The organism is Paenibacillus glycanilyticus (assembly GCF_030161375.1).
In the GTDB taxonomy this organism is placed as follows: domain Bacteria; phylum Bacillota; class Bacilli; order Paenibacillales; family Paenibacillaceae; genus Pristimantibacillus; species Pristimantibacillus glycanilyticus_B.
In genome coordinates this window covers 173,015-256,352 of record NZ_BSSQ01000015.1, presented here as the reverse complement: position 1 = coordinate 256,352, position 83,338 = coordinate 173,015, and the positions used below count along the sequence as shown (strand labels likewise).

At 46.7% G+C, this 83,338-nt stretch carries 87 protein-coding genes and 1 pseudogene (1 of these 88 only partly in view); 61 read left to right on the top strand and 27 right to left on the bottom strand.

From position 1 onward, the window contains the following. Nucleotides 1–118: 118 nt before the first annotated feature. The 3 genes from QQK89_RS20075 to QQK89_RS20065 all read left to right on the top strand — a co-directional run bounded on the left by QQK89_RS20075 (nt 119) and on the right by QQK89_RS20065 (nt 3,448). A complete protein-coding gene (locus QQK89_RS20075; protein WP_284240449.1) occupies nt 119–283 on the top strand; it encodes a hypothetical protein in 165 nt (54 codons plus the stop codon). Nucleotides 284–1,229: 946 nt separating this feature from the next. Next, entirely contained in the window at nt 1,230–1,616 is a 387-nt protein-coding gene (locus tag QQK89_RS20070) for a DUF2500 domain-containing protein (protein ID WP_284240448.1), read from the top strand. A gap of 179 nt (nt 1,617–1,795) precedes the next feature. After that, nucleotides 1,796–3,448, top strand: coding sequence for a S8 family serine peptidase (locus tag QQK89_RS20065; RefSeq protein ID WP_284240447.1), 1,653 nt, complete (start codon nt 1,796–1,798; stop codon nt 3,446–3,448). Nucleotides 3,449–3,631: 183 nt separating this feature from the next. Here QQK89_RS20065 and QQK89_RS20060 read toward each other — a convergent pair whose 3' ends face one another. Further along, nucleotides 3,632–4,792, bottom strand: coding sequence for a hypothetical protein (locus QQK89_RS20060; RefSeq protein ID WP_284240446.1), 1,161 nt, complete (start codon nt 4,790–4,792; stop codon nt 3,632–3,634). 361 nt (nt 4,793–5,153) lie between these two features. Between QQK89_RS20060 and QQK89_RS20055 the strand changes: the two genes are divergently transcribed. From QQK89_RS20055 to QQK89_RS20025, 8 genes and pseudogenes are all read left to right on the top strand, one after another. Beyond that, the gene (locus QQK89_RS20055; RefSeq protein WP_284240445.1) at nt 5,154–5,399 is read left to right on the top strand and encodes a hypothetical protein; all 246 of its coding nucleotides are present in this window, start codon (nt 5,154–5,156) and stop codon (nt 5,397–5,399) included. A 390-nt stretch (nt 5,400–5,789) separates the two neighbouring features. Next, entirely contained in the window at nt 5,790–5,999 is a 210-nt protein-coding gene (locus QQK89_RS29660) for a DUF6199 family natural product biosynthesis protein (RefSeq protein ID WP_349816735.1), read from the top strand. A gap of 319 nt (nt 6,000–6,318) precedes the next feature. Beyond that, complete coding sequence (locus tag QQK89_RS20050) at nt 6,319–6,540, top strand: hypothetical protein (protein WP_284240444.1); 222 nt, start codon at nt 6,319–6,321, stop codon at nt 6,538–6,540. Nucleotides 6,541–6,897: 357 nt separating this feature from the next. Beyond that, a pseudogene (locus QQK89_RS20045) lies at nt 6,898–7,095 on the top strand (manganese catalase family protein); the annotation flags it as partial. 234 nt (nt 7,096–7,329) lie between these two features. Next, on the top strand, nt 7,330–8,244 hold the full coding sequence (locus QQK89_RS20040; RefSeq protein WP_284240443.1) for a phosphotransferase: 915 nt from the start codon (nt 7,330–7,332) through the stop codon (nt 8,242–8,244). A gap of 51 nt (nt 8,245–8,295) precedes the next feature. Further along, nucleotides 8,296–8,592: a hypothetical protein gene (locus QQK89_RS20035; RefSeq protein ID WP_284240442.1), complete on the top strand. Its 297-nt coding sequence runs from the start codon at nt 8,296–8,298 to the stop codon at nt 8,590–8,592. 153 nt (nt 8,593–8,745) lie between these two features. Then, nucleotides 8,746–9,105 (top strand): hypothetical protein, encoded by a 360-nt coding sequence (locus QQK89_RS20030; protein WP_284240441.1) that lies wholly within the window; start codon nt 8,746–8,748, stop codon nt 9,103–9,105. Nucleotides 9,106–9,420: 315 nt separating this feature from the next. Beyond that, the gene (locus QQK89_RS20025; RefSeq protein ID WP_284240440.1) at nt 9,421–10,194 is read left to right on the top strand and encodes a hypothetical protein; all 774 of its coding nucleotides are present in this window, start codon (nt 9,421–9,423) and stop codon (nt 10,192–10,194) included. 227 nt (nt 10,195–10,421) lie between these two features. Here QQK89_RS20025 and QQK89_RS20020 read toward each other — a convergent pair whose 3' ends face one another. Next, nucleotides 10,422–10,841 (bottom strand): VOC family protein, encoded by a 420-nt coding sequence (locus tag QQK89_RS20020; protein WP_284240438.1) that lies wholly within the window; start codon nt 10,839–10,841, stop codon nt 10,422–10,424. 223 nt (nt 10,842–11,064) lie between these two features. Here QQK89_RS20020 and QQK89_RS20015 point away from each other — a divergent pair, with 223 nt between their 5' ends. The 3 genes from QQK89_RS20015 (at nt 11,065) to QQK89_RS20005 (ending at nt 12,752) form a co-directional block, all read left to right on the top strand. Further along, a complete protein-coding gene (locus QQK89_RS20015) occupies nt 11,065–11,538 on the top strand; it encodes a UPF0158 family protein (protein ID WP_284240437.1) in 474 nt (157 codons plus the stop codon). A gap of 154 nt (nt 11,539–11,692) precedes the next feature. Further along, on the top strand, nt 11,693–12,019 hold the full coding sequence (locus tag QQK89_RS20010) for an EthD family reductase (protein WP_284240436.1): 327 nt from the start codon (nt 11,693–11,695) through the stop codon (nt 12,017–12,019). Nucleotides 12,020–12,146: 127 nt separating this feature from the next. Further along, nucleotides 12,147–12,752, top strand: coding sequence for a manganese efflux pump (locus QQK89_RS20005; protein WP_284240435.1), 606 nt, complete (start codon nt 12,147–12,149; stop codon nt 12,750–12,752). Nucleotides 12,753–13,058: 306 nt separating this feature from the next. Here the strand turns inward: QQK89_RS20005 and QQK89_RS20000 are convergent, their stop codons facing one another. Continuing rightward, nucleotides 13,059–13,745, bottom strand: coding sequence for an NAD(P)-dependent oxidoreductase (locus tag QQK89_RS20000; protein WP_284240434.1), 687 nt, complete (start codon nt 13,743–13,745; stop codon nt 13,059–13,061). A 263-nt stretch (nt 13,746–14,008) separates the two neighbouring features. Here QQK89_RS20000 and QQK89_RS19995 point away from each other — a divergent pair, with 263 nt between their 5' ends. Next, entirely contained in the window at nt 14,009–14,527 is a 519-nt protein-coding gene (locus QQK89_RS19995) for a TetR/AcrR family transcriptional regulator (RefSeq protein WP_284240455.1), read from the top strand. Nucleotides 14,528–14,755: 228 nt separating this feature from the next. On the opposite strand, the gene QQK89_RS19990 is transcribed toward QQK89_RS19995, so the two are convergent. From QQK89_RS19990 to QQK89_RS19980, 3 genes are all read right to left on the bottom strand, one after another. Then, complete coding sequence (locus QQK89_RS19990; protein ID WP_284240433.1) at nt 14,756–15,427, bottom strand: response regulator; 672 nt, start codon at nt 15,425–15,427, stop codon at nt 14,756–14,758. Beyond that, the gene (locus QQK89_RS19985) at nt 15,417–16,490 is read right to left on the bottom strand and encodes a sensor histidine kinase (RefSeq protein ID WP_284240432.1); all 1,074 of its coding nucleotides are present in this window, start codon (nt 16,488–16,490) and stop codon (nt 15,417–15,419) included. Before QQK89_RS19985 ends, QQK89_RS19990 begins: the two co-directional genes overlap by 11 nt. Nucleotides 16,491–16,702: 212 nt before the next feature. Then, nucleotides 16,703–17,164, bottom strand: a complete 462-nt coding sequence (locus tag QQK89_RS19980; RefSeq protein WP_284240431.1) for a hypothetical protein — start codon at nt 17,162–17,164, stop codon at nt 16,703–16,705. Nucleotides 17,165–17,380: 216 nt separating this feature from the next. Here QQK89_RS19980 and QQK89_RS19975 point away from each other — a divergent pair, with 216 nt between their 5' ends. From QQK89_RS19975 to QQK89_RS19960, 4 genes are all read left to right on the top strand, one after another. Continuing rightward, entirely contained in the window at nt 17,381–18,295 is a 915-nt protein-coding gene (locus QQK89_RS19975; RefSeq protein ID WP_284240430.1) for an SDR family oxidoreductase, read from the top strand. A gap of 2 nt (nt 18,296–18,297) precedes the next feature. After that, entirely contained in the window at nt 18,298–18,885 is a 588-nt protein-coding gene (locus tag QQK89_RS19970) for a TetR/AcrR family transcriptional regulator (protein ID WP_284240429.1), read from the top strand. Nucleotides 18,886–18,918: 33 nt separating this feature from the next. Then, nucleotides 18,919–19,431 (top strand): SRPBCC domain-containing protein, encoded by a 513-nt coding sequence (locus QQK89_RS19965; RefSeq protein ID WP_284240428.1) that lies wholly within the window; start codon nt 18,919–18,921, stop codon nt 19,429–19,431. A gap of 68 nt (nt 19,432–19,499) precedes the next feature. Next, a complete protein-coding gene (locus QQK89_RS19960) occupies nt 19,500–19,895 on the top strand; it encodes a VOC family protein (RefSeq protein ID WP_284240427.1) in 396 nt (131 codons plus the stop codon). Between the two features lie 19 nt (nt 19,896–19,914). On the opposite strand, the gene tatA is transcribed toward QQK89_RS19960, so the two are convergent. After that, entirely contained in the window at nt 19,915–20,142 is a 228-nt protein-coding gene (tatA, locus tag QQK89_RS19955) for a twin-arginine translocase TatA/TatE family subunit (protein WP_284240426.1), read from the bottom strand. 325 nt (nt 20,143–20,467) lie between these two features. Between tatA and QQK89_RS19950 the strand changes: the two genes are divergently transcribed. Then, complete coding sequence (locus QQK89_RS19950) at nt 20,468–21,367, top strand: cation diffusion facilitator family transporter (RefSeq protein ID WP_284240425.1); 900 nt, start codon at nt 20,468–20,470, stop codon at nt 21,365–21,367. A 69-nt stretch (nt 21,368–21,436) separates the two neighbouring features. Here the strand turns inward: QQK89_RS19950 and QQK89_RS19945 are convergent, their stop codons facing one another. From QQK89_RS19945 to QQK89_RS19930, 4 genes are all read right to left on the bottom strand, one after another. Continuing rightward, the gene (locus QQK89_RS19945; RefSeq protein ID WP_284240423.1) at nt 21,437–21,988 is read right to left on the bottom strand and encodes a PspA/IM30 family protein; all 552 of its coding nucleotides are present in this window, start codon (nt 21,986–21,988) and stop codon (nt 21,437–21,439) included. Nucleotides 21,989–22,014: 26 nt separating this feature from the next. Next, the gene (locus tag QQK89_RS19940; protein ID WP_284240422.1) at nt 22,015–23,244 is read right to left on the bottom strand and encodes a hypothetical protein; all 1,230 of its coding nucleotides are present in this window, start codon (nt 23,242–23,244) and stop codon (nt 22,015–22,017) included. 20 nt (nt 23,245–23,264) lie between these two features. Further along, nucleotides 23,265–25,406, bottom strand: coding sequence for a heavy metal translocating P-type ATPase (locus tag QQK89_RS19935; RefSeq protein ID WP_284240421.1), 2,142 nt, complete (start codon nt 25,404–25,406; stop codon nt 23,265–23,267). A 124-nt stretch (nt 25,407–25,530) separates the two neighbouring features. Continuing rightward, nucleotides 25,531–26,610 (bottom strand): copper resistance D family protein, encoded by a 1,080-nt coding sequence (locus QQK89_RS19930; RefSeq protein ID WP_284240420.1) that lies wholly within the window; start codon nt 26,608–26,610, stop codon nt 25,531–25,533. Between the two features lie 208 nt (nt 26,611–26,818). Between QQK89_RS19930 and QQK89_RS19925 the strand changes: the two genes are divergently transcribed. The 10 genes from QQK89_RS19925 to QQK89_RS19880 all read left to right on the top strand — a co-directional run bounded on the left by QQK89_RS19925 (nt 26,819) and on the right by QQK89_RS19880 (nt 32,804). Further along, on the top strand, nt 26,819–27,349 hold the full coding sequence (locus tag QQK89_RS19925) for a copper resistance CopC family protein (RefSeq protein WP_284240419.1): 531 nt from the start codon (nt 26,819–26,821) through the stop codon (nt 27,347–27,349). Between the two features lie 75 nt (nt 27,350–27,424). Then, a complete protein-coding gene (locus tag QQK89_RS19920; RefSeq protein ID WP_284240418.1) occupies nt 27,425–27,793 on the top strand; it encodes an ArsR/SmtB family transcription factor in 369 nt (122 codons plus the stop codon). Between the two features lie 111 nt (nt 27,794–27,904). Further along, the gene (locus QQK89_RS19915; RefSeq protein ID WP_284240417.1) at nt 27,905–28,270 is read left to right on the top strand and encodes a hypothetical protein; all 366 of its coding nucleotides are present in this window, start codon (nt 27,905–27,907) and stop codon (nt 28,268–28,270) included. A gap of 190 nt (nt 28,271–28,460) precedes the next feature. Next, nucleotides 28,461–28,901, top strand: coding sequence for a DUF5412 family protein (locus QQK89_RS19910; protein ID WP_284240416.1), 441 nt, complete (start codon nt 28,461–28,463; stop codon nt 28,899–28,901). A gap of 78 nt (nt 28,902–28,979) precedes the next feature. Further along, on the top strand, nt 28,980–29,702 hold the full coding sequence (locus QQK89_RS19905; RefSeq protein ID WP_284240415.1) for a hypothetical protein: 723 nt from the start codon (nt 28,980–28,982) through the stop codon (nt 29,700–29,702). Next, nucleotides 29,699–30,442: a hypothetical protein gene (locus QQK89_RS19900; protein ID WP_284240414.1), complete on the top strand. Its 744-nt coding sequence runs from the start codon at nt 29,699–29,701 to the stop codon at nt 30,440–30,442. The genes QQK89_RS19905 and QQK89_RS19900 overlap by 4 nt, the downstream gene beginning before the upstream one ends. 70 nt (nt 30,443–30,512) lie before the next feature. Next, nucleotides 30,513–31,172 (top strand): DNA alkylation repair protein, encoded by a 660-nt coding sequence (locus QQK89_RS19895; RefSeq protein ID WP_284240413.1) that lies wholly within the window; start codon nt 30,513–30,515, stop codon nt 31,170–31,172. Nucleotides 31,173–31,209: 37 nt separating this feature from the next. Further along, nucleotides 31,210–31,776 (top strand): GNAT family N-acetyltransferase, encoded by a 567-nt coding sequence (locus QQK89_RS19890; RefSeq protein WP_284240412.1) that lies wholly within the window; start codon nt 31,210–31,212, stop codon nt 31,774–31,776. 156 nt (nt 31,777–31,932) lie between these two features. Next, entirely contained in the window at nt 31,933–32,547 is a 615-nt protein-coding gene (locus tag QQK89_RS19885) for a DUF1345 domain-containing protein (RefSeq protein WP_284240411.1), read from the top strand. A gap of 77 nt (nt 32,548–32,624) precedes the next feature. After that, complete coding sequence (locus tag QQK89_RS19880) at nt 32,625–32,804, top strand: hypothetical protein (protein WP_284240410.1); 180 nt, start codon at nt 32,625–32,627, stop codon at nt 32,802–32,804. Nucleotides 32,805–32,825: 21 nt separating this feature from the next. Here the strand turns inward: QQK89_RS19880 and QQK89_RS19875 are convergent, their stop codons facing one another. The 4 genes from QQK89_RS19875 to QQK89_RS19860 all read right to left on the bottom strand — a co-directional run bounded on the left by QQK89_RS19875 (nt 32,826) and on the right by QQK89_RS19860 (nt 36,933). Then, the gene (locus tag QQK89_RS19875) at nt 32,826–33,881 is read right to left on the bottom strand and encodes an aldo/keto reductase (RefSeq protein WP_284240409.1); all 1,056 of its coding nucleotides are present in this window, start codon (nt 33,879–33,881) and stop codon (nt 32,826–32,828) included. A gap of 114 nt (nt 33,882–33,995) precedes the next feature. Beyond that, entirely contained in the window at nt 33,996–34,916 is a 921-nt protein-coding gene (locus tag QQK89_RS19870; RefSeq protein WP_284240408.1) for an AraC family transcriptional regulator, read from the bottom strand. A gap of 132 nt (nt 34,917–35,048) precedes the next feature. Continuing rightward, nucleotides 35,049–36,422 (bottom strand): aminotransferase class V-fold PLP-dependent enzyme, encoded by a 1,374-nt coding sequence (locus QQK89_RS19865; RefSeq protein WP_284240407.1) that lies wholly within the window; start codon nt 36,420–36,422, stop codon nt 35,049–35,051. 1 nt (nt 36,423) lies between these two features. Continuing rightward, nucleotides 36,424–36,933: a rhodanese-like domain-containing protein gene (locus QQK89_RS19860; protein WP_284240406.1), complete on the bottom strand. Its 510-nt coding sequence runs from the start codon at nt 36,931–36,933 to the stop codon at nt 36,424–36,426. A gap of 180 nt (nt 36,934–37,113) precedes the next feature. Between QQK89_RS19860 and QQK89_RS19855 the strand changes: the two genes are divergently transcribed. From QQK89_RS19855 to QQK89_RS19840, 4 genes are read left to right on the top strand one after another with little or no spacing between them, the layout of a single operon-like run. Then, a complete protein-coding gene (locus QQK89_RS19855) occupies nt 37,114–37,806 on the top strand; it encodes a response regulator transcription factor (protein WP_284240405.1) in 693 nt (230 codons plus the stop codon). A gap of 1 nt (nt 37,807) precedes the next feature. After that, entirely contained in the window at nt 37,808–38,893 is a 1,086-nt protein-coding gene (locus QQK89_RS19850) for a sensor histidine kinase (RefSeq protein ID WP_284240404.1), read from the top strand. A gap of 7 nt (nt 38,894–38,900) precedes the next feature. Further along, on the top strand, nt 38,901–39,185 hold the full coding sequence (locus QQK89_RS19845; protein ID WP_284240403.1) for an ArsR/SmtB family transcription factor: 285 nt from the start codon (nt 38,901–38,903) through the stop codon (nt 39,183–39,185). Beyond that, entirely contained in the window at nt 39,182–39,565 is a 384-nt protein-coding gene (locus tag QQK89_RS19840) for a VOC family protein (protein WP_284240402.1), read from the top strand. Before QQK89_RS19845 ends, QQK89_RS19840 begins: the two co-directional genes overlap by 4 nt. 63 nt (nt 39,566–39,628) lie before the next feature. On the opposite strand, the gene QQK89_RS19835 is transcribed toward QQK89_RS19840, so the two are convergent. Then, complete coding sequence (locus QQK89_RS19835; RefSeq protein WP_284240400.1) at nt 39,629–40,189, bottom strand: GbsR/MarR family transcriptional regulator; 561 nt, start codon at nt 40,187–40,189, stop codon at nt 39,629–39,631. Nucleotides 40,190–40,463: 274 nt separating this feature from the next. Between QQK89_RS19835 and QQK89_RS19830 the strand changes: the two genes are divergently transcribed. From QQK89_RS19830 to QQK89_RS19795, 8 genes are all read left to right on the top strand, one after another. Further along, nucleotides 40,464–41,663, top strand: a complete 1,200-nt coding sequence (locus QQK89_RS19830) for a quaternary amine ABC transporter ATP-binding protein (RefSeq protein WP_284240398.1) — start codon at nt 40,464–40,466, stop codon at nt 41,661–41,663. Next, nucleotides 41,660–42,493, top strand: a complete 834-nt coding sequence (locus tag QQK89_RS19825) for an ABC transporter permease (protein WP_284240397.1) — start codon at nt 41,660–41,662, stop codon at nt 42,491–42,493. Before QQK89_RS19830 ends, QQK89_RS19825 begins: the two co-directional genes overlap by 4 nt. A 9-nt stretch (nt 42,494–42,502) precedes the next feature. After that, nucleotides 42,503–43,381 carry a glycine betaine ABC transporter substrate-binding protein gene (locus QQK89_RS19820; protein WP_284240396.1) on the top strand — a complete coding sequence of 293 codons (879 nt, stop codon included), beginning with the start codon at nt 42,503–42,505 and terminating at the stop codon, nt 43,379–43,381. Nucleotides 43,382–43,491: 110 nt separating this feature from the next. Next, nucleotides 43,492–45,030, top strand: coding sequence for a glycine betaine uptake BCCT transporter (locus QQK89_RS19815; RefSeq protein WP_284240395.1), 1,539 nt, complete (start codon nt 43,492–43,494; stop codon nt 45,028–45,030). Nucleotides 45,031–45,104: 74 nt separating this feature from the next. Continuing rightward, nucleotides 45,105–45,773, top strand: coding sequence for an HAD hydrolase-like protein (locus QQK89_RS19810; RefSeq protein ID WP_284240393.1), 669 nt, complete (start codon nt 45,105–45,107; stop codon nt 45,771–45,773). 183 nt (nt 45,774–45,956) lie between these two features. Next, nucleotides 45,957–47,432, top strand: coding sequence for a sensor histidine kinase (locus QQK89_RS19805; RefSeq protein ID WP_284240392.1), 1,476 nt, complete (start codon nt 45,957–45,959; stop codon nt 47,430–47,432). A 5-nt stretch (nt 47,433–47,437) separates the two neighbouring features. Next, the gene (locus tag QQK89_RS19800; protein WP_284240391.1) at nt 47,438–48,130 is read left to right on the top strand and encodes a response regulator transcription factor; all 693 of its coding nucleotides are present in this window, start codon (nt 47,438–47,440) and stop codon (nt 48,128–48,130) included. Between the two features lie 130 nt (nt 48,131–48,260). Continuing rightward, a complete protein-coding gene (locus QQK89_RS19795) occupies nt 48,261–49,712 on the top strand; it encodes an S-layer homology domain-containing protein (RefSeq protein WP_284240390.1) in 1,452 nt (483 codons plus the stop codon). Between the two features lie 236 nt (nt 49,713–49,948). On the opposite strand, the gene QQK89_RS19790 is transcribed toward QQK89_RS19795, so the two are convergent. From QQK89_RS19790 to QQK89_RS19775, 4 genes are read right to left on the bottom strand one after another with little or no spacing between them, the layout of a single operon-like run. Continuing rightward, nucleotides 49,949–51,112, bottom strand: coding sequence for a YheC/YheD family protein (locus tag QQK89_RS19790; RefSeq protein WP_284240389.1), 1,164 nt, complete (start codon nt 51,110–51,112; stop codon nt 49,949–49,951). Further along, a complete protein-coding gene (locus tag QQK89_RS19785) occupies nt 51,112–52,491 on the bottom strand; it encodes a YheC/YheD family protein (protein ID WP_284240388.1) in 1,380 nt (459 codons plus the stop codon). The genes QQK89_RS19790 and QQK89_RS19785 overlap by 1 nt, the downstream gene beginning before the upstream one ends. Continuing rightward, nucleotides 52,488–53,699 (bottom strand): YheC/YheD family protein, encoded by a 1,212-nt coding sequence (locus QQK89_RS19780; protein WP_284240387.1) that lies wholly within the window; start codon nt 53,697–53,699, stop codon nt 52,488–52,490. The genes QQK89_RS19785 and QQK89_RS19780 overlap by 4 nt, the downstream gene beginning before the upstream one ends. A gap of 12 nt (nt 53,700–53,711) precedes the next feature. Further along, a complete protein-coding gene (locus tag QQK89_RS19775) occupies nt 53,712–55,094 on the bottom strand; it encodes a YheC/YheD family protein (RefSeq protein WP_284240386.1) in 1,383 nt (460 codons plus the stop codon). A gap of 202 nt (nt 55,095–55,296) precedes the next feature. Between QQK89_RS19775 and QQK89_RS19770 the strand changes: the two genes are divergently transcribed. After that, a complete protein-coding gene (locus QQK89_RS19770; RefSeq protein WP_284240385.1) occupies nt 55,297–55,587 on the top strand; it encodes a hypothetical protein in 291 nt (96 codons plus the stop codon). 46 nt (nt 55,588–55,633) lie between these two features. On the opposite strand, the gene QQK89_RS19765 is transcribed toward QQK89_RS19770, so the two are convergent. After that, nucleotides 55,634–55,972: a helix-turn-helix domain-containing protein gene (locus tag QQK89_RS19765; protein ID WP_284240384.1), complete on the bottom strand. Its 339-nt coding sequence runs from the start codon at nt 55,970–55,972 to the stop codon at nt 55,634–55,636. Nucleotides 55,973–56,147: 175 nt separating this feature from the next. On the opposite strand from QQK89_RS19765, the gene QQK89_RS19760 reads away from it, so the two are divergent. Next, complete coding sequence (locus QQK89_RS19760; RefSeq protein WP_284240383.1) at nt 56,148–56,642, top strand: hypothetical protein; 495 nt, start codon at nt 56,148–56,150, stop codon at nt 56,640–56,642. A gap of 19 nt (nt 56,643–56,661) precedes the next feature. Further along, entirely contained in the window at nt 56,662–57,999 is a 1,338-nt protein-coding gene (locus QQK89_RS19755; protein ID WP_284240382.1) for a DRTGG domain-containing protein, read from the top strand. Between the two features lie 708 nt (nt 58,000–58,707). Here the strand turns inward: QQK89_RS19755 and rsgA are convergent. Beyond that, nucleotides 58,708–59,817, bottom strand: a complete 1,110-nt coding sequence (gene rsgA, locus QQK89_RS19750; protein ID WP_284240381.1) for a ribosome small subunit-dependent GTPase A — start codon at nt 59,815–59,817, stop codon at nt 58,708–58,710. Between the two features lie 391 nt (nt 59,818–60,208). Here rsgA and QQK89_RS19745 point away from each other — a divergent pair, with 391 nt between their 5' ends. Then, complete coding sequence (locus QQK89_RS19745) at nt 60,209–60,559, top strand: hypothetical protein (protein WP_284240380.1); 351 nt, start codon at nt 60,209–60,211, stop codon at nt 60,557–60,559. Nucleotides 60,560–60,730: 171 nt separating this feature from the next. Here the strand turns inward: QQK89_RS19745 and QQK89_RS19740 are convergent, their stop codons facing one another. The 3 genes from QQK89_RS19740 to QQK89_RS19730 form a co-directional block, all read right to left on the bottom strand. Beyond that, the gene (locus tag QQK89_RS19740) at nt 60,731–61,027 is read right to left on the bottom strand and encodes a YtpI family protein (protein ID WP_284240379.1); all 297 of its coding nucleotides are present in this window, start codon (nt 61,025–61,027) and stop codon (nt 60,731–60,733) included. An 80-nt stretch (nt 61,028–61,107) separates the two neighbouring features. After that, nucleotides 61,108–61,623, bottom strand: coding sequence for a hypothetical protein (locus tag QQK89_RS19735; protein WP_284240378.1), 516 nt, complete (start codon nt 61,621–61,623; stop codon nt 61,108–61,110). A 3-nt stretch (nt 61,624–61,626) separates the two neighbouring features. Further along, the gene (locus tag QQK89_RS19730; RefSeq protein ID WP_284240377.1) at nt 61,627–61,953 is read right to left on the bottom strand and encodes a YtrH family sporulation protein; all 327 of its coding nucleotides are present in this window, start codon (nt 61,951–61,953) and stop codon (nt 61,627–61,629) included. Nucleotides 61,954–62,078: 125 nt separating this feature from the next. Between QQK89_RS19730 and QQK89_RS19725 the strand changes: the two genes are divergently transcribed. From QQK89_RS19725 to QQK89_RS19690, 8 genes are all read left to right on the top strand, one after another. Beyond that, a complete protein-coding gene (locus tag QQK89_RS19725) occupies nt 62,079–65,729 on the top strand; it encodes a DNA polymerase III subunit alpha (RefSeq protein ID WP_284240376.1) in 3,651 nt (1,216 codons plus the stop codon). Between the two features lie 128 nt (nt 65,730–65,857). Further along, nucleotides 65,858–66,352 carry a phosphatidylglycerophosphatase A family protein gene (locus tag QQK89_RS19720; protein WP_284240375.1) on the top strand — a complete coding sequence of 165 codons (495 nt, stop codon included), beginning with the start codon at nt 65,858–65,860 and terminating at the stop codon, nt 66,350–66,352. Nucleotides 66,353–66,448: 96 nt separating this feature from the next. Continuing rightward, entirely contained in the window at nt 66,449–66,637 is a 189-nt protein-coding gene (locus tag QQK89_RS19715; RefSeq protein ID WP_015846041.1) for a hypothetical protein, read from the top strand. Nucleotides 66,638–66,673: 36 nt separating this feature from the next. Then, a complete protein-coding gene (gene accD / locus QQK89_RS19710; protein ID WP_284240374.1) occupies nt 66,674–67,546 on the top strand; it encodes an acetyl-CoA carboxylase, carboxyltransferase subunit beta in 873 nt (290 codons plus the stop codon). After that, nucleotides 67,536–68,582, top strand: a complete 1,047-nt coding sequence (locus tag QQK89_RS19705) for an acetyl-CoA carboxylase carboxyltransferase subunit alpha (RefSeq protein WP_284240372.1) — start codon at nt 67,536–67,538, stop codon at nt 68,580–68,582. The genes accD and QQK89_RS19705 overlap by 11 nt, the downstream gene beginning before the upstream one ends. A 90-nt stretch (nt 68,583–68,672) precedes the next feature. Further along, entirely contained in the window at nt 68,673–70,427 is a 1,755-nt protein-coding gene (gene pyk / locus QQK89_RS19700) for a pyruvate kinase (protein ID WP_284240371.1), read from the top strand. Between the two features lie 128 nt (nt 70,428–70,555). Further along, nucleotides 70,556–71,023, top strand: a complete 468-nt coding sequence (locus tag QQK89_RS19695; RefSeq protein WP_284240370.1) for an acyl-CoA thioesterase — start codon at nt 70,556–70,558, stop codon at nt 71,021–71,023. Nucleotides 71,024–71,140: 117 nt separating this feature from the next. Then, a complete protein-coding gene (locus QQK89_RS19690) occupies nt 71,141–73,204 on the top strand; it encodes an RNA degradosome polyphosphate kinase (RefSeq protein WP_284240369.1) in 2,064 nt (687 codons plus the stop codon). Here QQK89_RS19690 and QQK89_RS19685 read toward each other — a convergent pair. Then, nucleotides 73,195–74,724: a Ppx/GppA phosphatase family protein gene (locus tag QQK89_RS19685; RefSeq protein ID WP_284240368.1), complete on the bottom strand. Its 1,530-nt coding sequence runs from the start codon at nt 74,722–74,724 to the stop codon at nt 73,195–73,197. The two genes, QQK89_RS19690 and QQK89_RS19685, sit on opposite strands and share 10 nt — an antisense overlap. 275 nt (nt 74,725–74,999) lie before the next feature. Here QQK89_RS19685 and citZ point away from each other — a divergent pair, with 275 nt between their 5' ends. The 7 genes from citZ (at nt 75,000) to QQK89_RS19650 (ending at nt 83,184) form a co-directional block, all read left to right on the top strand. Continuing rightward, the gene (gene citZ / locus QQK89_RS19680; RefSeq protein ID WP_284240366.1) at nt 75,000–76,112 is read left to right on the top strand and encodes a citrate synthase; all 1,113 of its coding nucleotides are present in this window, start codon (nt 75,000–75,002) and stop codon (nt 76,110–76,112) included. Between the two features lie 42 nt (nt 76,113–76,154). Beyond that, nucleotides 76,155–77,450, top strand: coding sequence for an NADP-dependent isocitrate dehydrogenase (gene icd / locus QQK89_RS19675; RefSeq protein ID WP_284240365.1), 1,296 nt, complete (start codon nt 76,155–76,157; stop codon nt 77,448–77,450). 192 nt (nt 77,451–77,642) lie between these two features. Beyond that, nucleotides 77,643–78,584, top strand: a complete 942-nt coding sequence (gene mdh / locus QQK89_RS19670) for a malate dehydrogenase (protein ID WP_284240364.1) — start codon at nt 77,643–77,645, stop codon at nt 78,582–78,584. Nucleotides 78,585–78,673: 89 nt separating this feature from the next. After that, nucleotides 78,674–80,830, top strand: a complete 2,157-nt coding sequence (recQ, locus tag QQK89_RS19665; protein WP_284240363.1) for a DNA helicase RecQ — start codon at nt 78,674–78,676, stop codon at nt 80,828–80,830. 113 nt (nt 80,831–80,943) lie between these two features. After that, nucleotides 80,944–81,369, top strand: a complete 426-nt coding sequence (locus QQK89_RS19660) for a hypothetical protein (RefSeq protein WP_284240362.1) — start codon at nt 80,944–80,946, stop codon at nt 81,367–81,369. 61 nt (nt 81,370–81,430) lie between these two features. After that, complete coding sequence (locus tag QQK89_RS19655) at nt 81,431–82,387, top strand: sugar kinase (RefSeq protein ID WP_284240361.1); 957 nt, start codon at nt 81,431–81,433, stop codon at nt 82,385–82,387. A gap of 2 nt (nt 82,388–82,389) precedes the next feature. Further along, on the top strand, nt 82,390–83,184 hold the full coding sequence (locus QQK89_RS19650) for a DeoR/GlpR family DNA-binding transcription regulator (protein ID WP_284240360.1): 795 nt from the start codon (nt 82,390–82,392) through the stop codon (nt 83,182–83,184). 76 nt (nt 83,185–83,260) lie between these two features. Here the strand turns inward: QQK89_RS19650 and QQK89_RS19645 are convergent, their stop codons facing one another. Beyond that, nucleotides 83,261–83,338, bottom strand: the final stretch of a protein-coding gene (locus QQK89_RS19645; protein WP_284240359.1) for a LacI family DNA-binding transcriptional regulator. Its footprint extends 960 nt past the window's final position; 78 of the gene's 1,038 nt are visible here — the last part of the coding sequence; the start codon falls outside the window, past its right edge; the stop codon is at nt 83,261–83,263.

Sequence of the window (83,338 nt, the reverse complement as noted above, 5' to 3'; positions counted from 1 at the left end):
GGATCAACCAGAAAGAAATGGTTGATCTCATAATACGATTGGGCAGATTAGCGTAAATGAATTATGCCCCCATTTATTGGAGATATTGAAATCACAAGGATTGGATGGGGGACTGAAAATGAAAGTGATTCAAAGCATTTGCATGGTTGTAGCACTATTAATTTTGACTGCCTTTAATACTTCTATAGTACCGAATTTAAAGGTTGATGATGTTAATTCAATACAGGTAGTTATTGGACCTCATAATAAGGAAGAACTAGGGAAAGAAGAGATTGCAAAGTAGTTAACTGGCTTCATTTATCCAAAGAAACGAAGCTAACAGGTGGATTTGACAAGCGCCCGACGGTGTTGAAAATAATATTGAATGATGGGAGACTACTGGTTGTTACCAAAGCGGTTAGACGGATCCATACTAACAATCCTGATGGGAGTGTATTTTCACGGAGCATCCCCATTCAGGATGAAATACTAATAAATTTCGATTCTAAAAGAATTCAGTTGAAATCGCCAGAGCTGTTCAATTGGTTGACTGAAATCACATCTGTGAAACTACACTGAACTCCCTCGGGAAACGATAGTTGAATAGCCAAACGTAACAAAGCTGCCGGTACACGATCGGCAGTTTTGTTACGTTAACGGGCAGTTTAGTTCCAATATGTGGTAGACTTAAATCGAGGAAGTAAAGGGCGGGATAAAGTAAAGTTGGAGATTTAAAAGTGAAGGAGGTTTTAGAAATCGAAAAAAGATCTGTGAAACATATGAAACTACGTATGCCGTTATTTTTTTTCTCCGTTTATATAATTTATAGTTTCAATGATAAACTTCTATTAAAATGGTTACATAATTCAGGACTTAGGACTTTAATTTATGGTTTACTTCTTTTTGTTGCTTTCTTCATAATCGAAAAGAGCGGAGCAGCAAACAAGAAAGTAAGTTTGCCAATCGGCATATTTGTTATGATTTTAGGCTTTTTACTAATCATAAGTATTACTTTAATTATGGATTAAACAGCAATTTGATAATGTATCGATTGCATTGGAACTAGTATTGCGCTAACGGGGAACTATAGCTCAATAAGAACATTGCAGCAGCCGGTCAATAATGACCGGCTGCTGCTGCTTTTCATGATTTGGAGTACGGGTTGGGCAAATATTCTATAATAGTGCAACATTCAAGATATTTAGGCGTATAACAACTGTTCCAATATTTAAGTAGAGAGGATGAGTTCCATGGACGGGTTTGGTAATGGTCCCAGTTTTTTCGATCTATTCACTGATACTCCAATATTTATCAGATTGTTTTTCGGACTTATTTTTACAATTATAGTTGGTGGTTTTCTCTATGTCATCATTCGCGGCATTGTCACATGGACATCGAATAATTCTGCAGAACTTCTTACTCAATCTGCAGTTATTATAGATAAACGGACTGAGGTTTGGGGAGGTTCTGGTGATTCAAGCGCAAATACTAATTACTATGTCACATTTGAAATAGAGGATCGGTCACGAGTTGAATTACCGGTGAGCGGCAACAAATTCGGACTTCTGATAGTCGGTGACAAAGGTATTCTGTCCTATCAGGGAACAAGGTTCAAAAGCTTTGAACGTGGTTTTTGATAAGGACATCAAGCTGTTTACAAATAGTAAGTCGCTGCCTCCATCACGCTATCGGGAAACGATAGCTTAATTGATACCCACCCAGGACGAGGCTGCCGGCATGAAAGGCAGCCTGTTCAGCTTGCAGGATTGTTTAGAAACATTTAGATATATTAATCAATAAAGGTGGTTGAACACTTATGACTTGGCCTTCAATTCGGGAGTTCCTGCGCATTCCACAAGAACTCACTGGTAAAGATGTGAGTATTGCGATTGTGGATGGGAGATTCCCTAATCATCCTGATATTGCTACAAATGCACGTCGAAAGACATACATTGTAAAGCTTTCAGAGTCAATTCCACAACCTAATTTAATGATTGCCGATGATGGTCCTTGGAATAAAGGGTTGCACGGATTGTCGACGGCAGCTGCAGCCGCTGGCTCGGGACACTTGTCAAAGATGCATTATACTGGAACTGCACCTGATGCAAATCTTTATTTAATTGAAACTGGGAGATTGAATACGGTACATGAGATTGAAAACGCTTATGTTGCTGCATTAAATTGGCTTCTCCAAAACTGGCGTAGCTATCATATTCGTGGGGTTGTATTAACGATTGCATCAACGCGAGATACCGGATTATTACCATGGCAGGCCGATCCGATTCGAGTAAAATGCGAACAACTAGCCCAAGAAGGTGTACTTGTTGTTGTGGCCTCTGGTAACACAATGGAGTTAACATGTAGTGGACCAGCCTCATCACCGTCCGTTTTATCCGTTGGAGGCGTGATTATTCCAGAGAACGGCGTTATCAAGGATACTGAACCATATCACGGTTGCAGAGGCAAAACATTTGAAGGAAAGTGGATACCAGAAATCCTGGCACCAGCTGAAAATGTGGTTCTACCTATGCCATTTCAGTCGTCCGAAGAGAAAAATAATCATTTTACGGCCTCAAATGACAACCTGCCCGAAGATTACGCCCGAACAGAGGGGACTTCATTTGCAGCACCTATAATATTGGGATGTGTGGCATGTATTTGGCAAGTACATCCTGACTGGAGCGCAAATCAAGTGAAGTCTGCAATATTAGGAAGTTCGATTCAAAACGGAAATTGGTCATCTTTAAATGCCGGATTGATTGATGTTGCCGCCGCTATTAGTATGAAACCACCCAACAAAGATTCCCATGTCCAACCATATTCCATATGGAAGGAATGGAAAAGCAAAGACGTTTCCACACATTTAAATGCAATGAATGATTCGAATGAGGGAGTTGTCGTCGCTGCTCTACTATCTCTCCATGATGGTCAGTTGCCTGATGTGATAGAAGCACAATTGATAAGCCTATTGAAGCACCGATCCATGAAGATTCGTACGGCTGTAATTATTGCGTTCTCATCCTATCCAGACAGGATTCCGTACGGAGACTTACTACAATTGCTTCACGATGAGGATAGTTACGTTAGAATGGCGGCACTATTTACTCTGAGTCATCGATCTGAACTGTGGAATGAGAAGCCTTATGAAATGATAAGGTTATTCCAAGATAGCGATCTGAATCTCCAATATTGTGCTGTAACACTTGCATCATTCTTAAAAATCCAAAATTTCATTGAACCACTCATTTCAGGGCTTTATGATGATGCAAAAAATAACCGAGTTTCAATTTTTGGAGCGAGGTGTAACGCTCTTGAAGCGATCACCGGTGTTGCTTTCGATCCAATACCAGAATGGAGGGAAGGGCAGTGCTTCTACTCGGATCTAAGTAGACAAGCCAGACTGCATATTGCTCAAATGTGGAATCAAGCGAATCATGGAGAAAAGGGAAGCAATATTAATTGGTGTTAAACTAACGAGGAACGTTAGTTCAGCCATTTAGGAACAGTTTGTGTATAGATTTGTTTTCGTCCGACAAACCAGTTTGTTTACTTGATCCATTATTTCCTGTATAACCAAAAATGCCTGTGGAATTTTATCCACAGACATTTTTGAATGTAATTAAGGATTTGTTCCTAGTGGTTGCGGTAAATTCTAATATCCGAATACATATTCTGATCCATAGTTTGCATCACCATTAGTAAACATAGCTTTTGCTTGAGTGATAGAATTTGAAAGTTCGGAAGTAGAATTTTTACTGTATTGCAGGTTCGAATAGGATCCATAAGCTGCTGAAGTCAATGATGCAAATACCAATCCAGCATTTGCGTATTGTAATACAATAGCTGTCCATCCTATTGGGCCCGTGCTCCAGCCAGCAACAAGAGTAACAAATGATGCGACTGCTATCCACCAGTTGGCTGCCTCTGCTCTCTTATCTACTTGCATATCTAAAATGATGTACTTCTGATATGAGTTAATATATTTCTTGAAATTAGCTAATCTTGTTGCTTTAGCTGTATTTCCCGAAATACTTCCATGAAGAACAGTATACATGCTATCTTCACCTGCAAAGCCAAGAGATGAGGTTGTAAAATCACCATTCACAATATTATGACGATAATAGTTATCAAAAGCACCGCACATTTCTATTCCATTAGATACTGTTGGGCAATCATCACCTTCTGCCAATGGAGTTACTGCTGCCTCAGCAGCACGCGATGCTTGAATATTCGCGGTTTTTTCTTTAATTTCATTTAGTTGTTTAGTTGTAATACCTGTGACTTCTGTGGATTTTGCTTCAGGCAGTTTAGCCACATTGGAATCAATAAATTGTTTAATCTTTTGTTCTTCTGAAGTATCAAGTATATCAGTTAAAGTTTGTTGATCCTCTTCTTGAATTGTTTCAACCTTCTCCTGACTACCCTCATTCAAAGCATTATTTTTTGTCATGCTACTAATGCTATGTGTTCCTTCACCAGTAGTATAGTCGTTAGTCATCTCTTCATCTTTAACTACAGTATTAATATAATTACCGTTAAGATCATAATAGTCTTCGACCGCAGCAATATCCATCGCTACAGGGTTTCCATTTTCCACTGTAGTTGTCGTTGTAGCACTTACTACCTTAAAGCCAGTTCTGTCATAAAAACCGTCTGCATTAGGAGTGTCCGCGAAAGTTTCTACTGTAAAACTTTCTGTCTTAGTTGTAACGATGGGAGATGATTCTTTTGCTGAAGCAGGTGAAATTACAGAAACACTTAATAAAGCAGTAAGACTTAATACAGTAATGAATTTCTTAGTTGCCATCTTCATGAATACCAAAAACCTCCAAAATAATATTATTTTGCTAGTCACTAGACCAGCTAATTACAGAGTTTATCAAATAATTAGAGGTAAAGTAATAGTTCATAACTATCAAATAACCTCATATAGAGTATACTTTTTTAGGTATGATCACATGTAAAGTTATGTCGAAAAAAGTTCTATCATGTCGAAAAAAATAAATATCAATATAAATTGAGGCTCTCTAAACAGAGTTTCTTCAGTTTTATTAGGGAGTTTCATACTTTTCAATTTCATTTCGAACCATGGACGCAGGCTTTTACAAACTCAATATGCTATACTTCGTAAACGAATGCCAGAATGAAATTCATTATTAGAGAGGAGAAAACTTATGAGCAAATCTAGGGCTATACTATATATAATAGCTAGTGTTGTTTGTATTATTTTACCTATCGTATTCAACTTGTATCACATCTGGGATATTAATCAACCTAAAACAGGGGCAGTAGGTGATGGAAAAACTAACTATCCCAATCTACCTCAATTATTACCAAGTATATTTTCACTTATAATTGGAATAGGCAACTTACCTGTTGCTATCCTTCGTTATAAACAAAGTAAAGATAAAACAAAATGATCGGAATTTAGGATTGCCAGCAATACTTTAAGAAGAGCCCGCGGTATTCGCTTCGAACAAAGGTATTAAGTAGGAAATTCGCAAACGGCAATAAAAACATGGTTAGATTTTCTCATGATGTAAGAAACGTATGCATTCGAGATGGCATCAGAACACTGGAAAGAACGCCAGAATTAAGTATTGTAGAACATTTAAATTAGTTCGTAAGCATTTTGTAGTATGATTGAACAAAAGGGAAACGTTAGTCCAGCCATCCAGGAGCAGTTTACCATATCGGTAACTGCTCCATTTTTATTAAGCTAAAGGGCAGATTAAAGCAACAAAATGATTGTTATGACGTAAAGGTTTATTAAGGAATTAATGCATAATGAATTACGGAGGTGTCCCTAAATGTTCGGATATGTTTTATTGGGTCTCTGCCTAATTGCTTTTGGAATATTTATGATAAAGAAACCGGATGTGATATGGGAAATAAATGCTAGTTGGACTACCCGAGATGGAAGTGAACCGTCAGATTTATACGTACTATACATAAGAATTTTCGGTGGATTATTGATATTTATAGGAGCTTTCTGCTCCCTATTTATAATTTTTTCGTGAGTTGGTTTGTAGGACTCGAAGGGTACGTAAGAATGTATTAAAAAACGATTAAGCTAAAGGGGAACGTTAGTATTAATTTAATTGAAATTTAAACAATCTGATGGAACATGGGTATTAAATTGTACATTAACAGATAAGTATGATTACACTGAATTTGTTTTACCAGGTAATAGTTCATGCAAATATATTGGTAATCCTAAAATTTGGATACCAAATGATGCTGCATATCTTTCTCAAAAAAGCGAGGCAATAGTATCTTACGATTTAACTATTAATTTCACAATAACAATCAAACCATAAATTTTAAGGAGTAAAGCATATGAAGAAAATATTAACGCTAATAACTATTGTTATTCTATTACAAAGTTTGTTGTCTGGATGTACAGATCAAAAATATCCCGTGGGTAAGGATACTGTTGTATTAGTAGGTGACGGAAAATTTCAGATAGGAAAATGGCCAGATTCTTTAAAACTAGCAATGTATAGCGATGATCACGTTACTAACATACTAGAAGAAAATGTAGTTAGCTATAAAAAATAAAGGACATATTATATGTTATTGGTGATGGTGATTCCTTTATAGTAGTGAATGGTAAAACTAATACTTGCACAATATTATCAGCATCAAAACAAGAATTTCCGGGTCTCGATGACCAAGCTGCAATAACCTATTTAAATAGTTATGACAATTTTACAGACGCCGAGAAATAGATATTTGAAAAGTTGAAAGAAAAGTAGAACGTACTTTAAATGACAGTTTTTTGTTTGCTTCATTACTAAGGGGGGCTTTTCATGGATATGGGGAAATATAATGCTCTAAAGACTCACTATTCTTGAAGAAGTGTCTAGTGTTGAAATTGGTTTTATAGTTCCTTTTCTTTACCTACATCTATAGTGTACTGAAGAATTCGCACATCTCGAAATGATTGCCACAATGGTATATAAATTGACAAAAGACGCCACGCCAAGACAACTCATGGAAGCGGGACTTGGAGAAAACTTCGTTAATCACGACAATGGAATGATGTATGTGAATGCATCTGGTGTTCTATGGACGGCAGTCTATATCGGTACCAAGGGTGATCCGATCGCAGACAAGTCCGACTGGGGAACTAAGAAAGTATTCAAGGTTTAAGGATAAGATTTAATATTGAGGAGTAGTCAGAAAGCAGTCGATATCGGCTGCTTTTTTGTTACGCTAACGGGCGGATAGAGGAACAGATGGTAAGGCTGTTCTCGATCAGAAGAACAAATTAATGATATGATGTTGTAAATGGAACAAGCTAGTCGAGCCTATTTTCTATTTTCATGAGGGAGTCGATAAATGGGTATGGGAAGTACGAATCAATGGGATGCGGAATGGGAAGTATCAGAAGAATTGGCCCATAAATTAATAAGCAGTCAGTTTCCGCAGTTAGCTTCACAAAGCGTACAAAAACTAGGATACGGCTGGGATAACACTGTTTTTCTTGTGGGGATCGAATATGTATTTCGCTTTCCAAGAAGAGAAGTTGCAATTAATCGTTTAAGGATGGAAGGAAAGATACTACCAAAGCTTAAAGATTATTGTTCCATTGCATATTCGTTACCTCTATTTTTTGGGGAAGGGGATTATAATTATCCTGCACCTTTCCTAGGCTACCCCTATTTATCAGGAGAGTTTCCAATCGGATTAACTGACAAGCAACGTGCGTTATCAGCAACAACGCTCGCGCAATTTTTAAAAAGCTTACATGCATTCCCTGTGCAAATTGCCCAAGAAAATGGAGTTCAATATGACCATAGAAATTTGATTGATATTGTGATGCGTAAAGAAAAGTTGCATAAATTCATTTCCGACCTTGCCCTTCATTTTAGTAAAGAAGAGTATCGTGAATTATCGAACTATTTGGAACAGCTTGGAACTGAAAAAGTGAAACCCAAAAACGTATTCCTCCATGGAGACCTTCATTTTAAAAATATGTTGGTAGACGAGAATGGAATAGTTTCAGGGATTATCGACTGGGGAGATATCAATATTGGACATCCAGCTTGCGACTTGAATGTCGCGTATAGCTTTTTGCCTCCGGATGCGCGTTCAGACTTTTTCAAAGAATATGGGGATGTCGATGAAGAAACGAAGATATTAGCTCGATTGCTAGCCATATACATTCCCATTTTGATCATGATGCAGGCAATTGATTATAAAGATGAAAAGTTGGTTGCTGAAGCAAAAGCGATCATAAAACGTGCTCTCGCTGATTAAGAAATGTCATTCCTCTAACGGGAGACATTAGTTCAACTTAGGGAGGTTGACATGGGAGACATTCGGTTTGTCAAAGCTCTAATTCATTGGGACAAAGATCCAAGCAAATATCCCTGTAATACCTGGTTACCAGATCTTATCGTGCACTATGGAAGCATAGAGGGTAAACAGTTAACCGGTGAAGCCTGGACCGTACCTGTTAGAATTACAAGTTTAATTGAAGGCACTTGGGATACTTATGCAGATGTACGCTTTCTAGTTGATGATGCACCTTGGCATCTTCTTGTCAGTGGATATATGTTTATATTATGGGCTGGGAAGGAAATTGCTTCTGTTAAAGTCTTATAGTATTCAATAGGAAGTTAAGCTAACGAGGAACTTTAGCTCAACAACACGACAGCAGCCGGAATACAACGTTCGGTTGCTTTTTTGTTAAGTTATATTAAGTAGGATAGTTTCAATCACTTCTAGGATATAAAAATTTGTATCTGGAGAGACGTTATGATAAAGAGTTGGGATGATATATGTTCTGATTATGAACGATTAAATAGCAGTGATAACAAGTTTTTAAGTATTTATAACCTGGTGGTTTCTATCCGAGATTCTAAGTATTCTAACCACATTTACGGATGGACTTCAGTTATTGATTTATATATTGTTCAAAGCAAGGTGAATTATCCTTATAATGGTCCTAAGTTATTAGTGAGACAATTAGAAGGTAATAAATTAGAATTTAGATATATTGATACTTATAAACCAGAAAGTCAATGGAAGAGAGTGTTAGATGGTAGTAAGGGATATGCGAAATTAGAAGAATTCTTTTTTAATTTACATTGGTTTTACTGCGATTTTACTAACTAGACATCATTCGGAGGAACGTTCATTAAGTAGACGTTACAGGTTTAAAAGTTTTTGTAATGGTTAGACTATAAAAATAACTATCGATTGTGTTTAACTGTTATTCATGACTAAACTGTTTAAGTCGGACCGTTTGAAGGTGCTGACAAAGAATATACATTAGATCAACGATAAATTAACCGCCAAGGCATTGTGCCCTGGCGGTTTTACTTATGTAGCGTATTCTCGCCGAGATCTGCCACCATTAAATTAAGGTCACATTATCATCCGTAACATATAGTTCAGTAAACACGTCAATATAGTTTGAGGTGATTGACAATGAGATGGATGAAAAACATGAGACAGATCTCATTTTTGCTTCTTTTTATGATGATCCTAGCAAGCTGTGGTACGACGGACAAAGAAGAAGTGACCCCACGAACTCATGCTGTTGATACTGAACCGGTCTCAGAGAAAGCAGCGGAACCTTGCATGGCTGAAATAGAGTGGGTAGATTTTCTTATAATCAACAACATTAAATATTATCAAAACTACGATGGAACCAAGGCTGTAACAGAGGAACAACTAGGGGACAAGGTAGGCGAAATCAAGTATATGTTAAACGAACATGCCTGTACGGATCATGTGGAGAAGAACGGGGATGCGTCATTTCTACCGATTGGTACCGCGGTTTACGCCCTGAAGGGATACAAATCGGAATTCCGAGTCGTAGCAAATAACAAGATCTATGAAGTAAAAGATAACTCGAAAGCAGCGACTATTGGAGAACTATATGACATCGATGGTAAAGTAGAGAAAATCAGCCTAGAAAGCAGCAAAGATGGCAGTCTAATTGGAGACTTCAGCAAGGAAGCATCCGAAGAATTCGTATACGAACTTTTGAATTTGACGAATGTTGGATTCAACGCGGTTTATGAAAAAACAAAACATGAGGCTGGTATTTTTCTGCGCGTGCACCTACAAGATGGTACATCCTTTCGGATGGTTTACTATCCAAAAGCAAACGGGTTTAATGCAGGCGCCTTCGGATCGGAAAAAATAAGAAAGATAATCATGTCCCAAGAACAAGTTAAAGCAGCTGTGGGATTATAGTGGTGGAGTGAAATAACTTAGACCCGCGGCCGGTTGCTGGGGGAGAAGAACTCAAAATAATTAACTGTATTGAAGTACCGAGGAAAGATAGCTGAATACAAAAAAACAAAAAGTCGGTTATCCTGAGAACAGGAAAACTGACTTTTATTTTGGGGAATGTGCACATAGAATATGCCGGATACCTAACATTTTTAGTGATATAAGTTTCGCATGCTTCGATATATTGATTATCTCTGAGTAAAGATTTGGAATGTAACGCCGAATTTATCCGTTACCATCCCGTAGGCTGGGCTAAAGTGCACTTTTTGCAGAGGCATGATGACATGACCCCCTTGCTGTAAAGCATCGAAAATTCGATTTGATATTCCGATATCGGGAGTTGTGATGCAGATTTGAACGCGATTGCCGCTCTGATTGGGTTTGCCTGGAAAAGTATCCGCAACAAACAGATCGAAATCGCCGATTTTTAATACGGAATGCGCTAAACGATCTTTGGCTTCATTCGGTACGGGTTGTTCCGGGTCTTCCGGCGCCTCTCCGAACGTTTGCGTAAAGACGACTTTTGCGCCTAATGAGATTTCATAAAATTGAATAGCTTCCTTCGCATTTCCGTTGAGCATGATAAAGGGCGTCACTTGAAATGTCATGATTAAACAGCTCCTTCATATTGAAATTTTGCCTACTAGCCACGTTTAGCCGGGCTTGATTTCAATTCTAGATTATAATAGTGACAGGTATTGTCATGGATCATTCATGTTAAAGAAACTTATCAGGCTAAAAAGTTCGATTTTAGATACAATATGACTGCGCTATTGGGAAACATTGGTTGAAATAAAGAATTCTACTATTGAGCAGGGGAGGAAGCTTTCAATGATAAAGAAACCAGTCAGTTTGGATGAATTAGTCGGCGAGATTGAAATTGATTTAGATGATACGTTTACTTATATAGATGTTACGACAGGTGAGGTGATTACGTTAACTAGAGAAGAATTTCAAGCTGCTGAAGATGAACAGCCTCTTGAGGATTTTCCCGAATGGCAAAGAGCCAACATTGAAAGAGCATGTTGCATACTCGAGGATGAACAAGGGAAATTTGCGGACTTCACATTGAGAAACGACTACAACGAATATGAACTCATGGAAGAGTTCATAAGGACTGTGGAAGATGACAACATCAATGAAGCGTTAAGTGCAGCAATTACGGGGAACGGCGCGTTTCGCAGATTTAAAGATCAAACAATAGAATTTGGCATGGATAAGCAATGGTACGCCTACAAGGAAAAAAAGATAAAGGAATTTGTGATTGAATGGTGCGTTGAACATGATATTGAGTTAAAAAAATAAAATACAATCATAATGAAGCTGCCGCGATGGCAGCTTTATTACGTTTATCGGCATAAAAAAATGTTCCTGGAATGTAGAAATCGTTATTCTCTAATCGACATTAATATGTGAAAGATAATCATAAACCCAAAATTCAGTAAAGGAGCAAACAAACATGGTCAGATTCTTAGTCCTATACACAGAGCCAAATGATATTGAGGTATTTGAGAACTACTACCGCGAGGTACACATTCCCTTGGCGAAACAACTTCCGGGTCTCCGTCGTTATTCTATTAGTCGCAATACAGCACCAATTCGAGGGGGCACCACGTATTATCTCGTAGCCGAACTGCAATGGGACAGTATGGCGGACATCAAAAAAGCATTTCAGTCACCGGAAGGAAAAGCATCAGCCGAAGACGCTGCAATTCTTGAAAGGCTCTGTCCAGGCATGCACAGCATGATATATGAACTTGAAGAGATATTTATATGTCCAACGTAAGCTGGGGATTCGCAGGAATAGACCAAAAGTTACGATTGTTTGTCAAAGCTATTTAGGTATCAGGTTACATCTGGGCTACCTCCGGCATACAGTAAATAACTTGCTGGATGAACGGGGGGATATCGTTATGCATTGGTTTACAATTGCAATTATCGGAATTGCTTCAAATATAGATAATTTAGGCATTGGGTTTTCCTTTGGTTCACGTTCAACAAAAGTTCCATTCTTCTCAAACTTAGTTATTGCTCTGCTGTCCATAATTGCGACTTACACGTCTATGTCTGCAGGTTTGTTCGTATCCCATTTGATTTCTTCATCATGGGGGAACATTATTGGAGGCTTTACGATTATTGTGATGGGCGCTATAGGGCTCCGCTCAGTCAAATTCATTACAAAAAGTGAATCGGAGAGTGTACAGAGCGAACATCCAACAAAGCCTGATCTCTTGGCCGCTGCATCGGATAAAGATAAAGACCATAATATATCTTGGTTAGAAGCTATAACTTTAGGATTAGCTTTGTCGGTTAACTGCATTGCAACAGGATTGGGTGCCGGTGCTAGTGGAGTTTCTCCGTTATATACAGCAATTTCTGTTGGATTATTCTCGTTGCTCACCGTTGATATCGGTATTAGGTTCGGCAATAAGCTATCAAGAACATGGTTTGGAAAGTATTCGGACGTATTCGGCTGTTTGCTTTTAATTTTAATTGGTCTATATGAAGTTATTCACTAATTTATTAAGCAATGCGGTAGTCTAAAACTGGCTAACCTCATATAAGCTCAGAGTGTCGAGAAAGTCCATTGGGCTTTTTCGGCATTTTTTTTATTTGGTGGTTCACGTCTCGTCGAGGAGACTGCCTTCGGATGATGGGCTGGGTGCCCAAGCAATATCCGAAAGTAAATGTGACAAGCAGCCGTCAGTCTATCATGTCGGTGCCCAAATCCGTCCTTCAATAGATTAATAAACCATGCCGGCAAGCAATTACAACAACAGCTCAAATCACTGACTCCTGCACAAGTCGTATGGCTGAATAATTAGTTATCGTCCAACATTTATAATCTTTCTCACCCAGGTTGGTTCACATGTCGCCGCTCGTACAAGGCAGTCCGCGCAATCTGAGTAAGAGAGCGGCTGGAACATAGCGACGCGGGCTGAAGGGCCTGCCGTATACTTCGAAGAGGGAGTCGCGTCACTAAGTCCGGCCGGTCTTACAATAACCCAACTCAAGCTGCTCTTTTGCACCGCATGCTCGGCGATAGCCTTGTCCTTGATCGCCTTCGAGAAGATACGCCGGTTAACGCTTATTAACCAACGATTGATTAGGGTAAGCTCCTTCCCGTCACTTAGACCAAGGCCGCTTTGCATGACTAAGTGTTTAACGCCAGCACGCTGACAGGCACAAATGATATTCGGGATTCCCTCTGACATGACAGTACCCGGCGAGAAGTTTGCCTTCATGATACTCAGTATCCCTGTCGATATACCGGAACCTTTTGAGTTTTTTGAAGTTGGACCTATACAAGTAATTACGACATCTGTCCCGGCAATGGCTTGGACGATACTATTTACATCGAATACATCGCCCTGTCGGACGGTAAGTTGCTCTAAGGGAGGGATAGCTTCCGGACGACGAACCACGGCTATCACTTCATGTCCTAATTCAAGCGCACGCTCCAATACCTTCTTCCCCGTTGCTCCTGTTGCTCCAATAACTGCGATTTTCATTGAGGTGTCTCTCCTTTTAATGCTATTCATTAACTGAATTCGTTTACATGCGATAAAATGCACATTAGTGTATTAAGAATCAACTATGTATAATTGTAGACAAAACAATAAAGTCTACAATTATTAAAAAGGCAGGTTTCGTGCATTAATTCACAAATCCAAGTTGTATGTGTATATATTAGTTGCTAAGAAGGTGTTTTCAATTGAAAGATCGAAGAATACGCAAATCACAAGAAGCTATAAAAGCGGCTGTAATCGAACTGATGATGGATAAAAGTTTTGATCAAATTACGATTCAGGATATATCCGACAGGGCGGATGTTAGCCGAAGAACCGTCTATCTTCACTACATGGACAAGTTTGATCTTGTGGATAAGCTCATTGAAGAACATATAAATAGATTACGGGAACTATGCGATATAGCGGGACACGATGCCGAATATACGGATATGGGATTGTTATGGTTTGAGTATTTAGAGAAGCACCATTTGTTTTTCTCCGCAATGCTGGCGAGTAGAGGAAATTCATTTTTCCGAAATAGATTCCTTGATTTTTTTCTCCAAGAGCTGAAGAACATGGTTAAAGGGAAAGAGATACACGAACGGAGCATAACAGGATTAACTGAGGATGATGATGTTGAAACTCAATTTGTAGGAGCGGCTATCGTTGGGGTAGTGGAATGGTGGTTTAAGAATGGAAAGCCTCACCCGCCTTCCCTGATGGCTCAACGAATGGGGACGTTGCTCGAACGTAATCTTAAAGCTGATACTCCTAAAGCTTGAAGGAGCCCGAGCTTCACCCATCTCCAAAACCTGTGGAAGGAGTTTCAGACATTTATAATCGGGATTGGCAGAGGATGACGAATTCATCGGAGAATACTTTGCTTTGTCTCAGGTAATTCAAGAAAGCCCATGACTTTGTTTGTGAATCAATCGTTCGCTCAAAGACAGCTCATACAAGATTGAGCTGTCTTTCTGTCTTTAAAGCATTAAGTATTGTACTTCTAAGCTTTATTGAACGATCCGATTGCGGATCGCGAAGACGACGGCTTGCGTCCTGTCCTCGACGCCAAGCTTCTGCAAAATGCGATGGACATGCGTCTTGACCGTGCTTTCCCCGATATATAGTTTGGCGGCGATCTCCTCGTTGCGCAGTCCGTAAGCCATTTGCTGAAGCACCTCATGTTCCCGTTCTGTGAACGATTCGCCCATTGAATGGCTGAGATCGTTATCCGCTGCATTCGCTCTTGCCGAGCGTACCACCCGAGACATCGCTTTGGAGGCGATGGCCGTGCGGAAGATCGCTTCCCCGCGGTAGGCTGCCCGAATGGCTTCAATCAGTTCTTCCGGTGTAGTGTCCTTTAGCAAATATCCGATCGCGCCGGAACGGATGCCTTGGAAGACATAATCTTCTGTGTCGAATGTCGTAAGAATAATAATCTTGCAGTCGGGCCAAGCGGCCATAATATCGCGGGTCGCTTCAATCCCGTTGTATTCAGGCATCTGAACGTCCATCAGAAAGACATGCGGGCGGGCGGAAACAGCCAATGCAACGGCCTCGCGTCCATTGGAAGCTTCTCCAACGACTTCCATGTCTAGTTGGGCATTGATCATAAATTTGAATCCATGCCTTACCAGCAGCTGGTCATCCACAATGGCTACCCGAATCGTATCAACGCTCAATCTTTTCACCTTCCTGTAAGGAATTAATAAGCGGTAACTGAATTGTAATTCGCAAGCCGTTAGGCTGTTGTTTACGAAGTTCGAACGAGCCTCCGATCCTTTCGCATCTAGCCTTCATGTTCAAAATTCCGAACCCGGGCTGCGGAGGGGAATCGCTCAGAAATGGACCATCATCGACAACTGTCATCACGAGTTCCTCTTCGGATTCGGTGATCGAGACCTCAACTACCGAGGCGTGGGCGTGTCGAATAATATTGGTCAGTGCCTCTTGCAAAATGCGATACAACGCTTCGGCTATCTCCGGATGCCACTGTGTGATTGTGCCTTCCGTGGAAAATCGAATCTGGAGCCGGGTTTGTTCTTTGACTGTCTGAATAAGGCTCTTCAAGCCAATCAATCCGAGGCCCGCATCGTCTCGTCCCATCTGATGCACTACGCTGCGAACCTCCGTGAGGCAATTGCGTGCAACGTCCAAGACGGCGGCCAATGTTTGGTCGGCTTCTGCTTCATTTGCTTTGATCATATAAGGCAGAGCCTGCAATTGTACGATAACGGAGGTAAGTCCGTGCCCAATCGTGTCGTGAATGTCCCGCGCGATCCGCGTTCTCTCCTCCAGAACTGCGAAACGCAGAGAACGTACGGTAGCTTCCTCTAGCTCTCGATGCATTTGTTGGAGATCTTGATGGGCTGACTCTAACTGAGCATGCACCTGGCTAAGTTCGCGAAAATAACGCCGCTCTGCTTGGTTGGATTTCGATCGCTCTCGGATGGATATGATTAGAATATACGTCACTGCGTGAACGAGAGAATAAGTATAGATCTCATTCGGAGCAAGCTGACCGGAGAACTGCCAAAAAGCCGCGTTAGCAGCCATTACGGCGGCGGCCAGACCGGTGCGCAGAAATCCCGAGAATCGCACCGAGATATGACCGATAAGGAAGTACCCAAGGAAGAAGATCAGGTAACTCTCGTCGAGTGTGAAGGAAGATAGGGCCGTTGCCGCCCATAACAATACTAGAATGGCGACATGTCTTCGTGTTGGCTGGAACCAGCGCGGAGGCATCCAGAGAAATACCAGATAGCTAATATGTAGAAACAGCGCCACCAAGGGAATGGAGACGCGTTCCATGAACTGATATAGCGACGCCAGCAAAAGGAGACTTAAGATTATGAGTCTAAACGGACGCCTTGTAATCTTAATCTTTTCCACAAACCGCTGGCTGAATCTCATAAAGGATGCTATCATGCTCACTACCTCAATCGAACTAAATGGATTTAATTGCCAACTTTTAATTGTTTGTACCTAGTATAGTTTAAAAAGCGCCGCCCGCAAACACTTCCTACGGAAATAAACAGCAATGCATTGCTCGCGGTGATCATGTGCTGATCATGCCCTCCGAAATGATCGATGGCGAGACGCAGGAGAACGATGGCTGCAAGTATCGCAATTCCGCTGATTGGACTTTGGGAAGTGACCGTTCCCGTGGCGGCATTCCAACGAACTTTGTCCAGTTGCCCTCTCCAGATACCTACTCCCAGCCCGATGACGATACTGACTGCATACAGAAAGATGTGAATGGGATTTATGCTTTCGGTCTGATTAATATTCTGCAATACCATCATTGCGTATAAAGCAGGTACGATCCAAAGGGTGGCCGGCCGGATGTTTTTCTCCCGGGCCAGTCTGAAGCAGATAACAACCATAATCAGAAGGTAAATCCCATTACTCAATATCATTGCAATTCTCCGTTCCTTGGTTTATTTGGTTACCTTCATTATGAGCCGAGATTGAATTCCCGTCGTCCATCCGGGGTTTGAATTGCGGTTTCCCGTATCCACCTGCAGGTGGATGCGACTTGCCTATTGATTACTCGACCCGTTGACAAATGATGGAATTTGGCATACAATTTAATTAAATGAATGGTTCATTCAATTAATTAGGAGGCGTTATTGATGAGCGAATCTCTAGAAGCGATCATTCCAAACACAAGAGGAAAATACGCCGTGATTACCGGTGCAACGAGCGGAATTGGATTGGCGGCCGCGCAAGAGCTGGCTGTAAGAGGGGCAAATTTGGGTATCGTTGCGCGAAATGCGTCTAAAGCGAACGAGGTGGCGGATAGGCTCAGGGCTTCCACTGGCAATCGAATCACAGTAGATGTTTTCATCGCGGATATGTCGTCCCAGCGGTCCATTCGCCAAGCGGCAAACGAAATTTTAGAAAAATGCCAAAAAATTGATATTCTAATCAATAACGCAGGTGCCATGTTTGTTAATCATAAGCTGACGGAGGACGGACTCGAGATGACCATGGCGGTCAATCATTTCGCGCCATTCTTGTTGACAACGCTTCTACTCGAAAGACTCATGGAAAGTGAACATGCCCGTGTCATTACGACGTCGTCCCATGGCCATAAGATGGCCATGAAAGGTATCGATTTCGACGACTTGAGCGGCAAGCGCTTTTTTGGGTTTCTGGGGAAGCTCAAGGGCGGTCCTAATTTTCGATACGGGGAGACAAAGCTGGCGAACATCTTGTTTACCGCAGAGCTGGCGCAGCGTTTGAAAGGCACGAATGTGTCCGCGTATTGCTTTGATCCCGGGCTTGTCGCTACGAATTTCAATCGGGACAACGGATGGATGGCCCGGATGACGACGGCAGCCATGATGAGATTCGCCCGAACACCAGAAAAGGGTGCGGAGACCCTTATATGGCTGGCGGACACCGATGAGAAGAATTTGGAAAGCGGGCGTTATTATGCCGATAAGCAAGTTGGGACATTGTCAGCACAAGCGAGGAACACCGAGGCAGCAAAAAAACTTTGGGAAGTGAGCGAAAGTCACATACATGCATCGAAGGAGAGATGACTATGCCTAGAATAATCCGATCTGAACAAGCGATAGATGAACGTAAAGATCAGATCAAAAGAGCTGCACTAAAAGTTTTCGCAGAGAAAGGGCTCGCTGGAACGAAGATGAGCATGATCGCTGAGGAAGCAGGAATAAGCCAAGGTTTATCGTATAAGTATTTTGAATCTAAAGATGAAATCTTCGCTCTTCTTGTGGAAGAGGCGATTGAGGAATCCCATAACGCCATCAGGGAAATTGGGCAATTACCAGGTTCACCGCTTGATCAATTAAGGACATTCACGCTTCGGCTGCTGGACGAGAACCACAAGCATGATTTTCTGCTCGTTCAACAAGCGCAAAAAACAGAAGGTGTTCCACACCGGGCAAAGGAAGCAATAAAAAGGTATTCACCTCAGCTTACAATTGAGTTGATGATTCCGATCATCGTTCGGGGGCAGCAGGAAGGACAATTCGCAGAGGGGGATCCCTACAAGAGATTACTTCTGTTTCTTTCGGTAGTGACTGGTCTTATGCTTCAAGATACGGCGGCGCTTGGGTTCGACTGGACGCAGGAGATCGACCAACTGCTCCGCATTCTGACGAAATAAGTGATCTATCCATCGTACACAAGGAGGATTTTCGTGGATAACAATCGGAGTCATTCGTTCGAAATTTCAATGACGCGTGTATTCAATGCCCCTCGCGAATTGGTATTTAAAGCATGGACAGAGATCGATCATTTCGCGAAATGGTGGGGACCACAAGGAGTCGCCCTCGAAATCGTTAAAATGGATGCTCAATCAGGTGGCGGGTTTCTAGGTATTCAGACGTCTCCTGACGGAAATCAGGTTATGTGGACTAAATTTGTATATCAAGAGGTTGTCGAACCAGAGAGAGTGACTTATATTCGATCCTTTTCCGATGAGCAAGGCAATACTGTCCGGTCGCCTTTTACCATGAGCTGGCCACTTGAAATTATGAATTCCATATCGTTAGAAGATGACGAAGGTAACACGGTATTAAAACTGAAAGGTTACCCCGTGAACGCTTTAGCTGAGGAGCAGGAAACCTACAAAGTTGCGGCCACAAGGCTTCAACAAGATCTTGAGAGTACTTTCGATAGACTTGCAAACTATCTTGCACTCCTGATTTAATAGGAGTGGCAGTGGCAATTCGTATAGTTCAATGGATTGTTAAACATTCCAAGTGGAGGCGAATACGTATGGCGATAACTAATTGGGCGAATAAAATTACCGAAATCACATTATTTGTGGAAGATTTGCATCGGTCTAAAACTTTTTATCAAGAAACATTCAAACTTGCGATTATATATGAAGATCACAACTGCGCGGTGATTAATTATGGCAATACAAACATCAATCTGTTAAATCAATCGAATGCCCAAGAGTTGATTGAGCCGGCACAGGTTGGTTACAAAGGAGAAGGCGTGCGGTTTCAGTTCACAATTCAGGTGCCGGATGTTGACCAGGTATGCGAAGAATTGGAAGTACGAGGCGTTAAGTTATTGAATGGACCAATAACGCGCTCCTGGGGGAGGCGAACGGCTTGCTTCGCCGACCCGGACGGGCACGTGTGGGAGATTGCACAGCTGCTGTAATAATCAAAAACAACTTCCTTTATTCAGGAAGTTGTTTTTGATTTTGTGTATCTTTTTCAACTTGTTCGCTAGCAGCCATATTCTTTTTCTCGGATGGATCGTCTTCCATGATGCCCTGAACACCGGATTTGAATTCCCGAACTGTTCGTCCGAAAGCTCGTCCCAGTTCGGGGAGCTTCTTAGGGCCAAATAGCAATAACGCTACAATTATAAGTAATATAAGACCGGGCATTCCGATATCAGCCATAATTGGATCCTCCTTCAGAATTAACTCATTACCATAGTAACATAGGCAGGAAAAAACAAGAAGTTACAATGCTATGTCCAAGCTGAAAGAGTATCGGGTTACATCTGGGCTACCTCAGGCATACACTAAAGGTTAGTGAAACACTCAGATCTATTAGTTGCACTTACCTATTTTGCCCTGCTGCAATAAATATTGCCGCAGTGAAAATAGTTTGTCCTGGTATACTTTGTTCGCTTATTGAAAAAACGTTTCTCTAGACCCACATTATAATCAATTGTTATTATTAATCGAACATGATAACAGGTGAAGGGAATAGGAATCCAGAATGGAAGAGCAAAGGTTTAATGATTTGAAATTGGGTGAAAAAGGAGCAATTATCAGCATAATTGCTTACATAATCTTATCTATCCTGAAATTAGGAACTGGCTTTATATCGGGTTCTGAGGCGCTAAAAGCGGATGGTTTAAATAATGCCACTGATATTGCCGCTTCTGTGGCTGTTCTCATTGGTCTCCGGTTAGCAAGGAAGCCTGCTGATGAAGATCATCCTTATGGTCATTGGAAATCGGAGACTATTGCTTCGCTTATCGCCTCGTTTATTATGATGGCAGTTGGTCTACAAGTGCTATACCAAGCTATAACTAAGATATCGCATGGGCAAGAGGAATCCCCTGATTTAATAGCCGCATGGGTTGGTATATTCTGTTCCATTGTTATGTTTTTCGTCTACAAATACAATAAGCAGCTTGCAAATAAGATTAATAGTCAAGCTGTAATGGCTGCGGCAAAAGATAATCTGTCCGATGCGCTAGTGAGTATTGGTACGGTCATTGGCATAGTAGGATCGCAAATAAACTTGCCATGGCTTGATCCATTAGCTGCAGTAATGGTCGGGATTATTATATGCAAGACAGCATGGGAGATTTTTAGAGAATCCTCGCATCACTTATCCGATGGCTTCAATGAGGATACAATTAAGTCGTTTAAGCAAGTAGTATTGGACGTAGACGGTGTAGAGGGCATAAAGGATATCAAAGCCAGGAGTTATGGAAGCAACGCTGTTGTTGATGTTACTGTACTCATTAATGCTGATCTCGGATTTCAAGAAGCTCATCATGTAACTACCAAAGTAGAAGATGCATTAAAAAGTTCATCTCATGAAGTCTATGAAGTTCACATTCACTATGAACCGCATGAAACTAACAAACAAAGCAAATCGGTTTAAAGCCATCCTGCCTATATTTCACCCAAAATGCCGCTTATCTCAAACGATAAGCGGCATTTTATAGGTGTATTACTCCGTTCGCGATCTCAGTAACTCAACTTTTGCTTCTGCCAAAAAAGCTTCCTCTTGCAATCTTTCCAGGGCAGAAGAGGAAAGTGCTTCATTCCTAGCGGAGTTCATCTGCATTTGTGAATTAGCGGCTTCGATGCGAAGCATAAATTGTTTGCGCATCTCTTTTGCGGTTTGCAATTTGTTTTCAAATTGAGCTAATGTTTCTTTCAATTGCTTGGTACTGTGTTGTAATTTCTTCACTTCAGGTTCTAAATTAGCTACATAAGATTCCTGTGTATGTGCTTGGATCAACCAATGCTTTGCCGTTTCTGCATTTCCAACGCTAGCCTCTTGATCAGCTTTATCCCGGTATATTGCCGAATTGGCTAGATAAAGATCCATTTTTCCCTTTTGGATAAGCCACTCCGATTCAGATCGGTTTACGGAAACGGTTAGTTCACGCAGTTTTTCGGAGTAGGATTCGATATAAGCACTCAACACTTGCAGCGGATGATCTTCCTGAGGGGAATTGGCTCGGAACAGATTTTTCATGCGGTCAAAAAGCCCCATCGGCTGACCTCCTTCTCTCTCTACGGTTAATCCTCGCAATACTTTCTATCCACGCCCGTCTGGAACGAAGCTGCCGTAATAAACTTTCCAGGCGCTCCATCATCTCCATATTCGAAAACAAAAACATGACCTCGAGGAAGTATTCTGCCTAGTACATCAACCGAATTGCTGGTGACTTTATATACAGAAGGGAAGGGGCAGCAATACCAATAACCATCTTCTCTAATCAGATTTTGTTTCAAAAGGTCTTCAACAGTAGTTTCATACTCTCGTTCTATGGGTGTTATATTACAAGAACCCCAATGTTCTTCCAAGTCTTCAACCGCTTGAGCATATTCGCCAGACTTAATGATGTCATTCCTTGCTTCAGACGAAGTCACTTTCCAAATGTCGGAGGAATCTAGTTTGCAACGAAGGTTAGCAAAGGATCCTTTGGATGTGTTGGGGTTCTGACGCTTAATTAAGTCAGGTGCTTCTAGTCCTTGTGCAACAAGCAAGTAATCTGAAAGTGCCATCCAATACTGTTTCTCCGCATCCTCATGACTCTCCGCAGATACTTTGCGGCCATTGGTAATATTACCAACGATTGCATCACCAGCTTGTTTGCGTGTTTTCGCCGATTCGTACAATAAAATAATTTCTTTAAACGTCTCGCCTTGATTTCGGATCGATTCAACGGTTTGTGCGGTCATTGCATCCATTTGTTCCGCAGAACGCCTTAAACCTGCCAGATGTTCGACAGGACAAGGGGAAGGACCTTCTTCTTGCTGCCCCAGATGAATGGGTAATTGGATGGCTGCAGAGTTTGCGAATGCAGCTTCTTGCCTTGTGGCAACCATCAAGTCGGGGATTTGGCCATACCAAATATCGGCTTGATTGTGCGTGATAACCGGTACTGCTTTGGATTCGCTTAGGAATGCATCTCCCAGAAGAGCATCTGCCATGGTTTGCATGCTTCTGGCAACTTGCAGGAAGGCTCGAGCTCGAGGCATATCGCATTGGGCAAGTTCCACATGTAAGCCGTATACCTGTTCTCCAAGACGTCTATAGCTTTCAAGATGTTCCGGAGGACAAATTTTTTGTCCTGTAATACTCTCTCGAATCCAATCAAAAAGTCCCAATAGGGCACCTCCATCATATTCCTTGCTGTTATCATTTCTTTTACCACTAAATAACTTTACCATATTATACGTGTTGATAATGAAGTTAGTTTCTGACTTTATCAGATAACAAAAAAACAGCCCTTTACGATACAATCGCAGGGCTGTTAGCTAGGCTAAATCTTTTCTTTGTTACCCTCGATTAGAATCGTTAAGCTTACAAGGGTTACGAATATGGTGGCGCCCATATCTGAGAGAATGGCGATCCATAATGTAAGCCATCCTGGGATGGTCAGTAATAAGGCGATGATCTTTAAACCAAGAGCGACTATAATATTGAACCGAATTACACGATTGACGCGCTTAGCTACGGAAACAGCTGCCGGCAATTTGCCTAAGTGATCCTGCATCAATACAATATCAGCCGTCTCAATTGCACTGTCAGTCCCTTTGCCCATTGCAATACCCAGTTGAGCCGAAGCAAGAGCAGGGGCATCGTTAATGCCATCCCCGATCATGGCTACAATTCCTTTTGAAGATAAATCCTTGATGTGGTTGACTTTGTCTTCAGGGAGCAAACCGCCAAAGAACCTCGTCACGCCAACCGCGGAAGCTATTTTTTCCGCCGTTTTTTGATGGTCTCCGGTAAGCATTACGGTATCTTTAATCCCCAATTTGTGCAAGGAAGCAATGACCGATTTGCTTTCTGGACGGACTTCATCAGCTATTCCAAATATCCCGAGTACTTGATGTTCATCGGCTACTACAACAAGCGTTAGACCATCGTTTTTGAAGAGATTGATTTGCTTCTGTATAGGCTCGGGAATTGTAATGTGCTCAATGCTTTTTTCATTGCCTAACCAATAGGGCTCGCCTTTCACTATTGCTCTTATACCGCGGCCCGTAATGGTTTCAATTTCATCTGGATCAGGCGCAGTTATGTTTCTGTCAGCCAATTCCTTCATAATCGCCTTCGCCAAAGGGTGAGAGGAGGATTTTTCAATAGCGCCGGCTACTTGCAAGAACCGTTCTTGATCATAATTCTCTAATTGGGCGACATGTGGTTCGCCTTTCGTTAGCGTGCCTGTTTTGTCAAAGGCAAGGGTATCTATTTTACCTAGTTGCTCTAGGAAAACGCCGCCTTTAACAAGAATGCCGTTTTTCGCGTTTCGCGTAATACCCGATACGATGGCAATTGGCGAAGATAGAATTAGCGCGCATGGGCATCCAACGATTAAGACCGATAATCCCTGATAAAGCCAGGTGGTCCAGCTTCCTTGAAAGAGAAGGGGCGGAACCAAAGTCACCAATGCGGCAACGATCATAATGAGCGGAGTATAGTACTTAGCGAATTTATTAATAAACAATTCTGTAGGTGTTTTCGTTTCTTGCGCCTCTTGCACGAGATGTAGAATCTTAGCTAAAGATGAATCGTTATAAGCTTTTTCGATCCGAACAATGAGCAATCCTTCATTGTTGATACTGCCGCCAAATACAGGTTCACCCGTTTCCTTCTCAAGAGGCAGGGACTCACCGGTTATGGCAGCTTCGTTAACGGAGCTTTTCCCTTCTAATACGACACCATCCGAAGGGATTTTTTCGCCTGGCTTTATTTTTACAAGATCTCCAACCTGCAAGGAGGAGATGGGCACAATATTCTCTTGACCATTGGCCAGCTTTATTGCTTCTTTAGGTGCAACTTGCAGCAATACTTCCATGGAACGACGAGCTTTTTCCATCCCGTAACCTTCAAGAAGCTCATTGAGCCCGAATAAAATGGCAACTAAAGTTGCTTCTTTCCATTCACCGATCGCAATAGCACCAATCAATGCAATGGTCATCAGTGTATCAATATTAAACTTAAGCTTTGTCAGATTCTTTAATCCGCGGAAGAAAGTTGTATAACCGCTAATAACCGTTGCAGCTAAATATAGAATAATAACGGACCAATTTGCCAGTACGCCATCCAATAAGATGGCAGCGATATAGATTACACCGGATGTAATAAGAAGCTTTAACATTTTGTTTCCATCGCCATGCTCGTGGTCATGCTCGTGGCTATGCTCGTGGTCATGATCATGACCTTCATGCTGATGATCGTGAGTATTTATTTGCTTATTAAGTTGTTCGGAGATGTAAGCTCCGTCCGATTTCAAGATACGATTAACTTCAGGCATGGAAATGTCGGGATTAACTTTTAATTTCCCCGAGTTATAGCTAATTGTCGTGTCTTCTCCATGCTCCAGCTGCTTCATTTCATCCTCGATTCTTTGCGCGCAACCTGCGCAGGACAGCCCTTTAATGCGATATTCATTCATTTGAACTTCCTTCTTTCGATATATGAATATTTGCTCATATATTATGTTATTGGGGTAGGAATGTCAAACCTATTTTGCCCAAAAGAAGAAAATCGCTACCAAAGAATCGTTTAATTAGATGGAATTACCTAACGGACTGAAGAAGGCCTAGAAAAGGGAATAGCACGGAACTCAGGCTGCAAATAACGAATAAGCCTATCTTATTTTTTCTATACGTTCTAATTAATTGCCCGAGTGAAAGAAGCCCTATAATAAAACAACTAACTCCAAGTAAATTCCAATCCCACTGCAAGGACAAATCCTTCCAATTAGCATGCAACAACTTAAATATAGCGGAGGGCTCCGGCTCTTCCGATTCCGTCTCGTGAGGTGGTTCCTGTACTCCCATGAAAGCCGTTGTTATAAGGATAAACAAAGCCATTAAGCTTTCCAGTCTAAGCCATAATGTTAGTCCTCGTTCATTTCGTCCGTTTGCATACACTTTGGTTAGAAAACCGTTCATGAATGCCAAGAAAAGCAATGGAACAAACAAAAGATGCTTTAACAACAAAGCTTGCCCATAATTAATTCCCCATGAATTTATGTAACCAGTCTCTATGATTATGGACATCATCACTATCCCTGCAATAACAATTAGCAACATGCAAACGATCGACATGGGCGTATACCAACGGGTAAACGCTGTCCAATTCCAGTTGCCTTGTCTAAACCATGCAATAAGAATAAGGATGCCGAGCCAAACGGATACACCGACAACATGCGTAGTTTGAGAAATAAGACCCCAATTTACAGACAGTGTTGCCGGGTGACTTGCCCATCCATGAATGAAAACCATCACGAGCCATATGCCCAATGCGAACCATTTGGATAACTTATGCTTAAGACCATTGTAAGAAATAACCATAAATAAAGCGCTGCCGAAAATAAAGTTTAATACCCATGCATGACCAAAGGAGTAGTCATTGAGAACAATCAGGAGCACTTCCAAAAATGACATTTGCGGAGCAAAATCCATTAAAATAATCGAAGTCCTTACAATTGAAGCAAGCGAGAATAGCGGGATTCCAATAGCAGCCAACTGTATTAATCGAAAGGGTACCTGAATTTCAGGCTTTAGTCCTTTTGGAATAAATTCGAGCACAAGGTAACCGGCAACAAGGGCAAACGATAGATAAAGAAGAGTTTCAAATACATAAATGTACAATTTATCAACTCCAAAATAGAGGATAGACTCACTGGGATCTATCTTATCATGAAACTAATAGTTGAAAATATGTTCATCTATTGTTTGAATAACAAATGAATACATGATCATATAATTGTCATTAATTTGTGATAAGTACGCTGAATAATAAATTCAGGCCTTTGCTATAATGAACTCGCGTTTAAAATAATGGAGGGTTGCATGCAAAATGAGTCGATCAAAAATTTTAGTTTTTTTAGCACTAATTATGTTGTTTGTATTTCCGCAGTTCTCTTATGCACATACAAAAATGGAATCGTCTAAACCGGAATCAAATGCTACGGTGCAAGAGTCTTTAAGCGAGATAACGATGCAGTTTAATACTGAAGTTGCATCCCTTAGTACTTTTAAGCTGCTAAATGGGAAGGGCGAAGAAGTAACGGGGATTGATCTTCAAATTAAGGATAAACAAATGAAAGGAGTATGGAATGAGCCTTTACCTAACGATACGTATACGGTGAAGTGGAAGATAGTTGGAGGGGATGGGCATCCGATCGAGGGAGAATATAGCTTTTTGGTCGAGGTAACGGTAACTCCTAGTCCAAGTCCAACAATCGAGCCTTTAGAAAGGACGAATCTTAATAACGTTTCTGAAGCAGCAGCCAAAGAGGATAGCTCCTCGCAAGGTGCGTTCTGGATTATTATTGGGGTCGTTATTATAGCTGTCATCGTTTTATTGGCGAAGTATAAGAAGAAGTAGACGCATAGTTAACTTGCATCATCCGTGTATGTTATAATATCTTCACGTTAACGGACAAATAAATGTGAGGTATTTATGACTGAAAAAATAATAGTTGATGCATGCGACGATACTTGCAATGGAACAGCGGTAGACATTGCTCAGATACGAGAGAAACTCATACATGAGACAGCTGCAACGGATCTAGCTGATCTTTTTAAAGCATTAGGAGACCCTACGCGCGTTAGAATCATCCATACCTTATTGCAGACGGAATTATGCGTACATGATATATGCGAGGTATTGGAAATGGGGCAGTCAGCGATATCCCATCAATTGCGCTCTTTGCGTAACATGCGCATTGTGAAACGCCGTAAAGTGGGAAAGACGGTTTACTATTCTCTTGATGATGAACATGTGGAGCAGATTTTTGTACAGACCTTGCAGCATTTAAAACACGATTGACGATAAAGAGTGCCGGCCCATCATATGCGGCACTCTTTATTTTGTCTCTATAGTTTTTTAGCATGGCCAACATATGAATACATGATAATGCATTTGATATAAGGAGAAGAGATGAAGAACTTATCTGCTTGTATGATGATTTTGATATTACTATTCATTTTAGTTATCTCAGGTTGTTCTATTGTAGGGGAAGATCGTTTATTCGATATTCAAATTTCTGTTCAGGAGACTACAAATTCCAGGGAAAAGGTTCGCGTTGCTTTGGATATAAATGAATCTGTTGTTAGTGAAGAATCTTGGGTACTGTTTGAAATTCGAAATCCGGAAAGTAAAGGTTCCGCTTGGTTACAAACCAAGTATGAAGGGAAGGGGACTTTCACGGCAGAAACGGATCAATTAAAAGGGAAATACAAATTAATTGGACATTTTTACGCTAATGGCGGAATCCATTATTCCAGGGTGTATAAACCCGGTTAAGAACGCAACATTACCTATGTCACTTGCGTATTAGGTTATAATTGGAAAGTGATTCATAAGGAGATGGATTGTCATCATTCTAATACTAATTGGTTTGTTGATTTCTTTCGTTACCGTTTTATTATTTTTAATACTATGTGTGAACTTAATAATTTCTTTTGTTAAAAAGAGTGCTTTTCCGAAAAAGCTGATGATTGCAACATTATTAGGGGTTGTTGCGGCATCTTCAATCTATTTTTATAAAAATTACTTTTTTACATTTAGCGATATCGATAGACAATTCACCCAAAAGGGTCCTGGACCTATCTTATCTCCAACTGAAGAATACACGGCTAATGCTTATTTTGAACTTTATGGCGGTGCGGCAGGCGGCGTAAACGTATGGGTTGAAATAACAAACAATAATGAGAAGGATAAAGGGCGGATTGTTTATTATAGTGATGCAAAAAGTCATTTTGATATGGAATGGGTAGATGAGGATACATTGTACATTACAAATGACGAGCCTAAATTTCCTCATTCGAATAGAAGTATCAGATTAGAAATCGGTAAAGAGATTTATGACGAGAATGGATTGGCATGCAAAAGTTTGTTAATGAAAGACCAATATGAGACTTGTTACCACAACTAATTAACGTGTAGATTGAAGGAACTGCACGGACAGAAACTCTAGGGTTACGACAACATTTGGACAAATTGAGGTGATGGCATGCAACTAGACTGGCATTATTCCTGGAATGTAGTAGATGCTGCTGCAGGATTGCTAGGTTGGCTCGTTGTACTTGGTCTGGTAATCTTCCAACGTCAAAAGCAAGAGACTAGGCGCCCAATCTGGAAGATACTTCTCGTGACACTTGCAGGCTTTTTTTCGTTATCATTCAAAATCCCCTTATTCGGGCAAATCGTAAATATCGCCTTATTGCCGCTTGGTCTCTGGATCGCGTACCTCTTATTACGCAAACGGTCCTGGACGGATTATCGTAAATTTGCTTGGATTGGCTTCGCGGCAAACTACGTGCTTCTGGTGACAACACTGCTTGCTGGACCCATTTATGGTTCCTTATTCGACCGCAATGACCCCTCCACTTACTTGGCCCATTTGGAGAAAGCGAAGCTTGTTGCCATTCATCCGTCAGCAGGGGAGGCAACCTTCGAGAAAAAGTTGTTCTCGAGCACGTTGGCAGAGGTAAAGGCATCCGATATGGCGGGTACGCTGGACTGGTACCGCGAATCACTCTTAGAGGACGGCACTCAGTATCAGCAAGAACGTTTCCCTTATGCACTGGTTGGAGCTGAAGCTCGCTGGGGAAGCGGTCTGCATGCCTCAGCTTACTTGGAAGCTGATGGAAAGGGACTATTGCTCGCTACAAAGGATCGGTATTACTATTACCGTTCTGAGGAGCCGATGTTGAGAATGGAGGTAAGAGAATGAGAGGAAGAAGACTGTTAGTAGTCGTAATCCTTATCATTGCGGCTGCGGTGATCGTCTTCTTCCGTACTTATGACGGTAAGCCGGGACCGCTTCCTAGTGTAGACGACATTATAACGGAATTAAACGAGTATGACTCTGAAGCCGATGCGGCAGTTGTGCTTGACCAAGTTAAGCTGACCGAACAACAAGTTTTTATCCCATTTGTTTCTAATCAAGGTATTCACGGGATGGGATTCCTGACCTGGGAGAAGCGGAAGTGGAGCGTGGTCAGAGTAGATATGAGCGAGAGGCCCGAAGTAAGAGTCACCGATCATTCCGATCCAGCCGGTCGTTATATCGTATGGAATAATAATCCGCTTGAGAAATTGCAGGAGTTCCGCTTTTACCTTATTCGGGATCGGAATGCCGGTATGTCAAGCGGAATCTATTACTATGTACCGCGCGTGCAAATGGAAACGCTCGTTAATGTAACGGAGCATCCGTATGGAGCAATGCCGTATCCAGAGGAATGGGCGGGCATTATGCGCGAGGATAATAAGCTGGGGAAGGTGCCTGCCTCTAATATTATGGATAAAATATTCTCGCATACATATTCTCAGCCATCATCGATGTATGTGGGATATCTTCCCGTCTACGCCAATGGCGCACCAGGGCTTGGGAGCTCCTCCAAAAGCGGCGGTGAGGATACGGAGTATTTGATGATCATGAACGAAAAGGATTTGGAGAACCCGCAAAAATGATGGATTCATTAATGAACTAAGCGAGTGAAACTATATGCAGCTGTGCTTTTATAAAGGAGAGTCGTATAAAATGCATGAAAATAAAGGTGCGGAAACTTCAAAAGCAGAAAACATTTTAACTCAAATCAATAGTAAAACGAAGCTAGGCGACTTACGCAAAATCGCAAAAGACATTAAAAAGGATCACGAACTAGCTATGGAACTATGGTCAACCGAAGAGTATTTGCCCAGGCTTTTAGCAATCTTGATTATGGATAATAAACTTCTTTCGCAAGAAGTGATAAATAAGCTTGATAAGGATATGCAGACGCACACTTATGATGAGCGAAATTACTTAATGGATTGGTTAATGGCTAATCAGCTTGCCAAAGACAAGAAGACAATTGCTCTCATGGAGTCATGGGATAATAGCCCTTCTGCTCTTCAACGGCGAGTCTTCTGGTATTATCAAGCGCGATTGAGATGGACCGGACAAACACCGCCTGATAACACCGCGGATTTACTATCTAGGCTAGAAGTTCATATGACGCAAGAAGAACCGGAAGTGCAATGGGCTATGAATTTCACCGCAGGCTGGATAGGCGTTTATGATGAGAAGAACCGTACGCGTTGTATTAAACTTGGCGAGAGTACGGGGCTTTACAAGGATGAAATCGTAGCAAAAGGATGTACGCCCAGCTATTTACCGGAGTTCATTGCGATTGAAGTGAACAAACGACTTAATCATTAGTTGCCTTTATTATTAGTAAACCAAAGGGGGGAATTTGATGAAACCGATCATGATTGATTTTCCGGATGAGTTTCACACCGAACGATTAGTTATTCGAATGGCCAAACCGGGGGATGGCAAGGTTATTTTGGAAGCCGTCCATGCTTCGATCAATGAGTTGAAACCTTGGTTAAAGTTGTTTGCGCACAAGGAACATACCGAATACGATATGGAATTGATCATTAGAGAGGCACATGTCAAATTTTTAACTCGTGAAAGTCTCAGATTCCTTGTCTTTCTGAAAGAAACAGGACAATTTGTTGCTACGACAAGCTTACATAACATCGATTGGGATGTACGGAAATTTGAAATTGGCTATTGGATCGATACGCGTTGTAATCGCAATGGGTATATGACAGAAGCAGTTAAGGGCATTTGTGATTTTGCGTTTACCCAGTTGGATGCTAGACGATTGGAAATACGCTGCGATACCAAAAACACTAGAAGCAAGTTAATACCTGAGCGACTGCACTTTGAACTTGAGGGTACGATCCGGAACGAAGATTTATCCGCTGACGGAAGCGAATGGGTGGACACATGCATTTATGCAAAGATACAACGATGATATGGTGTATGAAGCTACCAATGAAATGCCGCATTCTTGCGGCTTTTTATTTTTGCATAGGAGCCTTGTCGTGAGCTCAGGAGTTGAAACATATTATGCATGGTAGGAATAAGTTAATTGGCGTGATGCAATCGGGACAAAAGGGGATAAAAGCTAGTGAAACGTCCTTCGTCGAGGTGGGGATATTTTACTGTTATTCTTGTCATCAGTATCTTGCTTAGTTACCTGCCGGAAAAGCTGACTGTTTTGCAGAGTTGGACATTGCCGCTCCTTGTGGTTTGCATGATAGTAGCGCTCATCATTTCCATTTTACATCGACACCACGAATGGATACGAACCTTTGCGATCATTACGAACAGCGTGGTGATGCTGGGGCTGATCAGTAGCGTCGTCATTCTCTTGCATCAACTTTTTACTCATGTTGCAAACGCTGATGAGTTGTTCGGCAGCGCATTGGTCCTGTGGGTGACCAATATATTCGTGTTTTCCGTCTGGTATTGGGAGATCGATCGCGGCGGGCCAAATGCGAGAAACGAAAAACAAGAACGCCTTCCTGATTTTCTTTTCCCGCAAATGACTCATGAGGATTTCAAATCCTGGAACCCGGCTTTTTTCGATTATTTGTTTTTGGCCTTTAATACCAATACCGCTTTTAGCCCAACAGATACGCTTGTATTGTCGAAAACAGCCAAAGTACTAACCATGATGCAGGCATCCATCTCGCTTGTCATTGTTGCGGTACTCGCGGCGCGAGCCATTAACATCGCGTAATCATCACTCGGCATCTTGTATTTCCGATCACATGTTCGATATAATAAAGCAATAAAATGGTTGAATTGGAGGCGCCTATGTTTAAATCTTCAATGAAACTTGATGAAGTACGAGTGCTCGGTAAAGAGAAAGCCATTGAGCAATTAAAGTTTTTGGTGGTTCAGCAGATTAGGGCAGCCGGCAAAGATGAAATGAATTTTAGCAGATCCGTCTCAGAAACCGAACTGGACTTGGTCGTATCCGCTATTCCTAAGTAAAGTCGCATCTCGTGCGGCTTTTTATTTTTGTATAAGCGGCATAGGGATTTGCAGGCCAACGGATGCCGCGGTCTTTGCGATCCCTTTCGGATCGGAGTTAATAACCGCCGGATCAACGCGAGGGGTATACTCCGCTTCCAAGCGACCGGCTTCCTCGTCAGTCAGCTTTATCGAAAGCGCTTGAACCGCATCATCGATATGACTGGATTGGAGTGCTCCCACAATTGGCGCGGCGACAACCGGATTGCGGTAGATCCAAGCAAGCGAGATGACGGCTTGGCTAACTCCGCGCTCCTTGGCCACTTCGCCTATTGCCCCGACAATCTTCTCATCCGCTAGAGCCGTTGCTTCGTATAGTTTGGCGGCCGCAGGTTCGGCTTCCGACCGCACGCTTGCTTCTCCCCATGGCCGGGCCAGCCGACCGCGTGCCAGAGGACTGTAAATGAGGGTTTGGATCCCGTTATCCTCGCAGAGAGGGAACATCTCATTCTCTTCTTCGCGAGCGATTAAGTTGTAGTTATGCTGCATGGAGATAAACCGGGACCAGCCGTTCATTTTTTGAAGATGAAGAGCTTTGGCAAATTGCCAGGTCCTCATGGTAGAAGCGCCAAGGTAACGTACTTTGCCCATTTTCACAAGGTCATGCAGAGCTTCAAGTGTCTCCTCCCAAGGCGTAAACGGATCGGCGCGATGAATTTGGTACAGGTCGATATAATCGGTCCCCAGGCGTTTCAAGCTATGATCAATTTCAGTCATGATTGCTTTGCGCGAAAGGCCAAACGAATTGGGGCCTGGACGCATGGGAGCGCCAAGCTTTGTGGAAATAACAATATTCTCGCGTTTAGCCATATCCTTGAGAGCTTTGCCTACAAATTGTTCGCTTGTTCCTTTGGAGTACAAATTAGCAGTGTCGAAAAAGTTGATCCCGGCATCAAGCGCGTGTTTGATCAACAATCTTGCCTTTTCCTCGCCAATCGCCCAAGTAGGATGACCCGTTGCAGGATCTCCGAAACCCATGCAACCGATACAGATTGGTGAAACCTCTAGTCCCGTGCTGCCAAGCCTTATGTTTTGCATACTTATACGACCTCCTAATAGATAAAGAGCTTGTTCTAAGTGTACATGGAACGCCTTGGCAGCCCCTAACCAATTACAATCAATAACCTGCCTAATCCTATCAAAAGGGTACTTCTAACGTTCATGGTCCCTCTTATAACGTTTGATATCTTCTCTAGGAGGGACCCCGAACATTCGGGAGAACTCGCGGCTGAATTGCGTCGGACTTTCGTAGCCAACGCGATAGGCAGTGTCTGCGACATCCGTTGACTCGGACAACATAAGACGCCGGGCTTCCTGAAGCCTTAGTTGCTTCTGGAATTGAATCGGCGTCATGGACGTTAGTTCCTTGAAATGGCGATGGAACGATGGGACACTCATATTCGCTATATTGGCCAGCTCCTCGATCCGAAAAGAATCTGTAAAGTGCTCCATCATGTATTCGATTGTTTGCTTGATGGACAAGCTCAAGCCGCCGCCTGCCACGATGTTCTTTAGTAAGTTGCCGTTCTCCCCATGTAAGATTCTGTACACAATCTCTTTCGTATACAGCGGGGCGAGAACGGGAATGTCGATTGGTCTGTCCAAGAGGCGAACAAGCCTCACGATAGCGTCCAGCATGGAATCGTCGAGTTTACTGACGCGCATTCCGCGTTCTTCTGTATTTTTGGACAGAGCTCTAAGTTCATCGTTATTCAGCAGCTCCAGAACTAATCCGGGATTAAACTCGATTTTGCAGGATAAGCTTGGAGATTCCGGCGATACGTCCAACGCTTCGAAAATAATCGGCAAATCCATAGGAGTTATCAGGTAGTTCAATGGGCCATGAGTGAATCGATGATCGCCAACGATGACCGACTTGGTGCCTTGGACAACTATGCCGATTGAAGGGTTGTAAAGTCCACTCGGAGGACTGGCGAATGAAGAGAAATGCGGTGCGGAATAACGAGAGAGACCAAGGTGCGGAATGGCTGTAGTTCGATAGCCATCCATGCCGGTATGGCGGCCAACAAGCTCGGCTAGTTCCTGCTGCATGCGATTATAATGAGTAGGCATTAGGCATTGGACCCTCCTTCATAACATCATTAAGGTTAAACTTTACTGTTTATTTTACGGCAAAGAAAGAGATCAAGAAGATTAGATAGATATATGATAGGATTAGGCAAGTTTGGAGAATTGCTATTTGCGCTATCTACCGCATATCCCTTTCGGGACGTCTTTATACTTTTCCGCATAGAACTCTTTATTAGAGCTAATCTTCCGCAAGGCATCCGCCAGTTGATCTACTTCCGCAAAGGTATTGTAAAAGCTTAAGCTGATTCGGACGAGGCCAGGGGCAGGGATGCCGGAATCCTTCCGAATCTCCTCCATCCTCTCGTCACTCAGTTGCAGGAGCTTTTGCACATAGGAATAAGCACAGAAAAAGCCTGCCCGAACGGAGATGCCATATTCGCTTGCCAGAAAATGAGCAAGAACTTGATGATGGATTCCATCCATGGCAAATGAAAACACGCTCACTCGCGGCCGATTATCGGTTGAAGCTCCAAATAGCGTTATTCCGTCAATGGATCGCAGCTTATCAAGCGCATAATGGATGATCTGCTTCTCGTAATCCACAATCGTTGCCATGTTCATTTGCTGCAAGGTTCGAATCGCTGCTTGCAACGCGATAATCCCCATCACATTAGGCGTTCCGCCTTCAAACCTTTCTGGCGTATTCCGCCAGTCCATACTAGATTTTGTCGCGATTTGAACCGTTCCCCCGCCTTGAAGCAGCGGTCCGGCTTTGAGAAACTCGCTGCTTCCTACAATGAGTACCCCCGTTCCAAAAGGGGCATACAACTTATGGCCGGTGAACGAGAGAAAATCCGGATTTTCGGCAGCGTTAAGCCGGTTCATATAGATCGGTTCATGGGGAGCTAATTGGGCGGCATCGATATGAATTTTGGCGCCATATTGATGGGTGAGTTCGGCCGCTTCGTAAATAGGGTTAATGCAGCCCGTTACATTGGAAGCCCCCGTTATGGTGACTAACGCAACTTGACCCTGAAGAGCTGCGAGCTTTGCTTTTAAATCTTCCAATCGTATTTGGCCATCCGCATCTACCGCAATATATTCAACCTCGAAATAATTTCTCCAAGGCAAATCGTTCGAGACATGCTCCATTTCGGATGCCAATATATACCGTTTAGGAGTTGTTTGATGCACAAGATGCGAGAGCAGATTGATGGACTCCGTGCTGTTTTTCGTGAAAACAACCTCATGCTCTGATTCTTTCCCGCCTACAAAATGCAACATGTCTAAGCGTGCCCGCTCGATCATTTCGGTGGAACGTTCCGACTTATATCCTTTGCCTCGGCCAACAGACGAATACCATGGCGCAAAGTCTTGGATCGCTCTTAACGCGCTTTTGAATGGTGGAGTCGTCGCCGCATTGTCAAAGTTAATCCCTTTAACGAGACGCCCATTCTCCAATGGGATTTTTTCGTCTACGCCAACGACTAGATCTCTCCACTTTTGTTGCTGTTTGGACAACGCTCGATCAGGTAATTTATTTCTCATATTACTTAAAACCAAAAGAGCGGATCACTCTCGTAATCAGACTATAGTTTGCAACACCACATAGAAGGTTTCCGAAGGCAATAACCGATGAATAGGTTACTCCCCACCATGGATTCCATAAAGAAAGGGGGAGAGCAGGCAGCAGCAACAAACCTACAGCAAGATTATGGATGCGGTCCGCATTCCACTTGCTGCCGATCTTCCCGGTCTCCATTTCTCCTTGCCACTTCGCCATTCCGCCAGTGTAGTTGAATACTTGTCCATGAGATTGAGCTAACCGCTCCGACGCTTTTCGGCTTGCCATGCCTACATAACAAATGATGACAACCTCTTCTTCGGCAGACACCTTTGGCAGCTTCGACCACGTTGGATAAGGGATGTTGATAGCCCCTTTAATATGGCCGCGCTCAAAGCTACTGGGCGTACGCAAATCGATAATTTTTAAGGAATCCCGTTTGTTTATTTTGGCTTGGAATTCATGAAAGGTTAAATCGGTGTATCCATTACTCATGCTTTTACCTCCTAAAATCACAATTCATCCGAAGAATAACAGGAGAGTCTCTCGAATCAGGCGTGCAAATGATCACAAAACAATAAACAAACCGTCCCAATGCAGGCAACGTTCGTTTTTGGCAAGAAGAAGATGATACACTTTGATCATGGGCACACTGGGAAGGAAGGCGGGATCGACATGAGCGAAAGACCGGTCATTATGGTTGTCGACGATGACCAGAGTATCGTTGAATTATTAAGAGATTTTCTAGAAAATGATCAATTCGGGGTTGTGACGGCTAACGATGCTGATGAGGCCTGGAAGCTATTTCAGGAGCATGCCGTTCACTGCATCATTCTGGACATCATGATGCCAGGGCACAATGGATTTGATTTATGCCGGCGCATCCGCACGGAGAGCAATGTACCGATCCTATTTCTGAGCGCTCGCGGCGAGGATGTTGATAAGATTCGCGGACTCACCCTCGGGGGAGACGATTATATCGTGAAGACAGCTTCGCCAGGCGAGATTGTGGCCCGTGTTAAAGCTGTTTTGCGGCGTACGGGAACGCCGTCACAATCACAAGTCAGCCAAGTACTCGACTATGGCCGAATAAAGCTTGATTTGACGACAAGAGAATTGTTTGTGGAGCAGACGAATGTCTCGTTAACGCCGAAGGAATTCGAGCTGTTGCGGTTATTTATGGAGCATCCGAAACAGGTGTTTGCGTATGATCAGCTGCTCGAGAAATTTTGGGATGGCATTGGGGATAAACATACGATTCGCGTCCATTTGAGCCGTCTTCGCGAGAAGATTGAGCTTGATCTGGAGCAGCCGCAGCATCTCATTAATATATGGGGCATCGGTTATCGTTTCGAAGGTGGTGCTTAACATGGGAAAACTTCGAATCCGCACGTATTCCGTGCTTGGCTTGGGGCTCCTGTTGCTGCTGCCTTGGATTTTTTTCTTAGCCGGATTTTTTATGACCGCGGGGTCGCTTCATATTAGAGAGGACAGGCCTGACTCCTATGTCGTTCCCATGATTGCCGCATTCGCCGGATTGCTGCTTGCCTTTATTATCATTGGCCTTCGTATGAGGAGGCTTCTGCTCAAACCTCTGGAGAGGCTTGGTCTTGCAGCCCGGCAAATAGCGGGTAACGACTGGGATATCGAACTGCCGCAGTCGGGCATCCGAGAAATCGCCGACGTTCGGGAAGGGTTCGAATTAATGGTGAATGGGCTACAACAGTCGCAATGGAAGCAAGCGAAGCTGGAGGAGGAACGACGGTTCATTATTGCAGCCGTTGCGCATGATTTGCGGACTCCTTTATTTGCCTTGCGCGGGTATTTGGACGGTTTGGAGCAAGGAATCGCGCAAACGCCGGATCAAATCTCCAAATATGTAGCCGTGTGCAAGCAGAAGTCGGCGCAATTGGACCGATTGGTCGAGGATCTGTTCACCTTCACGAAGATGGAGTATCAAGAGGCTAAGTTAAACGAAGAACCGGCAGATTTTGGCGTGATTATTCGTAAATCAATGGACAGCTTGGAGCCGCTAGCCAAATCCAAGCAAATCTCTATTCTTGTCCGTTCCGCACCCGGTGATTATGCGATTCAAGCGGATTCTCATCTGCTGGAGCGGGCGATCAGCAATTTGATGGACAATGCCGTTCGCCATACCCCTCAGAACGGACATGTGGTTCTTCACTATTGGAAAGAGAAAGACCGAGTGGCTTTTACGATTCACGATTCTGGACAAGGCTTTGCGCCGGATGAACAAGAGCAGGTGTTTGAACCTCTTTATCGAGGGGAGAAATCAAGAAACCGCTCGACCGGTGGAGCGGGCTTGGGGCTAACGATTTCACGTCGGATTCTTCAGCAGCACGGAGGGGACTTAACCGCAGGCAACCACCCTGCCGGGGGAGCTATTCTCTCTGGCTGGATTCAGATTGACAAGCAACCTGTGGGTTGCATATAATTGCGTTATGTACGAGGACAAAGACGTAATATTCAAAGCGCTTAGCGATTCGACTCGGCGTCTCATATTAGACGAACTAGCCGAGCATAACGAGATGACGTTGTATGAACTTACCGTGCGCCTCATTACGAATCACAATTTGCCCATTTCGCGTCAGGCGATAGCCAAACATATGGCGGCATTAGAAGAGGCAGGACTTGTTCATTCGATTAAAAAAGGAAAGTATCGAGTTCTAATCTTCAACAAAGAACCGCTTACAAATTTGCTAAAAGGATGGTTGGACAAAACATGAAAATTATCGTAACGAGCCTCTTTGTTCAGGATCAGGACAAGGCATTGCATTTCTACACCGAGGTGCTTGGTTTTGTGAAAAAACATGACGTTCCCGTAGGGAAGTACAGATGGATTACGGTAGTTTCTCCGGATGCGCAAGGAGGCACTGAGCTGTTGCTTGAACCGGACGAACATCCGGCAGCGAAAGACTACCAGAAGCGGATTCATGAGGACGGCATTCCGGCTACGATGTTTGGCGTTGAAGATATTCAAGCGGAGTTCAAGCGATTGACGGAACGTGGCGTGAAGTTTACGATTGAGCCGACAAAAATGGGCGAGATGACCATTGCCGTCTTTGACGATACTTGCGGTAACCTTATTCAAATTGTACAGCAGTAATAACAATAGGGCTGTCCCATAGCGGGACAGCCCTTGTTTTGTTTTGTGCCAATCGCCAAAAGCCTATTCTTCCTTGGGTATCAAATCGTATATTTCTCCCGATTCAAAAGAATCGATCAGTCGATCCAGCCAGCGATAATATTTGAGAGCTTCGTTCATTTTTTGTCCGTCGATCGAAGTGATTTCCTGCAAGGTGTTGTTGTTGGGATCGGAAGCTTGAAGCGCTTGAAGCTCCTTTAACGCTTTTTGAAGAGAAGCCATGTTGCTCTCCACAGCTTTCCGCCATTTAATAGAGAAAAAGTCCGTAAAGTTCTGGTGCCAGTCCGGTACGACCTCGTAAAAGTCTTTCCTCGAGCCTTTGCCCCATACTTTCTCGATCATCTTCAAGTCCATTAACGTTCGCATGCCCGTGCTCATGGATGTTTTGCTCATTCCCATTTCCTGACTCATTTGATCCAAGGTAATGGGTTCGTTCTCAAAATACATTTGTCCGTATAGATGACCTATTGACAAGGTAATGCCGTATAAGTCCATATTTTTACCGATCGAGTCAATCACTCGCTTGCGGGATGCATGCAGCGACCGCGTTTGCTCGGGCGTTAAGCCGCCTAAATGTTCGTCCATAATTGCCTCCTGGGTCACCTTGTAACACTTCATAGATATTGTAAGCCGATCTGAAATTAAATGTAAAGCTTTCATTTCCATAAGCATTTAGGAGGAAATGAAAGGGATTTGGAGTATTCATATCATACAGTTTGTACTGTACGTAAATTACGTACGGATATTAGTGTTGACTAGAAAAGGAATTTTATCCTAAACTGTCGTCAGACCAAAAAATCGCAACGGCCTTGAACATAGCCACTTGTGAATGAGAACATTTATTGTAGGGAGGTAAGGTATGTCCATCATCGAAGCCAAACAACTGACTAAAATATTCGGGAATCATCCAGAACAAGCGCTGCAGTTCCTCAAGCAGGGGTGGACGAAAGAACGAATATTAAAAGAAACGAAAATGACAGTGGGGGTTAATCAAGCAAGCTTCCATATAGAAGCGGGCGAAATCTTCGTCATCATGGGTTTATCCGGCAGTGGCAAATCGACCTTGATCCGCTTGCTCAACCGATTGATTGAACCATCTTCGGGCCAGCTTTTGTTCGAGGGGCGAGATATTGTACAGATGAGCGCCAAGGAATTAAGACAATTCCGCCGCAAAAAAATGGGAATGGTATTTCAGAAGTTCGCCCTCTTCCCTCATCGGACGGTGCTGCAAAACGTAGAATACGGCCTTGAAGTTCAAGGGATCGAGAAGCAGGCACGAAGGCAAATGGCTGAGCAGTCTTTACAGCTGGTAGGCCTTGGCGGATGGGAAAACAGCTACCCTGATCAATTGAGCGGGGGCATGCAGCAGCGTGTCGGTCTCGCCAGAGGGCTGGCGAATGACCCGGACATCCTGTTAATGGACGAAGCGTTTAGCGCGCTGGATCCTTTAATCCGCAAAGACATGCAGGATGAACTATTGCAGCTGCAAGCGAACATGAAGAAGACCATTATCTTCATCACTCATGATCTTGACGAGGCGCTTCGCATTGGAGACAAGATTGCGTTAATGAAAGACGGCGTGATCGTGCAGATTGGAACGCCGGACGAAATTTTGATCAACCCGGCAACCCCGTACGTTGAGAAATTTATAGAGGATGTAGATCTCTCCAAAGTATTAACCGCGGCCCATGTGATGCGAAAGCCCGCGACGATTACGCTGGAACGCGGTCCCCGCGTCGCCCTTCAGCTTATGAAGGAACAAGGGGTATCCAGTTTGTACGTAACGGACAAAGGGAAAAAGCTCTTGGGCGTCGTTACCGCTGAGCTTGCCTCGGCGGCTTTGAAAGAGAACTTGTCGCTTGGAGATATACTGATCAAGGAAGTACCGGTTATTGATCCCGTTACGCCGATCAATGAATTGTTTGAACGAATGTCAGCCTCAAGTCTTCCGCTCGCCGTAACGGATGATACGAACAGGCTGCAAGGCATCGTTATTCGCGGAGCCGTATTTGCCGCATTAGCCGGTAATGCCGTACCTGGGGCAGGTGATGTAAGGTGAATATTCCAAAACTTCCGCTTGGCAACTGGATTGAATCGTTAGAAAGCTGGTTAGAAAATCATTTCACCCCGTTATTTGACTTCATCAGCCTGATCATAGGCTCCATCGTTGATTTTCTGCATAACGTTCTTCTCTTCAGCCCTTCAATCCTGATGATTCTAATTATTACCGCATTAGCTTGGTACCTTGGCAAATGGAAGGTTGCCGCATTTGCTTTAATCGGATTGTTGCTTATTGATAATTTAGGCTATTGGGAACATGCCATGGAGACGATGGCCATCGTGCTTACGGCGTCTTTGCTATCGATCATAATCGGAGTGCCAACCGGCATTTTGTGCGCAAGAAACGCGACGATGCAAAGCATTATCACTCCAATTCTGGATTTGATGCAGACGATGCCCGCATTCGTGTATTTACTGCCAGCGGTATCTTTCTTCTCGCTTGGCGTTGTGCCAGGGGTAATAGCATCCATTATATTCGCGGTACCTCCTACGATTCGCCTGACGAATCTTGGGATTCGCCAGGTTCCGACCGAGCTGGTCGAAGCCGCCGACGCTTTTGGCTCCACGCCTAATCAAAAGCTGTTTAAGCTGCAGCTTCCGATGGCGCTTCCAACGATGATGGCGGGGATTAACCAGACGATTATGCTGTCGTTATCGATGGTTGTCATCTCCTCCATGATTGGCGCGCAAGGACTTGGCGCGGATGTGTACCGTGCCGTTACGCAGACGAAGACGGGAGTTGGTTTTGAAGCGGGTATTTCCATTGTTGTGCTCGCGATTCTGCTCGACCGGATGTCTAACCATATCGTGAAAAAAAATAAACGCTAGAGGTGAAGCATGTTGAAGAAGAAATGGGGAATCGCTTTAACGGCGGCAATCGTAGTAGCAATCGCGATTGCAGGCTGTTCGCAGCAAACTAGCTCGAAAAAAATCAAGTTGGCCTATGTCGCTTGGGATTCGGAAATTGCAAGCACAAATGTCGTCAAATACGTACTGGAATCCAAGCTGAATTATGACGTTGAAATGCTGCAAGTTGATGCGGGCCCGATGTTTGCCGGCATTGCGGACGGTAGCGCCGATGCGATGGTAGCGGCTTGGCTGCCAACCACGCATGCCTCTTATATGGAGAGCTACGGCAGCAGCGTCGATGATCTGGGGCCTAATCTGGAAGGAACAAAGACGGGACTTGTTGTTCCTTCCTATATGAAAGAAAACTCGATTGAAGATTTGAATAATGAGGCAACAGGCAAATCCGTGGATTACGAGATTATCGGAATCGAGCCTGGGGCCGGTATTATGCAAGCGACGGAGAAGGCGCTGAAGGATTACGGTCTGGACGGCAAGTGGAAGCTGATTGAAAGCTCATCCGCAGCTATGGCCACAGAACTTCAGAAGGCCTATAAAGCGAAAAAACCAATCGTCATTACCGGCTGGACGCCGCACTGGATGTTCGCCAATATGGATCTGAAGTATTTGGAAGATCCAAAAGGCGTGTACGGCGGGGCGGAAAGCATTCATACGATCGCCCGCAAAGATCTGAAGGCGGATCAACCTTCTGCTTATACTTTCCTTGATCAATTTACATGGACGCCGGAAGATATGGCTAACGTAATGGTTGCCATTCAAGGGGGACAATCGCCGGAAGAAGCGGCTAAAGTATGGGTAGACAGCCATCCGGAGCAAGTGGAGAAATGGCTGGAAGGCATTGATAAATAGTTGATTTAAGAAGGAAGGCAGATAGCTGCCTTCCTTTTTTTGCATAAGGAGACGGGAGGGGGAGCACAATGAAAAGAGCTTCAGCTTAGCTAAGAAAGAGGAGAATTCGTATGGTTTTTATCGTTTCGATCGTCATTATCGCCGGATTTGTTCTTTGGGGTGCCGTTGCTCCCGATCAGCTTTCCGATACGGCCGATCAAGTCTTTTCGTTCTCCATCGGCAATTTTGGTTGGTTTTATCTGATGTCGACGCTGGCGATTCTGGTATTTGCGTTTTATATGGCTTTTGGCAAATACGGGTCAATCAAACTGGGTGCGGATGAGGATGAACCGGAATATTCGCTCGTTTCCTGGTTCGCGATGTTGTTCAGCGCGGGCATGGGGATTGGGTTGGTGTTCTGGGGAGTAGCGGAACCCTTGTCCCACTATACTTCACCACCTGAAGGAGCGACAGGCGGAACGGCCGATGCGGCAAGGCTTGCGATGCGTTATTCTTTCTTTCATTGGGGCCTTCATCCATGGGCGATTTACACCGTTATTTCGCTAGCGCTAGCTTATTTCCAATTCCGCAAAGGATATAAAGGGTTAATAAGTTCGACTTTTATTCCGCTAATCGGCAGGAGGCTCGCTGAAGGCTGGTTGGGGAAAGTCATCGATATCCTTGCCATTATCGCTACGGCATTTGGCGTTGCGACTTCGCTTGGGCTCGGCACGCTCCAAATTAACGGAGGTTTGAACCATCTATTCGGGATTTCCAGCACGATTACAGTCCAGACCATCATTATCGTTGTTGTAACCGTGTTGTTTCTGTTATCCGCAACGACTGGGCTTGATAAAGGAATTAAGCTATTAAGCAATTTGAATTTGCTGATTGCGGTAATTCTCATGCTGTTTGTGCTGATTGTGGGGCCAACGTCTTTTATTTTTGACACCTTAACGTTGTCGCTTGGCGGTTATCTGCAAAATATTATTGCGATGAGTCTTCGGATGACTCCGTTCACCCACGGAACGTGGATCGGGGCTTGGACCTTGTTCTATTGGGCTTGGTGGATTGCTTGGGCACCGTTTGTCGGCACGTTTATTGCCAGAGTATCCAAAGGCCGGACCATCAAAGAATTTGTTCTTGGCGTTCTGCTTGTTCCAAGCGCATTTGGTTTTCTATGGTTTGCGGTATTTGGAGGGACAGGACTGAAGCTGGAAATGTTCGATCAGATCGGGCTTGCCAAAGCGGTAGAGCAGGATACGACAACCGCCTTGTTCCTGACGTTGGAGCAACTGCCCCTCGGAACGATTATTTCGGTTGTTGCCACCTTGCTGATCATTACTTTTTTCGTGACTTCCGCCGACTCGGCAACTTTTGTTCTTGGCATGCTTTCTTCGGACGGGCGGCTCAACCCTTCAAACAAGGTGAAGATCATTTGGGGCGTTCTGCAGTCCTCCATTGCTTTAGTTCTTCTCATTAGCGGGGGATTGACGGGGCTCCAGACGGCTTCAATTGCGGCGGCGCTACCGTTTGCCGTTATTCTTGTCGGCATGTGCGTTTCTTTGCAAATGGCTCTCCGCGAGGAAGATAAGATTCGGATAAAGAAAGAGCGTTTAATGAAAACCCGGTTAAAAGCGCTGCTGGATAAAGAGTATAACGAAGCTTGATTCTATGATCCCAAGGTTGCGGCATGCCCCCCTTTCCATTATGATAATGGCAGACTTTAAAGGGGGACAATGTCATGACGAATCGGTTCGAGCGGCCTGAGGCGGTCATTTTTGATATGGACGGTACCTTGTTCGAGACGGCTACTTTGCTGGAGACGGTCCATGAGCGGTTATTCCGCACGTTACGCGAGGAAGGTTTATACGACCAGATCCCTCCATTCCAGGAATTGCTGGGCTGCCTAGGCATGCTGCTTGAGGATATTTGGCGGAAGCTGATGCCCGGAAGTACGGAGGAAGCGCGTCATCGCGCGGACGAGCTGATGGTTCAATATGAGCTGGAGGAGCTGGAAGCGGGGAGAGGCAGCTTGTATCCGCAAACCAAGGAGACTCTTCAGCGACTGAAGGAGCAGGGCATCAAGCTGTTTGTGGCGAGCAACGGCCTGGAGGTTTATGTGAAGGAAGTTGCTCGATTTAAGGAGATCGCCGAGCTGTTCGACGGCTTGTACAGTGCCGGAGAGTTCCAGACGGCAAGCAAAGTTGATCTGGTAGCGAAGCTGCTCGCCGATCACCGGATCAAGACCGCATGGATGGTGGGAGACCGTTCATCGGACGTGGAAGCGGCAAAAGGGAATGGCCTTGTTGCCATCGGCTGCGCGTATGCCGGTTATGGCCGTGACTCCGAACTTGCGGATGCGGATGTTTGCATCCAGAACATGCCGGAGCTGCTTGATCTGCTGCGATAAGATCTCTTTACAAGGAAACCTGCCTATTCTTAGGGTAGGTTTCTTTGCGTTTTGCTCGAAAGTTTATTTATTTTTAACATTTTGTTAGCGGTCTCGTTAGATCTTTTTGATAATGTTTAGGATAATGGCTCAAACTTGAGAGCATGCGGGAAATCCTAGATGTCAGAAACGCAGGTGATAAAGATGTCCTTACGATTTAGATTGTTGCTTTCTTTTACGTCCGTTGTTATTGTGTCGGTCATCTTATTTGTCTTATCGTCCTATTTGCTGTCCGTTGCCGTGACCGGCGACTTGCGCAGCTTGAACAACTTCTATAAAATCCATTATTCGCTACATCCGTTGTCCGAAGAGGAAGAGAGTTTGTTTCTGGACCTGAAGTATTTGGCGAAGAACGACCCCGATCAACTAAACAATAAGCAACTGCTCGAGCAATACAATAAGGATTTAAAAATGCAGCAGGCAGCGTTAGTCGTCCGCAAGGACGACACCGTTTATTACACGGCGCCGTCGCTTGGGGGCGTAGATTTGCAAGGGCTCTTGCCCAGTTATGATATGGGCAATAATGTAATCCGCAACACGCTTAATGCCGGCAGCCGATTTTTCTCCTATTCCAAATTCGATTTCTATTTCTCCTCCGATCAGAAAGAGAGGGGCAGCATCTTTGTTCTTCATGAGAGAAGTCCCTTTGCTCAAGTCATCCGCAAGCTGCTCCCGATCCTGATCGGCTTGTTTCTTATTATTTTGCTCTTGACCGGGTTTCTGCTGTACCGATATGTAACTAGAAAGGTGATTAAGCCGCTCGAACAGCTCAGACGATCTGCCGAGCATATTAAGGAAGGAGATTTGACGTTTGAGCTCAAGGCGGATTCGAGGGATGAGATCGGCCAATTGGTTCTAACGTTTGATCAAATGCGCCTTAGATTGTACGAATCGATTCAGCTCCAGCTCCATTACGAGGAGAACCGCAAGCAGCTTATTTCGAACATTTCGCATGATTTGCGAACGCCGATTACGACCATCAAAGGGTATGCGGAGGGAATCCGCGACGGCGTTACGAATACGGAGGACAAGCTGAACAAATACGTGCATGCGATTTATACGCGGGCCTCGGATATGGAGCGTCTGGTGAACGAGCTGCTGTATTTCTCCAAGCTTGATTTGAAGAAGGAACCCTTTTCCTTCCACAAGCTGGAGCTTCGCCCTTTCCTCTATAATATCGCGGACGAAATGTCGATTGAGTTCCATAACCAGCAGGTGGAGCTTGCGTGGATGGCTATGCCGGAGCGGCCATTATACGTGTTTGCAGATCGCGAGAAGCTGAAGAGGGTCGTTATGAATTTGTTTGACAACTGTCTCAAATATATGAACCAGCCGCCTAAAAAGATAACGGTCGTTATGGAGCGGCAAACGGAGTTCGCGGTTATTCAGATCAAGGACAACGGGCCGGGTATTCCGGAGGAGGATCTGCCGCATATATTCGAACGCTTTTACCGGGTGGAGCCTTCTCGCAACCAATCCGTTGCGGGAGGCAGCGGACTGGGGCTTGCGATCGCCGAACAGATTATCGACGGCCACGGAGGACGGATTTCCGCCAGCAGCAAGCTTGGTCACGGGACCTGCATCACATTTACGCTCAAAATTTACGAAGAACGGCGGTGATTGCCATGACGCGAATCTTAATCGTTGAGGATGACCCCTATATTGCGGAATTACAGAAAGACTATTTTGCCTTGCACGGCTATGAAGCCGAAATCTGCCATGACGGAGATGCGGGACTAAGTCTAGCGTTAAGCGGCAACTATGATCTCCTTATCCTGGATATTCAGCTGCCCGGGATTAACGGTTTCGAAATTTGCAAGACGGTCCGGGAGCGGCTCGACGTGCCTATTCTCATTGTATCCGCCAAAAATGAAGAGCTGGACAAAATCCGCGGTTTTGGTTTTGGCGCCGATGATTTTGTGACCAAGCCCTTTAGTCCTAACGAGTTGGTGGCAAGGGCTAAGGCCCATTTGGCCAGATATGAACGGTTCAAAAGCGGGCTGAAGAGCAGTCCCGAGGAAAGTCTGCGCATCCGCGAATTGACGATTAATCCTTCCTCTCACCGCGTATTTGTACATGATCGGGAAGTGTTCCTCACCGCCAAGGAATTTGAGGTGCTTGTTTTTATGGCAACCCATCCAAACCGGGTGTTCAGCAAGGATCAGCTGTTCGAGAACATTTGGGGCATGGATTCGAACGGTGACATTGCCACGGTGACCGTCCATATTTCGCGGATCCGGGAGAAGCTCGAAGCGGACCCTTCCAATCCGCAATTCATTGAGACGGTGTGGGGAGCGGGTTACCGGTTTACGGTCTGATTGCCATTTGTAAAAAGTTTTGGCTCTCTTAATAGATTGTTTATACTTTTGTTGCAGCCCATTTAGAGCGGTCGTCTATGATTGATTTATGAACGAACCAACACTCTAAATGGGAAGGAAAGATAATGAGATGAACAAGATACAGCAAAAAGCAGCAATCGCGGCATTAGCCGTATTAATTGGCGGAGGAGCGTTATTGCCGGTACAGTCCGCTAAAGCGGCTTCCTTCGACCAGCCATTAGAGCAAGTTATTAAGCAACTGGTTAGCCAAAAGGTGCTTAATGGCTACCAGGATGGATCGATGCGCGCGGAGAGCAAAGTTACGAATGCCGAGCTGATCAAGATGATTGTATTGTCGCTTGATTTGCAGCAAACGGGCTCCGCTCCTTCAGGCAAAGAGAAGTGGTATACGCCTTACGTGAACGCAGCGGTTGCCGCGGGACTTCTTGAAAGCGCGCAAGACTTCAAGCCTAATCAGCCGGCTTCCGTCAGCGATGCGGGGGAGCTTATCGCCAAAGCGCTGCAGCGTGACGCGAAATCCGTGCAATATTGGATGTCCGGCCTGAAGATTACCGGTAAACAGCTATCCCGCGGCGATGCGGCCAGACTGCTCGTGTATTCGGAGCAAGCGATCCGTTCCGCCGATGCCAAGATCGTGTCGATCAAGGCATTAAATAAAATTACGTTTGAAGTGACGTTCACCGCGCCGCTAACGCTGGAAGACGAAACGACCGACCAAGCCAATGCCAACTTTGCGTTTAGCGATGGTTTAAAGCTGGTTAACCAGCCGCGTCTGAAGACTGGAGCCATTGCAACCTACATTATTCCTGTCCAAACGATGAAGCCGGGTACAACCTACTCCTTGAACTATAAAGGCGAGCACAACTTTACGGTTGCAGCAAGCGACGAGACGATCAAGCTGCAAAATGCCCGTCAAGTGACCTCCGATACGTTTGAAGTGGAATCGTTCCGCCGAGATGGCGTTATGGATTACGGCTACCTGATCTCCGCTTATGCAGGCGGACACGGCGCCAATGCGGTTGTGCTGGACGAGAACAACAAGCTTGGCGGCCAGCAGATGCAGATTATTTCGTCTCTTGCAACAAGACAAGCTGTTCTGACTTCCGAGACCGGCGAACAGATGACGGTTAATTATGTCGGTTATACGCAATCGACCGATGGGAAGCAGGAGCCGAAATTCCGTCTCCCAGCCGGCAAAACTTTGCAACCGGGCATGAAGTATTCGGTTACCTCGGATTGGTTTGTCGTTGCTAACAATTCCTTCACCGCCCAAAGCGTTGAGCCTCTTGAGATCAAGGCGGTCGATTCCGTGAATGAGACTACCCTGAACGTTACGCTTGCCGCAGATCCTGGCGATGAGCTGTTCGCTTACCGGTCGATCCAGCTGAAAGGTTCTGATGGCACGACGTTGACGGCGCAATATAAAGTGCAGACCCGTAAAGGAGCGGTAGGCGTGTTTGAACTGCAGAATGGCGGCAAGCTCCAAGCCGGCGTGCAATACGAGATTACTCCCGTAGGCAGCTGGGCTGTCGCGAATGCGGTAGAGCTTAGCGTGAACTGAATGTGAAAGTTGAAGAAAGAACCATGCGGCATAACTTGCCGCATGGTTCTTTCTGTCGCTGCGAAATGAAAAAGCTGCTCGCCAATATACAAACAGGCTTGTCCTGCTTTCGGCAGCGACTCTACTGACATATTTGGCACAGAAAAACGGGCGGTCGCTTAACTCCCGCAGTCCCAACACCGAGGCTCCGCGCCTCGGGATGGGTACTGCTTTGGAGGAAGCAGCCGCGTTTCCATCTATCTTGTTGCTTCCTGCTTGACTCGCTCGTTTCTCATCCTTGCCAGATAAGTGCTGTATTGAAAAATCCGATCCAATGATTTCTGACGGATATGCGGTTCATCAAATTTCATCGGTTTGGAGTTGGCTTCGAAAAACCAGATATGTCCTTCGCTGTCGATGCCAAGATCCATCGACATTTCGCCAAGCATAGAGCCGGAGCCTTTTTCAATCTGTCTGGCGATCATAATGGATGTTTTTTTGGCTTTGATTAGAATTCTTCGTGCCTGGTCGGCATTGAAGGAACTCCGCAGCAGCTTCTCCGGGTCTTCGATGGAACCGCCCCGCGGGACATGGGTCGTTATGCTTGAGGAGCCGGCTACCCTCGCTCCGATCCCCGTCAAATCCCATTTGCCCCGATCGTTTTTTTGCACGAGAGCCCTGAGATCGAATCTTCGGTCATTAAAGGATGCGAGCAGAATGCCCTGCTGCGCAATATATGGCTCTCCGGCACATTCTTTCTTGATCCGGTTCCACAACTTCTGGAAATCCGAACAACTGAAGGTGGAGCTTTTTTTGTTCTCTTGCACCTTCAGCAGGTAGGGCAGCGGCTTGTCGGGCACTACCCTCACCGTCATGATGCCTTTGCCCGCTTTGCCGCTCTCCGGCTTCAGATACAGGAAAGGGTGCTTCTGAAGCATCCTCTCCAACCTTGTCGCTGTTAGTAGCTTGCGCGTAGTTGGGATAAAAGGTTTAGTGGCTTTGCTGCCTCGCAGCCATTCGAACAAATACCATTTATTGAAAAAGGACGGGTTAAACAGTTTAATTCGCGGATCTAACATACACGCGGCGATTTTGCTCCGTACGGCAGGAAGCATTTCGTCTTCGCGCAGCGGAATCCGGTTATAGATAATATCCGGGAAAGGCAGCATACGCTGCTGCCATGTATCCTTTTGCTCGTTGTATACAAATCCGCGCAGGTTGGAACGGCTTAATACTAGATTTTTAACGGTAAGCACATAGACAAGAAACCCCTTGTCGACTCCCGTTCGGATCAGATCCGCGAAGTTATTCCGATTGCCCCGGAATAATTGTTCGTCATCCTCAATGGTGAGGATAGCTAGCACCAGGCGTCCCGCCAGGCGTTCATGCACCTCGTCTTTCTTAGCGGTTCTTAGCTCCATTAGCTGTTCCCTCCTTGAAACTTGCTGAGGTACAAGCAATGATCAACGATACAGTCTACGGAAGCACGGCCTTCCGACTCCAGCGACGGATGCTTGAAGATCGAGCGCCCGGGCTTCGCGTTTGCTTCGAACATCCAGATCTCGCTGTCTTTATCGATACCGATATCAAGCCCAAGCTCTCCAAGCCGATGAGGATAATTCCGCTCGATCGCTTCCGCCATCTTGATCGATACCTTTTTCGCCTTCTCCAGCATCTCTTTGCCTTTAGCTCCGCCAAACGCACGGCCAAGCGCCTGCTCTGGCGTCATTAACGACCCGCCGTTTTTGACATGGGTCGTCACGCTTCCTTTGCCTGCTTTCTTCGCGCCAATGCCTGCCGGCACCCATTCGTTGTTGCCGTTCTTATGCATGTGGAAGCGGAAGTCGAGCGGACAGCCTTCAATCTCAACGAGCCGGATGCCTTGCTGGGCGACATAACTGCTTAAGGTTGCCCCATGGCGTGACTGAAGCATTTTGAACAAGCTGTTGAAGGAGGAGAATCGCAGGAGCACGTTGCGTCCGTTTTTCCGGTAACGGGCGAAGTAGCCTCTCTTCGGATGGTATGTCAGCCGGTAGATGCCCACGCCAAGACTGCCTGCCGTTGGTTTGAAATAGACAAAATGATGTTTGTCGAGGAGCTGCTTCAGCTTCTCGCTGTTTGGACCGGAGACCGATTCCGGAAGATGGTGCAGTGCTTCAGGATCATTGTCCAGTAATTTATAGACATCCGATTTGTTGAAAAAGCCCCAGTTGAAGAAAGGGATTTTTTTGCGCAGCAGACGTTCGCGGAGCGACCCGATCGTATTGGACGTTTCGGCTTTGCGGCTCCGAAGACGGTTGTAAATAACGTCGGGAAGCGGGACGGACTTGCGGTACCAACCGCCATGCGAATTGAGGAAGTAGCCATGCACCGTTTCCTGCTGCCAGTTAATATCCTGCGGGGTGAAGCCAAACAAGAAGGCTTTCTTGTCTCCCGAGCGGATAATTTGCTTAATAAAGCTGGTTCTCATGCCAAAGGGCATGCTGTCGGATTGCGTATAACCCGCGTCGCTTAATACGCCGATGAGAGGACCGATCTGTACCTCATTGTCGCCGTTCATGTAGATGAAGATGCTGCCGGTTTTTGGAGCCCGGATGCTCTGCCTGACACCGGCGGATAGATAGAGATGATTGCCTTGGCGCCTGACGGGGCGGATGGCCGTTGTAATAACTTCTTTGCCCAGCTTCAGATGAACGGTTTTTTTGCCCGACAGCTTCAGCTCTTTAAGAAGAGAGTTGGATAAATGAATCACTTTATTTGTTTGTTGCGAGAAATGCAAGGTACAAGTTGTCAAACTCATGGATGAACCTCCTGAACGTTATCAGACCGGATCTTCTTATCTAATCGACTGCTATAGATTCGACCTGTTGCGGAGTCGTTTGTGATCAAAGGTTTGCGGATTCGCTGAGCGAGCAGGCGGGCATACTTTAGCGGCTGCTCGATCGACAGCTGCTCCGCCATGCGGTCGCCAGACTGCTCGAAGGAGGATCGGCCGGGTCTTGAATTAACCTCCAGCAGCCATACCGTACCGCTTTGCTCTATACCGAAATCAATGCCAAGCTCGGCAAGCCGTCCGTAGAAGCTCTCCAGCTTCTCGGATGCATGCAAGCTGGCATGATGTATTTTATTCATCATTTGTTCGGCTTTCGCTGACCCGTACTTACTTACAAGATACTCTGTTGCCCGGGTGGCCGTTCCTCCGCCGTGCAGATTTGACGTGATAGAATCGGATCTGCCCGTGCGTATGGCGGTGCCGGTTATCGTCCATCTGCCGTTCCCGTTCTTCTGAACGAGAACTCTTAAGTCGAATGGATGGCCATGAGTATCCGTGAGCGGCAAATACGGCTGGGCGATGTAGGAAGACACGGCAAGGAATCGCTGAGCCCAACTTGCGAGTGTCGCGTAGTCGCCGAATTGGTGCCGGAATGGGGTATTGCTCCTGGTTCGTCCGGCAGCCGTCCATTCCTTCGTTAAAGGGCACTGCTTCAGATGGATTGCCCCTTTGCCTTGCATGCCTGCCGATGGTTTCAGGAAGATGTCCCGGCTTCCGTCCTTAAATAGTTGCCGAATGCGATCAAGACGGTCCAGCCTGATCGTCTGCGGGAGTAGGGGGGCAAGTAGGTAGTCTTGACGCAGCGCGTTGTAAACCTCCCACTTGCCAGGCAAGTTGCCGTTAAGCGGGATGGCTGGCTGCCGCTCCTTGATGACTGCCCGCAATGCCCTGCATCTGCTCTTTTCTTCGGCATTCCGGTAGAAACAGCGGTCATACAGAATATCCGGCAGCTGGCAAGTCTCCTTCATCCAACTCCCGTTGCGGAAGCGAAAGCCCGATAACTGACCGGATCTCTCTTCGTATTGGGCCGGGGAGAAGACGAACAGATCCATGCCGAGCCGCGTTGCTGCTTCGCTAAGCATCCGGGCGAATTTTGGCTCCGGCATCTTAACGATGCCTCCTTGCTCTTCAATAGAAGCGACAAACAGCCCCACACTTACTCGCGCAGCCATCATAAGGACCTCCGCTTAGAATCCCGATAAGAACCGGGAGTATTGAATAACATTTCGGACGGATGGCCGGATCTTGTTGTCGCTGTCGTTATCCTGATTGAGCGGTGTATTATCGCTCTTCGACGGCTTTGAGTTAACCTCCAGCAGCCAGACCCGCCCGCTTGTATCGAGCGCCAAATCAATGCCAAGTTCGCCGAAATGCGCCGGGATATGCTTATCGATGCCCTCGGCAATCGTTAACGCAGCCGTGCGAAGCCGCTTGGCGGCGCCTTCTTTGCCCGCAAAAATATTAGAGCGGGAGACGGCTTCGCTGACGGTGCTTAGCGTTCCGCCGCGCGCGAGATTGGAGACAAAGTGCTGGCTGCTCGCCGTACGGGCCACGACGGAGGTCAGCGCCCATTTGCCAAGCGCGTTCTTCTGGACAACCGCCCGAAAGTCTACCGGCCGCTTTTGAATCTCGATCAAGGTCAGTCCTTGCTGGGCTTGATACTTAATCGTCTTCATCTTGGTTGAAATGTTCGAGAATAGCTTAACGAGATTCGGATAGACCTGCTTCCTCGTTCCTGTTCCGGTTGTAAAATGAGCCTGATAAGAGTCGCCTTCTTGCCGGGTCACGCGGATGATTCCTTTGCCGAGACTGCCTTTTGAAGGTTTGAGGAATACATTGCTGTAGCGGGAGCACATCGATTTGAGCGTCGTATAGTTGCGGAGGGTGTGCGATTCCGGCAAATAGCGGCTGACGCCGGGGTCTTTCTTCAAAGCGTCGAACACTTCAATCTTTTCAAGAAACTTTTCGTTAAATACGCTGGCATGATGCGAGCTTTTCATCTCTTTGAAAAACTGCTGCACCGAGGGTTTGCTTTCTAGCTTCCTCGAAGTCAAGCGGTTGTTCACGATGTCGGGCAAGGGAAGTTTTGCTTTTTTCCATCCGTTTGAGAAAGTCCATCCATCAATGTGTTTGTCATTGCTTCCCGCGATATGGTTCGGCGTGAAAAAATAAACATGCGCGCCTTGCGTTGCGCAACCGTCGGCCAGCTCCTTGCAAAACATCGTAATCGTACCGAACGGTTTGTCGGGCGTGCTCGGGTAATCACGGCTGATCAAAACGCCAATGAGAGGACCAAGCCTTAATGTTGTTGAAGCCGAATCATAGTTTACGCGCAAGGTGGTACTGCTAAGAATTCCCATTTGTCTGGCAAGCGACTGATTGATACGCATCCCATCGTACTTCGGTACCGGGATAATCTTCACCGTCTTCCGGAATGTCCCGAAACGCAATACGATCGACACGCTGTTAGAAATATGCCATTGCTTCAGGTAGGCTTCACCGAGCATTATCGTATCTTCCGGAAGCATGCCGGAGCTAATAAGCTGGACGGCTACTTTCGATTTGTGCATTGTGTAAATCTCCTTCCAAGCAGGAGGATGACGAAAAGCGGATAGAGGCCCATAGGTGTTTTACACGGATTACTTCATCATATGAGGACATCTATCCCTTGGTGATTGGCCAAAGAAATAAGTGGGGAGGTCATATTCGGGTGTTTGTCTTCATAGGATAGTGGTGCGGACAAGCAAAATCGTATAGCGGGAGTTGAGAGGAATGAAGGGGAAAGCCCGGCATATCATTTATTTGACAGCGGCGCTCGCGATGTTGTTTTACGGAGTGCCCAAATTGGAACTAAACGGTCCATGGAATGCCGTAACTATATTCGGGGTCGTGTGGACGTTGTTTGCGCTAGTGGTCATTGCCGCTCATCTGAATGCGCTTCTGTGGATGAACGAGCAGAAGAAGAAACAGCTGGAGCGGATCAAGCAAGCGAAGAGGAACAACTGGGAGCGCAGGCTGCAGCAGGTTGTGAACAGGAGTTCCAACCGCCGTGCAAGAGGATAAATAGGAGTAGAAAAAAGCCCCTGACAGGGGCTTTTTTCATTTTCGATCAGTCGATCGTCTTAAATTGGACAAGCTGCTTGACGAATTTGTAGACCGCTTCTTGTTCCCGGACGGATAAACCCTCAAGCTGATAAGCGATCTTATCGGCGTAGCTGCTTTCTTCGCGAGGTGCGCCAGATACATGGACCAACTGCTCAAGCGGGCATTGGAGGGCTTGGGCGATTTTGCCCAGCACATCGATCGTTGGACTCTTCTCGCCGCGTTCCACTTGACCCATATAGGAGCCGTTTATTTCCGCCCTAAGAGCAAGCTGCTCCTGGCTGAAACCTTTTTGTTTGCGTATTGCCCGTATATTATCTCCGATATGTCGGCTGATTTCGTTCACTTTCGTCACCTCAGCCTTAAGATAGTGGTTTCCTAATCCTGCAACAACGTCTTATAGTCATTATTAAAAATAGTGCTTATAGTCATTGACTAAATCTTATGCTTTTTATTATAATTGGTTAATATCTAGTATCATAATTTCCTGAACAGGAACTTTTTAACAAGGAGCAGCGCTTATGGTTGATGAGTTTGAGTTTTTTAGAAACGTACAAGCTTATTATCAGCATATGCGGTTTCAGGTGCAGTTCACGTACCGAATTCTACATAAGACGAACAAAACAGCAAGAGCGTACGGCAGCTTTAACTGCAGGGTGAATCCCCGCACGCAACAAGTGGAGTATCATATGAGCTTGGAATCAGAGATGATCGCAAGGCCCTTCAGCGAGAAAGGATCTTTATTGTTTTCCAGCCAATATCCGGAAATACCGCCTCAGTCAATCGTTCTTGAGCATTATCCGATTTTGAAGCTGCGTTATCCCGTACCTATTCAGTATGATTGGTATGCTTTTATTTTTAAAGGAACGCAAGAAGCATTTACCGTGCAATCCCTCCAGCAAGTGTTCGACAAATATCGTTTTACCGGCGTGAACGGCGAAGAGGTGGACGCAGGACTAAAAGTCGCAGCCGTCTCGATCGACTGGTATAATGGGATGAAACGAACGAAGGTTTAATTGGAGGAGGGCGGTGCCGGTGGCAGCCGTTTCCGGTATGGATACCAGTACGAAACGCGAACAAATCTTGCAATACATAGAGACGCTGGATATCGGCGAAAAAATTTCCGTCAGAGCTATTGCCAAGGCGCTGGGCGTAAGTGAAGGCACCGCATATAAGGCCATAAAGGAAGCGGAAGCATCCGGGTTGGTCAGCACGAAAGAAAGAATCGGCACGGTCCGGATTGACCGGAAACGGCGCGAAGCGCTTGATCAGCTGACCTTCGGCGAAGTGGCCGAAATTGTGGAAGGCCATATATTCGGGGGGACTTCGGGACTCGATAAGTCGCTCCACAAGTTTGTGATCGGCGCGATGGAGCTGGATGCCATGCTTCGTTATATTGACGAAGGCAGCTTGCTCATTGTAGGTAACCGTATCGGCGCGCATCGCTGTGCCTTGGAGCAGGGAGCGGGCGTGCTTATAACGGGCGGCTTTGCGCCAAGCGAGGAAGTAAGAGCGCTGGCGGACGAGAACGGCCTGCCTATTATTTCTTCCCGGCATGATACGTTTACGGTTGCTTCGATGATTAACCGCGCGATGTATGATCGGTTGATCAAACGCAAAATTATGCTGATTGAAGATTTGATGACGTTCAACAGACCGGCGGATGTGCTTCGGTCGGGCAATAACATGCTCGACTTTCATAAGCTAAGCCGCGAGACCGGCAATTATCGGTTTCCGGTCATTGATGACAGGGGAAGAGTAATTGGTCTCATTACTTCCAAGGATGCAGCCGGTTCGCCGGATGATAGTCCGGTCGACAAATATATGACCAGACATCCGATTACCGCAGCTCCCAACATTGCCGTTACTTCAGCGGCCCATACAATGGCCGCCGAAGGGATTGATTTGCTGCCGATCGTGGACCGGCACCGCAAGCTGCTTGGAGTTGTTACGCGCCAGCAATTGCTTGACGCGCTCCGGTTCGCCGGCAAGCAGCAGGAGAGCGGGGAAACTTTCGATGATCTGATCTGGGCGGGTTTCGATGCGGAAGAGATGGATGGTACCCCGTTATACAAAGGGGCTATTACTCCCCAAATGTCCGGATCGCTTGGCATGGTATCCGAAGGAATTCTGGTCACTTTGATGACCCGGGCCGGCCGCCAAATGATTCGGGACGCAGGCAAAAGGGACTTTCTTATAGACGGGATGACCGCCTTTTTCGTAAAGCCGGTTCAGATCGACAGCCAGATCAGAATCATCCCGCGCGCGCTCGAGATGAGCCGCAAGACGACCAAGCTCGAGATCGAGCTGCTCGATCAGGCGGGGCTGGCGGCGAAGGCAATGATGACGGCGCAGATGATTGATTCGTATTAGGGGCTTGGATTCGGAGAGTTGAGTGCTGGGATTACAGAAATGTATCTCCTTCCGGCTGCTGTTGTGATCGTGAATTTTGAATAAACTCGCTTAGGCGAGAATTCACGAGTCACAAAGGCAGACGCTACGCTCCTCCAGGAGATACATTTCTTCCATCCCAGCCACTCTCCGAATCCAGCCATACGAATCAATCATCTTAATAAGGGACGGTTAAAAGGCTGCCATTCATTTGGCAGCCTTTTTTGTTTGAAGTATCCTCCGCGCGATCACTCGCTTGTAATGCTACAAACCCATCATTAATTCTACACCGCTGCAATTGTCCGCGATTGAACACGATCCCACGAACACGATTAGCTACTTATCTTTGCGCATCAAGAGCATCAAGCGCACCATGTACACCACATGCATGCACTCTGCGCCTAGCGTGAGAACACTAATTTAGCTACCATTGCAAGTAATGCAGTATATTCACCTTATATGTGATTATTGGCCTGGTTCGTTGTATAGAATGCTGTATATTTTCTTGTTTTCGTTCAAATGAGCTCGTTTTGATTGATTATCATGCAATTTATGCAGGATATCGCTGTCTCAAGGCCAATTAAGCTGATTATATTGCATTCCATGCAACGTAACAGAGAGACGTAACCGTAGTGCCGCATTCCGTGCAATGTAACAAAAAAGCTGCACAAGTTGGGGCTACTATTACTATTATTCCATGTCCCAAGAACCGGCTTTTGTTCTGTTTTGGTTTTTGCGCGTGGAAGAACCGGCAGCTTTATTGGCCTTTTTAGCAAGGCTGTTTTCTTTGCGGACCTGATGGGATAGCTCCCTTGCGGTTTTCTTGTAATTGTGAAGCCTTTTGGCTTCGAGCGTTCCGTCTTCAATGGCTTGCAGAACCGCGCAGCCCGGGTCGAACTCGTGACGGCAGTCCCGGTAACGGCAATTCGAGGCGAGCTCTTCGATATCGGAAAAAGTCTGCTCCAATCCTTCATGGGCATCCCATAATTGGAGCTCGCGCATACCCGGCGTATCCATGACCAGAGTACCGTTTGGCAGAAGGAACAACTCCCGGTGCGTTGTTGTATGTCGGCCGCGCGCATCATCTTCGCGGATGCCTTGCGTATCCATGACCTGCTCCCCCGCTAGCCAGTTCAGCAGAGTCGACTTGCCGACGCCGGAAGAGCCTGTGACGGCAATCGTTTTGCCCGGCTGCAGATAAGGGAGCAATTGCTCTTTCCCTTGATCTTGCAAAGCGCTAATCAGATGGACAGGAACACCGGGCGCTGCGTTTTCCATGCGTGCGGCAAAAGCTTCCGGATCCTCGCAGAGGTCGGCTTTCGTCAGAAGAATGACGGGAGCGGCGCCGCTTTCCCATGCCGCGATGAGGTAACGCTCCATTTTGCGAACGTTAAAATCTTGGTTAAGCGCATTTGTAATAAACAAAAAATCCATATTAGCGCCTACTATTTGGTCGTCCACAGCGCTTCCGGCCGCTTTGCGCACCATTGCGCTTTGGCGGGGCAGAAGGTAGTGAATAACGGAACGCGTTTCTCCCGGCAGTTTCTCGGCCATAACCCAGTCGCCAACGGCGGGGAAATCGCTTTTTAGCGTTGCGTTATATTCATATTTACCTGTGACCGTAGCCGTATGCTCGCCTCCCGGGGTCATGATCTGATAAGAGTGGGAATGCTGGGCGATCACGCGTGCCGGAACCAACGGTCTCGAACTTGTTGGCATCTGCTCCATTTTGTTATTCCAATCCGTGTTCCAGCCATAGGCCAGATGTTGTTGATGTAGAAGGGTATCTCTATTTTTCAAATTTATTGACTCCTCTTTTTCATTTGTTTAATTGGGTTCTAGACAACAAAAAACCGCAGGGATTCCCCTGCGGAAGGCACAAAAAAACCGCAAGGACCTCTCGGTCCCGCGGCACGATTCTAATAAAGGTTAGAAGGCGCTCCGTATAGGCCGAGATCGAGAGATGGGAACAAAAACAATCGATAGGTTCATCATTTGACATCAGCCTCCTGTACTAAGATGTGCTTAGTATATGCAATACTAGCCACCCAGTACTAGGCCAAACTTAAGTAAAAGAAAACTTTCCTTCACTTATGATGTTGTGGCCAGCTTAGCAAGGCGAGGCGAGCGGCAACCTTTTTGCAAAACAATCCGTTCAGTTATTATCAAAGAAGAGTTCCTGGAGGTCGCTATGGCAGAAGCAAGAAGATGGATGTGCAGCGTAGTTGTTCTTATCCTAATTATCGCGTCAATAACGGGGTGCAGTACAAATAACACAAATAAGGCCGAGCCTATACCCGATGCAGATACTATGTTCCTTCAAACAGCGGTTTCCCTTAGGGAGATTGCATGGCAGAACCTGAATGAGAATGCAAGGAAGACCATAACGGGGGATTGGAGAGAAGCCAAAGTTTCAATCGTAAGAGGATCCCTCAACGAAGCGTATCCTAGGCTACGACGCAAGAAAATAACCAAACAAAACAAAAAGCCGACCCGCGCAAGCAAGGTCGGCTCTTCCGGCTACCCAAGGACGGGCAGTTGAGCTTTCTTTTTAAAAAGGTGAACGGAGTGAACATATATCTCTGGAGAAATAAAATGTTCGCTTTTGGTTACCGGATTCCTACTATGACCAACTTCAAATGAAAGGAATCCGGAACCAATGGCGATCGGAAGAGATATATGTTCACGTAGAGAATGCTTTTTAGAACAAAAGCTACTGCTGCATCGTCCGATAAACACTGTGGTTACGCAACCCCGCAAACAAATTGAAAAATCCGATCACGAGGAAAATCGCCCCGATGACAATCCGTACCGTCGAGGTGCCGGAGAGAAACAGCTGAACGCCGGCGATAAACATGAGCATAAAGCCCATGCTGATATTCATCCGCGAAGCATGAAGTCCCCGCGAACGCATGTCCACGGAACGGCGGGATTTAAAGCTGAAGAAGACGGTTAGCGCAAGCGTAATCATAATGCCCGGCGCAAACACCCATTGCAGGAGTGAATCCATGGTAGAAACGACAGCTCCTTTTGTAATCTCAATGCCGCTATTGTAGCATGAATTCACCCAAAACCGGAAATAAATGCGATTTAAGAAGGCGGCCTTGCGTACAGCCTTACTTTGACCCATACCTGCAGCTTGTTCTCGGCTACAAGAATCGTGGTGATATCGATGGAGTAGTCTTTTTCAAGGACATTGGTATAAATCTTGTTGCTCAATAGTCTCCTTGCCAGCTGGGCATCGGAGTCAATCTCGTAGATGCTTTGCCCGAGAAAGACGGAGAGATCTGCCTTGATTCGCTTAATTAACTCCGCTTCGGTCACTTTATCGAGCTGGGGCCGTCCGGTATTTTGCCCGGCCTCCTCCTCAATCCTAGGCAACACGCTCTTAATCACAGTGTGCTGGTTCTTGAATTGCGTTAGACTTTTTATATCCGTTTCATATTGCTCCAGCTTAATCTCAAGGTCGCTCTTCAAATTCACAAGCGCCTCGAATTGGGCGTGATAGATGGAATTGTAGACAATCGCGCCAAGCAGCATGCCAAGCAGCAGTACGCCTAGCATCTGCACCCATTTGGCATATCGCTCGAACGGAGGTACGCGCATGCGTCATACCGCTCCTTTGCAAATGAGCTTCACCATCTCAGTTCCCATATGGGCACCAAGAAAGGCAATGGCAATATAAGCAATCTGAATAGCCGCAGGCGATAAATGCCCTTCCGAGATATTGCTCTCAATCACGCGCATGGGATCGATAGATCCTCCGACTGCAGCGACAATCGCCCATATTTTCAGATTTGAGGCTGTACTCAGCATCATGGAAGTAGGCGGCAGCAGCAGAAAGACCGAACCGATTCCAGCTAGCATGGAGCCCCCCATAACAACACCAAAGGCGATAAAGAAATCCAGTCCGGCCTTGGTTAAAATGACGTTCACACGGTACACCTGCCTTTTTAGCGCATCATCCAGCCTGTCCGGCTGTCTCACTACCATTCTATGGGCGGTATGCGGTCTATTATGATAAAATAGAAGGAATAAGAACCGAAAGAGGGTGCCAGCGGATGAACAACATAGATTCCTCCTTCGTGCATTTGCACGTGCATAGCGAATACAGCCTGCTTGACGGCGCCGCCCGGATCCGCGATTTGGTGGCAAGGGCTGCTGAGCTTGGGATGAAGTCGCTTGCCCTTACGGATCACGGCGTTATGTACGGAGCTATTCCTTTTTATAGAGCTTGCCTAGCGCAAGGCATTAAGCCGATTATCGGCTGCGAGATGTATTTTACGGCGGGATCCCGGTTCGACAAAGGGACTCGCAAGGACAATCCGATCTATCATTTGATTCTTCTTGCCAAGAACGAAACAGGTTACCGCAACTTAATGAAGCTGGTGTCCATCGGCCACCTGGAAGGTTTCCATTACAAGCCGCGAATCGATCCCGAAGTACTGGAGGCCCATTCCGAGGGTCTCGTTTGTTTAAGTTCATGTCTGCATGGTGAAATCTCTCAGCATCTTCTTCATGACCGCCGAGAGGAAGCATTAACGGCAGCTTTGCGATACAAGCGGATTTTCGGAGACGACTTCTATCTGGAACTCCAAGACCACGGGATGCTGGACCAGAAAAAAGTGGCTGGAGCCATGATCGAACTGGCCCGGGAGACGGGCATCAAGCTGACGGCCACCAACGATGTTCATTATTTGACGACCGAGGATGCGGCCGTACAGGATGTCCTGATCTGCATCGGCACCGGCAAATCGGTTGACGATACGGACCGGATGAAGATGCAGACGGATCAGCTGTACATGAAAAGCGGAGACGAGATGGCGCTGTTGTTCCGCCATGTGCCGGAGGCTATTCAGCATACTTTAGAGATTGCTGACAAGTGCCAACTAGAGCTTACGTTCGGCCGTGCGGCGCTACCCGTATTCCGGCCTGTGCCGGGCGGCATGAACTCTTCGGCTTATTTGGCCGAGTTATGCCGCGATGGACTAGCTGCCCGTTATGCGGGATTGCCCCAATGGGCGGAGGATCCGGCATACCGGGAACGTGCCGAGGCAAGACTGGCTTATGAGCTGTCTGTTATCGACAACATGGGGTTTAGCGATTATTTCCTTATTGTTTGGGATTTTGTCCGGTTTGCTCATGAGCATGGCATTCGGACGGGGCCGGGGCGGGGATCGTCGGCGGGCAGCCTTGTAGCCTATGTGTTGCGCATTACCGACGTTGACCCGCTCAAGTACAAGTTGCTCTTTGAACGCTTTCTTAATCCGGAACGGATCACGATGCCGGATATCGATATCGACTTTAACGACGAGCGCCGCGATGAGGTTATTGCTTATGTGGCGGCCAAATACGGCGATGAGCATGTGGCGCAGATCATTACGTTCGGCACGATGGCGGCCAAAGCCGCCGTCCGGGACGTTGGACGCGCGATGAACGTGCCTTTCGCCGAAGTTGACCGAGCAGCGAAGTTAATTCCGGGACAGCTTGGGATAACGCTCGAAGAGGCGCTTCGGCAGAGCGATGGACTACGCGAAGCGTGCGAACGCCAGCCCAAGACAAACGCGATGATTCAAATGGCATTGAAGGTGGAAGGCATGCCCCGCCATGCCTCTACTCATGCCGCCGGCGTCGTCATTTCGGGCGGACCGCTCACCGATTATGTTCCGCTGCAGGCAGGCGGCGAACGGTCGGTGCTCACGCAATATTCGATGGAGCATCTGGAAGCGGTTGGACTGCTCAAGATGGATTTTCTTGGCCTTCGCACGTTATCCATCGTAGAACGTTCGCTTGCGTGGGTGAAGGGGCTATACGGCAAAGAGATCGATTTCCGGAAAGTGCCGGACAATGATCCCGTCACTTACGCTATGCTGGGCCGCGGCGAGACGATGGGGATTTTTCAGCTCGAGTCGACGGGGGTAAGACGCGTGCTCCGCGAGATGAAGCCAACGGAATTTGAAGATATCGTATCGGTGCTGGCTTTGTACCGTCCGGGTCCAATGGAGTTTATTCCGAAGTACATTCAAGGGAAACACGGGCTTGCGCCGGTTGAGTATCCGCATCCGTCACTTGAACCGATTCTGGCCGATACGTACGGCATTATCGTTTACCAGGAGCAGATCATGCAGATTGCATCCGCAATGGCTGGTTTTTCGCTTGGAGAAGCGGATTTGTTGCGCCGGGCCGTTTCGAAGAAGAAACGGGAAGTGCTTGACGAACAACGCGGGCATTTCGTGCAGGGCAGCACGAAGGAAGGTTATGCCAGCGAAGATGCTAATCTTGTGTACGATATGATCGTCCGGTTCGCCGATTACGGCTTCCCGCGCGCCCATGCGGCGGCATATGGCGTGCTTGCCTTCCAGACCGCTTGGCTGAAGGCGCATTACCCGGTTCCGTTCATGGCATCGATGCTCGCATCCGTGACCGGCAACCAGCGGAAGACGGCGGAATACGTGGATGAATGCCGGCGTATGGGAATCGAGGTGCTGCCGCCTGATGTGAACGAGAGCGGAGTGACGTTTACGCCGGTGGAAGGCGCTGTCCGGTTTGGCCTTGCCGCCATCAAAAATGTCGGTACGCAGGCGATTGAAGCACTCGAGAAAGAACGCCGTGAACGTCCGTTTGATAGCCTGCTTGATTTGTGCCGGCGCGTAGATTTGCGCGTCGTGAACAAGCGCGTACTGGAATCGCTTATCCAAGCTGGCGCGCTTGAATCGTTGCCGGGCCACCGGGCGCAGCAGCTTGCCGCGCTTGAAGAAACGGTAGACGCGGCACTGAAGTGGCGCAAGGAACGCGAAGAGCTGCAGATTGAGCTGTTTGGTTTCGACGAGGTACAGAATTGGGATGTCGAGTTGCCCGATGTTCGTCCCTATTCAACCGGCGAGCAGCTGGAATTGGAGCGCGAATTGCTTGGCTTGTATTTATCCGGCCATCCGCTGGATGCGGTTGACGAGCAGCTGGAGCCCCTTGGCTTGGATCGAATGATTGAGCTTGGCGAAGTCGCAGAAGGCGCGTCTGCCGTCATTGGTGCCAGAATTGTTTCCTTGAAACCTTTTACGAATAAAAAAGGAAATGCGATGGGCTTTATTGAAGTAGAAGACCGTGTCATGCGAGCAGAAGGAGTTGTGTTCCCTGCCGTATGGAAGCGATGCGGGGACCGGATTGAGAAAGGCGGCCTCGCGATCATCCACGCAACCGTGCAGCATCAGGATGAAGACTTTAAGCTGCTTATCGAGGATGTCGTCCCGATTCAGGAGGGAGCGGCGAGTACGGAACAGCTTGCGGAGCAGGTTAGCCGGTTGCGGAAGCAGGCGAGCGCCCGCGCGGCAAGAGCGGCTGGTCCAGGATATCAACCGCAATCCCAGCAACAGGCTCCTGCGCAAGGTCCAGCAGCCCGGCCGGCGGCAAGAGAGCAAGCTGCCGCCCGGAAGCCGCAGTCTTCCGCGGCAACGTCCGAACGTCCGAATGCTCCCGCGGAACGGAAGCGGCAGCGAATCTACATCAAAATCACGGCTTCCCGCGAGCATCCGGATGTGCTGGAGCAGCTCAAGAAGCTGCTTGCCAGCCACCACGGACAGCTAGATACCGTCCTGTTCTACGAGCGCGAGCAGCGGTCTCTTGCTCTAAGCGAAACGTACCGGACGAAGCCTTCGCCGCAATTATTTGGCGCGATTGAGCAGCTTTTGGGGCATGGAGCGGTAATTGTCAGATAATTTATGCACACACTTGTCATCTCCCGCATACATTTAGTGATACAAGTGGGATTAAGCGGCGGTTGCCGCCGATTAAATCCCAGCTTACGTAGCATGAATACGTACAAGCATATGCGGGAGGGATGGACATGACGTCCGGAATCGAAAAATGGTTGCAAAAGCGTGGAGTAAGTGTCGATGATATTGCAGAAATTGTATATACGCTGCAACGTCCCTACAATGCCGATTTGACTATTGCCGAATGCGAAGAAAGCGTAAGGGCGGTATTGGAAAAACGCGAGGTGCAATACGTCCTCTATACCGGAATTGCTCTCGACGAGCTGGCGGAGCGCCGTTTGCTCCCGGAACCGCTGCAGGCCATCATGGAAACGGATGAGTCCTTGTACGGTGTAGATGAGACTTTAGCTCTAGGAATTACGAATGTTTATGGCATGATTGGCTTGACGAGTTTCGGATATTTGGATAAAGTAAAGCCCGGCATTATTCGTCAGCTGAATCTGAAAGGCGAGAAAATCCACGTGTTTCTGGATGACCTTGTTGCAGGACTGGCGGCGGCAGCTTCAGCAAGGATCGCGCACCAGGACCCAAAAGCCATCCGATACCATTTGCCCGATTCGCCATGACTGTGGTATCATTATGACATCATATGGCCTTAAACGGGATTGACTTGTTTGAAGATGCGAACTTTGCTACGGGCAAAGTTTTCAGGAGGTACCATAATGTGGACGGTCATTTACATCGCTCCAACCGCTAGAATCGCGGACAACATCAAGAAGCGGCTTACGGAAGAAGGCTTTCTCGTAAAAGTCCGTCCAGTTAATCTGTCTAAACAGCAATATGAGATTTTGGTTCCTTCGGGTGAGTTGGAGGAAGTACAGGAAGTATTTAACTCCATTATGCAACCGTAAACCTTATACTATTGCGCCCTTGAGAGGTGTCACACATTGCAAATTAAGGACTTATTTTCAAAGAAGAAGTATGCGACCATCCCTTCTGAGCGGCCTAAACGCGACATACCGGAAGGTCTAATGAATAAGTGCTCCAAATGCGGCACCATTCAGTACAGCAAAGAATTGGATAAGAATTTGAAGGTATGCTCGTCGTGCGGGCATCATTACCGTCTGAGCGCTTGGGAACGGATTGGAATGACGCTTGATGACGGGCGTTTGTATGAATACGATGCCGAGATGGAATCCGTCGATCCGCTTGAATTCCCGGGATACAAAGGGAAGCTTGAGCAGCAAAGGCAGAAAAACCCTAATCTTCGCGATGCCGTCGTAACTGGGGAAGGCGCGATTAATGGCTTACCGGTCGTTGTTGCGGTTATGAGCTTTGACTTCTTCAGCGGTAGCATGGGATCTGTCGTTGGCGAGAAAATCACAAGAGCAATCGAAGCGGCGCATGAGAAAAAGCTGCCTATGCTTATTTTCTCGACATCGGGCGGTGCCCGTATGCAGGAAAGTATACTTAGCTTAATGCAAATGGCGAAAACAAGCGCTGCTCTATCCAAGTTTCAAGGAGCTGGAGGCTTGTTCATTTCGGTGTTTACAGATCCAACGATGGGCGGGGTTTCAGCCAGCTTCGCGAGTCTTGGCGATTACAATTTGGCCGAGCCCGGCGCGCTTGTCGGTTTTGCGGGCCGTATCGTAATCGAACAGACGATCCGCCAGAAGCTGCCGGACAACTTCCAGACAGCAGAGTTCAACATGCAGCACGGACAGCTAGACCTGGTCGTTCACCGCAAGGACATGAAGACGACGATAGGCAAGCTGCTTGATATGCATACCGTAAGGGAGGGATTATCCCATGGCGGCTGAACAAATGCTTCCGTTCGAGAAGCCGATCAGTGATCTGCGGGAGAAGATTGCAACGCTGAAGACGCTGGCCGAGAGCAACGGTATGGACTTTTCCGAAGAGATTGCGCGTCTTGAAGAGAAGTGCAAGCAAATGGAAGAAGAGTTGTACAATGAATTGTCTCCGGCGCAGAAGATGCATATCGCGCGTCTTCACCAACGTCCAACCTCGCTTGATTTCATCCATGCCGTATTTACGGATTTCATGGAATTGCATGGAGACCGATTGTTTGCCGACGACCTTGCGATTGTAGGCGGCCTTGCCAAGCTTAACGGCCTGCCCGTTACGGTAATCGGCCATCAACGCGGCAAGGATACGAAGGATAACATTGCCCGTTTCTTCGGCAGTCCCCATCCGGAAGGATTCCGGAAAGCATTGCGTCTTATGCAACAAGCTAACAAATTTAACCGCCCGATTATTACGCTTATTGATACGAAGGGCGCTTATCCTGGCAATACGGCCGAAGAGCGCGGCCAATCCGAAGCGATTGCCCGCAATCTTAGAGAGATGGCCGGATTTGGCGTGCCGATTATCTGCATCGTAATCGGTGAAGGCGGCAGCGGCGGGGCACTGGCCCTTGGCGTCGGCAACCGGGTATTGATGCTTGAGAATGCGATTTATTCTGCTATTTCGCCAAATGGCGCAGCCTCCATTCTGTGGAAGGATGCGACAAAGGCGGACATTGCAGCAGAAGCCATGAAAATTACGGCGAAGGATTTGCTCGAGTTCGAAGTGATCGAGGACATCATAGAAGAGCCGCAAGGCGGCGCGCACAAAGATCTCGCATTCACGGCGGAACGGCTGAAGGAGAAATTGTGGAAGCATTTGGCGGAACTTCTGCCTATGACATCCGAGCAACTCATTGAAGACCGTTACAATAAATTCCGTAAGATCGGCGAATTCCGCATGGCCGAAGCTGCTTCTAAGGAAATTCCGGAAGAGGTTGCGGAGGAGCCGGGAGCAGAAGCTTCCGAAATGACGGAATCGGCAAAAGTATAAGATTGAAACGCAGTTGTACAAGCCGCGGCTCAAGTTTCAGATTTTTGTTAATAATGACTATAGCAGGCACTAAACGGAGGAAAATTAGACATGCGTAAAGCGAAAATTGTTTGTACGATCGGTCCTTCCAGCGAATCGCTGGAAAACACAACGAAATTGATTAAAGCGGGTATGAACGTTGCCCGTCTGAACTTCTCCCATGGCGACTTTGAAGAGCATGGCAACCGTATCAAAAACATCAAGATTGCTAACAAAGAACTGGGTTCGAACGTAGCGATCCTGCTTGACACGAAAGGTCCGGAAATCCGTCTGGGCAAATTGAAAGAAGAGCCTATCGAACTCGTTGCAGGCGAGCGCGTAGCGCTGACAACGGAAGAAATTCTGGGCGACATCAACCGGGTGCCAATCACTTACAACAACCTGCCAAACGACGTTACCGTTGGTTCGACGATTCTGATCGACGACGGCTTGATCGGTTTGACAGTTGAAGAAGTTCAAGGCACTGAAATTTTCTGCCGCATCAACAACAGCGGTCAAATCAAAGGCAAGAAGGGCGTTAACGTTCCTGGCGTTTCGATCTCCCTGCCGGGTATCACGGAAAAAGACGCTAACGATATCATCTTCGGCATCGAGCAAGGTATCGACTTCATCGCTGCATCGTTCGTTCGCAAAGCAAGCGACGTGCTTGAAATCCGCGAGCTGCTTGAGCGTCACAATGCAAGCCACATCCAAATCATCTCCAAGATCGAGAACCAACAAGGCGTAGACAACCTCGATGAGATTCTGGAAGTATCCGACGGTCTGATGGTTGCTCGTGGCGACCTTGGCGTTGAGATTCCGGCTGAAGAAGTACCATTGGTACAAAAAATGATGATCGAAAAATGTAACCGCGCAGGCAAACCGGTTATTACAGCTACACAAATGCTGGATTCCATGCAACGCAACCCGCGTCCTACTCGCGCTGAAGCGAGCGACGTGGCTAACGCGATCTTCGACGGTACAGATGCAATCATGCTCTCCGGCGAAACAGCTGCCGGTAAATATCCGCTTGAAGCCGTAATGACAATGTCCCGTATTGCTGAGCGTGCAGAAGCTGCCCTTGAATATCGCGAGATCTTCACGAAACAAGCAAATGCTCAACAAACGACAGTTACCGAAGCAATCAGCCAAGCCGTAGCGGTATCCGCTCTGGACCTGAACGCTGCAGCTATCGTTACATCGACACAAAGCGGCTTCACAGCTCGCATGGTATCCAAATACCGTCCTAAAGCGCCTATCATCGCAGTTACAAACGATGAGAAAGTTATGCGCCGTCTGGCACTGATTTGGGGCGTTAGACCGGTACTTGGCGAATCCGCTGAAACAACTGACGCTATGTTCGAGAACGCAGTAGCAGGTGCTAGAAGCACTGGCCTGATCAGCCTTGGCGACACGATCGTTATTACAGCAGGTGTTCCGGTTGGCCGCGCAGGCACAACAAACCTGATCAAGATCCACCATGTTGGCGAACTTCTGGCACAAGGCCAAGGGATCGGCAGCCAAACGGCAACTGGCCGCATCGTTGTAGCGCGCACGCCAGAAGAAGCTAATGCACGCGTAACTAGCGGTTCGATTCTTGTAACGGTATCGACTGACAAAGAATATATGCCTGCTTTCGAAAAAGCTGCTGCAGTTATTACGGAACAAGGCGGTATTACTAGCCATGCAGCCGTATGCGGCATTAACCTTGGCATTCCGGTAATTCTGGGTATCTCGAATGCAACGGAACTGCTGATGGACGGTACTGAAGTAACGGTATACGGCGAGACTGGTGTTGTATACTCCGGACAAGCTAAAGTCCTGTAAGACAAATATCATAGTTCTCTAGCAATGGAGAAAACAGAAGCGATGGTGAATTTTCACCGTCGCTTTTGTTCGAGTTAGGATAAATTAGTGGAAGGAACACCGAGATCATAGAGGAGGAACTTCATAAGATGCCGTCACAGAAATGGTTTTTGCATCCTCTTCGGGTCCGTTATCAGGAAACGGATCAGATGGGGGTTGTTTTTCATGGCAATTACATAACCTGGTTTGAGATTGGACGAACCGAATTGATTCGTGCGATGGGGTACGATTATAAAACGATTGAGCAAGAGGGCTTATTGCTTCCGGTTGTTGATCTGGAGTGCCGGTATGAACGGCCAGCGCGTTATGACGATACGGTAGTAGTATGTACGCGTATTTCTGACTTTTCACCGGTGCGTCTTTCCTTTGAGTCCGAGATTCGCAGGGTAGAGAGTGATCAGTTTAAGCAGTCAATTATAGATCAATATGAAGATTTACCCGGAGAGAAACTGGTCGCGGGCGGAACCAAACATGTCTGGGTGAATGAGAAATGGCGCCCGGCAAGACTAGACAAAGGCCTCCCCCAATTGTATGCCTTGCTGCAGTCTTTGGTCTAAAGGTTTCATATTCCTTACTGGTCAGCGGAGCGTTCGTTAACCTACTCTTTACAAATCGTTAATATTCTAATAATAGTCATCTGTCATAATACGGATATGATTGGGGAGGCGTGAGGAATGACAAGACAATTGTCCCACTATGTGAACCGGGATTTAAGCTGGATCGAGTTTAATCGCAGAGTGCTCCAGGAAGCACAGGATACGAATAATCCTCTGCTTGAACGCGCCAAGTTTTTGTCCATTGTATCCAGTAATCTGGATGAATTTATGAGTGTAAGAGTAGCTGGCATTCAGGATCAGATCCGTGCCGGTTATACGAAGATGGATTTTACGGGCTATACGCCTGCAGGGTTATGGAAAAGATTGATTAAACGGACGACCCAAATGGTCTATGATCAATATAAAACGTACAGAGAAGTATTCCGCTGTCTTGGACGTGAAGGCATTATCATTACGTCCGTTGAAGAGCTGAACGCAAACCAGTTCAAGACGGTATCGCAATATTTTCAGGAGATCGTATTCCCTGTGTTAACGCCAATGGCCGTTGACCAAAGCCGGCCATTTCCGCTCGTACATACGAAAGAGCTGTATTTGGCCGTGCTGCTACATCAAGAGAATTCAATGCCGGATGAAGAACCCTTGTTTGCTATCGTTCAGGTTCCGTCCATCCTGCCGCGGTTTGTTGCGATCCCCGGCAGGACGAACAGCAAGAAGATGGAGTTTGTTCTGCTGGAAGATCTGATCGAGCATCACATTACGACTTTGTTTAACGGTTATACGCCATTTGCCGTTCATCCGTTCAGAATTACGCGCAATGCCGATCTTACGTTAAATGAAGACGGAGCGGAAGATCTTCTGGAGGAGATTGAGAAGGAGCTGCGCAGAAGGCGTTGGGGAATACCGGTGCGTCTGGAAGTAGCGCGGGGTATGCATCCGATAGCTCTTGAGATTTTGAAGGAAGAGCTCGAGATTGAAGACAACCTGATCGAAATTGACGGTCCGCTGGATCTTAGCTTCCTGATGAGGTTTGTTCATTCTTTGCCTGGATATGACAATCTCAGGTACAGCCGGCTTGAGCCGGTATATCCGCATGAATTTGACGAGACGGATGACATGTTCGAAGTGATCCGCCAGCGGGATGTATTGATGTATCACCCGTATGAGTCGTTTGAAGCCGTTAATGATTTTATTGATCAGGCTGCGGACGATCCGAATGTACTGGCGATCAAGATGACGTTATACCGTGTCAGCGGCCAGTCTGCGCTTGTGCAGGCGTTGTCGAAGGCGGCGGAATCAGGCAAACAAGTTACGGTAGTTGTAGAGCTGAAAGCAAGGTTTGATGAAGAACGGAATATCGCGTGGGCCCGTCAACTCGAGAAATCGGGCTGCCATGTCGTTTACGGTCTGGTGGGCTTGAAGACGCATGCAAAAATTTGCCTCGTTGTCCGCCGGGAAATGGGGACTCTACGCCGCTACGTCCATGTGGGTACGGGCAATTATAATGACAGCACGGCAAGCCTATATACCGATATCGGACTGTTTACGTCCCATCCGGTTATCGGCAGCGATGCCTCCGCTTTGTTTAACGAGGTAACTGGTTATTCTTCGCCTTATGAATGGAAAGCGTTTGGCGTTGCGCCAACGGATTTGAAAGAGAAGTTGTTCCGCCTCATTGACCGCGAGATTGCAAATGCCAATCAGGGGAAGGCAGGACGCATTGTTGCGAAGATGAATTCGCTATCGAATCAAGAAATGATCGATAAGCTGTACGAAGCCTCGCAAGCCGGAGTGAAGATCGAATTAATCGTCCGCGGAGTATGTTGCTTAAGGCCGGGAGTGGACGGGAGAAGCGAGAACATTCGCGTGATCAGTATCGTAGACCGGTTCCTGGAGCATTCCAGGGTGATGTATTTCTATAACGGCGGCGAAGAAGAGATCTATCTCTCGAGCGCGGATTGGATGACGAGGAATTTGACGCGGCGCATTGAATTGATGTGTCCGGTATTTGACGAGAATCTCCGCAAAACGTTAATCAATATGCTGCAGCTGAACCTGGATGACAACGTCAAATCTAGAGAACTGCAAGCAAACGGCACCTACGTTCATGTTAAGAACGATATGATGCCGTTCCGCAGTCAATTTGAAGCACGATCGATCCCGCAATGGAAGTTTTACGTGTAATCGGGCTGTACCAGTTCGGGCGCAAGACTCCACAGTTTTTTGAAGTCGGAGGACAGTTCCTCTACTTCACGCGCTTCAACCGCAAGCGTTCCTTCCGAACGGACGGGATGAAGCAGTAGCTGATTGCCTGATTGAACGGCTTCCATTCGGCCAATCGCTTGCGTTTCGCTGCGGTCGAGGGCAGCGGCGAGCTGAAGCAAAATGCCTAATCTATAAATGGTATCCAAATCGGATTCGCTAAGCAGTTCCTTATATTCAAAGAGCTGCTGACGGGTCCGGTTTTTGCTTTTGTAGGAAGCGATGGCTGCAATCATGAGAATTTCCCGGTGTGCGAGCCCGTTCAAATGGGAATTGACAATCAAATAAAACGAATGTTTGGCGTATTCATAGTAATCGATGGACGCACCGATCCGAAATAAGGTTGATGCGGCATCCAGCAGGACTTTTGCGCGGTTTGGAAGCAGGTGGACCGGCCTAAGTTCGTCATATAGCTGAAGAGCCAGACGGTTGACCTGCATAACATGCTGCTTAGGTGCCGCAGGGTGCAAGGCGCTAAGATTTTTTAAGCTGAAACCAAGCACATCTTGATGAACCGGTCGGCCGGGAAAGCGGGTTGCGTGGAACAGTCCGTCGCGCAGGCCGGCACCGCAAATGCGGTAATGAGACGTCTTGAGCAGCCGGAACAAGGTGCGCAGCACGGCAATGCCCGGAACGATGACGTCGACGCGGTCTTTCGAAAGTCCGGGTGTTTTGCGCCGCTTATCTAGCGGGGTGTGGAACAACTCCTGGAACAACGAGTCTGCGTCTGCTCCGGTCATAGGATAGTTATGGGTCTGGGTAAAAGGATATTTGTGCACCGCCTGATGAATTTTCCCCATGGCGCGGGCCGTTCCTCCTACTCCAATCAGCGGCAACGAAGGCGATTTCGTTATCCAAGGCACTTGTTTGACCGCCTCAATGACGAGCGATTCAATACTTCTCAAGCCTTCATCGGTAAGCATTCCTTTTACCGCGTATTTACGGTTCAAGCTTACGCAGCCAAACGGGAACGATACGGAATGGACAAGTTCGCGCCCCCGGAATAGCGATACTTCCGTACTGCCGCCTCCGATGTCGACAAGAAAGCCGTCCTGTACGTCCATGGCATTAATCATGCCAAGGAAACCGTACGACGCTTCATCTTCTCCGCTTAACAATTCTATGGTAAGACCCGTTTCGGATTTAATGGTTTCAAGAATCTCCGACCGATTCGAGGCATTCCGAATGGCCGCGGTTGCTACAGCCCGGATGTGGCCGGTACGGTTGTGGGCGCAGATCATCGTAAAATGATTCAGAGTGCCAAGGAGCTCAGTGATGGCTTCCTCGCGAAGGTAGCCGTTGTCATCCACTCGCTCCGCAAGGCGAGCAGGACGTTTGCCGCCGTCAATAACCCTGTGAGCACCGCTTGCGGTCCGCTCATAAACGACAAGGCGGACTGAATTAGAGCCAATATCAATGATGCCGATTCGTTGTTCCGTCATTGTTGTTCCTCCGTGCTTGATATTTCTTCTATTCTATCACAATAAATTAGATTTACGGAAAGCGGGTATTTTTGTCCGTATTAGGGAAAAATGCAGCTGGAGCATTTTGTGCGAAAAATGTGGAAGAAAGAGAGTGAAAAAAAACTTTATAGCGCTGATAAAGCATTTCTATGTCCGGTTTTGTTCACTTCGTTGTCAAAATCATTTATGATTAATAGCGACGAGTAGAATACTATATTTTGGCGAAAATTTTTCAAGTTAGAGGAGAGAGAACGATGACAGCAACTAAAGGTCTTGAAGGAATTGTGGCCGCTTCTTCGTCGATCAGCTCCATTATTGATGGAGTCTTGACATATCGCGGTATCAATATTGATGATCTTGCAGAAAATGCGACATTTGAAGAGGTTGCCTACCTGCTGTGGTACGGTAAGCTCCCTAATCGTTCCGAACTTGACGGTTTGCAGAAGAAGCTGGATCAATATGCGGCTATCCCTGCTCAAGTGATTGAACAAATTAAATTGTATCCTAAAAATACAAACTCGATGGCAGCGCTTCGCACAGCGATCTCGAGTCTTGCTCTGTACGATGAGTCCGCAAACGAAATGTCTTCCGAAGCGAATCAGCTGAAAGCAATCAAGCTGCAAGCGCAGCTCCCGACTGTTGTGGCCGCTTTCTCGCGTATCCGTGACGGCAAAGAGCCGATTGCTCCTAAGCAAGGCGTATCGATCGCTTACAACTTCCTGTACATGCTGACTGGCGAAGAGCCGGCTGAAGTTGCCGTTAAAGCACTGGACCAAGCGCTTGTTCTTCATGCGGACCACGAGCTTAACGCATCGACATTCGCGGCTCGCGTAACGGTAGCTACGCTGTCCGATATTTACTCCGGCGTAACTTCCGCAATCGGCGCTTTGAAAGGCCCGCTGCATGGCGGAGCTAACGAAGCGGTAATGGTAATGCTTGAAGAAATCGGTTCGATGAGCAACGTTGAAGGTTATATCAACAACGCGCTTGCGAACAAACAAAAAATCATGGGCTTTGGCCACCGCGTATACAAAGACGGCGACCCGCGCGCGAAGCACCTGCAACAAATGTCCCGCGAGCTGGGCAAATTGACCGGCAACATGGAACTGTACGAGATGTCCATTAAGATCGAAGATATGGTTACGGGCCAAAAAGGTCTGAAACCAAATGTTGATTTCTACTCCGCATCGGTTTACACTACATTGGGTATTCCTCGCGACCTGTTCACGCCGATCTTTGCAATCAGCCGCGTTTCGGGATGGAGCGCGCATATCCTTGAGCAATACGAAAACAACCGTCTGATTCGCCCTCGTGCTGATTATGTCGGCCCGGTTAACGCGAAATATATTCCAATCGAGCAGCGCTAATTATCCGGCGCAGCTTACATACCTTAAGGAGGATTCATTCTAATGGCACAATTCGAGAAATACGCCCTTCCAACAGAAGGCGAGCAAATCACGATCGATAACGGTGTACTGCAAGTACCTAACAACCCAATCATTCCTTTCATCGAAGGCGACGGTACTGGCCGCGACATCTGGGCAGCATCGAAACGCGTTCTTGACGCAGCTGTAGAGAAAGCATACGGCGGCAGCAAAAAAATCGCTTGGTACGAAGTATTTGCCGGCGAAAAAGCATTCAACGAATACGGCGAATGGCTGCCAGCTGACACGCTGACTGCAATCCGCGAATACATCGTTGCAATTAAAGGTCCATTGACTACGCCAATCGGCGGCGGCATCCGTTCCCTGAACGTTGCGCTTCGCCAAGAGCTTGACCTGTACACTTGTCTTCGTCCTGTTCGTTACTTCGCTGGCGTACCATCCCCGGTAAAACGCCCTGAGCTGGTTGACATGGTCATCTTCCGCGAGAACACAGAAGACATCTATGCCGGTATTGAGTACCAAGAAGGTTCCGAGCAAGTGAAGAAAGTAATCGCGTTCCTGCAAAACGAAATGGGCGTTAACAAAATCCGCTTCCCTGAAACTTCCGGTATCGGCATTAAGCCAGTATCCAAAGAAGGTTCCCAACGTCTTGCTCGCGCTGCGATCGAATACGCGATCAAACACGGCAAGAAGACGGTTACGCTTGTTCATAAAGGCAACATCATGAAATATACAGAAGGCGCGTTCAAGAACTGGGGCTACGAAGTGGCTGAGCAAGAGTTCGCTGAGCAAACTTTCACTTGGGGTCAATATGACCGCATTAAAGAAGCAGAAGGCACAGACGCTGCGAACAAAGCACAAGCAGAAGCTGAAGCAGCTGGCAAAATCGTCGTAAAAGACGCAATTGCCGACATCGCTTTGCAACAAGTTCTGACTCGTCCTACTGACTTCGACGTTATCGCTACGCTGAACCTGAACGGCGACTACCTGTCCGACGCTCTGGCTGCGCAAGTTGGCGGTATCGGCATCGCTCCAGGCGCTAACATCAACTACCTGACTGGACATGCAATCTTCGAGGCTACTCATGGTACTGCTCCGAAATATGCAGACAAAGACGTAGTTAACCCAGGTTCCGTAATCCTCTCCGGCGTTATGATGCTTGAGCATCTGGGCTGGCAAGAAGCGGCTGACCTGATCTATAAAGGCATGGAAACTTCGATCAACAACAAAACCGTTACTTATGACTTCGCACGCCTGATGGACGGCGCTACCGAAGTGAAATGTTCGGAGTTTGCTAACCAAGTCATTAACAACATGTAGGTATAAACAACGAGGGGGCATTTTGCCCTCTCTTTTTTTCAATTTAAAAAGCCTTACTCGAACGTCTCAATATTGTGGATGACTAACGGCAATAACGGCAATAATGCTTATGTTATGAAGTTAATCCATGCTTAGGAACCAAGAATCACCACAGGTGGCTAAACTGAAGTATTCTTTTTAGGGGGTTATCCAATGGCGATTAAACGAAGAAAAATTACAGTGGTAGGCGCAGGCTTTACGGGTGCGACAACGGCGTTAATGGCAGCGCAGAAAGAACTAGGCGACGTTGTTCTTGTAGATATTCCGCAGCTCGAAAACCCGACTAAGGGCAAAGCGCTAGATATGCTGGAATCCACGCCTGTTCAAGGGCTGGACGTTAATATTACGGGTACAGCCAATTATGAAGACACGCGAGACTCCGATGTGGTAATCATTACGGCAGGCGTTGCCCGAAAACCGGGGATGAGCCGCGATGATCTGGTGAATACCAATGCCGGAATCGTAAGGTCGGTATGCGAGAATGTAAAAGCAACAAGTCCAGACGCGTATGTCATTATTCTCTCCAACCCGGTTGATGCTATGACGTACGTGGCTTATCAGGCGCTTGGGTTCCCGAAAAACCGCGTGATTGGCCAATCCGGCGTGCTCGATACCGCGCGTTATTGTACCTTTATCGCTCAGGAGCTTAATGTGTCCGTAGAAGATGTGCGTGGTTTCGTGCTTGGCGGGCATGGTGACGATATGGTACCGCTCGTGCGTTATTCGAATGTGGGCGGTATTCCGATTGAGAAGCTGATCCCGGCTGAGCGCATTGAAGCCATTGTCCAGCGTTCCCGCGTCGGCGGCGGCGAGATTGTGAATTTGCTGGGCAACGGTTCTGCCTATTATGCCCCTGCGGCTTCGCTCGTTCAAATGACGGAAGCGATTCTGAAGGACAAAAAGCGGATCTTGCCGGTTATTGCCCTCCTCGAAGGCGAGTATGGCTACAATAACCTCTTTATGGGTGTGCCTACGATTATCGGTGGCGACGGAATCGAGAAGGTGATAGAGCTGGAACTTACCGCAGAAGAAAAAGCAGCTCTGGACAAATCGGCAGAATCCGTTCAAAATGTAATTAAAGTAGTAAATGGCTAGTTTAACATCCTTATAAAAAGATTCGTTTGGGAGGACCCTGACACTTAGCTGCCAGGGTCCTCATTGTAGTTGCGGAAGGGGGAAGGAACGTGCTGCAGCAGGCACGAAGTGAGCTGAAGAGAGTATACGGGTACGATACGTTTCGTCCCGGTCAAGAAGATATCATTGAGGGTATCTTGGAGGGCAAAGATACGCTCGCCATATTGCCTACAGGCGGAGGCAAATCGATTTGTTTTCAAGTTCCGTCCTTGATAATGCCGGGGACGTCCATTGTGATATCGCCGCTTATCTCGCTAATGAAGGATCAGGTCGATACGCTGAACAGACTTGGAGTTCCGGCGGCTTTTCTCAATAGTTCCCTAGGAGCCGAGGAATACCGGACGGTGCTTCGCAACGCGCTAAGAGGCGAGTATAAAATGCTGTACGTGGCGCCAGAGCGGCTTGATGCTCCGATGTTTACAACTTTGTCGGAGCAGCTTCACATTCCGATGATCGCCATTGATGAAGCCCACTGCGTATCGCAATGGGGTCATGATTTCCGTCCTAGCTACCGCCAGCTGGCAGGTTGGATCGGCAAGATGCCTAACCGCCCGCTAGTCTCCGCTTTTACGGCCACAGCGACGCAGGAAGTCGCGCAAGACATCACGGCGATGCTTGGCTTGCATGATCCAAACGTATTTGTCACTGGGTTCGCAAGGCCCAATCTGTCTCTCTCGGTCGTCAGCGGAGGGGATAAGAAAAATTTCCTGCAGCAATTCCTCCGGGAGCGAGAGGATCAATCCGGCATTATTTATACGGCTACGAGAAAAGAAGCGGAACAAGTACAGGAGCTGCTGATTCGCAAAGGGATCGCTGCGGGTAAATATCATGGAGGCTTGTCCGATACCGAGCGGGCTGTAACGCAAGAGCAATTCCGATTTGATGAACTACGCGTAATGGTCGCAACCAATGCTTTTGGCATGGGTATCGATAAGCCCAATGTCCGTTATGTCATCCACTGGCAAATGCCGGGAGACATCGAGTCCTACTATCAGGAAGCGGGCCGCGCAGGCCGGGATGGCGAGGAAAGCGAATGCGTGCTGCTGTTCGAGCCGCAGGATGTACAGGTGCAGCGTTTCTTGATCGAGCAAGGCATGGGAGATGAATACCGCAAGTCGGTGCAGTTGTCCAAGCTCCACAATATGATGAATTACAGTCGGACTCAGCGTTGTCTGCAGCAATATATTGTTGATTATTTCGGCGAGAAGGGCGTTGAACCTTGCGGCAAGTGCAGCAACTGTCTCGATAAGAGCGAGCTTGTTGACAGGACGGCTGAAGCCCAAAAGGCGCTTTCTTGCGTTGGACGCATGAAAGGACGTTTCGGCGTTACAATGGCGGCAAAGGTTCTGAAAGGCTCACGCGACAAACGACTGTTGGAATTTGGGCTGGACCGCCTCACGACTTATGGCTTGTTCAATAACTGGCCGGAGAAGGAGATTGCCGACTGGCTGTATTGGCTAGTAGCGGAAGGATATCTTCGCATGAGCGAAGGGCAATATCCAACCGTATCCTTAACGGCTACTGCTCTGCCAGTACTTGAGGGCAAAGAGACGGTTAGGCAACGCCTGCGGACCAGCGTCCGCCGGAGCGCTTCGGGAGATGCGGCTGCTTCGCCGTTATTCGATGCGTTGAAGCAATGGCGTAAAGAGGCCGCTGCCAGGGAAAACGTACCGCCGTTTATGTTGTTTTTTGATGCAACCTTGAAAGAGCTGGCCGACATAAGGCCATTGACGGAGGAACAGCTTCTTCAGACAAAAGGGATTGGCGCGGCGAAAGCCGAGAAATACGGAACCGAGGTTCTGGCTATCATTCAGGCTCATGCCGGGGATGCGGGGAGTACTCCAGCTAGTTCTGTGCCAAAACGTCCTGCTGCACGGCCACCGGCTTCAGCTTCTTCGGAGGAAACGCCAAGCCATGTGTTTACGCTCGAACGGTTTAACTCGGGACTGACGCCAAGCGAGATTGCCGAGGAACGAAGCTTAAGCCGCGTGACCATAGAAGGCCATTTGATTCGAAGCGCCGAAGAAGGGCATGAACTCGATTGGAGCCGCGTTATTCCGGAGCAATTCGAGGAGCAGATTGTGCAGGTTATCGAGGAGCTTGGAGCTGACAAGCTGAGACCGATAAAGGATGCTTTGCCCGATGAAGTCGACTATTTCGCGATCCATGGCGTGATCGTTAAACACGGCTATAAGACGAAATCTTGAACATTGCCACAAATGCTGTAGAAATGCGGGTTAGAGGCACTTGATGCTTTGTGTTTCAGACAGGCATTTAGTATACTTATTGGTAGATTACGCATATGCAGGAGGTTTACTTAATGAATGATGTGTTTTTCTTTTTACACTTGTTAGGAGCAGTCGGAATGGGCTTTTATATCGTTCTGCCGATTATGATCGGCAAAGCGACTAAGCTCGCCGGCCTTGGCCAAGGCGGACTTGCTGACGGCCTGGTATCCGCTAACCGCATTGTGCAATATGCACTAGTGATTCAACTGCTGACAGGCGGTTACATGATGTCGCAAGCGGATTACACGGTAGCCTGGATGATTATCGTTACGGTTCTGTTCCTTGCGATCGCGGCGATTTCCGGTATCATGTCGAAGCCGCTGAAACGTATCGTAGCGTCGATTCAAGACGGCCAAAGCGCAACCAACCATATTGCGAAAGCCCGCACATTCAGCTTGATCGTGTTGATCTTGTACGTGGTCGTTATTTATTTCATGGCGTTCCCGATGTACAAGTAAAATGCTTACGAAGTAAGATTTAGCACCCAGACCGTGCTAAATCTTTTTAGGGGGAGAAGTTATGAATACACTTTCACCAGACGTAGTAACCTTCGGGGAATCGATGGCATTGTTTATGCCGCAGGAACATAAAGCTCTAGAGCGAGCTACAACGCTGGAGCAAGGTTTTGGCGGCGCGGAAAGCAACGTGGCGATCGGACTGGCCAGACTCGGCTGCTCCGTTGGCTGGTTCGGAGCGCTTGGCAATGATCCATTTGGACGCATGATTGTGAAAACGCTTCGAGGAGAAGGAGTAGACGTAACGCGCGTCAAGCTCACGGACGAAGCTCCAACCGGCATGATGTTTCGTGAACAAGTGGCGGGCCGGCTTGCCGTTCATTATTACCGCAAGCATTCCGCCGCAAGCAAGATGACTCCTGAAGAGCTTGATGTGGACTATATCCGCGGAGCTAAGCTGCTTCATATTACGGGCATTACGACAGCGCTAAGCGAGAGTGCCAAACAAACGGTGCTTCGGGCCGTTCAAGTGGCCAAAGAAGCAGGCGTGAAAATTTGCTTTGACCCGAATTTGCGCCTTAAATTATGGTCCATCGAAGAAGCGCGCGAAGTGCTGCTGCCGTTAGCGGAAGAAGCGGATTACTTCATGCCCGGATGGGACGAGCTCAAGTTGCTCTATCAAACGGATGATTTCGAAGAAGTGAAAGGCAAGCTCAAGCAACTTAAAGCGGTATCCGTAATTAAAGGGCTGGGCGACACGACTGTTGTGCTTGATCAAGGCGAAGAAGTAAGCGTTCCTTTTTATCCGGCTGAGAAAGTGGTCGATACGGTTGGAGCGGGCGATGGCTTCTGTGCCGGGTTCCTGGCTGGCTTGATGAAAGGAATGACGCCTGTGGAAGCGGTTGGACTTGCTAGCATTAACGGTTCGCTGGTCGTACAAATGCGCGGAGACTGGGAGGCGCTTCCAGAATGGTCCGCAGTTGAACAGCGCATGTCCTCCAAAGTGTGGGTGGAACGATAATAATGGTTGATTCGAACGTTTCTGGATCCAAAGGGCAGCGCCGTCGCGAAGCGATCTTGCAGCTTCTTAAGCAGCAAGGGCGCGTTACGATTCAGGAGCTGGTGGAGCGTTTTGATTGTTCAGAGGCTACGGCAAGGCGCGATCTGGAGCAAATGGAAGCCGCCTATCCGATTATCCGGACTATTGGCGGTGCTATGTATGACGGCATGAACTCGGTCCGTGACACCGCGTTTGCGGAACGGGAAGGGTTGTCCTACCTGGAGAAGGAGCGTATTGCCGCTAAAGCCGCTTCGCTAATCGAAGAGGGTGACGTTATCGGATTATCCGGCGGCACTACGAATTATTTGATTGCGAAGCTGCTGAAGCTGCGAAGCGGGATTACCGTTGTTACCAATGCGGTCAATATTGCCATGGAGCTTGCCGGGAGCAGCATTCAGGTTGTCGTTACGGGCGGCATTATGCGGCATAACAGCTTTGAGCTTTGCGGTCCGCTAGGTGAAGGCATGGTTGCGCATCTGAATATCGGAAAGATGTTCATCGGGGTGGACGGCGTCTCCGCCGCAGGAGGCATAACGACTTATTCCGAGCAGGAAGCGCAAATTGCGAAAGCGTTAATCAAACGCTCGCATACCACGTATGCGGTTTTTGACCAGACGAAGGTAGGCAAGACTTCTTTGTTTTCGATCGCGGCATTGTCCGAGTTGCAGGCTTTTATAACGGACTTGCCACTAACCGGTGAACTAGCGGACAATGCCAAGCAGCATTGTATCGTTGTCCATGTGGCAGAACAAATATAGTAATGATAGTAACAATGAAGAGCCGTCTCTTGTCAGCACCTGACATGGAGCGGCTCTTTTTTTGATAGCAAGATTATTATATTGAACGGATCGTGCTTCCCGACTGAAAAGCGCCGCGCAACCTAACATGTTCGTAGGGCAGCAGCGGATTTGC

What these genes read in the sequence shown, in the direction of transcription:
- QQK89_RS20075 (WP_284240449.1), top strand. Translation starts at nt 119, where the DNA reads ATGAAAGTGATTCAAAGCATTTGCATGGTTGTAGCACTATTAATTTTG.
- QQK89_RS20070 (WP_284240448.1), top strand. Translation starts at nt 1,230, where the DNA reads ATGGACGGGTTTGGTAATGGTCCCAGTTTTTTCGATCTATTCACTGAT.
- QQK89_RS20065 (WP_284240447.1), top strand. Translation starts at nt 1,796, where the DNA reads ATGACTTGGCCTTCAATTCGGGAGTTCCTGCGCATTCCACAAGAACTC.
- QQK89_RS20060 (WP_284240446.1), bottom strand. Translation starts at nt 4,792, where the DNA reads ATGAAGATGGCAACTAAGAAATTCATTACTGTATTAAGTCTTACTGCT.
- QQK89_RS20055 (WP_284240445.1), top strand. Translation starts at nt 5,154, where the DNA reads ATGAGCAAATCTAGGGCTATACTATATATAATAGCTAGTGTTGTTTGT.
- QQK89_RS29660 (WP_349816735.1), top strand. Translation starts at nt 5,790, where the DNA reads ATGTTCGGATATGTTTTATTGGGTCTCTGCCTAATTGCTTTTGGAATA.
- QQK89_RS20050 (WP_284240444.1), top strand. Translation starts at nt 6,319, where the DNA reads ATGAAGAAAATATTAACGCTAATAACTATTGTTATTCTATTACAAAGT.
- QQK89_RS20040 (WP_284240443.1), top strand. Translation starts at nt 7,330, where the DNA reads ATGGGAAGTACGAATCAATGGGATGCGGAATGGGAAGTATCAGAAGAA.
- QQK89_RS20035 (WP_284240442.1), top strand. Translation starts at nt 8,296, where the DNA reads ATGGGAGACATTCGGTTTGTCAAAGCTCTAATTCATTGGGACAAAGAT.
- QQK89_RS20030 (WP_284240441.1), top strand. Translation starts at nt 8,746, where the DNA reads ATGATAAAGAGTTGGGATGATATATGTTCTGATTATGAACGATTAAAT.
- QQK89_RS20025 (WP_284240440.1), top strand. Translation starts at nt 9,421, where the DNA reads ATGAGATGGATGAAAAACATGAGACAGATCTCATTTTTGCTTCTTTTT.
- QQK89_RS20020 (WP_284240438.1), bottom strand. Translation starts at nt 10,841, where the DNA reads ATGACATTTCAAGTGACGCCCTTTATCATGCTCAACGGAAATGCGAAG.
- QQK89_RS20015 (WP_284240437.1), top strand. Translation starts at nt 11,065, where the DNA reads ATGATAAAGAAACCAGTCAGTTTGGATGAATTAGTCGGCGAGATTGAA.
- QQK89_RS20010 (WP_284240436.1), top strand. Translation starts at nt 11,693, where the DNA reads ATGGTCAGATTCTTAGTCCTATACACAGAGCCAAATGATATTGAGGTA.
- QQK89_RS20005 (WP_284240435.1), top strand. Translation starts at nt 12,147, where the DNA reads ATGCATTGGTTTACAATTGCAATTATCGGAATTGCTTCAAATATAGAT.
- QQK89_RS20000 (WP_284240434.1), bottom strand. Translation starts at nt 13,745, where the DNA reads ATGAAAATCGCAGTTATTGGAGCAACAGGAGCAACGGGGAAGAAGGTA.
- QQK89_RS19995 (WP_284240455.1), top strand. Translation starts at nt 14,009, where the DNA reads ATGATGGATAAAAGTTTTGATCAAATTACGATTCAGGATATATCCGAC.
- QQK89_RS19985 (WP_284240432.1), bottom strand. Translation starts at nt 16,490, where the DNA reads ATGCCTCCGCGCTGGTTCCAGCCAACACGAAGACATGTCGCCATTCTA.
- QQK89_RS19980 (WP_284240431.1), bottom strand. Translation starts at nt 17,164, where the DNA reads ATGATATTGAGTAATGGGATTTACCTTCTGATTATGGTTGTTATCTGC.
- QQK89_RS19975 (WP_284240430.1), top strand. Translation starts at nt 17,381, where the DNA reads ATGAGCGAATCTCTAGAAGCGATCATTCCAAACACAAGAGGAAAATAC.
- QQK89_RS19970 (WP_284240429.1), top strand. Translation starts at nt 18,298, where the DNA reads ATGCCTAGAATAATCCGATCTGAACAAGCGATAGATGAACGTAAAGAT.
- QQK89_RS19960 (WP_284240427.1), top strand. Translation starts at nt 19,500, where the DNA reads ATGGCGATAACTAATTGGGCGAATAAAATTACCGAAATCACATTATTT.
- tatA (WP_284240426.1), bottom strand. Translation starts at nt 20,142, where the DNA reads ATGGCTGATATCGGAATGCCCGGTCTTATATTACTTATAATTGTAGCG.
- QQK89_RS19950 (WP_284240425.1), top strand. Translation starts at nt 20,468, where the DNA reads ATGGAAGAGCAAAGGTTTAATGATTTGAAATTGGGTGAAAAAGGAGCA.
- QQK89_RS19945 (WP_284240423.1), bottom strand. Translation starts at nt 21,988, where the DNA reads ATGGGGCTTTTTGACCGCATGAAAAATCTGTTCCGAGCCAATTCCCCT.
- QQK89_RS19935 (WP_284240421.1), bottom strand. Translation starts at nt 25,406, where the DNA reads ATGAATGAATATCGCATTAAAGGGCTGTCCTGCGCAGGTTGCGCGCAA.
- QQK89_RS19925 (WP_284240419.1), top strand. Translation starts at nt 26,819, where the DNA reads ATGAGTCGATCAAAAATTTTAGTTTTTTTAGCACTAATTATGTTGTTT.
- QQK89_RS19920 (WP_284240418.1), top strand. Translation starts at nt 27,425, where the DNA reads ATGACTGAAAAAATAATAGTTGATGCATGCGACGATACTTGCAATGGA.
- QQK89_RS19915 (WP_284240417.1), top strand. Translation starts at nt 27,905, where the DNA reads ATGAAGAACTTATCTGCTTGTATGATGATTTTGATATTACTATTCATT.
- QQK89_RS19910 (WP_284240416.1), top strand. Translation starts at nt 28,461, where the DNA reads ATGATTGCAACATTATTAGGGGTTGTTGCGGCATCTTCAATCTATTTT.
- QQK89_RS19905 (WP_284240415.1), top strand. Translation starts at nt 28,980, where the DNA reads ATGCAACTAGACTGGCATTATTCCTGGAATGTAGTAGATGCTGCTGCA.
- QQK89_RS19900 (WP_284240414.1), top strand. Translation starts at nt 29,699, where the DNA reads ATGAGAGGAAGAAGACTGTTAGTAGTCGTAATCCTTATCATTGCGGCT.
- QQK89_RS19895 (WP_284240413.1), top strand. Translation starts at nt 30,513, where the DNA reads ATGCATGAAAATAAAGGTGCGGAAACTTCAAAAGCAGAAAACATTTTA.
- QQK89_RS19890 (WP_284240412.1), top strand. Translation starts at nt 31,210, where the DNA reads ATGAAACCGATCATGATTGATTTTCCGGATGAGTTTCACACCGAACGA.
- QQK89_RS19880 (WP_284240410.1), top strand. Translation starts at nt 32,625, where the DNA reads ATGTTTAAATCTTCAATGAAACTTGATGAAGTACGAGTGCTCGGTAAA.
- QQK89_RS19875 (WP_284240409.1), bottom strand. Translation starts at nt 33,881, where the DNA reads ATGCAAAACATAAGGCTTGGCAGCACGGGACTAGAGGTTTCACCAATC.
- QQK89_RS19870 (WP_284240408.1), bottom strand. Translation starts at nt 34,916, where the DNA reads ATGCCTACTCATTATAATCGCATGCAGCAGGAACTAGCCGAGCTTGTT.
- QQK89_RS19865 (WP_284240407.1), bottom strand. Translation starts at nt 36,422, where the DNA reads ATGAGAAATAAATTACCTGATCGAGCGTTGTCCAAACAGCAACAAAAG.
- QQK89_RS19860 (WP_284240406.1), bottom strand. Translation starts at nt 36,933, where the DNA reads ATGAGTAATGGATACACCGATTTAACCTTTCATGAATTCCAAGCCAAA.
- QQK89_RS19855 (WP_284240405.1), top strand. Translation starts at nt 37,114, where the DNA reads ATGAGCGAAAGACCGGTCATTATGGTTGTCGACGATGACCAGAGTATC.
- QQK89_RS19850 (WP_284240404.1), top strand. Translation starts at nt 37,808, where the DNA reads ATGGGAAAACTTCGAATCCGCACGTATTCCGTGCTTGGCTTGGGGCTC.
- QQK89_RS19845 (WP_284240403.1), top strand. Translation starts at nt 38,901, where the DNA reads ATGTACGAGGACAAAGACGTAATATTCAAAGCGCTTAGCGATTCGACT.
- QQK89_RS19840 (WP_284240402.1), top strand. Translation starts at nt 39,182, where the DNA reads ATGAAAATTATCGTAACGAGCCTCTTTGTTCAGGATCAGGACAAGGCA.
- QQK89_RS19835 (WP_284240400.1), bottom strand. Translation starts at nt 40,189, where the DNA reads ATGGACGAACATTTAGGCGGCTTAACGCCCGAGCAAACGCGGTCGCTG.
- QQK89_RS19830 (WP_284240398.1), top strand. Translation starts at nt 40,464, where the DNA reads ATGTCCATCATCGAAGCCAAACAACTGACTAAAATATTCGGGAATCAT.
- QQK89_RS19820 (WP_284240396.1), top strand. Translation starts at nt 42,503, where the DNA reads ATGTTGAAGAAGAAATGGGGAATCGCTTTAACGGCGGCAATCGTAGTA.
- QQK89_RS19815 (WP_284240395.1), top strand. Translation starts at nt 43,492, where the DNA reads ATGGTTTTTATCGTTTCGATCGTCATTATCGCCGGATTTGTTCTTTGG.
- QQK89_RS19810 (WP_284240393.1), top strand. Translation starts at nt 45,105, where the DNA reads ATGACGAATCGGTTCGAGCGGCCTGAGGCGGTCATTTTTGATATGGAC.
- QQK89_RS19805 (WP_284240392.1), top strand. Translation starts at nt 45,957, where the DNA reads ATGTCCTTACGATTTAGATTGTTGCTTTCTTTTACGTCCGTTGTTATT.
- QQK89_RS19800 (WP_284240391.1), top strand. Translation starts at nt 47,438, where the DNA reads ATGACGCGAATCTTAATCGTTGAGGATGACCCCTATATTGCGGAATTA.
- QQK89_RS19795 (WP_284240390.1), top strand. Translation starts at nt 48,261, where the DNA reads ATGAACAAGATACAGCAAAAAGCAGCAATCGCGGCATTAGCCGTATTA.
- QQK89_RS19790 (WP_284240389.1), bottom strand. Translation starts at nt 51,112, where the DNA reads ATGGAGCTAAGAACCGCTAAGAAAGACGAGGTGCATGAACGCCTGGCG.
- QQK89_RS19785 (WP_284240388.1), bottom strand. Translation starts at nt 52,491, where the DNA reads ATGAGTTTGACAACTTGTACCTTGCATTTCTCGCAACAAACAAATAAA.
- QQK89_RS19780 (WP_284240387.1), bottom strand. Translation starts at nt 53,699, where the DNA reads ATGATGGCTGCGCGAGTAAGTGTGGGGCTGTTTGTCGCTTCTATTGAA.
- QQK89_RS19775 (WP_284240386.1), bottom strand. Translation starts at nt 55,094, where the DNA reads ATGCACAAATCGAAAGTAGCCGTCCAGCTTATTAGCTCCGGCATGCTT.
- QQK89_RS19770 (WP_284240385.1), top strand. Translation starts at nt 55,297, where the DNA reads ATGAAGGGGAAAGCCCGGCATATCATTTATTTGACAGCGGCGCTCGCG.
- QQK89_RS19760 (WP_284240383.1), top strand. Translation starts at nt 56,148, where the DNA reads ATGGTTGATGAGTTTGAGTTTTTTAGAAACGTACAAGCTTATTATCAG.
- QQK89_RS19745 (WP_284240380.1), top strand. Translation starts at nt 60,209, where the DNA reads ATGGCAGAAGCAAGAAGATGGATGTGCAGCGTAGTTGTTCTTATCCTA.
- QQK89_RS19740 (WP_284240379.1), bottom strand. Translation starts at nt 61,027, where the DNA reads ATGGATTCACTCCTGCAATGGGTGTTTGCGCCGGGCATTATGATTACG.
- QQK89_RS19735 (WP_284240378.1), bottom strand. Translation starts at nt 61,623, where the DNA reads ATGCGCGTACCTCCGTTCGAGCGATATGCCAAATGGGTGCAGATGCTA.
- QQK89_RS19725 (WP_284240376.1), top strand. Translation starts at nt 62,079, where the DNA reads ATGAACAACATAGATTCCTCCTTCGTGCATTTGCACGTGCATAGCGAA.
- QQK89_RS19720 (WP_284240375.1), top strand. Translation starts at nt 65,858, where the DNA reads ATGACGTCCGGAATCGAAAAATGGTTGCAAAAGCGTGGAGTAAGTGTC.
- QQK89_RS19715 (WP_015846041.1), top strand. Translation starts at nt 66,449, where the DNA reads ATGTGGACGGTCATTTACATCGCTCCAACCGCTAGAATCGCGGACAAC.
- QQK89_RS19705 (WP_284240372.1), top strand. Translation starts at nt 67,536, where the DNA reads ATGGCGGCTGAACAAATGCTTCCGTTCGAGAAGCCGATCAGTGATCTG.
- pyk (WP_284240371.1), top strand. Translation starts at nt 68,673, where the DNA reads ATGCGTAAAGCGAAAATTGTTTGTACGATCGGTCCTTCCAGCGAATCG.
- QQK89_RS19695 (WP_284240370.1), top strand. Translation starts at nt 70,556, where the DNA reads ATGCCGTCACAGAAATGGTTTTTGCATCCTCTTCGGGTCCGTTATCAG.
- QQK89_RS19690 (WP_284240369.1), top strand. Translation starts at nt 71,141, where the DNA reads ATGACAAGACAATTGTCCCACTATGTGAACCGGGATTTAAGCTGGATC.
- QQK89_RS19685 (WP_284240368.1), bottom strand. Translation starts at nt 74,724, where the DNA reads ATGACGGAACAACGAATCGGCATCATTGATATTGGCTCTAATTCAGTC.
- citZ (WP_284240366.1), top strand. Translation starts at nt 75,000, where the DNA reads ATGACAGCAACTAAAGGTCTTGAAGGAATTGTGGCCGCTTCTTCGTCG.
- icd (WP_284240365.1), top strand. Translation starts at nt 76,155, where the DNA reads ATGGCACAATTCGAGAAATACGCCCTTCCAACAGAAGGCGAGCAAATC.
- mdh (WP_284240364.1), top strand. Translation starts at nt 77,643, where the DNA reads ATGGCGATTAAACGAAGAAAAATTACAGTGGTAGGCGCAGGCTTTACG.
- QQK89_RS19660 (WP_284240362.1), top strand. Translation starts at nt 80,944, where the DNA reads ATGAATGATGTGTTTTTCTTTTTACACTTGTTAGGAGCAGTCGGAATG.
- QQK89_RS19655 (WP_284240361.1), top strand. Translation starts at nt 81,431, where the DNA reads ATGAATACACTTTCACCAGACGTAGTAACCTTCGGGGAATCGATGGCA.
- QQK89_RS19650 (WP_284240360.1), top strand. Translation starts at nt 82,390, where the DNA reads ATGGTTGATTCGAACGTTTCTGGATCCAAAGGGCAGCGCCGTCGCGAA.